Annotated in this window: 93 protein-coding genes, 1 tRNA gene and 1 pseudogene (1 of these 95 running past the window's edge); 24 read left to right on the forward strand and 71 right to left on the reverse strand. The window is 36.6% G+C overall.

The annotated features are described in order from the left end of the window. The 3 genes from pheT to dnaN all read right to left on the reverse strand — a co-directional run. Positions 1–1439, reverse strand: partial view of a phenylalanine--tRNA ligase subunit beta gene (gene pheT / locus LC419_RS00330; RefSeq protein WP_223605467.1) — the 5' portion only. It extends 964 nt beyond the left edge of the window; 1439 of the gene's 2403 nt are visible here — the first part of the coding sequence; the start codon lies at positions 1437–1439; the stop codon falls past the left edge of the window. A 306-nt stretch (positions 1440–1745) separates the two neighbouring features. Beyond that, the gene (locus LC419_RS24185; protein WP_306666565.1) at positions 1746–2579 is read right to left on the reverse strand and encodes a M23 family metallopeptidase; all 834 of its coding nucleotides are present in this window, start codon (positions 2577–2579) and stop codon (positions 1746–1748) included. Positions 2580–2647: 68 nt separating this feature from the next. Beyond that, a complete protein-coding gene (gene dnaN / locus LC419_RS00340) occupies positions 2648–3778 on the reverse strand; it encodes a DNA polymerase III subunit beta (RefSeq protein WP_034725003.1) in 1131 nt (376 codons plus the stop codon). A 257-nt stretch (positions 3779–4035) separates the two neighbouring features. Here dnaN and LC419_RS00345 point away from each other — a divergent pair, with 257 nt between their 5' ends. From LC419_RS00345 to LC419_RS00355, 3 genes are all read left to right on the forward strand, one after another. Continuing rightward, a complete protein-coding gene (locus LC419_RS00345; RefSeq protein ID WP_223605468.1) occupies positions 4036–4386 on the forward strand; it encodes a diacylglycerol kinase family protein in 351 nt (116 codons plus the stop codon). Positions 4387–4814: 428 nt separating this feature from the next. Further along, the gene (locus LC419_RS00350) at positions 4815–5192 is read left to right on the forward strand and encodes a hypothetical protein (RefSeq protein WP_223605469.1); all 378 of its coding nucleotides are present in this window, start codon (positions 4815–4817) and stop codon (positions 5190–5192) included. A 2-nt stretch (positions 5193–5194) separates the two neighbouring features. Further along, on the forward strand, positions 5195–5740 hold the full coding sequence (locus LC419_RS00355) for a hypothetical protein (RefSeq protein ID WP_223605470.1): 546 nt from the start codon (positions 5195–5197) through the stop codon (positions 5738–5740). A gap of 67 nt (positions 5741–5807) precedes the next feature. On the opposite strand, the gene LC419_RS00360 is transcribed toward LC419_RS00355, so the two are convergent. From LC419_RS00360 to purB, 7 genes are all read right to left on the reverse strand, one after another. Beyond that, positions 5808–6140 carry a gamma-glutamylcyclotransferase family protein gene (locus LC419_RS00360; protein WP_223605471.1) on the reverse strand — a complete coding sequence of 111 codons (333 nt, stop codon included), beginning with the start codon at positions 6138–6140 and terminating at the stop codon, positions 5808–5810. Beyond that, positions 6140–6766: a GDSL-type esterase/lipase family protein gene (locus LC419_RS00365; protein ID WP_223605472.1), complete on the reverse strand. Its 627-nt coding sequence runs from the start codon at positions 6764–6766 to the stop codon at positions 6140–6142. The genes LC419_RS00360 and LC419_RS00365 overlap by 1 nt, the downstream gene beginning before the upstream one ends. A gap of 108 nt (positions 6767–6874) precedes the next feature. Further along, entirely contained in the window at positions 6875–7279 is a 405-nt protein-coding gene (locus LC419_RS00370) for a ribonuclease inhibitor (protein WP_223605473.1), read from the reverse strand. A gap of 381 nt (positions 7280–7660) precedes the next feature. Beyond that, positions 7661–11356: a phosphoribosylformylglycinamidine synthase gene (locus LC419_RS00375; RefSeq protein ID WP_223605474.1), complete on the reverse strand. Its 3696-nt coding sequence runs from the start codon at positions 11354–11356 to the stop codon at positions 7661–7663. A gap of 76 nt (positions 11357–11432) precedes the next feature. Further along, entirely contained in the window at positions 11433–12857 is a 1425-nt protein-coding gene (locus LC419_RS00380; RefSeq protein ID WP_223605475.1) for a serine hydrolase, read from the reverse strand. A gap of 9 nt (positions 12858–12866) precedes the next feature. Then, on the reverse strand, positions 12867–13826 hold the full coding sequence (locus tag LC419_RS00385; protein WP_223605476.1) for a WG repeat-containing protein: 960 nt from the start codon (positions 13824–13826) through the stop codon (positions 12867–12869). 45 nt (positions 13827–13871) lie between these two features. After that, entirely contained in the window at positions 13872–15299 is a 1428-nt protein-coding gene (gene purB / locus LC419_RS00390) for an adenylosuccinate lyase (RefSeq protein WP_072922338.1), read from the reverse strand. A gap of 402 nt (positions 15300–15701) precedes the next feature. Here purB and LC419_RS00395 point away from each other — a divergent pair, with 402 nt between their 5' ends. Together LC419_RS00395 and LC419_RS00400 are read left to right on the forward strand one after the other, a co-directional pair. Beyond that, positions 15702–15851 carry a hypothetical protein gene (locus LC419_RS00395; RefSeq protein ID WP_156122729.1) on the forward strand — a complete coding sequence of 50 codons (150 nt, stop codon included), beginning with the start codon at positions 15702–15704 and terminating at the stop codon, positions 15849–15851. Positions 15852–16920: 1069 nt separating this feature from the next. Further along, complete coding sequence (locus LC419_RS00400) at positions 16921–19941, forward strand: reprolysin-like metallopeptidase (protein WP_223605477.1); 3021 nt, start codon at positions 16921–16923, stop codon at positions 19939–19941. 248 nt (positions 19942–20189) lie between these two features. Here LC419_RS00400 and LC419_RS00405 read toward each other — a convergent pair whose 3' ends face one another. The 7 genes from LC419_RS00405 to LC419_RS00435 all read right to left on the reverse strand — a co-directional run bounded on the left by LC419_RS00405 (position 20190) and on the right by LC419_RS00435 (position 30652). Next, the gene (locus LC419_RS00405) at positions 20190–20603 is read right to left on the reverse strand and encodes a hypothetical protein (RefSeq protein ID WP_223605478.1); all 414 of its coding nucleotides are present in this window, start codon (positions 20601–20603) and stop codon (positions 20190–20192) included. Positions 20604–21150: 547 nt separating this feature from the next. Further along, positions 21151–21537, reverse strand: a complete 387-nt coding sequence (locus tag LC419_RS00410) for a hypothetical protein (protein WP_223605479.1) — start codon at positions 21535–21537, stop codon at positions 21151–21153. Between the two features lie 86 nt (positions 21538–21623). Beyond that, the gene (bglX, locus tag LC419_RS00415) at positions 21624–23951 is read right to left on the reverse strand and encodes a beta-glucosidase BglX (RefSeq protein ID WP_223605480.1); all 2328 of its coding nucleotides are present in this window, start codon (positions 23949–23951) and stop codon (positions 21624–21626) included. A 179-nt stretch (positions 23952–24130) separates the two neighbouring features. Further along, positions 24131–24838, reverse strand: a complete 708-nt coding sequence (locus tag LC419_RS00420) for a prolyl oligopeptidase family serine peptidase (RefSeq protein ID WP_223605481.1) — start codon at positions 24836–24838, stop codon at positions 24131–24133. A 101-nt stretch (positions 24839–24939) separates the two neighbouring features. Then, on the reverse strand, positions 24940–26325 hold the full coding sequence (locus LC419_RS00425) for a glucoamylase family protein (RefSeq protein ID WP_223605482.1): 1386 nt from the start codon (positions 26323–26325) through the stop codon (positions 24940–24942). Positions 26326–26397: 72 nt separating this feature from the next. Beyond that, on the reverse strand, positions 26398–27816 hold the full coding sequence (locus LC419_RS00430; RefSeq protein WP_223605483.1) for a RagB/SusD family nutrient uptake outer membrane protein: 1419 nt from the start codon (positions 27814–27816) through the stop codon (positions 26398–26400). Positions 27817–27829: 13 nt separating this feature from the next. Further along, positions 27830–30652 carry a SusC/RagA family TonB-linked outer membrane protein gene (locus LC419_RS00435; RefSeq protein ID WP_223605484.1) on the reverse strand — a complete coding sequence of 941 codons (2823 nt, stop codon included), beginning with the start codon at positions 30650–30652 and terminating at the stop codon, positions 27830–27832. 348 nt (positions 30653–31000) lie between these two features. On the opposite strand from LC419_RS00435, the gene LC419_RS00440 reads away from it, so the two are divergent. Next, positions 31001–31672, forward strand: a complete 672-nt coding sequence (locus LC419_RS00440) for a DUF4197 family protein (RefSeq protein ID WP_223605485.1) — start codon at positions 31001–31003, stop codon at positions 31670–31672. 40 nt (positions 31673–31712) lie between these two features. After that, positions 31713–32018 carry a DUF493 family protein gene (locus LC419_RS00445; RefSeq protein WP_223605486.1) on the forward strand — a complete coding sequence of 102 codons (306 nt, stop codon included), beginning with the start codon at positions 31713–31715 and terminating at the stop codon, positions 32016–32018. 48 nt (positions 32019–32066) lie between these two features. Here the strand turns inward: LC419_RS00445 and LC419_RS00450 are convergent, their stop codons facing one another. The 24 genes from LC419_RS00450 to LC419_RS00565 form a co-directional block, all read right to left on the reverse strand. Then, entirely contained in the window at positions 32067–32417 is a 351-nt protein-coding gene (locus LC419_RS00450; protein WP_034724977.1) for an ArsC/Spx/MgsR family protein, read from the reverse strand. A 134-nt stretch (positions 32418–32551) separates the two neighbouring features. Beyond that, complete coding sequence (locus tag LC419_RS00455) at positions 32552–33169, reverse strand: hypothetical protein (protein ID WP_223605487.1); 618 nt, start codon at positions 33167–33169, stop codon at positions 32552–32554. Between the two features lie 159 nt (positions 33170–33328). Beyond that, the gene (locus LC419_RS00460) at positions 33329–33943 is read right to left on the reverse strand and encodes a deoxynucleoside kinase (RefSeq protein ID WP_034724975.1); all 615 of its coding nucleotides are present in this window, start codon (positions 33941–33943) and stop codon (positions 33329–33331) included. Between the two features lie 30 nt (positions 33944–33973). Next, complete coding sequence (locus LC419_RS00465) at positions 33974–34939, reverse strand: hypothetical protein (RefSeq protein WP_223605488.1); 966 nt, start codon at positions 34937–34939, stop codon at positions 33974–33976. A 79-nt stretch (positions 34940–35018) separates the two neighbouring features. After that, the gene (locus LC419_RS00470; RefSeq protein ID WP_223606727.1) at positions 35019–36044 is read right to left on the reverse strand and encodes a glutaminyl-peptide cyclotransferase; all 1026 of its coding nucleotides are present in this window, start codon (positions 36042–36044) and stop codon (positions 35019–35021) included. A 102-nt stretch (positions 36045–36146) separates the two neighbouring features. Beyond that, positions 36147–37169, reverse strand: coding sequence for a glutaminyl-peptide cyclotransferase (locus LC419_RS00475; protein WP_034724972.1), 1023 nt, complete (start codon positions 37167–37169; stop codon positions 36147–36149). A 35-nt stretch (positions 37170–37204) separates the two neighbouring features. Continuing rightward, entirely contained in the window at positions 37205–37582 is a 378-nt protein-coding gene (locus LC419_RS00480; protein ID WP_223605489.1) for a VOC family protein, read from the reverse strand. Beyond that, positions 37579–38088, reverse strand: a complete 510-nt coding sequence (locus tag LC419_RS00485; RefSeq protein ID WP_223605490.1) for a GNAT family N-acetyltransferase — start codon at positions 38086–38088, stop codon at positions 37579–37581. Before LC419_RS00485 ends, LC419_RS00480 begins: the two co-directional genes overlap by 4 nt. A gap of 5 nt (positions 38089–38093) precedes the next feature. After that, the gene (locus LC419_RS00490; protein WP_223605491.1) at positions 38094–38519 is read right to left on the reverse strand and encodes an SRPBCC domain-containing protein; all 426 of its coding nucleotides are present in this window, start codon (positions 38517–38519) and stop codon (positions 38094–38096) included. Positions 38520–38540: 21 nt separating this feature from the next. After that, positions 38541–40154 carry a Na+/H+ antiporter gene (locus LC419_RS00495; protein ID WP_223605492.1) on the reverse strand — a complete coding sequence of 538 codons (1614 nt, stop codon included), beginning with the start codon at positions 40152–40154 and terminating at the stop codon, positions 38541–38543. Between the two features lie 280 nt (positions 40155–40434). After that, positions 40435–41439, reverse strand: coding sequence for a bestrophin family protein (locus LC419_RS00500; protein WP_223605493.1), 1005 nt, complete (start codon positions 41437–41439; stop codon positions 40435–40437). Between the two features lie 90 nt (positions 41440–41529). Next, on the reverse strand, positions 41530–42207 hold the full coding sequence (locus tag LC419_RS00505) for a DUF2490 domain-containing protein (protein ID WP_223605494.1): 678 nt from the start codon (positions 42205–42207) through the stop codon (positions 41530–41532). Between the two features lie 103 nt (positions 42208–42310). Continuing rightward, the gene (locus tag LC419_RS00510; protein ID WP_223605495.1) at positions 42311–42709 is read right to left on the reverse strand and encodes a DUF1398 domain-containing protein; all 399 of its coding nucleotides are present in this window, start codon (positions 42707–42709) and stop codon (positions 42311–42313) included. Between the two features lie 186 nt (positions 42710–42895). After that, complete coding sequence (locus tag LC419_RS00515; RefSeq protein WP_223605496.1) at positions 42896–43345, reverse strand: VOC family protein; 450 nt, start codon at positions 43343–43345, stop codon at positions 42896–42898. A gap of 38 nt (positions 43346–43383) precedes the next feature. Then, positions 43384–43926 carry an SRPBCC family protein gene (locus LC419_RS00520; protein WP_223605497.1) on the reverse strand — a complete coding sequence of 181 codons (543 nt, stop codon included), beginning with the start codon at positions 43924–43926 and terminating at the stop codon, positions 43384–43386. Between the two features lie 9 nt (positions 43927–43935). After that, positions 43936–44307 (reverse strand): VOC family protein, encoded by a 372-nt coding sequence (locus tag LC419_RS00525; RefSeq protein ID WP_223605498.1) that lies wholly within the window; start codon positions 44305–44307, stop codon positions 43936–43938. Between the two features lie 92 nt (positions 44308–44399). Then, on the reverse strand, positions 44400–44795 hold the full coding sequence (locus LC419_RS00530; RefSeq protein ID WP_223605499.1) for a hypothetical protein: 396 nt from the start codon (positions 44793–44795) through the stop codon (positions 44400–44402). Between the two features lie 2 nt (positions 44796–44797). Next, the gene (locus LC419_RS00535) at positions 44798–45268 is read right to left on the reverse strand and encodes a hypothetical protein (RefSeq protein ID WP_223605500.1); all 471 of its coding nucleotides are present in this window, start codon (positions 45266–45268) and stop codon (positions 44798–44800) included. 9 nt (positions 45269–45277) lie between these two features. Continuing rightward, complete coding sequence (locus LC419_RS00540; RefSeq protein WP_090022522.1) at positions 45278–45733, reverse strand: DUF1569 domain-containing protein; 456 nt, start codon at positions 45731–45733, stop codon at positions 45278–45280. Positions 45734–45993: 260 nt separating this feature from the next. After that, the gene (locus LC419_RS00545; RefSeq protein WP_223605501.1) at positions 45994–47175 is read right to left on the reverse strand and encodes an ABC transporter permease; all 1182 of its coding nucleotides are present in this window, start codon (positions 47173–47175) and stop codon (positions 45994–45996) included. Positions 47176–47177: 2 nt separating this feature from the next. Then, entirely contained in the window at positions 47178–48134 is a 957-nt protein-coding gene (locus LC419_RS00550) for an HlyD family secretion protein (protein ID WP_223605502.1), read from the reverse strand. Positions 48135–48152: 18 nt separating this feature from the next. Next, positions 48153–49562: a TolC family protein gene (locus tag LC419_RS00555; protein ID WP_223605503.1), complete on the reverse strand. Its 1410-nt coding sequence runs from the start codon at positions 49560–49562 to the stop codon at positions 48153–48155. 677 nt (positions 49563–50239) lie between these two features. Next, on the reverse strand, positions 50240–50728 hold the full coding sequence (gene eco, locus LC419_RS00560) for a serine protease inhibitor ecotin (RefSeq protein WP_223605504.1): 489 nt from the start codon (positions 50726–50728) through the stop codon (positions 50240–50242). A 45-nt stretch (positions 50729–50773) separates the two neighbouring features. Continuing rightward, positions 50774–56650 (reverse strand): alpha-2-macroglobulin, encoded by a 5877-nt coding sequence (locus LC419_RS00565; protein WP_223605505.1) that lies wholly within the window; start codon positions 56648–56650, stop codon positions 50774–50776. An 18-nt stretch (positions 56651–56668) separates the two neighbouring features. Between LC419_RS00565 and LC419_RS00570 the strand changes: the two genes are divergently transcribed. From LC419_RS00570 to LC419_RS00585, 4 genes are all read left to right on the forward strand, one after another. Then, positions 56669–57424, forward strand: coding sequence for a hypothetical protein (locus LC419_RS00570; RefSeq protein WP_223605506.1), 756 nt, complete (start codon positions 56669–56671; stop codon positions 57422–57424). A gap of 3 nt (positions 57425–57427) precedes the next feature. Next, positions 57428–58531: a DNA replication/repair protein RecF gene (locus tag LC419_RS00575; protein WP_223605507.1), complete on the forward strand. Its 1104-nt coding sequence runs from the start codon at positions 57428–57430 to the stop codon at positions 58529–58531. A 39-nt stretch (positions 58532–58570) separates the two neighbouring features. Then, positions 58571–58867: a hypothetical protein gene (locus tag LC419_RS00580; RefSeq protein WP_223605508.1), complete on the forward strand. Its 297-nt coding sequence runs from the start codon at positions 58571–58573 to the stop codon at positions 58865–58867. 74 nt (positions 58868–58941) lie between these two features. After that, on the forward strand, positions 58942–59103 hold the full coding sequence (locus LC419_RS00585) for a hypothetical protein (protein ID WP_223605509.1): 162 nt from the start codon (positions 58942–58944) through the stop codon (positions 59101–59103). Positions 59104–59161: 58 nt separating this feature from the next. Here the strand turns inward: LC419_RS00585 and LC419_RS00590 are convergent, their stop codons facing one another. From LC419_RS00590 to LC419_RS00600, 3 genes are read right to left on the reverse strand one after another with little or no spacing between them, the layout of a single operon-like run. Further along, positions 59162–61192, reverse strand: a complete 2031-nt coding sequence (locus LC419_RS00590) for a site-specific recombinase (protein ID WP_223605510.1) — start codon at positions 61190–61192, stop codon at positions 59162–59164. A 13-nt stretch (positions 61193–61205) separates the two neighbouring features. Continuing rightward, positions 61206–61850 (reverse strand): monofunctional biosynthetic peptidoglycan transglycosylase, encoded by a 645-nt coding sequence (gene mtgA, locus LC419_RS00595; protein WP_034724940.1) that lies wholly within the window; start codon positions 61848–61850, stop codon positions 61206–61208. Positions 61851–61894: 44 nt separating this feature from the next. Next, a complete protein-coding gene (locus LC419_RS00600) occupies positions 61895–62941 on the reverse strand; it encodes an ABC transporter substrate-binding protein (RefSeq protein ID WP_223605511.1) in 1047 nt (348 codons plus the stop codon). A gap of 59 nt (positions 62942–63000) precedes the next feature. On the opposite strand from LC419_RS00600, the gene LC419_RS00605 reads away from it, so the two are divergent. Next, positions 63001–63074, forward strand: a tRNA-Arg gene (locus LC419_RS00605). Positions 63075–63264: 190 nt separating this feature from the next. Here the strand turns inward: LC419_RS00605 and LC419_RS00610 are convergent. Both LC419_RS00610 and LC419_RS00615 read right to left on the reverse strand, forming a co-directional pair. Then, positions 63265–63429, reverse strand: coding sequence for a PTS sugar transporter subunit IIBC (locus LC419_RS00610; protein WP_223605512.1), 165 nt, complete (start codon positions 63427–63429; stop codon positions 63265–63267). Beyond that, positions 63416–64906: a recombinase family protein gene (locus LC419_RS00615; RefSeq protein ID WP_223605513.1), complete on the reverse strand. Its 1491-nt coding sequence runs from the start codon at positions 64904–64906 to the stop codon at positions 63416–63418. Before LC419_RS00615 ends, LC419_RS00610 begins: the two co-directional genes overlap by 14 nt. Positions 64907–65432: 526 nt before the next feature. Here LC419_RS00615 and LC419_RS00620 point away from each other — a divergent pair. The 3 genes from LC419_RS00620 (at position 65433) to LC419_RS00630 (ending at position 72900) form a co-directional block, all read left to right on the forward strand. Continuing rightward, positions 65433–68666 (forward strand): hypothetical protein, encoded by a 3234-nt coding sequence (locus LC419_RS00620; RefSeq protein WP_223605514.1) that lies wholly within the window; start codon positions 65433–65435, stop codon positions 68664–68666. A 432-nt stretch (positions 68667–69098) separates the two neighbouring features. Then, on the forward strand, positions 69099–71102 hold the full coding sequence (locus LC419_RS00625) for an ATP-dependent endonuclease (protein WP_223605515.1): 2004 nt from the start codon (positions 69099–69101) through the stop codon (positions 71100–71102). Continuing rightward, positions 71095–72900: an ATP-dependent helicase gene (locus LC419_RS00630; RefSeq protein ID WP_223605516.1), complete on the forward strand. Its 1806-nt coding sequence runs from the start codon at positions 71095–71097 to the stop codon at positions 72898–72900. The genes LC419_RS00625 and LC419_RS00630 overlap by 8 nt, the downstream gene beginning before the upstream one ends. Positions 72901–73436: 536 nt before the next feature. Here the strand turns inward: LC419_RS00630 and LC419_RS00635 are convergent. After that, positions 73437–73802 (reverse strand): helix-turn-helix domain-containing protein, encoded by a 366-nt coding sequence (locus LC419_RS00635; protein ID WP_223605517.1) that lies wholly within the window; start codon positions 73800–73802, stop codon positions 73437–73439. 123 nt (positions 73803–73925) lie between these two features. On the opposite strand from LC419_RS00635, the gene LC419_RS00640 reads away from it, so the two are divergent. The 9 genes and pseudogenes from LC419_RS00640 (at position 73926) to LC419_RS00680 (ending at position 87554) form a co-directional block, all read left to right on the forward strand. Continuing rightward, positions 73926–74720 (forward strand): SDR family oxidoreductase, encoded by a 795-nt coding sequence (locus LC419_RS00640; RefSeq protein WP_223605518.1) that lies wholly within the window; start codon positions 73926–73928, stop codon positions 74718–74720. 20 nt (positions 74721–74740) lie between these two features. Further along, a complete protein-coding gene (locus LC419_RS00645; protein WP_223605519.1) occupies positions 74741–75058 on the forward strand; it encodes a nuclear transport factor 2 family protein in 318 nt (105 codons plus the stop codon). Positions 75059–75717: 659 nt separating this feature from the next. Continuing rightward, on the forward strand, positions 75718–76068 hold the full coding sequence (locus tag LC419_RS00650) for a hypothetical protein (RefSeq protein ID WP_306666566.1): 351 nt from the start codon (positions 75718–75720) through the stop codon (positions 76066–76068). A 51-nt stretch (positions 76069–76119) separates the two neighbouring features. Next, positions 76120–76446, forward strand: a complete 327-nt coding sequence (locus LC419_RS00655) for a helix-turn-helix domain-containing protein (RefSeq protein WP_223605521.1) — start codon at positions 76120–76122, stop codon at positions 76444–76446. A 188-nt stretch (positions 76447–76634) separates the two neighbouring features. After that, a complete protein-coding gene (locus tag LC419_RS00660) occupies positions 76635–77216 on the forward strand; it encodes a hypothetical protein (RefSeq protein ID WP_223605522.1) in 582 nt (193 codons plus the stop codon). A 229-nt stretch (positions 77217–77445) separates the two neighbouring features. Then, positions 77446–84555 (forward strand): hypothetical protein, encoded by a 7110-nt coding sequence (locus LC419_RS00665; RefSeq protein WP_223605523.1) that lies wholly within the window; start codon positions 77446–77448, stop codon positions 84553–84555. A 144-nt stretch (positions 84556–84699) separates the two neighbouring features. Continuing rightward, positions 84700–85254: a hypothetical protein gene (locus LC419_RS00670; RefSeq protein WP_223605524.1), complete on the forward strand. Its 555-nt coding sequence runs from the start codon at positions 84700–84702 to the stop codon at positions 85252–85254. 51 nt (positions 85255–85305) lie between these two features. Beyond that, complete coding sequence (locus LC419_RS00675) at positions 85306–86712, forward strand: T9SS type A sorting domain-containing protein (protein WP_223605525.1); 1407 nt, start codon at positions 85306–85308, stop codon at positions 86710–86712. 87 nt (positions 86713–86799) lie between these two features. Continuing rightward, positions 86800–87554, forward strand: a pseudogene (locus tag LC419_RS00680) (SDR family oxidoreductase). A gap of 601 nt (positions 87555–88155) precedes the next feature. Here LC419_RS00680 and LC419_RS00685 read toward each other — a convergent pair. The 24 genes from LC419_RS00685 to LC419_RS00800 all read right to left on the reverse strand — a co-directional run bounded on the left by LC419_RS00685 (position 88156) and on the right by LC419_RS00800 (position 115270). Then, positions 88156–89949 carry a lytic polysaccharide monooxygenase gene (locus LC419_RS00685; RefSeq protein ID WP_223605526.1) on the reverse strand — a complete coding sequence of 598 codons (1794 nt, stop codon included), beginning with the start codon at positions 89947–89949 and terminating at the stop codon, positions 88156–88158. A 259-nt stretch (positions 89950–90208) separates the two neighbouring features. After that, positions 90209–90508 (reverse strand): putative quinol monooxygenase, encoded by a 300-nt coding sequence (locus LC419_RS00690; RefSeq protein ID WP_223605527.1) that lies wholly within the window; start codon positions 90506–90508, stop codon positions 90209–90211. Positions 90509–90555: 47 nt separating this feature from the next. Beyond that, the gene (locus LC419_RS00695; protein ID WP_223605528.1) at positions 90556–90978 is read right to left on the reverse strand and encodes a hypothetical protein; all 423 of its coding nucleotides are present in this window, start codon (positions 90976–90978) and stop codon (positions 90556–90558) included. Between the two features lie 1576 nt (positions 90979–92554). Beyond that, a complete protein-coding gene (locus LC419_RS00700; RefSeq protein ID WP_223605529.1) occupies positions 92555–93400 on the reverse strand; it encodes an AraC family transcriptional regulator in 846 nt (281 codons plus the stop codon). Between the two features lie 270 nt (positions 93401–93670). Continuing rightward, positions 93671–94498 (reverse strand): hypothetical protein, encoded by an 828-nt coding sequence (locus tag LC419_RS00705; RefSeq protein WP_223605530.1) that lies wholly within the window; start codon positions 94496–94498, stop codon positions 93671–93673. Positions 94499–94650: 152 nt separating this feature from the next. Then, positions 94651–94863: a hypothetical protein gene (locus tag LC419_RS00710; protein ID WP_223605531.1), complete on the reverse strand. Its 213-nt coding sequence runs from the start codon at positions 94861–94863 to the stop codon at positions 94651–94653. A gap of 562 nt (positions 94864–95425) precedes the next feature. Continuing rightward, on the reverse strand, positions 95426–97096 hold the full coding sequence (locus tag LC419_RS00715) for an SGNH/GDSL hydrolase family protein (protein WP_223605532.1): 1671 nt from the start codon (positions 97094–97096) through the stop codon (positions 95426–95428). 230 nt (positions 97097–97326) lie between these two features. Next, a complete protein-coding gene (locus tag LC419_RS00720; protein ID WP_223605533.1) occupies positions 97327–98157 on the reverse strand; it encodes a hypothetical protein in 831 nt (276 codons plus the stop codon). A 57-nt stretch (positions 98158–98214) separates the two neighbouring features. Further along, positions 98215–98793, reverse strand: a complete 579-nt coding sequence (locus LC419_RS00725) for a hypothetical protein (RefSeq protein WP_223605534.1) — start codon at positions 98791–98793, stop codon at positions 98215–98217. After that, positions 98780–99334 carry a hypothetical protein gene (locus LC419_RS00730; protein WP_223605535.1) on the reverse strand — a complete coding sequence of 185 codons (555 nt, stop codon included), beginning with the start codon at positions 99332–99334 and terminating at the stop codon, positions 98780–98782. Before LC419_RS00730 ends, LC419_RS00725 begins: the two co-directional genes overlap by 14 nt. Positions 99335–99354: 20 nt before the next feature. Beyond that, positions 99355–99909 (reverse strand): hypothetical protein, encoded by a 555-nt coding sequence (locus LC419_RS00735; RefSeq protein ID WP_223605536.1) that lies wholly within the window; start codon positions 99907–99909, stop codon positions 99355–99357. A gap of 30 nt (positions 99910–99939) precedes the next feature. Next, positions 99940–100530 (reverse strand): hypothetical protein, encoded by a 591-nt coding sequence (locus LC419_RS00740; protein WP_223605537.1) that lies wholly within the window; start codon positions 100528–100530, stop codon positions 99940–99942. Between the two features lie 44 nt (positions 100531–100574). Beyond that, on the reverse strand, positions 100575–101072 hold the full coding sequence (locus tag LC419_RS00745) for a hypothetical protein (protein WP_223605538.1): 498 nt from the start codon (positions 101070–101072) through the stop codon (positions 100575–100577). Positions 101073–101093: 21 nt separating this feature from the next. Beyond that, positions 101094–101951, reverse strand: a complete 858-nt coding sequence (locus LC419_RS00750) for a DUF4138 domain-containing protein (RefSeq protein WP_223605539.1) — start codon at positions 101949–101951, stop codon at positions 101094–101096. Beyond that, positions 101948–104305 (reverse strand): TraG family conjugative transposon ATPase, encoded by a 2358-nt coding sequence (locus LC419_RS00755; RefSeq protein WP_223605540.1) that lies wholly within the window; start codon positions 104303–104305, stop codon positions 101948–101950. The genes LC419_RS00750 and LC419_RS00755 overlap by 4 nt, the downstream gene beginning before the upstream one ends. A 42-nt stretch (positions 104306–104347) precedes the next feature. After that, positions 104348–105505, reverse strand: coding sequence for a conjugative transposon protein TraM (gene traM, locus LC419_RS00760; protein ID WP_223605541.1), 1158 nt, complete (start codon positions 105503–105505; stop codon positions 104348–104350). Positions 105506–105508: 3 nt separating this feature from the next. Beyond that, complete coding sequence (locus LC419_RS00765) at positions 105509–105916, reverse strand: M23 family metallopeptidase (protein ID WP_223605542.1); 408 nt, start codon at positions 105914–105916, stop codon at positions 105509–105511. A 142-nt stretch (positions 105917–106058) separates the two neighbouring features. Beyond that, positions 106059–108017: a type IV secretory system conjugative DNA transfer family protein gene (locus LC419_RS00770; protein WP_223605543.1), complete on the reverse strand. Its 1959-nt coding sequence runs from the start codon at positions 108015–108017 to the stop codon at positions 106059–106061. Between the two features lie 88 nt (positions 108018–108105). Then, a complete protein-coding gene (locus tag LC419_RS00775; RefSeq protein ID WP_223605544.1) occupies positions 108106–108801 on the reverse strand; it encodes a hypothetical protein in 696 nt (231 codons plus the stop codon). A gap of 497 nt (positions 108802–109298) precedes the next feature. Next, positions 109299–109610, reverse strand: coding sequence for a hypothetical protein (locus LC419_RS00780; RefSeq protein ID WP_223605545.1), 312 nt, complete (start codon positions 109608–109610; stop codon positions 109299–109301). A gap of 147 nt (positions 109611–109757) precedes the next feature. Beyond that, positions 109758–110087 (reverse strand): hypothetical protein, encoded by a 330-nt coding sequence (locus tag LC419_RS00785; protein WP_223605546.1) that lies wholly within the window; start codon positions 110085–110087, stop codon positions 109758–109760. A gap of 338 nt (positions 110088–110425) precedes the next feature. Further along, positions 110426–110944, reverse strand: coding sequence for a DUF2911 domain-containing protein (locus tag LC419_RS00790; protein ID WP_223605547.1), 519 nt, complete (start codon positions 110942–110944; stop codon positions 110426–110428). Positions 110945–110973: 29 nt separating this feature from the next. Next, the gene (locus LC419_RS00795) at positions 110974–112665 is read right to left on the reverse strand and encodes a sodium:solute symporter (RefSeq protein WP_223605548.1); all 1692 of its coding nucleotides are present in this window, start codon (positions 112663–112665) and stop codon (positions 110974–110976) included. A gap of 100 nt (positions 112666–112765) precedes the next feature. Further along, positions 112766–115270, reverse strand: coding sequence for a PIG-L family deacetylase (locus LC419_RS00800; protein ID WP_223605549.1), 2505 nt, complete (start codon positions 115268–115270; stop codon positions 112766–112768). Positions 115271–115343 lie beyond the last annotated feature (73 nt).

The raw sequence follows: 115343 nt of genomic DNA on the forward strand, positions 1-115343 counted from the left end.
ATTTCTTCAATCACATCAATTTCTCTTGTTACGTCTGCTCTGTAAGCCGGAACAGAAATTTCAAGTCCGTTCTGGATCTCGTTTAAAACCTGGATTTCCAAAGCTTTTAAGATTTCCTTTACTTTCTCTCTGTGGATCTTTGTTCCTAAAATCTGCTCAATTTTTGAGAATCTGATGATCACATAATTGTCTTCAATTTTCTTCGGATATTCTTCCAAAAGATCTCCCACTAATTTTCCACCTGCAATTTCCTGGATCATTTTAATCGCATGTGTGATCGCTGTTCTGGTGATATTCGGGTCTACTCCTCTTTCGAATCTGAAAGAAGCGTCTGTATTTAAACCATGAAACTTAGCTCCTTTTCTTACGGCAACCGGGTTAAAGTAAGCACTTTCAAGGAAGATGGTTTTCGTTTCATCAGACACTCCTGAATTGGTACCACCGAAAACTCCGGCAATACACATAGGGTTATCTTTTCCATCTTTGATCATCACCTCAGAGCCATTCAGCGTTCTTTCAACACCATCTAAGGTCGTGAATTTAGTTCCTGCTTTCACAGTTCCCACTTTCACTTTACTATCGGTGATTTTGTCCGCATCAAATGCGTGAAGAGGCTGTCCGTATCCGTGAAGGATATAATTGGTGATATCTACAATATTATTAATCGGGTTTAAACCGATTGCTTTTAATCTGTCTTTTAACCAGGCCGGAGATTCTGCTGCTTTTACGTCTTCAATCACAGCTCCGATGTATCTTGGACACAACTCGGCATCCTCAACCTCTAAAGTGAAATTGTGCGAACCTTCGTTATTCAAAGCTTCAGAAGATACTTTTTCGAACGTTGATTTCTGCTGGTTAGTAGAAAGGAATGCGTGAAGATCTCTTGCAACCCCATAGTGTGACATCGCATCTGTTCTGTTCGGCGTCAAACCGATTTCGATCACTTCATCATTCGCCAGTTCAAAATAATCTGCAAAGTTTTTTCCTACTTCATATTTCGTTTCATCCAGCACCATAATTCCTCCGTGGTCTTCGCTAAGGCCAAGTTCGTCTTCCGCACAGATCATTCCCTGAGAAACCTCGCTTCTGATCTTCGCTTCTTTGATCTCAAAAAAGTTTCCGGTTTTGTCATAGATTTTAGTCCCCACAACAGCTACAGGTACCGTTTGTCCTGCTTCTACGTTCGGAGCACCGCAAACAATATTCAATATTTTTCCGTTTCCTACGTCAACTGTTGTTTTCTTTAACTTGTCTGCATTCGGATGTTTTTCGCAGGTCAATACTTTTCCTACGACAATACCTTCCAGGCTGCCTCTTACACTTTCAAATTTTTCTATCCCCTCTACTTCAAGACCTATATCTGTAAGGAATTCTCCGATTCTTTCAGTTTTCAGTTCCGTTTTGATAAAGTCTTTCAGCCAGTTGTTTGATATTTTCATTTGCTCAATCTATTTTTATTGGTCAGACACCGGTTTTAGCCTTTTATCTGATCATTTTTAATTTTTTCCAAGGTTAAAAACCTTTTCTTATTTTGAAAATTTATTCGAATTTTCCGCGCTACAAATGTCGTGTTTTTTTGAGAAACGGCGAAATTTAGAGCTCACTTTAAGAGAATAACTTTTAATTTTTTTTAAATCTTTGTTTGGTCAATTCGGCTTACTTTTTCAATAAAAATCACAACTATCTGTTAGCATTATGTCACGATTGATCTTCAAAATCATGAACAACATTGTAAAGCAGATCATTTAGTATTCTTTTGAATAGTTTTTTTTCTGAAGCAAATATTCTGCTTTGTCACCTTTACCTGTTCTAAAAAGAGTTTTTACTGTTTCTCTGGGATTATCTTTTTCTGCTTTTGGCAGATAACACATGAAATGCAAATGAGGACCACTGCTCCAACCTGTATTTCCACTTAATCCAATGCTATCGCCCTTCTTCACATGATCTCCGATATTTACTTTCACCCCATTTTCCTGTAAGTGATAGTACTGAGCAAAGGTTCCGTCTGAATGCATAATCGTAATATAATTGCCCTGATCTGCACAGCTTTTTGAGGGACAGCCGGTATTGTTATGTTTAACAAGATCGATTACCAGCCCTTCTCTGGAAGCTATAATTTCCGTTCCTTCATGCATCTTGAAATCTAATGAGTTTTCATTCTGATGAGAAAAAACGCCATTATATCCCTGAAAAATATTAATCGATTTTCCTTTTTTAAATGGCAGGTCATATTGATAGTCCCTGTCGTAATCTTTCAAAGTAACATCTCCCACATACATCAAATAACCAGGGATCTGTTTTACAGCCCACTTCTTTTTTTTATCCGCAATAACAAAATAGGCTATTCTGTTTTTCACTGATTTAGCGGGGATAACCTGAGTTATTTTAAAGGTTTCGGGAGTTTTCATATTTTCTAATTCCGGTTGGCCGGAAAAAACAACAGACATAGGATAGATCTCCTGGTTGTCAGCATAAAATATCACAGCATCTCCTTTTTTCTCATGATAAATTTTAATATTTTTCTGAGAAAATAAATGGATGAATGATAGTAGTAAAGTGAATATAAGTATTCTTTTCATGAGATTCAGGTCCATTAAAAAAGAGACTGGATTGCCCCCAGCCTCTCTTAATTATATATATCATATTATTACAATCCGATCACCGGCATTGATAACATCAGGATATTTTCGCTTTCTTCAAGACCGTCAAGAGGTTCAATGATCCCCGGTCTGTTCGGTTGAGACATTTTCATGGTGATATCGTCAGAACCTAAAATGGTAAGCATCTCCGTTAAGAACTTAGAGCTGAAACCGATATTAATATCTTCTCCGTTATAGTCGCAAGGGATCTGCATATCTGCTTTGTTTGCGTATTCAGTATCTTCTGCGTGAAGGTGAAGAATATTGGCAGACAATTTAAATCTTACCTGGTTGGTAGATTTGTTAGACATGATCGATGCTCTTTTAATAGCTCCTAGAAGAAGGTTTCTGTTGATCGTCAGTACGTTTGGATTTTCTTTTGGGATTACAGCGGTATAGTTAGGATATTTCCCATCAATCAGTCTGCAGATCCAGATATGTTTTCCAAAAGTAAATTTAGCCATATTCTCGTTGAAGTCGATTTTCACATCTTCATTAGAGCTGGCCAGGATATTTTTGAAAATATTCAAAGGTTTTTTAGGCATGATGAATTCCATTGGCTCGGCATTCATCAGGTCTGTTCTTTTATACACAACCAGTCTGTGGGAATCTGTAGAAACAAAATTGGTTTCATTTTCTCCAAACTGGAACAATACGCCTGTCATTACAGGACGAAGAGAGTCATTACTTGTTGCAAAAAGGGTGTTCGTCAACGCTTCAGATAAAACTCCGGCAGGCATTGCTACGCTTTGAGAGGCATCAAATTCCGGAAGTTCAGGATAATCATCTGCATTATCCAGTGCTACGGCGAAATTGTCTTTTTCATCTAAAATCTCAAGCTGGCTACCGGTTCCTTCCGCATTATCTTTCACAACGAACGTCAGAGGCTGTTCACCATACGTCTTGATAAAATCCTGAAAAATTTTAGCAGGAACGGCAAATTTACCCGAATCGTCAGACTTTACCTCCAAAGAAGTAACAAGAGTAGTCTCGCCATCAGAAGCTGTAATGGTAACGTTATTTCCGTCTAATTCAAAAAGATAGTTTTCTAAAATCGGTCTCGATTGAGAGCTTGATATTACGCCACTTACAGTTTGCAATGCTTTCTGCAGTTCACCACTTGAAATAATAAATTTCATAGATTTAAAAATAAGTTTCTACAAATATAATAAATAGAAACTATAATGAAAAAAATAATCATAGGGAGTTTTTCACAAATATCACTAATTGGTTTTCAGACTTGACATTATGCTCAGATTTCTTTCTTCATTAATTTTTAAACAGAAGATTTCAGCACCTGCTTATTGTTTTAGAGCAGAGTCTATTATTTTAAAAACCTACATTTCATCTTCTGCTTTCATTAAAATACAAATACTATATTTGTGAAAAAGAATCCATGAAAAAACCGTCTGTTCACAGAAGTTTCATCAACGCTTTCCGCGGCATTTTTCTAATGATCAAAGCGGAAAGAAATTTCCAGATCGAACTGGCCGCCTTTTTCATTAATCTTTTCCTGATTTTCTATTTTAAACTTTCGGCCATAGATACGGTACTCATTCTCACAGCTTCCTTGGCTGTTTTAAGTGCCGAAATTTTCAATACCGCCATAGAAAGAATATGTGACATCATCCAGCCTGATTTTGACAAAAGAATCGGCTTTATTAAAGATATTGCTGCGGGAGCTGTTGTATTGATGGTTGTTGCATCAGTTATTGTGGGAATTTTTGTGTACTGGAAATATATTTAGGGATTAGGGATTAGGGATTAGGGATTAGGGATTAGGGATTAGGGATTAGGGATTAAAATTAAGCGTTTGAATGTTCTTAAATATTTAAATGTAAAACGGGCTAAAATACCGGCTCTGTCATGTTAGAAATAGGCTTCACTAGAACTATCGTCATCCTACTGTTACTCGTTTCCAAACGATTTTTTACTCATCTCCTATCCTACCGTGAGATCCCTTCTGCATGATTATTTTCTTAATTTTTTTTGAATTACATCAATATTTTATTATTAGTTAAAAGTATTATTTTGCGGTATTAATTAAACCAAAAATAAAATATCGATAAAATAATTACCAAATAAATACATATTTAAAATAAATTTTACTTTTCACCGTTACATGATATATGTAAAATCAATACATTTATAAAAACCTAATAATAACTTATACGTATGAAAAGCAAACTATTCTATGCGATCATGATGGCAGCATTTATCTCTTGCAGTACAGAATCCACCGCGGTTGTTACTCCGGGTGATGCCAAAAAGAGCAGGGAGATTACTAATTTTGAAAAATCAATCAAAAGCCTGAGCCTTCCTCAAAATCTTCCGACTGAGGAGGAAAAAAGAAACCAACAATCACTGGAACTGAGTGACCGTCGTAAAGACATTCTCATTCCATCCGCTTTAGAGTTAATAAAATCTACCGGTACCTCTGACCAGGAGATCAAAAAAATCACCCAGGGAGACCGTGATAAGATCCTTACGTGGGCTGTAAAAATTTACAACGAAAAAAATAACAAAACTCCTCAAAAAACTCTAAACGATTAATTATGAAAAAGATATTCACCATTCTTCTCGGTCTAAGTATCGCATCTTCTGCTTTTGCACAAGACGGTTCTGGAAATTTACATGTATTTAATGATGATTCTTACCACAGCTTAAATTTACACTATACCATATTTACCGTAAACCCTTCCCAATGTGGTGATGGGTATCAGGCTTTAGGCCCCAGTATACCGCTGCCTCCGGGCGTGATTGCCGATTATACTACCTTTTTAAAATCATCTTCTTTTGCATCGTCACCGCATCCTTATCCTATTGACAGTTATTGGTACAACAACACAATAGTTCCAGCTACATCTATCAGTCCTGCAGCAGCTAATGCTCAGCGATGGAGTTATATGAAATTTGAACTTAAAGACCCTAGTAATCCCGGACAAATGAATCCTACTCTGGGAGGATCTGTAGGGTTTTATCAGACTTGTACGGGTATCCCTAATTATATAACCGGAACCAGTACACTGAATGGGATCAACTATGCATTTAAAGCAGAAGCTGTGACCTTCGGAGGAGATTTATGGATCAATGTCTGGTAATCAGGTATTGACAATCAACAAAAAAACGGGTCAAAGCCCGTTTTTTCTTTATTAGTTAGGTTTAAAATCATTTTCCTACATACATAAATCCTTTCTTTCCCGATTTAAAAGCCGTTTCAATCCTTTTATAATCATCCACTTCATATTCATCAGCCTGAAGGATTTCCTCTTCCGTCACTTCGAAAAGCATTCCTTCCACTTCATCACCACTGTTTCCGGAAAGTTCCAGGATCGGATGGTATTTCTGATTGCTTTTGCGCAACACTTCGGGATCGGTAATTTCTACCATTTTCATTGTATAGCCTATCAGGGTATCTTTTTCACCTTCAAGAATTCTTCCGAATGTTTCAATTTGCACCTGCTCTTTCTGCAGGGTTCCGTAAGAAAATAAATGCACCATTATAAATATTTTTCAATGATTGGTATTGCGGTTTCAGCCATTATGCCGTAGCCTTTTTCATTGGGATGAACTCCGTCTGCAGAAAGCAGAATTTCTTTATCTTCTGCCCATGCAGCATAAAAATCAATATAATATAAAGCGCTTTCAGTGGCTATATCTTTAAGGATTTGATTATAAACTAATACATCTCCGTTGATCCGTAATTTTCCCGTTGCAGATTCTACTCCATCTATCTTTTCAGAAAATGGAAGAATACTCACCAGATAAATGTCCCCGGAATAGTGTTTTGCATGCTGAATTGCTGTTTTGATATTATCCCTGAACTGATCAGGACTCACCATCTGACTTCCATCCTTTAGAGCAAGGTCATTGGCACCGTACCCGATAAAAACAATATTTCCTTCTGCAGAATTTCTGGCAGCCAGTTCATGAGGCATTCTTTTCAGTAAGCCTTCTGTGGTTTCACCGCCTATTCCAAGATTGAAAAGAATCAGTTCATTTTTTCCTTCATGAAACTGCTGCAAGGCATATCTTTTCAGAATATCTACCCATCCGCCGAATACTCCGTCGTATTCTCCATAAGTAATGCTGTCGCCAAAGAACAGCCCGTAAATCATTTTTTTCATTTTTAAAATTAGATGTTAGATATTAGAAATTAGATGTTAGTACTGTTGACCATAACTCATAACTCATAACTCATAACTCATCACTCATCACTCATCATTCGTCCAATATCAATCCAAAATTAGTCTAATATTCTTGTGTGATTCTATAATTTCAATTAAAATTTCAAAGAGTGTCTGACCTTTCCCTGAAAGCAGTTCATCCAGTTTTTGTTGAATTAATTCTACGTTAAAAGGTTTTCCCTGTCTGATTTTATTTTCGTAAAAAATACGGGTCGTTTCAAGTCCGAGATTTTCTCTTGATTTCTGGGATGCTTTCCATATGACCTCAACTTTATCTTTGTTTTCAAATACTCCGAAACCATCGTACAGGATATCATCGAAGCCATCGAGTGTTCCTACTTTCCAGTCTGTATCTTTCATGAATACCAAAGAAGCTTCATCATAGAATCCGGCCAGATCTGAGAAACGGCTTCCATTGATTGTGATTATTTTATTTTGATCTAAATTCAACATCTTACTTGTAAGATTTATTCCGTAAATATAAAAAAAGGGTTTTCTTGTGACTAAGTTATCTAATAAAAATTCACATTTTTATCAATCATGCATTAAGGATTTAACGCAAAGTTTTCATTCCAATACTGCATATTTTGAGGAGGCAAAGAAGGAATCAATTAACATTGATTCGATTAAGCCGCGTATTATCCACTCGCTTCATTGGCGACGTAGTCGAGCTCTTTGCATTCCTTTAAATTCAACATCGTCTAAAGTAAAAACTTTGCGTCAAAAAAATATAAGATTCAACACAAAACTTCCATGATTACATACTTGGTTTAAGAAAAGCAAAGAATTCTGATATAAAAAAACGACCGCCATTCAGTGGCGGTCATTTCTATTTTATTTGAAGTATTCTACTCCGTTTTTGAATATGTTGTGGTAATTCGCGGTCGGTATGTTCTTCATGAGGCCTTCTGCAAAACGCTCCGGGTGTCCCATTCTTCCGTAAATCTTTCCGCACGGGCTGGTAACCCCTTCAATTCCGAATAATGAATTATTAGGATTGAATGGCATTCCGTGGGCAATGTTTCCGTCAAGATCGATATACTGAGTCGCAATCTGACCGTTTTCGTACAGTTTCTTGATTTCTTCTTCCGAAGCCATGAAACGTCCTTCACCGTGAGAAATTGGAATGGTAAATACCTGATCTTTCATTCCTTTTAACCAAGGGCTTTCGTCATTGATCACTTTTACATTCACCATTTGTGAAATATGTCTTCTGATGGCATTGTGAGCCAATGTCGGAGAATTTTCATCCAAATCCTTAATTCTTCCGTAAGGTAACAGACCGGACTTAACCAAAGCCTGGAAGCCATTGCAAATTCCGATGATCATTCCATCTCTGTCCAATAGTTCGTGAACAGCATTTCTCATCTTTTCGTTTTTAAGAACATTAACGATGAATTTCGCTGAACCGTCCGGCTCATCACCTGCTGAGAAACCACCAGAGAAGGCAAGAATCTGAGACGTTCTGATCTCTTCCACCCAAGCATCAATGCTTTCATCCAATAACTGGTGACTGATGTTTTTCAACGGAAGACTGCTGATGACCGCTCCTTCTTTCTGGAATGCATTCAGGGTTTCGTACTCGCAGTTTGTTCCCGGGAATACAGGAGCAAATACTTTCGGCTGAGCAATTCCGTGTTTTTTAATGATGATATTTCTTGGATTGATTGAGTTTGATTTCTTATCGATTTCAACCGTTAATTTTTCTTTTTCCTGTGTTGGGAAAAGGTTTTCAAACGTTCCCGTGTACGCAGATTCAAGCTCTGAGATTTGAGATTCAAGATTGTTGATTTTTAAAATACCTGAATCTTTTACTTCACCGATCTGCTGAAGAGAAGTATTGCTCAGCTCTTCTTTTGATTCGATGATTAAGCTACCGATATTTTTAGCCAATAAAGCATTCTCATCAATCGTGATGTCTGCTCCCAATCTGTTTCCAAAGCTCATTTTTGCTAAAGCTACTGCGGCACCGCCTTCTTTAACGGTTTTCACAGAAACAATTTTACCAGCCTTGATATTGTCAAAAATAAATCCAAAGATTTCTTTTAAGCTTTCATAATTAGGAAGTCCGTTTTCCTGAGGAATATGCTTAAAGAAATACAATTTATTTCCGGCGTTCTTGAATTCCGGCGAAATAACGTTTTTCTTCTCACCATTAGCGCAGGCAAATGAAATCAATGTCGGCGGAACATTCAGATCCTGATACGTACCACTCATCGAGTCTTTTCCTCCGATCGCAGCAAGACCAAGGTTGATCTGAGCGTCGTAAGCGCCTAAAAGAGATGCTAAAGGTTTCCCCCATTTCTCTGGATTCTGGCCCAGTTTTTCGAAATATTCCTGGAACGTTAATCTGATATTTTTATAATCCCCTCCCATAGCAGCAATCTTAGCTACACTTTCTACGACCGCATAAGAAGCTCCTAAGAGTGAATTCTGTTTTGAAATTGCGGTATCAAATCCCCAGCTTGCAAAAGAAACGGTTTCAATATCTTTTGCTCCTAAAATAGGCAGTGTTTGAGCACTTCCCTCCATCAATGTCTGCTGGTATTTTCCTCCAAGCGGCATCGCAACGGTAGTTCCGCCTACAGAAGAGTCGAACATTTCCAACAGTCCTTTTTGGGAAGCTACATTTTTGTCGCTTAATATGGTCATGAAGTTCTCTTTTGTAAAAGCTGGTGTTTCTTCTTTTACTTCCTCAAGATGGGTAATTTTCACCTCCTGAGTTTTGGAACATCCGTTGGTATCTAAGAATTCTCTTGAAAGGTCGACGATTTTATCGCCTTTCCAGAACATCTGCATTCTTCCTGAATCGGTCACTTTTGCCACTTCTACAGCAACAATGTTTTCGTCTTCACAGAATTTGATGAACTTTTCTTTGTCCTGCGGATCAACCACAACAGCCATTCTTTCCTGAGACTCAGAAATAGCAAGCTCGGTTCCGTTCAATCCTTCATATTTTAAAGGTAAAACATCCAGATTTACTTCTAATGAATCAGCAATTTCACCGATGGCCACAGAAACACCTCCTGCTCCGAAGTCGTTTGATTTCTTGATCAGCTTCGTTACTTCAGGATTTCTGAACAGTCTCTGGATTTTACGTTCTTCAACGGCATTTCCTTTCTGAACTTCAGTAGACATGGTGTGGATACTGTTTTCATCCTGCACTTTTGAACTTCCGCTCGCTCCACCTACTCCGTCACGTCCTGTTGCCCCTCCTAAAATAATGATGGAATCACCATTTTCCGGCTTATCACGTCTTACCCAATCTACAGGAACGGCTCCGGTAACGAATCCTACTTCCATTCTTTTGGCCTTATAGCCTTCGTCATAGATTTCAGAAACCATGGTAGTGGCTAAACCGATCTGGTTTCCGTAAGATGAATATCCGTTGGCAGCCTGTTTGGTGATGGTTTTCTGAGGTAATTTCCCTGGTAAAGTTTGATCAACCGGCTCTAAAACATCGGCGGCTCCCGTTAATCTCATCGCCTGGAATACAAATGATCTTCCGGACAAAGGATCTCTGATGGCTCCTCCCAAACAGGTTGAAGCTCCTCCGAAAGGTTCAATTTCAGTCGGGTGATTGTGGGTTTCATTTTTGAATAATAAATACCAAGGCTCTTTTTTACCGTCGTATTCAGCTTCGATCTGGATGGTGCATGCATTGATCTCATCTGAGATAACAAGGTTCTCCAGATTCCCTGTTTTATGGAAATATTTACCACAAACTGTCGCAAGATCCATTAAAGAGATTGGCTTCAGCTCACGGCCTAAGAATTTTCTCTTTTCGATATAGTCACTGAAAATAGTATCCAATGTCTGTTTGAATGCTCCTTCAAACTGGATGTCTGACAATTCCGTTTCAAAAGTGGTATGACGGCAGTGGTCACTCCAATACGTGTCTAAAACTTTCAGTTCCGTTTCGGTAGGATTTCTTTTTTCTGTTTTAAAGTATTCCTGAATAAATTTCAGGTCATCCAATTCTAATGCAAAACCATGATTGTTGTAAAAGTTTTCAAGTTCAGCATCGTCGAAACTGATGAAATTTTCGTGGATCAAAACTTTTGACGGCACTTCATCTGCAGGAATGTTAAGAATAGAAAGATCTTTTTCCTGAGATTCCACTTTATTGATCAGAAGGTCTTTGATTTTGACAAGATCTGCTTCAGAAACGCCTTCAAACTGGATCAGTTTTCCGCTTCTTACTTTAGATTTTTCATTCTCCGTGAGTAGAGCGATACACTGCTGCGCAGAATCTGCACGCTGATCGTACTGACCGGGAAGAAATTCCATGGCAAAACCAATCTCTGCGGCAGGGTTTTCTGTATGTAAAATATCGGTCACCGGATCTACGAAAGTGCTGTTGACCACCTTTTCGAATTCTCCGTCGTTCAGTCCGAAAATATCATACACATTATACACTTTCACATTTTTGACCGCCGGAACGACTGCTTTTACTTCATCAAAAATTTTTGGACTTTCAACATCGAAAATTCCTCTTTTTTCTACGAAAATTCTTTTGTTATTAGACATTAGATGTCAGATTTTAAATATTAGATTTATTACTTTCTTTTTACTTTTTTCAGAACCCATAACGGTCCTTTATATTTTAAAGCTTCAACGTCAGATTATTATCATCTGTTCCGTCTGTATTGGAAGCATTTTTTGATGCATTGATCCAGTCGTCTCCGTTCAGAACCAGTTTAAAAGTATAGGTCTTTCCTTTTTCAAAACCGGATTTCGGAACTTCCAACTCGAAGCGGTTGTCTTCTTTCTTCGTTAACTGATAGTTCTTATGGTCTGTCTTCCAATCGTTGAAAGATCCAGCGACAGAAGCACTATTGATCAGTTTTGAATTTAAATTCTTTGGATGTGTATACGTAAATACAACGTTATCTCCTTTCAGATAGTATCCTTCTGCTTCCTTTTTGCCTGGTTTTGTTGTCAGATCATTCATTAACTCAGCAGCAGAACTATAAAGCACCGGAAATGTATCCGGACCACTGACGTTTACAATAAAGCAGATTCCCGTATTCATTTCTGGATAGATGGCAAACCACACCTGGTCTCCGAATGCTCCACCATGCTTGTATCCTCTTTTCCCATGCTCACTAAGACCGAAGCCGTCCCAAAAATATCCATACCAGTCCCCTTTGCTGTTGCTGATGTTTCTTTGAGATTCCTGAGCAATTGAGTTTTTCGAATCCAGTTCATACTTTAAAAACTTCACCAGATCTCCCATAGTGGATTTGGTTCTTACTCCACTGGCACCCCATAAATGGCTTATGAATTTTGGCATAAGGCGTCCGCTTGAATGATAACCATTCGCTAAGACCTCCCCTTTACCCAATTCCAGTTTGGTGTGATCCATTCCTGCTTTTGACAGGATGTTTTCTTTAAGCAGCGTTTCATAGCTTTTCCCGTAGATATTTTCCAGCATCAGACCTGTCAGTTCAAGGCTTAAATTGCTGTAATCGTATTTGATTCCGGGTATTGTATCCAGTTTTACTTTTTGAAGATCCTGCTTAAAATGATCCTTTGTATAATTCTCTCCTAATGTATTGTATTGAAAAGGAGTTTCGTCTGACATTGTTTTCCGGATTTCGGTGTCATCAGGCAAACTGCGAGGCAATGCTGTCCTGTAGGAAATCAGATCTTTAATTTTAATGGGAGTTCCATTGTATTCTAAATTGGGATATGATCCTTTCAGATACTTACGGATATCGTCTTCAAGATTAATTTTATTTTCCAAAACAGCCTGAGCCAACAATTGTCCGGTAAAAAGCTTGGTAACAGATGCTATTTCAAAATAGGTATTGTCATCCGCTTTATTTCCCTTTCCTTTATCTATTTCCCCGAAATGTTTTGTGTACACTTTACCGTCTTTCACGATTCCGACCGATACGGAATAAGCCCCTGATTTTTCTTTTAATTTCTGTGCATTGGTCTCCATGATGGAATACACCAGTTTCTGGCTTTGTGAGAAGCTCTTTGAAGACACAAGAATCAATAAAAAAATCGACAGGTTTTTCATAGGCAATTGTTATTTTACAAATTTATTAGGATTATCGAGATGTTCTTTCTGAAACTGTTCTGCTTCTTTTATTTCATTACTCAGCCATTCTTTGTAAGGAACCTTTTCATTATAATCCATGGCATACTTTTCCTGACCATCTTCTGAAACAAGGAATTTAAACCGTTCAGAAACCATACTGTCCATACTCGAAGCATAGGTATTGATCTGGTAATAAGGAAAATTTTCTTTTGGCCTTTCTACAATTTCAAAAAGTAATTTCTTCTCGGCATCAGACATTTCAGGATAAACATTGATGTAATACAATCCTGAAAGTGTTTTATTCTGCTTATAAAAAAACTGAAGAATGTTCTTCTCTTTTTCGTTGTATTGAAACGGATTCGGATAATATTTCCCTTGGATTTCTTTGTTTTTATCAGATGATTTCGCGATGGGCTTAACGGTTTCTCCTTTGGTGTTCAATACGCCCCAGGTTCCACCGACAATTGCTTTATGTTCATCTTCTGTTTTCTCCCAATCACAACCGTCACAAAATACTGCATAACCATAGTCAAAATAGGAAACAAAATCATGTCTGGCTTCTATGACTATTTTTCCGTTGCGATCAGCAAAACCTACTTTCCCATTCTTAGCGAATCTTCTGACTCCTTCTCTGAAATAATCTGCTCCATTGTCATAAAAGAATGGTCTGTACAGGAAGTTTCCTTTTTTATCGTACACATACCCCCAGGCATTTTTTTCTTTGGCTTCTCCTTTTTTGGAACCGTCGAAATAAATGGTTTCCTCTTTTACAAGCTCTCCATCTTCAAGATCCGAATATATTTTAAACTGGGCAGGAATGATGATTTTTCCATCCTGATCTTTTACTCCTGCTAATGTATCTTTTGAGATAAAATACTTTAAAACCTCTTTCTTCTGGGAAAAAGAAAGGATGGGTATCATGGCAATGAGTAAAAGCGTTTTTTTCATGTTGAATCTAAAATAAAAAATGCAGCCCAAAAGACTGCATCTGTTTTATACTTTAAGATCAGCCTCCAATCCTATCAGATCTTTATTCTGATCCAGAATCGGCTGAACTTCATTCGCGATGAATTCTTCCGTTTGGATAGGTGCGAAACCGATAAAGTTTTTAGGATCTAAAACTTCTTTTAATTTTGATTTATCTAATTTTAGAGAATCGTCATTTAAGATTCTTTCAATCAGGTCATTTTCTTTACCTTCTTCTTTCACTTTCTTGGAAGCTTCCATAGAATGCACTCTGATCACTTCGTGAATTTCCTGACGGTCACCACCAGCTTTCACTTCTTCCATGATGATATATTCCGTCGCCATGAAAGGAAGCTCTTCCATGATGTGCTTGTTGATCCTGTTCGGATATACAACGATACCGTTCATGATGTTGTTCCAGATCAATAGAATAGCATCCACAGCAAGGAAAGCCTGAGGAATTGTCAGTCTCTTGTTCGCAGAGTCATCCAGTGTTCTTTCAAACCACTGAGTAGAAGCTACCATAGCAGAACTTGTCGTCAGAGACATTACATATTTCGCCAACGCTCCGATTCTTTCACTTCTCATTGGATTACGTTTGTAAGCCATTGCTGATGAACCGATCTGGTTTTTCTCGAACGGCTCCTCAATTTCCTTCAGGTTTTGAAGAAGACGTAAATCGTTAGTGAATTTATGAGCTGACTGAGCAATATTTCCTAATAAAGCTACTACTTTAGCATCAATTTTTCTGTCATAGGTCTGACCTGAAACTCCGAATACTTTCTCAAAACCGAATCTTTTTGAAAGTTCTTTATCTAAGTGTTTTACTTTTGAATAGTCACCGTTGAAAAGCTCTAAGAAACTTGCAGCAGTACCGGTAGTCCCTTTTACACCTCGGAAACGAAGTGTTTCTAAGAAGAAATCAAGTTCTTCAATATCAAGAACCAAACTCTGTAACCAAAGGGTGGCTCTTTTTCCAACGGTCGTTAGCTGAGCCGGCTGGAAATGCGTGAATCCTAAAGTAGGAAGGTCTTTATACTGAATAGAGAAATCAGCTAAGTTTTTCATTACGTTAACCAGCTTTTTCTTTAAGATTAAAAGCCCGTCACGGATCTGAATAAGGTCTGTATTATCTCCTACAAAAGCTGAAGTAGCTCCCAAATGGATGATTCCTTTTGCTGAAGGCGCCACATCACCATACGTGTGAACGTGAGCCATTACATCATGACGGAATTTTTTTTCATACTCAGCCGCTTTATCGTAATCGATGTTTTCGGCATTCGCTTTAAGCTCAGCAATTTGTCCGTCTGTAATATCAAGACCTAAGTCTTTTTCTATTTCAGCCAAAGCTATCCAAAGCTTTCTCCAGGTACGGAATTTGTTATTATGTGAGAAATTAAACAACATTTCTTCACTGGAATAGCGCTCTTCCAATGGATTTTTGTAGGAATTCATTCTTTCTTTTACTTTTAGATGCACAAAAATAAGGATTTTCGGTGAGAGATGAAAATTGTAAAGGTCCTTTTAAATTTTAACTAAAACTGACTATCTGTTTTATATTTTTTTAAAGACTTAATCAAATACGTAAAGTCTTTTATTCTGTAGCATCTTATGAACCGGATTCATGTTTTTTACAGATTAAGAAAGAAGCCTATTTCCTTTGCTAGCATCCTTGAAACTGCAGCAAATTCGGCAGATTGCACTGATTCTTTTCACCATTTTATTGAATAATTTGTGGAATATTATCATAATTTCTCAACAGATGGTGATTTTATTTCAATTTATTTTTTAAATTCGTTAATAAAGCGGCGCTCGAAAAGCTAACAGAGTAGAGAACAAATCAAAACAAAACGTATTATGAAAAATCTAAAAAAACTATCAAAGAGTACTTTAAAAATGATTTCAGGAGGATGGGTTCCTCAACCGGGACAAAGTTGTCCGTCCGGAACTTGCCAATACAGAGAAAATGGACCTTGCAGAAGATATGATGAAGCATTGTGCATCTAAAAAATAAAGCCTGGTTCATCCGGGCTTCTTCTTACCGATTATTTGCTAAGAAACAAAAAAGCCATTCGTTTGAATGGCTTTTATATTTTTTAATTCTGATTTACTGACAAATCACAACATCATCTTTTTAATCCGGTAACCTGCTTTTTTGTAAAGAACTAAAACATATGTTTCTTTAATACAGCTTCCACTTTTCCACATTTTACTTTTTCCTTCTCTGTCAAGAATAATGCTTTTGCCGCTCCTTCCGGAATGAAAATTTCAGCCTTTTTCATGTCTTTACTAAAAATAACAGCCGTCATTGAAGTAGAACTTTTATCTGAGCCTACTTCCTTTAGCTTAATTTCCTGTGCAAAAACCTTTACAGAATCATTTTAACAGTAGATTTTCAGTTTAATGAAGTGGCCTTAAGAAATCAATAAAACCATACCTTCCTTTTATAATTTCATTCTCTGTGCAAAATTTTACACTCTTGAATTCAGATCAAATATAGTAGTAACGCTATTCGCTATATACGGGATCATCATTTCCTGGTTATCCACAAAAAACATTCGGTTCAAAATAAAAAAATTCACTTTTAAATATCCACTGGAAGATTTCAAAAAACTATCGGAACAAAATAAACCAACTTTACGATATTTATAAAATAATAAATTAAAAAATAAAAAATAATAGTTAAATAAATACAAATTAAAACATAAAACAATTAAAAAAAATCACAAAATTAAATATAATCAAATGTTAATATATGTTAAAACGGACTGATTTTTGCCTTATTTTATTAAATTTGAAGACGTCATATTGATGTATGAAAGTATTGAAATCAATGATATTTTAATCTTGCAGAACATGAGTCCGTTTATTAACCAAACTTAAAAAGTTCCCTATGATTACACTTTGATATTTGAAAAAATAGAAGTTGGTAACATATTTTTAAGTGGAAGTGGAAATAATATGATCAAAATTTGAAATTATTTATAAAAAGTATTAAAAAAAACAAGCGGAATTAATGATTGCTTTCCGGGTTTTATTAGTACACTCTATCAACTTATATCAAAATATTTCAACTATGAATTACACAAATGCTGCAAATTACAGATGGATTATCTTTCTATTATTGGTTTTTAACTACTTTAATAGTCAAGTATATCCGGTAGAAAATTTACCCAGAACCACTTTTCATTTTGATTTTGAAAAATTTGAAACACAATTAAAGCAAAGTCGCTCGAAGAGTGAACAATTTTCCCAGTTATTTATTGAGCTACCTGATGAAGAGGGAGTTAAAAATGTCCGTTTTGAATTGAAGGAGAATAAGCTTACAGAGCAAAGGCTTGATAATATTATTACCTTTGACGGTGTTAGTGCTGACAATACATCTTCTTTAAAATTATCGGTTTTTAAAAATCGTATTAATGCTATCATTAAAACGAATAAAGGCTATTTTTATATAGAACCTGACAAATCTAACTTAAAGGAATATAAAATATATGGAGGGAATTCGGAAGAAACAAATAATTTTATATGCGGAGTAGGCAATGAGCAAGATATGTTAAAAGAATTAAATTCTTATAATCAAAATGTAGTTTCAAAATCTACCACTAATTTTCCTATTGGAAACCAGATTCGTAAATTCAGAATGGCAGTTGCTGCTACCGGAGAGTTTACAAAAGGATTTAATGGAGTTACTGATGATGCGCTCGCCGCAGTAGTAAACGTAATCAATCTTCTTAATAAAATTTATGAGAGCGAAGTTTCTATAACTTTCAGTATTATCCTTGAAACTACCAATAAAACATTAATATTTACAGATCCAGATACAGATCCATTTCCTGCGAGTACTACATTTCCTAGTGCGGGAAATTCTCAATCAGGTTTTAATATATTAAATTCTAATGGACTTCTTCTCTATAATAAATATGATATTGGGCATACTTTTACCATTGGTACGCATGCAGGAGGTAATGCAGGTCCACTACCATGCAATAATACGTCTAAAGCAAGAGCGTGGACAGAATGGTCAACTGCCAACGGGCCTTTAGGCTCTGATGTAGAACTTACAGCTCATGAAATAGGACATCAATTTGGTGCTTTCCACACTTATAATGCAACGGGAGGAGGAAATGGAGGTCCTACTTTTTGTACAAATAACTGGAATTCAACCTCAGCAGTTGAGCCTGGAGCAGGGGTCACCAGACTGTCTTATAGTGGAAATTGCTGGCAACCTGTTGATCAAACCAATAAAATATCCAATAGCTTTCCACAATATTTTCATGCAAAAAGCTTAGATCAAATTCTTGCAAATTTAAATGCCTCTGTAAGCTGTAATACAATCATAGCCAGCTCAAATCAGCCTCCTTTAGCCAATGCAGGTGCTGATATTATTATTCCTAAAAACACTCCGTTTAAATTAAATGGTACTGCCAGCGATCCAAATGATACGAATTTAACATACACATGGGAGCAGATGGATGTAGCTACTGCTAATGATAAGGGAGCCTTTGGTTCTACTATTACCGGAGTTGGTGGCTACACAGCCGTTAACAGTACAACAGCTCCATTATTTCGTTCAGAGCCAAGTAATGTTACCACCGAAAGATATTTTCCAAAAATGAAATTTGTTTTAGGAAATCAGAACATCCCACCTGTTAACGAAGCTGAAGCTCTTTCTATGGTTCCAAGAAACATTAAATTTCGTTTTACAGTTAGAGATAATCACTCTACAAATGGAGGCGTTGATTCTGATGAAATTATTGTAACAGTAGACAATAGTGGACCTTTGTCTGTTACCTATCCTAATGCTACAGGTATATCCATTGCGGTGAATTCCACTGTAAATATCACCTGGGATGTCAATAATACAAACCTAATTAAAGACAATGTTAACATATTATTATCTATAGATGGCGGAAATTCTTTTCCCTATACTTTAGCAACAGGTGTCACAAATAACGGGAATTATACAGTTTCAATTCCCTATATTCCTGCAACGGATAAAGCAAGAATCAAAATTGTAGGAGTTATTAATCCAAATGCAGAATTTTTTGATGTATCTGATAATAATTTTACAATAACATCCAGTTGCCTAGCTCAAAATTCTTACATTTCACCAAGCTCAGCGGTGACTGCTATTGCTGGAAGCTCAGCTGCCAATCTTAATATGTCTGCACCTCAAATGGTAGATGATATATTTCCGGCCAAAACATATGTATATAATTCAGATATTTCTCAGAATAAAATTGTCGTATTTAGCAGTGGAGCAATGACAACTCCAAAATTAATAGGCACTTATAAAAGTCATAAATTCAATTTCAGAGTTTCTCAGAGCGGAAAATACATCTTAAGATACAGTCCGGGGCAGATCGATTTATGGACTGCTATTCATTCGGGAAATCCAGTTTCAGACGGAAATTTTTTAACTTCAAATATTTATTACAGTGGTTCAACTGCTAATATTAAGACCAATACAAAATCTGTATTTTTAAATGAGGGTGTTGATTATTATTCTGTAAGCACAAATTATTCTAATCCTCCAAACAGTACCGTTTTCACGATCACTGCTGCAGGTCCGGGACAAATGTATGTGACTAAACCTAATCCTTCAGGATATAATTATGTATTTGTTGCGATCAACGATTCCACTGGTAAGATTACTGCAGTAAGTAATACTGCGAATTTCACCTCCCTCCCTATAGGAAATTATACTGTGAAGGGCTTATCATATATTGATACAGTAAATTCTACAACTTTTGTTAACAAAAGTATAAGCCAACTGATTTCATCAAATATTTGTTTTAGTGAAAGTATCAATTCAAGACATTTAATCATTACAGGAGCTTTGAATACCATAGATTTTCAAAATATAGAAAATGACATTAAAATTGCTCCTAATCCAGTAAATGATATACTTTACGTAATTACCAAAAATCCAATTACACATTATGAACTTTATGATTTTTCAGGAAGAAGCCTGGTTGGGAAAAAAAGATATTCAGAAGCTATTAGTTTTAGAGAATATTCAGCAGGAAGCTATACTATAGTTTTTTATAATGGGGAAACCAGAATATACAAAACGACTATTATAAAGAAATAGTTGTTATTACAGAAGATGAATTAAGCCTTTTAATCTGGTTTTAGTTCATATTCATAGGATTCGTATTTTTAATTTTCAAAATCCTTACAAATCAAAAGTCTCAATAATAAACCACTGTTTTTACGGTGGTTTATTATTGAAATACACTACTCTCACCAACCCAAATCTTTTCTATGATTATTCACCGTTAAAAAACAAAAGCGCCTGTCTCAAAAGTGAGGCAGACGCTTTATATTTTTAAATCTGATTTACTGATAAATTACAACATCATCTTTTTTAAGTTGGTAACCTGCTTTTTTATAAGGAACTAAAACATACGTTTCTTTGATATAGCTTCCGCTTTTCCATATTTTGCTTTTACCCTCTCTTTCAAGAATAATGCTTTTCGCAGCTCCTTCCGATATGAAAACTTCAGCTCTTTTCATATCCTTACTAAAAATAACAGCGGTCATTGAAGTAGAACTTTTATCTGAACCCACTTCCTTTAATTTGATTTTTTGTGCAAAAACCTTTACGCAATCATTTTTGATCTGTGAATACGTATAACCTGCCGAACCTATACAGCCGTGAACATCTCTATCTCCTCCTAAGACAGGGGATTTTTGTTGAGCAAAGGCTAAAGAACTAAGGAACATAGCACCCAATAAAATAGTTTTTCTCATATTGAAATATTAATAGTTTGAGTTAAAAAAAATAACAACAGTAACAAGGTATTAGTTATTCCAAGATACAAAAAATCTCTCATTCCGGAGACTTATAGTATATTTTTTTAAATTATCGTGATTTTTAAGGATATTTATATCCCACAGTTGGATTCAATTTCAAAACTTGGGGACTAGCTCTCACAGATTTAGCTGATGGAACAGATTCTCATTCACGCTTTTTCAAAACATTAAGATCCATGAAGGAAGTAAGCTTAGTTAAGAAGAAAAATCATTTGATTTTTTTAAGTTGTATGTCTTAAAGCAAAGCTAAAAGTTAATACTCTTAAATGCTTAACAGAATCTTAATGGTTCGAATTTTTCTCGCAGATGTACGGATAATGCAGATGAGCAAGTAAACATCTACATTATCTGATTAAGCTAGGTGAAATTTAATTTACCTGCTCAATTTTTGAGACTGAGCCCTAAACTGACCCTGCTTCATCAATTAAAAACAAAGAAACTGCCTTAACAGACAGTTTATTATTGTATATTATAAAATTTGGATTTACTGATAAATCACAACATTATCTTTTTTAAGCTGGTATCCGTTTTTCTTAAAAGGAACCAATATATATCCATCTTTCTTCCATGCTTTACCTTTACCCAATCTTGTCAGGATAAGGCTTTCCCCATCTGTATCAGGAACGAAAACTTCAGCTTTTTTCATGTCTTTGCTGAAAATCACGGCAGCCATTGAAGTGGAGCTTCCTTTCGGAGCAACTTCTGTTAATTTGATTTTCTGCTCAAAAACCCTTACACAGTCTTTTTTGATCTGAGAATAAGTATATCCTGCAGAACCTATGCATCCGTGAGCATCTCTGTCACCACCCACCGTTTGTGCAAAAGTAAAAGAACCCAGAAACATTGCGCTAAGTACAATCGTTTTTTTCATAATTATTATTTTAGAGTTACAAATGTGCTATTAAAAATCATGCCAAAAAAGGAAAAAGCCACTCTTTTGAGCGGCTTTGGTTATTATTATTTGGTCCAGTTGATTTTTGAATGTTTTACATCATCAGAATTGGTTCCGATCATGATATCAAATTCTCCCGGCTCCCAGTCAAACTTCAATTCTCCGTTGTAGAATTTCAGGCTTTCAGGGGTAATATCGAAGGTTACTTTCTTAGATTCTCCTTTTTTCAGGAATACTTTCTGGAATCCTTTTAATTCTTTTACAGGTCTGGTAATACTTCCTACCATATCTCTGATGTAAAGTTGCACCACCTCAGCACCGTCATAGTTTCCGGAATTCGTTACCGTTACCGTAGCCTGAACCGTCTGATTTCCCTTCGGGTTCGAATTGGAAACCGACAGATCAGAATAACTAAATTTAGAATAGCTCAAGCCATATCCGAATGGGTACAGCGGTGTGTTACACTCATCCATATAGTTGGAACGGAATCTTTCGTAAACACATTTGTCTACTTTATCCTGACTTAGCGGGCGGCCTGTATTTTTTGCATTATAATAGATTGGTACCTGTCCTAAACTTCTCGGGAACGTCATTGGAAGTTTCCCTGAAGGATTCACTTTTCCGAATAAAACGTCTGAAATAGCATTTCCTGCTTCTGAACCCGCAAACCATGCATTAACGATCGCATCAGGAGTATCTTTTACATTGGTCAAAGCTAATGGTCGACCTGTGTAAAGAACCATTGCAATTGGTTTTCCTGTCTTTTTCAATTCATTTAATAAATCAACCTGAGACTGAGGAATGGTAATTTCTGTTCTTGAAGAAGACTCTCCGCTCATTTCTGCAGATTCTCCGATGGCAAGAACGATAACGTCTGCTTTTTTGGCTATGTCAACCGCTTCTTTCAATAATTCATCTTTAGAGCGATTGTCACGGTCTGTTTTTTTACCGTGGGCTGCATAAATGTCTTCTAATTTAGCATCATAATCAATGTTAGCTCCTTTTGCGGAAAGGAATTTTACTTCTTTCCCGTAATTCGCCTGAAGCCCCTGCATCAATGAAACTGAAGCAGCATGCTTTGTAGCCACACTCCATGTTCCGGCCATATTCAGTGAGTTATTTACCAATGGTCCGATTACCGCTACCGTACCGGATTTTTTCAATGGAAGAACCTGGTTTTCGTTTTTCAACAGAACCATAGACTGAGCTGCTGCGCTTCTTGCTATGTTACGGTTTTCTATATTGTAAACCTCTTTAGCGGCCAGTTTTGTATCGCCGTAACGGTAAGGATCGTCGAATAATCCAAGGTCATACTTTGCTTCCAAAATTCTTCTGGCTGCCATATCGATCTCTGTCTGCGTTACCTTTCCTTCATCCAGAGATTTTTTAAGGGTGGTCAGGAATCCTTCTCCAACCATATCCATATCTACTCCGGCTTTCAGGGCTAAAGCAGATACCTGCTGAAGATCTCCCATTCCGTGTTCGATCATTTCATTGATTCCTGTGTAATCGGTTACAACGAAACCTTTGAAGTTCCACATTTTTCTTAGAACATCGGTCTGAAGCCACTTGCTTCCGGTTGCCGGAACTCCGTCCACTTCATTGAAAGAGGCCATTACAGAAGCTACCCCAGCATCTACAGCGGCTTTATATGGTGGAAAATATTCGTTGAACATTCTTACGTGACTCATATCTACTGTATTGTAGTCACGGCCGGCTTCCCCTGCTCCGTATAATGCAAAGTGCTTTACACAGGCCAGAATTGTGTTGCCAACGGAAAGATCTTTCCCTTGATACCCGTACACCATATTTTTAGAAATTTCACTTCCTAAGTAAGGATCTTCTCCGGAACCTTCAGATACTCTACCCCATCTTGGTTCGCGGGATATATCTACCATTGGCGAGAACGTCCAGTTGATTCCGTCTGAAGAAGCTTCTTTTGCCGCTACTCTCGCAGACTGCTGTACCAGATTCATGTCCCATGAAGCCGCTAATCCCAGTGGAATAGGAAAAGTAGTTTCGTAGCCATGGATCACGTCCATCCCAAAGATCAAAGGAATTTTCAGACGGCTTTTTTCCATAGCCACTTTCTGAACGGCTTTGATTTTTTCAGCTCCTTTTATATTGAATAATCCTCCTACTAGTCCCTGCTCTACTTTTTTTCCGATATCTGAACTTTGGGCCTGCCCAGTAGTAAAATCTCCGGAGGTCGGCAGATTAAGCTGGCCAATCTTTTCATCTAAAGTCATTTTAGACAAAAGATTTTCTACGAAAGCTTTTCTTTTCGCCTGATACTGGGCTGTCTGGTAAGACTGCACCGGTTTGGTTACCATTTCCTGTGCGGAAAACACGGGCGAAAGTGCTAAAGCTGCGAGTACAATTAACTTTTTCATAAATCTATCTTCTTAAATTATAGTTCTGTTTTATTGTTTACTTTGGACTGTTTTTTGGTTGGATAGCGCAAAGGCGCAAGTTTTTTCCCCAACATTATGTTTTAAGGCGCGAGGATTTTATCTGCGATAAAATTAATTGAGGTTGTAGCTCGCATCTTTATTCTTTATTCTAATTAAACTTATTCGCCTTTTTTCTTAGAAAACATCCATTCGTACAGTTTAGGGTCTGAATAGGTCGAGTCCCATGAATTGTGGTTGTCATTAGGGAAGATCACCAATTCTGCGGAAGGATTGACCGGATGTAATCTCTGGTAAAAATTTAAAGCATTCTCCGGCAAGACAATATCATCCATCCCTCCATGAAAAATTTTCACATTCAGATCTTTATACTGATTGATATTCGCGTACATGATCAAATCTGTAGGGGCACAAACCGGTACTACTGCTGCAAACATTTCAGGATGCTCCATAGCCAGTTTCAATGTTCCCCAGCCTCCCAGCGAAAGTCCCGTAAGATAAATTCTGGAGGCATCGATTTTATATTTTTTCTGAATTTCCTTGATCAGATTATAAACCGTTACTGTATCCCACCATGAATCTGCGGGACATTGCGGTGCTAAAATCGCGACAGGTTCCTTCATCAGGCTTTTATACGTAAAGGGACTGTGCACCTTAACCGCTTCGAGGTTATTTCCTCTTTCTCCTGAACCGTGAAGAAACACGATCAACGGAACATTTCCTTTTGTCTTCTGAGGGTAATCCAGAATGTAGGATATTTTCTCTGTTCTTTTAATTTCTTTATTTAATTCTCCTTTTATTTCCTGTGTATTGATCTGTAGTGACAATGGCAGGAGTAAAAGGGAAAGGTATTTTAGTTTTAATTTCATATTGTTATTTAGGTTTTGGCTAAAGCCGTTTGGTATCTCGTTTTTATTTAAACGGACTAAAACCCGTTTCTATTGAATGAAAATAGTCTTTAAAAATCAGATTATTTTATCCCATATTTCTCAGACAGGAAACTTAATTTCTTAAGTCCCTGCTGAATCTCAGGGGCATTCATAAATAGTTTCCACAGAAATCCTGTTCTGTAGTTTTCAATCATCGGAGCGATGGTTCCCTGGTCGATGGCCAGATATCTTGGCGTAAACCAGTTGTTATAATTTACAGAAGTCGCGTCATATGGTCCTGCTGATCCTATGAATTCAGGTTTTTGTGTGTACAGGAATCTCAGGAAATCCATCGATTCTTTTGGGGTGTACGGAAAGCTGCTCAGTGCGGCAGTTGGTGTGATTACGCCATTGTCATTAGTTGGCATGTGAGCTGTATAACCTGTGCTTCCGTCTTCATTTCTTGTGTATCCGGCTGTCAGTCCCCAGTAGTTTGGGCCGTAGCCTTTCCACTGTTTTGGATTTTCAACGCAGTATTTATAATCGATAAGGACTTGATTTTTGTTTAAGTCAAAATAATTTTTCACCAGTTTATCAGAAAGTCCGGTAGGATCCAGACCGATGTAGGAATATTGTGACCAGAAAAGCGGTCCGCCGTATTCTTCGGCGTAATTGTGTTTTACATACAGAGGAAGTCCGTATTTTGTTTTGTCTGAAAGGTAGTTTCCGTTTCTCGCCCAGCCTTTGTAATAAGTTTCCGCATCGATGGGATGGGTTGGCGATGAAGCGGCTAAGATATAAGTGATCAGGCATTCATTGTAGCCTTCCAGCGGAAAATTCATTTCCCATTGGTATTCCGGTGACCAGTGCCAGTAGAGTACTTTTTCGCCTCCTTTTGTGTACCAGTTCCATTGAATTCCTTTCCAAAGCTCGTCACATTTTGAAGCGAGGGCTTTTTCTTCGGCATTCCCGTTTTTAAAGTATTCGCGTACCATCAGAATTCCTGAAGTAAGAAATGCGGTCTCCACAAGGTCTCCGCCATTATCTTTTTTCCCGAAAGGAACTGTTTTTCCTGTTTCGCCATTGATCCAGTGAGACCAGGCGCCTTTATGACGGTCTGCTTTTGAGAGAAAATCCATCATATGCGTCAGTCTTTTCACGGCTTCTTTTCTTGGAATAAATCCTCTTTCCACGCCAACCAAAAGGGTTGCCAATCCGAATCCGGATCCGCCTGTTGTAATTACATGCTTGTCGTTATCAGGATAGATGTTGTCTTCATGGTAGCGCTCTCTTCCCAGCATTGATTTGGGCTCGGCATAGTCCCAGAAATATTTCAGGGCATCTTTCTGAACTCTGTCCATGAGCTGTTCATCGGTCATGTTGCTTTTTACGGCTTTATTCTGAGCAGTTTCATTGTTTTTAATCTGAGAATTTTTGCACGAAAACAGTACAGATACTGTCAGAATAGAAATAAGACCTAACTTCATAAGATATACATTTTCATATGGATAATAAAAAAACAGCCAAAGTAAACTTTGGCTATTTTATAGTATTGTAGATTAATAACCAGGATTTTGCGTGAAAGCTCCGTGGCTTTGATCCATTGCATCTAAAGGAATAGGGAATACTTCATTTTTACCGGCTTTAAACCCGTAAGGAGCAAGTACAGTGGCTGCCTGCCCTGTTCTTACCAAATCAACAAATCGGTCTCCTTCCAAAGCTAATTCTACTCTTCTTTCGTGCCATATTGCTGTACGCAATGCAGTCTGAGTAGTAGCTGTTGTTGGTAGAAGATCAGCTCTGTCTCTCACTTTATCCAGATTTAATTTTGCCGTAGAGGTGTTACCTAATTCATTAGCCGCTTCAGCGTTGATCAAAAGAATTTCCGCAAAACGCAGTATTCTGATGTTCTGAATAGATCCATATCCACAAGCACTGTTATTCAATGCTTTCGGAACATATATTTTCTGATTGTAAGTCGTCACAGAATTGGCATCTCCCATAGCAATTAAATCGCCTTCAGGAGTCGTTTCTCCGTTTCTAAGAATGGTTAGTTCTTTTCTGATATCTCCTGGTTCAAATGCATTTTCAAGTGCACTGGAAGGTGTGAAAAAGCCCCATCCGAATTGGTCTCTTACTCCCTGAACTTCAGCATACTGACTTCCTTTGTACGGAGGTACACAGTCGCAGTTCACTTCAAAAACAGATTCTTTACCAAACTCACCTGCCGGTCTGAATAAGTGGTTGAAATCAGGATCCAAATCATATCCCATTCCAATCAACTGGTTAGAAGTATCATACGCTTTCTGCCAGTCTTTTTTATACAGATACACTTTAGAAAGTAATCCCAATGCCGCTCCTTTTGTTACTCTTCCACGATCTGAAGCAGGATATGTCTGAGGTAAAACTTCCGCCGCAGCCGTAAGGTCTGCAATAATGAAATTATATACTTCCTCAACTGAGTTTCTAGGTTTTTCATAAACAGTCTCTACTTTATCATAAATAGGAACACCTCCATAAATTCTTACTAAATTGAAGTAGAAGTAAGCTCTTAACATTCTGGATTCAGCGATCAGTCTGTTCTTTAAAGTAGTATCCATGTCTATGGCCGGAACATTGGTGATCACCTGATTTGTTCTGTTCACAGCCTGCCATTGCCCGATCCAATATCCTCTTACGCCTTCGTCACTCACTGTATAGGTGAAATTATCATATACATTAATGAAAGAGGAATCTCCCGGGTTAGACCCTTTTACCACATCGTCTGCCGGAACCCCGAAAACAAACTGGTAAGGAAAAGCCGAATTCTCCCAGCTTCTCAGAAAACTATAGATAGCACTGGTAGCCTGTAAAGCATCTTCCTGTGTCTTGAAAAATGATGTAGCCTCTGTCTGACCTTCCTGTTTTATGTCTAAATAATCGTCTTTACAGCTTACTGCAAGCGAAAACAAAGTGATTGTTAAAAATATCTTTTTCATAACTCTTTCTTAATTAAAATGTTAAGTTCATACCTATGGTGTAGATTGCTGAAATCGGATAAATGTTATTATCAACACCCATCTGCACTCTGTCTGTATTCAAAATTTCAGGTGAGAATCCGTTGTATTTGAAACTTGTCCAAGGATTCTGAGCACTTACATACAATCTTAATTTAGTGATAGACATCGCATTGGCAAATGATTTAGGTAAATTATAACCTACCTGAATATTTCTGATTCTGATGTAGCTTCCATCTTCCACGTAGAAACTGTTAGGTAAAATAATTGACTGGTCATTGGTAGCCATTGGATAGTCATTTGAAGTACCTGCACCATGCCATCTGTTATTATAGAAATCTAAATCCCAGCTTTCATTTCCGTAACGCTGCTCTCTGTTGAAATTGTAGATTTTATTACCAAATACGCCCTGGAAATCAATCGCAAAATCAAAATCATACACATTCAGATTAATACCAAATCCGTAAGTTCCTTTTGGAATAGGACTTCCAAGGAAAGTTTTGTCTCTTGCATCGATCACTCCATTCCCGTCGATATCTGCAAATCTAAATCCTCCTGGTGTAGCTCCATTCTGTGTTGGTGCCCCTGCCACTTCCGAAGCATTCTGGAAAACACCTTCTACCTGATACCCGTAGTAAGAACCTACTGCCTGCCCTTCCTGTAATCTTATGATTGAGTTACCATATAAACTGGCTCCAGTCTGTAAATACGATCCGTTAAATACAGAAGTAATTTTATTTTTCAGCGTGGTCATGTTTCCATAAACACCAAGCTTTACATTCTCACTAAGATTGGCATCATAGTTAACCGCAAATTCCAATCCTCTGTTGTTGAAAGAATAAGCATTAGTAATATAGTTATTCCAGTTTCCGGCACCAGAAACAGTTCCCTGCACTATACCATAAACCACGTCCTTGGTATCTTTATCAAAATACGTAGCGTCGATTTTCAGTTTATTATTGAACAAAGCCATTTCCAATCCGAAATCTCTACCAGTTGTAGTTTCCCAACCAATATTCGGATCTATAATTTTATCAATAGTTTGTGCCGGTGCGCCATTTTCTCCATAGTAGGCCCCTTCAATGATTTTTGTTGTATTAAGCGTATACGCTCTCTGTACATCCGGGTTTCCTAATTTACCCCAGCTTGCTCTCAGCTTTAAAAGACTGAAAACATTCTGCTCGCTCATGAAGTTTTCTTTTGAAACCACCCATCCTGCACTCACAGCTGGAAATACACGGTATCTGTCATTCGAGGAATACTTAGAAGTTCCATCTCTACGAATGGAAGCATTGACAAGATATTTTCCTCCATAATCATAATTCAACCTTCCGAAAAATGATTCAATTCTATCCTGATATGGAATAACATTTCTTTCTCCTTCTTCAAAACTGGTTATATAAATATCTGTTCCGTTAGATATCACCAATGAAGCATTACTTCCATCATACTTCACATTTAATGCTTCTGCATAAGTCTGAGCATAAGAACTTCTTGTTCTGGAGAAACCAGCTAACAATTCTATATTATGTTTTCCTAAACTTTTCTTCCAGCTCAAAGTATTATCCCAGATATAATTTCTGGTTCTGGAGTCTCTTGTGATTAATTTAGTCGGTTTTTGGTCTGCTGAAGGAAAATAACCAAACGTCGGCGTAAATTCATACTTGCTCGAATTGATATTATCAGAGCTATAGCTTACTCTTAACGTAAAGTCTTTCAAGAATTTATATTCTCCCCAGATGTTATTCAACAGCCTTTCTTCTCTTGTCTGAGATCTGAACAGATCCATTTTAGCTCTTGAATTGGGTATTTTAGCCAATGTAAAATACTGATAATCTCCTGTAGCCGGATTTATTACGTCATAAAGCGGTGGTGAAGAATAAGCATCAAGTAATGTATTCAGCACATGATCCGTACGCATTTTTGAAAACGTAAAATTGTTTCCGATTGTAATATTATCCGTTACTTTATAACTAAGATTCACCTTAGTTGTAAATCTATTGAAACCACTTCCTGAATTGATTCCTCGTCCTGCAGCTAAGTTTCCTTCGTCCTGAAGATTCCCTGCACTTAAGTAATAGTTCAGTTTTCCAAGATTTCCGGATGCAGAAATATCATTAGAATTAATGATACTTGTCCTGAAAATTTCTTTGAACCAGTCTTTATCTGCCGGATAAGCAGATCTGTTTAAGAAGGTAGGATCTTTTACTTTATCATTGATTAATTTCTCATTATACAGTTCTACATATTGATCTGCATTAACCATTTTAGGAATATTAGTCACCGTTTTTATCCCTAAGTACGAGTTAAAGTTAAAAACTGGTTTCTTTCCTTTTCCGGTTTTGGTTTTAATAATCACGGCTCCGTTGGATGCTCTGGCTCCGTAAATAGCTAAACTCGACGGATCCTTCAGAACACTCATAGATTCTATATCCTGAGGGCTTAAGAAAGAGATATCATCAGTGATCATTCCGTCCACGATAAAAACTGTTTTACCGGTAAGAGAGCTTACCCCTCTGATGTCCACTCTTGGCGAACCTCCCGGCGCACCTGAGTTTAAAACCTGCACCCCGGATAACCTTCCCTGTATAGAACTGATGGGGTTAGCATTCGGTCTGTTGGCCAGGTCTTTGGCAGAAACGATCCCGATACTTCCGGTAACATTTTCTTTTTTCTGAGATCCATATCCTATCAGAACCACCTCCTCGATCTTCTGCTCTTTGGCAGTAGTATCTTTAGGAGTAGTCTGCGCATTGACGTTCATACCGAAGTATAAAACAGCAATGAGACATGAATACTTTAAATCACGTTGTTTCATATAGTTCAATTTTATTCGTACAATCAAATTTTAATAATGTCCTTCCCGGTGGAGTTATTTAAATTCTCAAAAAAAGACATTAGTCAAAAATAGAAAAAAAAACGAACATTGTTAACATATCTTAAAAATTTAAAAAAACAAAACAAATATTAAACAGAAGTTCGCATAATACCTATTTAACCAGATTAAATTACATTATAAGTTTGAATTTATGATAAAATACCCAATTAAAATTATTGCATTTTTAGCAGAAAATTCACCAAATTGGCAACAGGAATTTAATATTTTGTTAATACAGGAATAGTATTTACCTTTGGCGCAATATTTGAAAAAATAAGAAAAAGATCAATGAAAAAATACATCATAACGGCAGCTTTGTTAATAGGAACCGGAACATTAGTTCTGACCGCTGTACAATCCTGTCAAACAATGGCCACTACTGACCTGGGGCTATCGATCATTAAAAAGGTTTTACTGAACGGTATCGATAAAGGAATGGGGATCTACAGTAATAAAGAAGCCTTCCTTCAGAATAATATGGTGGACAAGGCACTTCCAAAAGAGCTTAGAGATATCAACTCAACGCTTGAAAAAATTGCTCCGTCCTTAGTGGCTAAAGAGAGAGATTTTATCGCGCAGGCAGCTGCTTATACGGTTAACCTTTCAAAACCTATTCTACAGGACGCAGTCAACAGCCTGAATGCACAGGATGTCACAAGAATTATTCAGGGTACAACGGCGACGCAGATCCTAAAGGAAAAAACATCCCAACAGCTCGTAGCCGCCATCGCTCCCAAAGTGGATGAGAAACTGAACGAATACGGCATTGCAAAAACCATCAACACAGCACTTTCAGGAAACAATCTTCTGGGAAGCCTTCTTGGAGGAAGCAACAGCAATGTGAATACCGGAGGACTGAGCAAACTGGCCTCAGAACAATTGGTCAACGGACTGTTTAATATCATTGAAGATTACGAACATCAGAACTCTAAAGCCCTGCTTGGGCCTCTTGGAAAATAGAAAAATTTTCGCTATATTTATATATAATTTAACAAGGCAGATGGACATATTACAAGGAAACCAACACGCAAACCAGGAGGATTTTTATAGTTCTCTGAAGGAAAAACTGGAAGGTCACCATGACTTTCCGGAAGATTATTTATTTAAATTTATTATTCCTACAGACGAGGCTAAACTTACAGAAATTTATAAAGTTTTCGATGGTATTAAATTTACATTAGGAAACCGCGAAAGCAAAAATGGAAAATACACAGCCTGCAATATCAACGCGTTCGTACTGGATGCAGATCAGGTAGTGAATATTTATAAAGAAGTAGCTAAAATAGAAGGCGTTATTCTATTGTAGAAAATAAAAAGTCAGCTTCCGCTGACTTTTTTTATGTTTATACGCTTATTATTTTTCAATAAAAAATTTCACATTTTCAATAGGTCTTCCCAGCATAGCCACAGATCCTTTGATTAAGATCGGTCTTTGGATCAGGGAAGGATTTTCAGACAGAATTTTGATCCATTCTTCTTCAGAATAATTTTTATCGGCATATTGTTCCGTATACAGTTTATCTGTTTTGCGGATCATATGAAATACGCTCTGATTCAGCTTTTTCAGCACTGTTTTGATTTCCAGGACGCTTAATGGATCCTCTACGATATTGATGATCTCAAAAGGCACCCCGTTTTCATCCAGATACTCAAGAACAGCATTGGATTTTGAGCAACTTCCGTTATGTAAAACCTTAACCATCATACTATAATCATTTAAAAAATTAAACTTTCTTCTCAAATTTAAGAAGAAATGATTGGAAAGCTGTCTTAAATTCTGATAAAAATTTGTTAAAAACTCCTGAGAGGACAGCTTAATTTCCTGGCAACAGATTCTCTTTAAAAATTGTACACCTTATCACTATCTCCCAGCACCGTCTGGAAAGAAGAAGGCAGTGTATCTTTAAACTCCGGTTCCACAGATGGATTTCCCGGGTAAGATTTACCGTTATATTTTACAAGATAATGATGTCCTTTACTCGGAATGATAAGATCAGACCATCCGTTGGTCTTATTCGTGGAGATAGCAACAGGTCCTCCAACAACAGTAAATCCTTTGAGTTTTTCACCTTTACTGTTAAATAGATAAACTGTACACCCTCCGGTACCGCAAAAGTAGTTTCCTTTCATGGCAACAAAGATCTCGGGATCATTATCGCCGTTCAGGTCGGCTTCACTGTAGCTGAATTTACGGTCATTTTCAGTAAGTATATTCAGATCTTTTTTATCCAGATGATTTTTTATCATTTCACCAATCTGCAGAGCCTTCTGGTCTGTACTTTTATCTTTATCAGCGTTTCCTTGTACGGAAATACTGTCTTTTATTTTTGCCACAGGTTCAGCTGTTGCGCTGTCCATTGTTGATGGAAGTTTTTTATCCGCCTGCTTACTACATGAAAGACAGAATACTGCTGCAACAGAAAGAGCAATCACACGGCTGTTAATGAATGAATACATAATAATTGTTTTAGATTTGGAGGATTAGATTCCGCTAATAATTTTCAACCCATCATTAGCATTATAATTGATATTGGTTTAAATAAACGGCTTATCAATACGATGTATTGATAGCCCTTTATTCAACAGTGTTTTGTTTAAAATATCTTATATCGGTTTCTAGAAAAGACCGTTCAGCTCTGCTTCGATTTTTTCAAGGATAAATCCGAAATCTTCAGGTTTTTCCACGAAATCAAGGTCATCTACTTCGATCACAAGAAGCTTCCCTTCTGTATAATCAGAGATCCATTTTTCATATTTCTGGTTCAGTTTTGAAAGGTATTCGATACTGATGGATGCTTCATATTCTCTTCCTCTCTTGTAGATCTTTTTCACAAGGTTCGGAACATCAGATTTTAAATAAATTAAAAGATCCGGTGCAGAGACAAATGATTTCATCAGGCCGAAAACAGAGATATAGTTCTTGAAATCCCTGTCGGAAAGAAGTTTCATATCATTCAGGTTTTCTGCAAAAATATGGGCATCTTCATAGATCGTACGGTCCTGGATAATATTTTTTCCACTTTCTCTGATCTCCTTCACCTGGCGGAATCTGCTTCCTAAAAAGTAGATCTGCAGGGCAAAGCTCCACTTGCTCATGTCCGCATAAAAATCTTCCAGATAAGGGTTATGGTCTACATCTTCAAACTGTGCATCCCATCCGTAATGCTTGGCAAGCATCGTGGTCAAAGTGGTTTTTCCTGCTCCAATATTTCCTGTAACTGCAATATGCATTCTCCTAAGTATTTTTTTTATTTAATTTGACTAAACTCCAGCCGCCTGAACTTCGGAAGTATCTTCTATCAGCTTCTGCAAAGTATGGTCCGTAGCTTTCTCTTCAGATTCCTTCTTTTCATCGTCAGCTTTCTTTCCTTCTTCCCCAGCGGGTTTTTCAGATGATGATTCTGTGGCTGGCACCGTAGTCGGCTTGGTGTCGGGCTCTGTCTGCAGTTTAGTTTCCTTTATTTTTTCTAAGTTGTAAAGATAGAGCTTGTTCGCTTTGATTTCAAAATAAGAAAGGATGTTTTTATCCACAATTTGCGCGTCCTTATCTTCAAAAATCTTCACCATTCCTTTTTCGGGATCGTATTTCAGAATCGAGTTGTCCGCAACGACCAAAACAACATCATTTTCCCTTCTGAAACGTTTTCCGTTTTCCAGCGGTGCTTCGAAGAGTTTTTCAAACTTTAGCGAGAAGACCCTGATATGTTTCCGGGTTAAAATATAGACTTTCGTTTCAAAGACCAGCAGATCCATCAGGTCATCAAAACTGACATCAAAAGGATAGGAATTGATGGTCGTATCATTCCTGAAATTATATTGAATAAGACGTTTTGTGCTGTCATCCAAAAGCCAGAGCTGCTGAAGATCTTCTGCATATGCCATTTTGATAAATCCAAATTTCTGCTTGAAATCAACCTTTTGAATCTCGTTCATATTCTGATCTACAAATTTCATTTCCTGAGCATTTTCCGAAAATAAGGCCAGGCTCAGAGGATTCTGTACCGACTGTACCTTGTAAGGAACGGTCAGCATCATTTTTCCGAGCTGTTTCCCGAGAGAATCGTATTTGGTAAAGCTGAAGTCTTTGTTTTTGTAGATGTACAGGTTTCCGTAATCGTCTGCCAGCATATCTTTGGCTTCCTTCAGTTTCAGAGTGTCAAAAGGAAGGGCTTTCTGTGCATTTACTGTACAGAAAAGGAACATGAATATGATATAAAGTAGTCTCAAAATCTATTTTGGTAAAGATAACTTTCCTATGCGGAACGTCAGCAATTTACATCCTTTTATTTGAATTTTAAACAATGAATTATTTAACTGAAATTTCAAAAATTTTTGACCAGTTTTTCCCTGTCACCAGCATATTATCTCCTTTAAAAGCAATTCCGTTTAAAACATGTTCACTGTTCCCCTGATCATTTTCCCCGGTCAGTTTTGTGAAATCAAATTTACCCACCGCTTCTCCTGTCGCAGGATTAATTTTTAAAATAATGGGGTTATGCCACACATTGGAATATATAAACCCGTTGTGGTATTCCAGCTCATTCAGTTTGTCGTAGGTTTGAGTATGTCCGGCAACAGAAACTGTGCGGACTACTTTTGACGGATCATTGACATCCAGAAAATAAAGATTTTTCGAGCCATCTGTAGCCACAAGATTTTTACCGTCATAAGTCAGTCCCCATCCTTCTCCGATAACATTCGGTAAAGGGAACTGTGAGATTTTTTTCAATGAATTTTTATCGTAAATAAACCCAATTTTATTTTTATAGGTCAGCTGATAAATTTTATCCCCAACAACCGCACAGCCTTCGGAAAAAACATCTGCCGGCTGTTTTTCAGTAATCATGGGAGTCGCTGAACCTAAAGTATATTTTATAAGCTGGGAAGAACCATCCAGTCCGTCGCTTTCGTAGACGGTGTTGCCTTCCATAAGAAATCCTTCGACAAAGTTATCCGGATCGTGAGGGTAATCTGCGATGATGCTATATGAAATATTCTGTTCCTGATTTTTCGCGAAAACGTTGATGGTTGCATCCTGGTTTAAGGTTTCTCCACCTTTGGTTTTAATGATCAAGGTCACTTCATTATCTCCTAATGTAAAAAATTTGGGATCTACCGTCAGACTGGAAGTCTCGTTGTCGCCAAAACTGATGGTAATCGTTTCCGCATTGTCCATTATTTCCTTCGGAAAATTAAGCTGATCTCCGAAATGATAACCTTTCGCTTCTTTTGAATTGTTGTAATCAGCCAGGGCATCCAGCATTTTTTCATTGTTATTGCACGAAGACAGCAGGAAAATGACACCTAAACCGGCTATGATATTTCTTTTCAGTGAATTCTTAATCATCCGTCAAAAATAGTAAATTTTTAATCCAAACATAAAAATAGCGCTCCTTAGGAACGCTATATTTTTTATAAAAAATCTTCAGTCAGATTATTTGATCTGAACTTCATAGATCTTCGGCCAGTTTTTACCGGTTACGAGCATATTGTCGCCTTTGAAAGTAATTCCGTTCAAGACGTCGTCACTTCCTTTGGTATTCTGTTTTGCAATATCTGTAAAGTCAAACGTTCCCACTACTTCTCCCGTTGCAGGATTGATCTTTAACACCACAGGTTTCTGCCATACGTTGGCATAGATAAATCCGTTGTGGTATTCCAGTTCGTTCAGCTGGTCGTAAATCTGAGAACTTCCCGCTACAGCTACATATTTGATCAGTTTTGAAGGATTGTTGGCATCCAGAAAATATAATAGCTTGCTTCCGTCTGATGCGATCAGGTTTTTGCCGTCATAAGTCAGTCCCCAGCCTTCACCCAAAACATTCGGGTAAGCAAATTCTGAAAGCAGTTTCAAAGAGCTTTTGTCATAGATATACCCTTTTTTGCTCTGCCAAGTCAACTGATATACTTTATCACCAACGATGGTGCTTCCTTCAGAGAAATCTTCCTGAGCCTGCTTGGTAGAAGCCAGAGGAGTAGTAGTTCCCAATGTATATTTCAGGATCTGGGAAGAACCGTTCTGCCCGTCACTTTCATAGATGGTGTTGCCTTCGATCTGGAAACCCTGTACAAAATTCTTTGGGTCGTGAGGATATTCTGCAATAATCTGATATGCGATATTTTTTTCAGGATTTTTTGCAAATACATTGATGGTTGCATCCTGATTAAGGACTTTCCCGCCTTTTGTTTTGATGTTAAAAGTAACCGCATTATCACCCAGTGTAAAAAATTTAGGATCAACGGTTAAGCTTGAAGTTTCTTTGTCTCCAAAGCTGATGCTGATGCTTTCTGCGTTCTCCGTTACCTCTTTCGGAAGTTCAAGTTTATCACCGAAGTGATACCCTTTTTCCACCATTGTATTATTATATTCATTCAGCGTGTTCAGGATCTTTTCATCTTTGTTACAAGACGCCAACATCAAAACCACCGCTAAACCTACTATTATATTCTTTTTCATTGAATTTCTAAATATTTCCCCAAAAATAGCAAAATTTATTCCGTATTGCCAATATTATCCACGGGCTGGCCAAATTGTAACAGATAGCCGTTGTTATCATAGACTGCAAACTCCCTCATTTCCCATTCAAAAGTCTCGATTTCATAGCATACTTTTGCCTTTGTTTTAAGATCTTCCCAAAGATCATCCACATCATCTACGTTAAAATAAAATGAGCCTGTAAAGCCTATTCCATTGGGTTTTTCATAATCATTCTGAGAAAGCATGATCTGTACATCGTCTTTTTTAAGTGAAGCCCACTGCCATTCATCATTTCTTCCCATCAAAGTAAAACCAAGGATCTGGGTATAAAATCCTATTGTTTCATCTATATTATCGGTCCAGAGTATAGGGCGAAGTGCTGAGTAGGTCATATGTTCCCGGATTCAAAAGTGTTCTTACTGATTTTCATATTAATGGAAAGCCAAAGTTCGTTATCAATACTGACTTCGCTCATCACGTCCGGATCAATTTCAAAACCTACTTTTTTATAGCATTCAATGGCTCCGGTGTTCCAGTCGTATACATTAAGTTCGGCAGTTTCCCTATCAAATTGACGGAAACCATATTGCAGGAGTTCCCGCACAATTTTCTTTCCGTAGCCCTTTCCTCTGTTGTTCTCGTCCCATAACAGGATTCTACCCAGAAGAAAAGTTTCATCCTTTAAAAAGATCTGGGCATGGCCAATTGCTTTCTGCTCCGTGGTATCAAAAACCCTGAACATCAAACGGTTTTCATTCTCCAGGTCACTTTCCAGCTGTTCTTTCGTCAATGGAAAATGATAGGCAGGACCGGCAAACTGTAGAAGTTCCCTGTTGTTTTTTATTTTAGATATCAGTTCAGAAGCATTTTCTTCTTTAAAAACATGCAGCTCGATCATATCTTTTATTTTTCTAAATAATCTTTCAAACTCTGTCCGATAATAGAATTCCAGCCTTCTGTAAAACTTGTTCTGGAAAAATTTTCTCCCAGACCTTCAAATCCTTCAATATTCTCATGAGTCAGTGTTACCAGCGTTCCGTCATCTTCCGGCTGAAGCTCCCAGGTCACTGTGGTCACAGCATCTGAGAGCTCAGGATAGGCCCAGCTGTGTTTCAGCTTTTTGTTGAGAATAGTTTCTAAAATACGGCCGCGGTGAAGATATTCCCCTCCATCACAAGATTCATAGAAGTCAAACTCTTTTCCCGGTTCCAATCCAAAATCACGGATCGTAAAGTACCAGGATTTCATTTCATTTTTATCGGTCAATGCCTTCCATATTTTCTCTGCCGGTGCATTGAATTTGTACTGAACAGTGATGGGTGTATTCATAGTTTCAGATTTAATTAAGATTTAACTGTGAGAAAATCCTGTGATCTTTGCTTCATCGAAATCCAGCTGCATTTCTATAGATCTCATCACATGATCATCAAATATTTTCTCCCTTTTCATCCGGTGCAGTTCATTTCTCTGAGCCTGGATGATCTGGCGAAGCACATCTTTATTTTCATTGATTGCGTTCACATAATCACCTGTGGAAGCCATACACTGGGCCTTATCTGCCATAAGCATCATTTCGGTTTCCAGTTTATGTTTCTGATGACGTACCAATGTATTCGTAACGGCAAGCTCGGAAAAATCGTTTTCCATTTTGTGCAGTGCTGTTTCTTTAAGTTTACGCATCAGGATTACTTCCTGTTTTTCTTCAGGTAATTCGCTTCCGGCATCATCTATTTTTAACCATTTTAAGATTGGAGTCAGAAGAAGCCCCTGCCCTACCAGCGTGATCAAAATGATAACGAAAGTTACGAATAAAATGATATTACGGTGTGGAAAAGCTTCTCCATTTGGTAAAAACGCAGGAATGGAAAGTGCAGCAGCCAGTGAAACCACTCCTCTCATCGCGGCAAAGCTGATGATGAAAGGTTCCCGCCAGTCCGGTTTCGGAATTTTCAGTCTTAATTCTTTAGAGCAAAGTCGTGGGAAATACATTACGGCATAACTGTACAGCAATCTGGTGAGAATAATGGCACCTCCGATCACCACACTGTAAAAGATCCCTTCTGAAATGGTATAATCTTTCATGGCAGCAACCACTACCGGAAGCTCAAGACCAATAAGAATGAAGATGATTGTATTCATCAGGAATATGAGCACGCTCCAGACATTTCCGGACTGTATTCTCGAAGTATGACTCAAATAGCAATGCGAATTATAGGACATCAAAAGTCCTCCCGCAACTACCGCCAGTACGCCTGAAAAATGGAAATGTTCCGCGCCCACATACATGATGTAAGGAACGATCAGTGTAATTACGGTATCAATATTCGAGTTGGAAGGAATGATTCTTAGCAAAGCTCCAAATAAAAGTCCTGTAGCAACACCGATCACTACTCCACCCACAGCCATCATAAAGAAATCCTGAATAGCATCTCTCCAGATAAACTGTCCTGAAATAACAGCCGCCAAAGCAAATTTAAATACAATTAAACTGGAAGCATCATTAATCAAACTTTCGCCTTCAAGGATACTGGTAATCTTTTTAGGAATCTTCATGTGTTTTAACACTGAAGTAGCAGCTACTGCATCCGGTGGTGAATTGACGCCTCCCAATAGGAATCCCATGGCAACGGTAAGTCCCGGAATAATGGATGATGAAAGGTAAGCTACGACAATTGAAGTCAGAAATACAAGCCCGAAAGCCATAGAAAAGATCTGCTTTCTCCATTTGTGGAAATCCTGCCACGACGTGAACCATGCAGCTTCGAACAAAATCGGAGGAAGGAAGATAAGAAATACGAGGTCAGGCTCTATTTCAATATGCGGCATTCCCGGAATAAGGCTGATCGCTAGACCGGCAATCACCAGGAAGATGGGATAAGCTACCTTCAGCTTTTGCCCTATCATCACCAATATCATCACAGACAGCAGGACTGCAATGGAAATTATAACATAACTGTGAATCATTTTGAGTTGTTTTTTTAAGTTTGTTTTTTGAGTTTGAAATTGGCTAAATGCAGAGTACAAAAGTTCTACTACGTTCTAGCTGTTTTCTTATGTTGGTTTATCGCAAAGGCGCAAGGTTGTTTAAGGTGGATGTTTTTAAGGCGCAAGAAAATCAGAGATTTTCAGCTATACTTTTTACTTTTCTTAACCTTGTAGGTTTAGATTTTTATCTAAAGAACACAGCCTTTACCTTTACCTTTACCTTTACCTTTACCTTTACCTTTACCTTTACCTTTACCTTTTAAAGCACAATATTATTCTTTGGAGCAATAGCCGGCGGAAGATCGGATTCATCCAGCATGTCTCTCATATCAATCTCAATGGTACGGCTGATCTGGGTGATGGGAACGTCATTCGGGCTTCCTTCAAACGGGTTTACGGATGCTTCTCCTACACTGTCGAGGGTATGAAAACACCAGGTTACCATCAGTGAAAACGGAATGTTAAACCATATTGTCCAGCCTTCCAGTACGGTACCTTCCCCTAGTTTATCCAGTTCTTTCAATAACCCAAAAGGTACAAAAAGAATGAATAGCAATAATAAATACGTGGTGATGGATGAGAAGTTTCTAGGATATGGAAAGTTCTTAATTCTTTCCGCCTTCCCCTGATCATCTGTAAATTTTACCAGCTGCTGATTGATCTGTGTCCATTGAAAATCATTGATATCTCCCCTGGCATAAGCTTCGGACAATTCTTTGCTCTGGCTTGCCATCAGCTGAGTCGCCCTGTTTTTTTTGCTTAAAATATATTGAAGTTCTGTTTCAGAAAGATAATTTTTCAGTTCATCATCCAGCTTAGTAAGTCGTTCCGGAATATCGTATTTCTTAGAATATTCGTCATATTGCGCCGTCCCCATATTCTCCCAGGTTCTCGGCTCACGAAGCTGAAAACGAAGGGCGGTTAGCCATGCATAATGACGGTGAAACATTTCTTTTACCTTTTTCGGATCCTTGTTGGAAAGGGCATCTCTTAAAACGTATCCAAAGCTACGGCTGTCATTGATAATGGCTCCGTAAATCTGTCTGGCTTCCCAAAGTCTGCTGTAACTCGCATTGTTTTTAAAACCTACGATAAAAGCAACAGCTGTTCCTAAAATAGCGATCGGCTGCCATGGAACGGAAACAAATTTCCATCCTAAAAAATATAAAATTGTAGGTATGGCCGATAATACCGTGAGTACATAAATACTGCGTCTCGTCCAAACGGCGAACTCTACCGCTCCAAATCTCTTCCCTGAATGCATATGTGTTTATTTATTTGTGATCTGTTGAATTTGTTCTCTAAACTAACAGTTTTTCATCATCATCATGGCATCCGGCACAGGCTGTCAGTATTAATTTTTATTAAAAGGAATATTATTATAAAACCCTATCTGGATCTGCCCACGATTCCTGTTTTCCTGAATCTGGTTCATATAACCTGCTTCTATCCTCATGTTTTTATTGATAACGTATCCCAAAGCTCCATAGACTCTGTTCCTGTCAAAAACGGGACTGTCAAAACTTAAGAAAATCTCGTTATACACCGAAGCATAGAGCGATTTCGGAAGCATTTCCTTTTGGGTAATTGGAATATTCAGCCCGATCATATAACGGAACCTCATCCTGAAATCATCCTGCAGAAAACGTTCTTCCAAACGGTATCTGTGCTGCAGATTAAAGCGTCCGAATTTCTGTTTGGTGATAAACTGCTGGAAGATCCTGTGTTCTATATTCTCTTTTTTTTCACCGTTTACGTAAGGCTGGCTTAAAATAAAACCATAGCCCAACAAAACATTATTATTATTTTCAGTAAGGTCATACCCGATTCCCGTACGGATCAATAATTGTTCAAGGTCTCCTACTGCATCAAAATTACGGTACTGGATTTCGTTGTGGAGATTCAGCTTCTTGCTGATCTTATTGTTTCCGAAATACATATACCAAGCTCCCAAATCATTTTTCTGCGCATAGGCTGCTACTGACCCCAGACTCAATACTGTAAACACCAGCTTCGTAAAGACCTTTCTCATAATTACCAATTACTATTATCTATCGTGCAGAACAAAATTAATAATTTAAATCAATAATTGCAAGCAATAAGTGAGCTGCTGGGTAATAGCTATTGGCTGACGGTTATAAACTTGCGGGAATTTGTTCTACCAGGATTTCGTTGCCTTCTGTATCAAAATAGGTACAGGTCATTTCATTGAGATCCATTTTCCAGCCTTCCACACCGTTGTCTGCGCAGTCGTTGCAGAATGTGAGATAATCTGTTCCGCCCTGCTGGTGAAGCTTTAATCTTGTTTTAAACTGGTCCAGATTTACATTTTTTGAAACAGTAAGGTGATCGTATTTCTTTCCGGTCTGTGCTGTCTCGTTTTCCGTATCAAAATACTGAGTATTCCCGTCTGCAACTGAAACTGTATAATCTGAAACGCCCAGCTTCTTTATGGCCTGGATATATTCAGGAAAATCTGCCCCGCTTTTTACTTTCTGATGTTCCGCTTTGATTTGTTCAATGGTAAATTTCATATCTTTTTTTCTTTAAGCTGTAGGCAGTAAGTTCTATGCCCACATCCTAATTCATAATCTCTCTCACCTGCTGCCACTTCTCCCCAAATTTAAAAATTTTTGGAATGCAAATGTATCATAAAATAAAAACCGACAGATATTTCCGTCGGTTAGTTTTAACTATATTTCGTATACAAAATATACATCTTAAGGATGCTGCTGCATTTTGGCAGGATCATCGTAATTAACCATCCAGTTGATTTCGAATTTATCCGTAAACATTCCGAAATAAGCGCCCCAAAACGTGTCAGCCATTGGCATGGTTACCTGTCCGCCGGCAGAAAGACCCTGGAATAATTTATCTGCTTCTTCTTTGGATTCTGCGTTTACAGAAATAGAGAAATTATTTCCCGCTTTGAAGCTGGAAGCCCATTCCCCACCGGTATCGCTTCCCATTAAGATCGTCTCTTTTGAGATAGGAAGAGAAACGTGCATGATTTTGTCTTTGTCTCCTTCAGGAGTTTCTTTGCCTTCCATTGGAGGCATTTCCCCGAAAGTTCCGATGTAAGGATATTCTCCTCCGAAAACTGATTTGTAGAAATCGAATGCTTCTCTGCAGTTTCCATTAAATGTTAAATAAACGTTTACTGATGCCATGATTGTTTTTTTATGAGTTAAGTTTTAATGAGTTTCTTTTAAGGCTTCTCAGATAATTCTTTTAATCTGGACAGTCCTTTCTGGTAATCTTTTCCGATAGCATCTTCCATATTCATCAACAATTTCATTACTGTAAACGGATAAGGTATTTTTGACGTAAATCCCCATATCGCCTTGCTTCCGGTACCTTCCGGAACAATTTTCACATAGGCATTGGCTTCACTTTTATAAGGCGTTAAGAACAGCAGTTCCGTATCAATTCTTTTACCTGCTGCATCTATTTTTTTCACTTCCTGACAGCCTTTTCCGGCCGCATCTTTCTGACTGTCCCAGCATACTTTTTCACCAGGCTGTCCGGTGGTTCCGGTCCAGTCTTTTTTCATGGCAGGATCCAGATCATTCCATGGGCTCCACTTATCCATTGCTTTTAATGTATTGGTCTGCTGCCATACTTTTTCAACCGGAGCATTGATGGTGATTGATTTCTCATACACACAGTCTCCTGAGATAAAAGCGGCCACCACCATCCATAAAATCAGGATAGAAGCCAGAACGAGAATAATTTTCTTTAATATTTTCATGAATCGGGATTATCTGTGTTGGTCTATTAAAATCATGTTTCCGTCCGGATCTTTCAGAAAAATATGTTCAGGTCCTGAAGTGGTTTCATCTGCTGCTTTTTCAAGCTCCACGCCGTTTTCTTTCAGATGTTTCTGAATGTCACGTACATCATCAAAAGATTCCAGATTCTGGGCATTTTCGTCCCATCCCGGATTGAATGTCAGCATATTTCCGTCGAACATAGCCTGAAATAAGCCTACCAGTGTACTTCCGTTTTTCATGATCAGATAATTCTGCTCCATTTTACCGGCCATCACAGAGAACCCCAGTTTTTCGTAAAAATCTTTAGACTTCTGAAGATCCTTGACACTTAGACTGATTGAAAATGCTCCTAATTTCATATGTATTTTTGATTTTTTTTAATGGTCATATGGAATCGCGTATAATCATGACTATTTAATTTACCCAGTGATAACGATTTCATATGTAGTTTTTATTTTTTTAAAGCTAATTGACTGCCCACAAACACCAATCCCCATACAACGATTCCCAATACCCAAAACCAGACCGGCGTAGGCAGGGAAAACATCATATAAATCGTTATGAACAGAAAGATAACTCCACAGACTGCTGCAGAGGTATGTTTTCCATTTTTGGCGACTTTTGAAGCTGTAAATCCTGAAACGAAAGCAGCCAGTGCATAACCAATGATTACGAAAAACAACGCCATAAAAGGAGCCGTTGCTACGTATTCTTTCATCGCTGTCATATCACCACTTCCCGCTGCTGCCGGAGGCGGATACACCTGATGACCTATTTTCTCAACGATGGTAATGCTGATAATTCCTGCAATGAGTCCGGCCGGGACAGCCAATATTCTTCTTAACATGGTTATTGATTTTTTAAACGGGTTTTAAAGTCCAGTGTTCCGTCATAACTTTTCCAATCTCCAATAAATTCTATGTACTGTCCTTCTATTTTTTCGGTTTTTTTATTCCAGTTGAAAGTATAAATAAATTTACCTTTAAAAATACCTGAATGTTTTCCTTTCGCTTCTTCCGCCAGTTCATAATCCCCGAAAACAACTCCTTTTCTTTTCGCATCTCGGTACTTCGTGATGGTTATTTTCCCTTCATATTTCGCGTAGTTGTCATCCACAAGAGAATACCCGGAAATAAAATATTCCTGGTCATTTTTCTTATTCTGTTCGGAAATATTGACCTTCAGTTTCAGTAGTTGGCCGCTGTTGCCAATGGTTCCGATATAAGGTTTACTGTTGTTCAGCCAGACATTTGAAATATCAGGCATTTGCCCCCATGCAAAACTGCAGGCAAGAATGAGGATCCATAAAAGTTTTTTCATACACTGGTTTTATACTCCAAACTGAGACAGGTGGTGGTTCAGATGTTTTGCAAACATATTATTCCACTCTGTAGAATTTAATTTTCCAAAAGAGAATGACTCTTTACCATCAAAAGCTTCAGGTCCAAGCTGCTGTGTTTTCTGAATAAAACCGATCAGTCTTTTCTTCTCTTCATCAAAGTTTTTTCTTCCTGTAATCAAAAACTGGGGAGCCGTAGGGGAATCTCTGGAATACGCCTTTTCTCCCACCACTTTTGGTTTTACAAAGGTTTTCAGAATAAACTTGGCAATAGATCCCGGTTTTTTATGTTTTTCCGGCTCATACACCATTTCATAAGATACACTGCAGTGAGCAAGCATCTGGTCAACTGTCATTTTTCCCCATAAACCGTGGGTATCCTCTACCAGATTATTTATCCTATCAATATAGTTTTGAGCATCTTTTGCGTCAAATACATTTTCCATATACTTTCTAATTATCTGAAAGCAAATATATCAGTTTTTTCTTTTGATTTTTATAGGGGAATGAAAAAAACGGTGACGTGTTTGGGTTTGCAGGGTACGGGTTTCGGGATAAGGGATGCGAGTTGTCAGTTGCGAGTTGCAGGTTTTGTGGACATAGTGTTAGTTATTGGGGTTTGTCATGTTTTCACACTCAAAACCTTAAACTCGAATCCCCGCACCCCGAAACTCATAACTCATAACTCATAACTCATAACTCATAACTATTCCACAACCTCTTCAGAACCAGTATTTCTAAAAATAAACCACAGTTTGATCTTTAAAGCAATCCAGCCCAGGATGGCGTAGATGACCAATAGGATGCTTAAATGTTTTAAGAAGGGAAATGTAAGTTCGACGGATCCTTTCTGGATCAGTAAAATTTTAAAAGCCTGAAGGAAAGGAGTCAGGGGAATAATATTGGCGATAAACTGTACGAATGAAGGCATTGCGCTCAACGGCCATGTAAATCCACTGATAATAAACGCCGGAGATGCAATGACCATCAGAATCTGAGTGGCTTTTAAAGCATCCGGAATCAATATGCTGATGAATACTCCTAAAAACGAAGCGGAGCCCACAAATACTGCTGTCAGAAGAATAAAATTGAGTATTCCTTCCGGCATCGGAACCCGAAAAATCATATGCATAAAGTAATAGACCCCAACAATAAGAATGGAGAATATCCAGATCGGAATCACCTTAATCAGCATGGTCGGGAACGCCCATCTTTTCATCTTCAGATATTCTTTTACAAAAGATCCTCTTTCAAATTCGGCAGCAAAACTTACCGCCATGGCCAGAAGAATCACCTGCTGAAGAACGACAGCCAGCATCGCCGGCCACATAAAAATCAGATAGTTTCCTGTGGTGTTGAAAAGCGTGATATAATTGGCTTTGAAAGGTTCATACTGGGTAGCCGCTTTTGTAGCAGGCATTCCTGCTTTTTGTAAAGCTTTGATGGAAGCTCCGGCAGAAAAAGTTCCTATCGTCAACTGAAGTGCTTTGGAAGCAAAATTCGCAGTAAGGACGTTTCCGGTATTGACATAAACATTCAGTTCGGGATATTTTTTCTGGAGCATATCAGCCTCAAACCTTGACGGAATAATCACGACAGCCGCTGCTTCATGTCTGATCACTTCATCTTTTATACTAAAAGGTTCCTGAGCATATTTAATGATGCTGATGCTTTTATTATCATCCAGCATATCTGTCAGCTGACTTGACAACGGTGTATTATCGCGGTCGATAACAAGTACCGGCGTATGTTCCACTTTTCCACTTTTGTACACGAAACCTAAGAGCGTGGCATAGAATACCGGGGCCAGAAAAAACACGGTCCTAAGGGTAGAATTGCCTATAAAAAGCCTGAACTCTCGTTTTAAAAGACGGAAAAATTCTTTCATAATTATTTCAGGATAACGTTAGCATTCACCAATATACCTTTAGCCTTACTCATGTCTGCAGGTTTCACTTTGATCTCATAGACCGCGTCCTGCAGCTGATAGTCGGGATAAGCAGTGGTAATGTCCGCATATCTTGTCAGCTGTTTGATGTAGACAATTGTCCCTTTCAAAGTTTCTTTATTATAGACCACCTGCATATTTACCTCCTGTCCTTTTTTATATTTTGAAATGGAACTTTCAGGAACTGTGAATCTGAAATAGGTACTTTCCGGAATGTATCCATTGAATAAAGCAAAACCAGCCGTAGCCAATTCTCCTGCATTCAAGCTGATGGTTTCTATTTCCATATCATTAGTCGCGATAATATATCTCTCAGAATAGGCAACATTGGCCTCCTGAAGAGCACCTTTAGCCTGGGAAGCCTGTCCTGCTGCCATTTCCACTTTTTCCACGCGGGTTCCTCTCTGAACATCATCCAGTTCGGCTACCACAGCATCATACTGGGCTTTTGCGCCCTGAAGTTTGGCATACACCTCATCGTGAGCCTGTGGAGACATTAAGCTGTCGCGGAACATATTATTGGCTCTTTTATATGATTTCTGGGCAAATTCATACTGTTCTTTCAAGCCTTTGTATTTAGCCTGAAGCTGTCTCAGCTGATCTGCCGTTGCTCCGTTTTTTGCCATCTGCTCCTGAGCTGTTGCCGCACTGACCGCACCTTGTGCCTGAGCAATTTTTGCAGAGACTTCCGGAACATCCAGTAATGCTAGGGTATCTCCTTTTTTCACGGTCTGACCTTCCGTTACGTATATTTTCAGAATTCTTCCGGTGACTTTAGGCGCAAAAGAGACAACATCTTTTTTGGTCTTTCCCGCGGAATCGTTCAGGTTTTCTTTTTTTTCACTGCAGCTCCCCAATAGAAAAAGAGCAGCAAAGAGGGTGAGTATATTTTTATGCATCATTTTAATAGTAAGGGATTAATAAAGTTTGGTGATATCAAGCTCCTGAGTCGATCTCATCAGCTCTATTCCGGCTCTTCTCTGGTTGAAAAGGGCATTCTGATATTCAAGCTCCACGACTTCAAGATCATTTTCCGCATCGATGAGCTGTGAAGATTTGCTCATCCCGTATCTGAATTCTTTCTCAGCCTGAACCAAAGCGTTTTTAGCGAGTTCTTTTTCTTTGGCTTTTAAAGTGATCTGAGCGGTTGCTATATCGTAATTGGTTTGATTATTCGCCTGATTCAGCGTTAATTTCTTTAAAGCATCTTCTTTTTTATTCTGAAGAACCTCTTTTCCAACTTTTGCCGTTTCTTCTGCATGTTTTCCTTCTTTGCCGTCAAAGATTTCCCATTTAAAGCCGACACCAACCGTTAATAAGGGAAGGATATTAACATTCGTAGGTCTCCAGTCCAGTTTTGCGCCTTCATATCCAAGGGCAGGAACTGCAGGAATTACATTTTCCGAGGTTTTGATACGGCTTCCGTAAAGCCCGATATAATAGGCAGATGCCATCAGCTGTACTTTAGGAATCATCCAGGTTCTTTCTGCTTTTATTTTATAGTCTGCCGCTGTTATGCCATGCTCCAGAGCACGGACTTCCGCTCTTTCTTCAATTCTTTTCTGTGCGGAAAGCAATTCCAGGGGAGCAAGTACGGGATCGATCATTCTGAGGCGTTCTTTACTGATTCCGCTCAGGATATAAAGCTGGGTAAGAAGAAGTTCTTTTTTTCCTTCATACTCTACCATTTTGGCGTCCAGGGTTGCCTGTGCCAGTTCTATTTTTTTATGATCATATGGAGTGATCAGGCCATAACCTAAAGCTTTATCCGCCGTTTTTCTATTGATTTCGAGTCTTTTTTTACTTTCATCCAGCACTTTTTTAGACTGATGAATAAGAGCAAGCTGATCATACGCTTTCGAAATAGCGGCGACTACATCATCTTTTGTTTTTTCAAGGAGAATATCTTCGGAGATTTTCTTTTCTTCAATGGCTTTTTTCAGGTATTTCACCTTTCCGCCTGAATAGAGAAGCATTTTCGCGTCTGCTTTTGCAATCCCTGAGAATCCGGAAACATTGAGGTTATTATTAAAACTTCCTTCGGGAATATTGATAAAGGGCGCCAGGTTAATTTCCGGCGATGTAAGTCTTGCGGTTGCATTTAGATATCCGACCTGTCCGCTCACTTCCAATGTGGGAAGAAAGATGTCTTTCAGTTTGTGTCCGTCAAGGTCTGTGAGTTTGTTCTGGGTAATCTGCATTTTGAGATCAGAATCACGGACCATAGCACTGTCTAAAAGTTCTTTAAAATCCGGCGCAGACTGTGCCCGGCAGAAAGCAGGGAAAGCCAAAAAACTAAACGTAAAAATCAATAAATTGTTTTTCATGGCTTATGTTTATAACAAATATAATGCAAAAATTTGTTAAATCCCCGAAGATAATTCGTCAATACGGTGAATTTAAAATAAGTTTAAAAAGTGTTTAGTTTTAATCTTCTATTTGTGATGATTATAGAGCATCCGTTTAACTTTAATTTGAACGATGTTTTAATTGGAAAAAATTAGTTGTTTCTTTTTTCCGTCGTAGTTTCTTATTTAGTATATTTTATCGCAAGGGTAAACAAAGCGATTTTGAGGTACTTCTTCTTTAAGATAAACAAAGGCGTTTCACTTATCAGAGTAATACAAGGTAAAGATGTTTGTTCCTGATTGATGTTATTTAGTTCCCACTGATGACCCGGATCACACAGATCAAAAAGTGTATGGAATTTATCGTTCAAAATATTGAAATTTTATAATTGTGCTATCTGCAGTACTTCAAGATTTATCTGAGAAATCCGTGTAATCTGCAGGAAAAACATTAACCACGGATTTCACAGATAAACTAAAGTGTTAGAAAACTTTTGTGGCTTTTGTGTTTAATAATTCAAGGCATGATAAAGATTAAATCAGCCTCATCAAAACCATATGCGAGAGAAAATATAACGTTTACTCAAAAAGTCCGATTTAGGGCCAACAAAAAACTCCCCACAAAATGTGAGGAGTTTATATGTAAAGATATGGGTTTATCTCTGTACTGCGGATTTCATTTTCGCATCAGGACGTAAAACTCTGTAACGAACTTCAAGGTCTTTCGGTACATAGAATACCAAAGGAAGCTTGCTGTTGTACCTTACGATCTCCGGCTTAATGGTCACAAACTTCTTGGTTTTCTTCTGATCGCGGCAACCCATTAACGTTCCTGCTGCTTCACCGTTTGATTCTACTTCATAATAGTTGTAGCCCCATCCCTGAAGATCCTGAGTCTTTACATTCCCCATTAAAAAGTAATTGTTGCAGTCCAGCATTTTCTCAGCTCCTACAAAAAACTCTACTTTCAGATCGTTTTCATTTTTTGCAACAGGCAACTGAATATACACCTGCTTAAATCCTTCTTTCGCTTTCGGGAACATTTCAATTTCCAGCTTCTCAAACTTTTCTGCTTTCTTTTGTGCGAAAGCATTTACACCTGCAAACATAATCAGTCCCGTCATTAAAGTTTTTGAAAATCTCATCTTATTTTTGTTTTAAAATTTTTACTTCTTCCCTATAGCCAAAAATCATTCCAAAATCTGAACGTTAGTTCCTTTTGTATGGGCATTCATCTGCGGTGCATAGTAATTCTGCATCGTGGTGATCCCGTTGGAAAACTTACCGGCTGCATTGGAAACAAGATCATATTCGAAGACATATTTCCCTTTCGGCATGTACTGGATGTAGAAATTCGTGGAAGCATCTTTTGTAGACTGGTAATAGCCTAAACTGTTTTTCCACTGATAACCGGACAGTACATCTGTAGGTTCAAATCCTGCCGCACGCATATCTTTAATGTGAATGAATTCCATCGCTCTGTCTGTATTCAGGATCATTCTTACGGTTACTTTATCCCCTACTTTTAAAGGCGTATCCGCTGAAATTTTCTGAAGTTCTTCGCCGTTTACCGTTTTTACTTTTTTATAAAGTTCTTTGGTGATCGATATATAGTTTTCAGAAGATTTTATTTTATCCAAATCTTCATAATACTGCCAGAACAAGCCTCCCTGTACAATTCCAGGACCTGGTTTGGTAACGGTGACGGTTCCTAAGTTTTTGTCTACCACATCCGTTTTCACGGTTGATTTCACATAACCAGTCGCCTTTGTTTGCGGAGCCAATTCTTTTCCGCCCCAAACGATGGTTGCTTTATCACTTTCAGCACCGGTCCATGATTTCCCTGAGTTTAAGATCGTAAAGATCACTTCTGAGGTTCCTCTTGAACTTCCCCATGAATTCACCTCTTTCTGTGTGATCAGCCAGATCTTCATGTCTTCAATAAATTTCTGATCGTTAGATTTCAACTTATTGAATGCTTCCAAAGCACCTGCCTGATTCACTACTTTAGATCCGAACCAGCCCCAGTCGTTAAGGTTCTGTTTCCAGTAAACGCCCTGAGTTTTTGTATCGGTAGAAGTTTCTTTCAGGTAGTTCATTAATTTATCTGAAACGTCTTTTAATCCATAATCATTCATCAGTAAAGCAGCACGATGAAGTCCGAAGAACGTGAAATCTGTGATCTTCGCTGTTTTTGCTTTCTGTTTTACCAGTGATTTCAATGATGCTCCTTTTCCTTTTAACGGATACTGTTTTTCCCAATAGTTTCGGGTATCAAGATAATCCATGGTCCAGTTGTTCCAGACATTATCTTTTTTCGCATCCCAGTATTTATCAATCTCGTTGTCTACGTACTGAACTAATTGTGCTACCAATTCCTTCTGATCTGTAGTCTGATAATCTTTTGCACTTTCTTTTAACCAGGTATTGATCTTACCTAAGTTTTTAAGAATGTACAACGATGTTCCGTAAGAACTCGGATATCCGGGATACCAAGAGAAGCCTCCATCCGGATTCTGCAGTTTTTTAAGATCACTCCAATCCTGATTGATGGAATTTCTCATCGTGTTGGCATCAAACAACAGCGCCAGTTTCTGCATCTGCTCGCCTTCATTTTTACTTTCCAGCACCCATGGAGTTTCTTCCAGTAGAAGCTGCTTCAGCTCCTGATTTTTTTCAAGATTTGAATTCAGCAATCCTTTACTCTGGTATTCTTCAAAAACGGTCTTCATTTTCGGATTGGCCTTGAATACTTCAGAAGCCAATACGTCGGCGAACCATTTGTTGAAGATCACATCTGCAGAATTATTCTGATCATTTTTCAGACTTGGTAAGGCAAACATAATTTCCCAGATCGGATTGGTGGTCAGTTCCAATGTATTTGAAACATTAGTGATCGTCGCAGAACTTGAATTTTTAAGGTTGTCCAAAACAAATGTTTTGGTTTCGCCTTCTTTCACAAATACCGGTACGGCATCTGTTACGAGCATTCTGTTCGGAAGTACAGCGATCGCCTGCTGTTCCCCGTCTGAGTAAGCCCCTGCTTTGGCTACAACTTTCAATACAATGGAAGACACATTATTCGGAACTTTCAGTTTCCAGGTCAATGCGCTGTTTCCGTTTTCGTTTAAGCTAAAATTCTGCGTCCCAGCGTTGATCCCGAACTGAGAAGAAATATTTTCATTCGTAAAGGCATCCAGAATCTGAAGTTCTGCTGAACCGCTTAATTTTTTATCGGTAAGATTGGACAGTTTCGACTGAAGATTCAGTTCGTCTCCTTCTCTTAAGAATCTCGGATAATTTGGAGTCACTGAGAATTCTTTCTGAGTCACCACCTGTTTTTCCAGTACTGCTGCTCTCGCATCTTTTGTGTGAGCGAGGAACATCAGTTTCCATTTTGTCAATGCTTCCGGAGAAGTGAATTCAAAACTTACATTTCCTTCCGCATCTGTTTTCAGATCGGGATAGAAGAATGCGGTTTCGTTCAGGTTTTGACGTACTGGAACTTTTTCGAGGTCTTCTTTCTCAACTGCCATTTCATTTAAAGATACTGCTGCATCAGCCTGAGCTTCCGCGCCTCCTAAAGCCACTTCCCTCGTTCTTGCCATCTTAGCCTGTGCTACAATAGGTGCATTAGGAGGAGCTGGAGCATAAGCCGGACTCTTCACACCCTCTACTATTGCATCGGTGGTGTAAATTGCATTACTCATCTCATATATTCCCCCATCAAACCAGTTGAAATTAGGAATATCTACATATCTTCCATTGTAATATTTCAATCTTTTCTGATAGTATTGCTGAAGCAGATACTGTCTGATATCATAAGAAGTTACGATAGAATATGGCGTATATAAATTCTGCCAGCTGAATGTATTTGCAGCAAACTGATCCAATGACATATCATACATATTGGCCAGTACTTCGGCATTTACTTTTTCTTTATCGCTTCCTGAAACTTTTACCGTCCATTTTTCTTTTGAATTCGGTTCCAGTTTATCTCTGAAAGTAACGGTTTCAATTTTTACAGGCTGTTCTGTGTTTTTTATTTTTAAAGTCACAGACTGGGTCTGCACATCGTTGAATGCTGCAATCTGGAACTGGACATTCAATGTTGCTACACTTTTATCTTTAGGAATATCTGTGGTGTATTCCAGAACGCCTTTCTTCATCTGATGGACTTCCGAAACTGTTTTTCCTGAACCGTCCTGAATAAATACATTCACAAGCGCATCCGGCACTGCTGAATAGACATAGACCTTAGCCTTCTCACCTCTTGAAAACTCATTCTTAGGTTCAATAACGGTCAGGAATGTTTTCTGTGAAGGTTGTAAAGATCCTTTATCCCAGATACTGAAATTCTGTGAAGATTTTATGGTGTCTTTTCCTTCCATATTATAAAGCTCAAGCTGATAATCACCGGCTGCCAGCTTTCCTAAATCCATTTCTGCAGACGGTTGCTGAAGTTTTTCAGAAATTAATTTTTCTGTTTTCCAGTTTTTAGCTTCATCGTCTTTATCAAAAAGATCGTGCGGGAATTTGCTGATGAATTCTTCTCTGGAATATTTAGGCTGATTCTGAACTTCCTGTGCGAAATTATCTCTGAAAATCCTTTTCGGAGTATTCAGTTTTGATAATTTTACGTTGTATGATTTTTTAAGATCCTGCTCGTTGTAATTCAGGGTTTCTACTTTCAGTTTTACATTTTCGTCACTGAATGTGTTTTTGATTCCATCCGCTTTAATATAATGAGAAACCGAAGCTACTTTCAGCTGTGTATTGGCAGATTGTGTTTCTCCGTTGATATCCGTTACCGAAGCATTGATCTCATAGTTATCGATCTGAATTCCCTCCAGCTTTTCATCTTTTTTAAGATCAAGACGGATGACAAACTCTCCTTTCTCATTGGTTTTAGCCTCGCCAAGGATTGAATTTTCATTGTCATTACCACGAGGATACCACCAGAAATATCTCCATCTGATGTTATGCTTTTTGATTTCGTAATTTACTGTTGTATTGCTCAAGGCCACTCCGGAGAACATGATTGCTTTTCCTTTCAGTTCAATCGTCTGTCCGTATTTGTACTCGTCTTTTACAGGATCAAAAGTCACTTCAAATTTCGGTCTCTTGTACTCCTCAACTCTGATGTCTTTATACCCCTGACTCCCTATATCTGTTCTTAGGTAGAAAATACCGTTCAGCTGGCCTTTTGGAAGGATAAAACTTCCGTGGTAAGATCCGAACTCATTCGTTGTAAAATTCTGTGAAGACACTTCCTGGCTGTTGGCATCGAGAAGGGCGATTTTCTGTTTTAACCCTGAAGTTACAGCTTCTACTTCCTTATCGATCTTTGTATTGATCACTTTGAAATAAACGGTTTGTCCCGGTCTGTAGATTGCTCTGTCCGTAAAGATCTGAGCTAAGCTGCGCGTTTGTTTATTGGGATTGTAGTTTTCTGCATTTCCACTGTTTCCATACACCTGCATGATCTGGAAATCATTGGTTTTCGGCTGGCGGATCAGGAAAGTCCTGTAATATTCATTGCTGGCCTTGGAAGGGAATTTAAAAACACCGTTCGCATCCGTTTTTCCATCAATTTTATTTAAAGTTTTATTGGCCACAAATTCATAGAAAGCAAGACCTTCATTCGCTGCCGGTTTTCCGTTTTCACTGTTGACCAGTTTCAGCGTATTGGAAAGCTGGTTTGTGTCTGTTTTGGTCTGGTAAATTATTCTGTTTCCTGAAACCAGGAAGTAAAAATTCTGTCTGGAATTGCTGTCTTTTGCATCAGATCCGGCCACAGCATATTCCACAACGTAAACCCCTGAAGGAAGAGGCTTGATCTCCAGTGAAGTTTTGTGGATCTGAAAATCTTTGGAATCGCCAAGCTGGAACGTTTCTTTTCTTACCAGATTTTTTTTAACCTTACTAAAGGTATTGTTGTAAGAATTCTGTACATACTGCATCAATGTCGTAAAATCTTCTTTTACTTCATAAATGTTCAGTGAAAAATCCGTCACGTTCTTATGTTCCGCTACGAAATGGATCGGCAGATTATTCTGGGTCTGCTGTTCATATTTAATGGTAAGAAACGGATTGGTGATCTGATTTTCCTTGTTTTTTATATTTTCAATGAATGGAGATTTCGGATATTGTTTCTTCGCCTGATCAGCAATAGCCAAAGCTTCTTTCTCCTTTTTTTTAGCGATCAACTCATTCATGATATCTTCCATGATGATCACTTTGTAATCTCCTTCCGTATCGGATTTCAAAAGAGTTTGGAGTTGTTCCAGTTTATCTTTACACTGATTGTAATTGCAATTTTCCGTCAGCTTTTCCTTTGTGAAATACAGCTTAGGATTTCCGCTGTTCTGTGCAATCAATTCATCAAATGTTGCATTGATATGTGTTCTGTTCTCCGATAATTCATTTTTTGTGAAAAGACTGTTTTCAGAAAGAAAACTGATCTTCCTCATAGAATACCATTCAAACAAGGTTGGGAAAAAAGCCACATCCTTGATTTCTGTAAAAATTTCCTTGTATTTCGCCAGAGGTATTTTTTTCATCTCCGCCTTCTGCTGATCGAGTTCCTGATAGCTTTTTTTCAGATAGTTTTTAAAATCAAGCTTACTCCAGGTTTCAATCTGAGCCAGGTCCTGTGAATTGATATTGGTTCTGCTCTCTATTTCCCATGAATTCTGATTGTAATAATCCATAAAAAATCCGTTCAGAAGAACCGTATACACCAGTTTCTCTTCGCCTTTCAATTTGCTGTCGGCCTCTTTAAGTTTGACAAAGAACTTTGAGGCTGCATCATTCTTATCGTCGTCTACGGTAAGATTTACAACACTGAATTCCGCTTTCAGGGAACGGATGAGCTGGATGGCATTATTTTCTTTCATTGCGTGGTTTTGTATGTCTAAAATGATGGGAAGATTAGATTTATAGGCACCTTTCGCACTGTTTTCAGTCACTTTCTTCCACTGGTCGTCGTAGTATTTTTGCGCCGAAACGGTGGAAAAGCTCAGCATTAAAAGCAAAAGAATAAAAATCTTGGAAAATCTTTTCATATATGTTATTTTTGATAAATGAATTTCTTAAAAATACTGAAAAAAACTGTCATTGACAGCCAGATTTATGTCTCCATTATGGGAACTCTTTTCGCAGTATTTTTCATGAAAGAGCAAAACACATTCCGTTTCCCTACGATTCTCTTAATTTTCATTACTTATTTCAGCGGTTATCTTTACACTAAATATCAGTATACCAGACACTTTTTAAAAATACTGGCTCTGAATGCCGCAGCCGGCGTTATCTGTGCTTTTCTGATCATTCATAACCATAATGAAGTACGACTTTTGAAATGGTTTGTCATTGTAGTTCTGGGTCTTCTTTACAACAGTTTTTTCCTTGATGTATACATCCGGAAGATTCCGTTGCTTAAAGTTTTTTATGTGGGACTGGTATGGGCGCTGGTCAACTGCTGGCTTACCCTTCCTGAATTCAGTCTGTCTATTTTTCTGATCAGTTTCTTTTTTATAACCGCTTTGGTCCTTCCTTTTGATATCCGGGACATGAAAAGTGATACGGTAGAGACTTTTCCTAAACTGATAGGGGTTCAGAATACCAAATACATTGCTTACGGACTGGTCTTTGTCAGTATGCTTCTTGCTATTTTTAATCTTAAGCTGATTTACGGTATCGCTTTTTTTCTTACAGGAATGATTACCTTTATCCTCATCTATTTCTCTGAAAACAAAAGAGATGACACTTATTTCTCCTTCTGGATCGAAACCTGTTCTGCACTTCCTTTTTTATTTTTACTAATAATGGAGTATTTTTGACGAATGATTATCAAAAAGCTTTCCCTTTACAACTTCAAAAACCATTCGGAGAAGAAATTCGAATTCTCTCCGCAAATCAACTGTTTTGTGGGAAACAACGGTGCCGGAAAGACGAATATTCTGGATGCCCTGCATTATTTATCCGTAGGGAAAAGTTTTTTAGGAAACACGGATTCTAACAATATCAAAAGGGAGGAAGATTTTTTCACCATAGACGCTGAAATTCAGAATGAAGACAGTGAAGATATCATCAAAATATCCCAGCCCAAAGAAGCCAAAAAGATCATTAAAAAGAACGATAAGAGCTATGACCGCCTTGCAGATCACATCGGATATCTGCCAAGCGTGATGATTTCTCCTTATGATTCGAATTTAATTTCAGATTCCGGGGAAAGCCGCAGAAGATTTCTTGATTCTATGATTTCCCAGACGGATTCTGAATATCTTTTTGATCTGATTCAATATCAAAAAACGGTACAGCAAAGAAATGCGCTGTTAAAATATTTCGCTAAAAACAGGACGTGGGATAAAGATTCACTGGAGATCTATGATGATCCGATCAGTAAATTCGGCACCAGTATTTTCGTCAAAAGAAGAAATTTTGTGGAGAGACTTGATCCTATCGTGCAGAATTTCTACAAGATTATTTCTGGAGGTAAAGAAACGGTTTTAGTTCAGTATCAATCTGATTTGAGTGAAGGTTTCGACTCCGCTCAGCCTCACAAAGCCTTTAGAACACTTTTAACGGAAAGCCTTGAAAGAGACCGGATGCTGACATACACTTCAAAAGGAATCCATAAAGATGATCTCCTTTTTGAAATGGATCATGTGCTGATCAAAAAAATAGGCTCACAGGGACAGCAGAAATCTTTCCTGATTTCGTTAAAGTTGGCTCAGATGAGTCTTGTAAAAGAACTGACCAAAAAAACACCTATTCTTCTTCTGGATGATATTTTCGATAAGCTAGATGACACAAGGGTTTCGCAACTTATTGAGCTAGTGAATCAGGAAAGTTTTGGGCAGATATTCATTACAGATACCCATAGGGAGCGTACTGAAAGCGTGGTGAAAAAGATTAATGAAGAGAGTATCATTTTTGAGATATGATGAGCAACCACCGTAACACGAAAACCCGAAACCCGCTCTATGAAAAGAAATAAAAAACGTGAATTTCAATCCTCAGAACTTGTAAAATCTTTTGCAAGGATTTATGGTTTTGAACATAAGCTGATTGCTTTTGAAATTAAAGATTTTCTTGAGGATTATCTGGATGAAAGTCTTTTCAAAGAGATCAAAAGCGTGAATATTGAAGACAAATGCATTATGATCAAGATTGATTCTCCTTTGCTTAAACACGATTTTCAGATGCGTAAAAGTTTTTATCTTAAAAAGTTTCAGGACAAGTTTGGAGAGGATAAATTCAATGACGTCCGAATTTTATAGGTTTATTTTCATTAAATTAATCCATGATATTGAATTTAATATTATATTTGAGAACAATATTAAATCACCTAAACATGAGAAATCTGTCATCAAAAAAACTAACAAGAGAAAGACTAAAAACAATCCAGGGAGCTGCGGGCCAACTTTGTTGTGCTGTAAGCTGTGCCAACGAAAATGAATGTGCATGGTGGACACAACTTCCTACAAAATGTCCATTGTTTCCAGTTTGTCTGTAAGAAATTAAAGATGCTCCTTTTCAGGAGCATTTTCAGTATATAAATAATATGAATTAAATCAATGTTCTTCCTGTTTATTGGTAAGGGTGCTGCTCATCAGATCATCTGCTTTTTTATCCAGTCCTGAACTTAATGGGAAGAAAAACTTGAACGGATTTTTTACAAAATATTTGAAAATCTCCCTGTAAATTTCGCTCACCTGTCCGAAGTTCATTTTCCTTGATCTGAAGGCCAGAAACATGGACAAACTAAAACTTACCAGGAAGTTGAAGAATCCAATAAGGAAAACTGTAACGAAAGATATCCAGAACGTGTAGGAATCTACAGAAAAATCCTTTCCATAAAGTCCTAATGCAAAGTTTCCGGCGGCAAAAGTGATGTGTCTGATATCAAGGTCAAGTCCGAAGAACAGACCAATCGGAGCGGTTGCACCCAGAAATACCCCAAACCAGAAATTGGATACAATACCCGGCCAGTTTTTAGCATAATATTTAGATAATCTTTTTGCGGTTTTTTTGCCCAAAAAGCTTCTGATAGAAAGATTTTTCGCGATCCTCTCAGGAATCTGATAGAATACTGAGTTGTTTCCGATATTTCCAGAAATAATCCCGGAAATAAAAAGATAGAACCCTGCAATACTGGCGTGCAATATCGCTTTTGACTTAAACGGATCGAGGTCTTTTAATAGCTTATCTGATCTTTCTACCGCTAAATTCTGAGAGAAAAAGATATCCAGACCATAGATGATCGCTAAAGCTATCGGGAAGGAAAGAAGTACGTTTCCTACAAATGCAATGAACTGACTCCTGAAAAGTTTGGAGACAAGATGGGCAAATTCGGTATTATTCCGTTTGCTGTTTCCTTCTTCTGAAAGGACTTTGGTCATCGTAGCGGCGGTCATTGCCGGCTGTTTTGTGGCCAGTGTAAAGCCCATCAGATAAATCATGATGAAGCCCATGGCATAGTTCATCGAGTATAAAAATGCATGTGAAAAATCACTTCCGGGAATATATCCGTAGAGCATTTTCAGAACGCAGAGTGCGCCTACAATAATTCCGCCGCCGCTGGCTTTGTAGAACATCGTCATATACTCTTTTCGGGTAGATGTGATATAATGCGTACCGGTTTCTGCTGTGTGGTTGGTAATAAGGTGCGAGATCAGACGGGTACTGTCGTTGATCAGGTCTGCAATATTATTTTTATGGGATTTATAGTTTAAGATATTAAAAATCAGCTGTTTTGACTTTATGGTAACATCCTCTTCATTATCAATCACCAGAAGCTGTACAATTTCATAGATCCTTTCGGTCTGCTGACGGATCTTAAGCAGTGACTGGTTGATTTTTCCGGAAATTCCGTATTTCGCAGAATTTTTAAAAGCAATATTCACGAATTCATGGCAGTGTTCCGTATAGATCTTGATCTGTTTGTAGCGACTGTCTTTGGAATGCAGCTGAAGTTCGGGATCATTTTTAAGGTCTTCGGTAAGTGCTTCAAGTTCGTTCTGAAGGGCCAGGAACGGGTTGTCCAGGTTTCTGTACTGAGGAGCCATTCTTACGACTTCTACTTCCATCGCCATCCCCGTCACACGCCAGGAAAGAATGCTCATTGAGAAGATCAGTTCTTTTTTGACATTGGGTTGGGTAATAAAATTGGAAGCGTCGAGAAGGTCTAAAAACTCGTCAATTTCATTTTCAGGAAGATTATGCAGATATTGCAGATCTTTTTTGGGTCTGAGACTGACGTTATCAATCATGTACCACACCGTTTTTTCATTTTCTACGGGTGGCAGTATTTTATTCAGGATCCTCTTTTTAAGCTCCGGAAAGAAGGCATTTTCTGAAAGAATGTTGGCTTCGGTCAGGGAAAGGTTGAATGGTCTTCCTTTAAAAACATTATGGAGGTAATGTTTAAAATTTCCAGCAAAATCCGGATTATTTTTAAGGAAATTGAGAACATCCGTGAAATCTGCCCTTTTAATGCTGTCTAAAAACTCGGCAAAAGGCTCTAAAGAAAGGGTTTCATTCTTAAAAGAGAAATATTTTTTAAGAACTGATTCAAAACTTGTGCTGGAATTAAAAAATTTCATTAGGACAAAGATACTATTTCAAACTCACATTCCTCATCTGTCTCATGATCCAATTATGTTTCTTTCTTAAATACGGTGATGGATTTTTAGGGTCATATTTCTTAGGATTAGGCAATACAGCCGCAATCCAGGCAGCATCTGAAGCGCTCAGATCTTTGGATGATTTACCGAAATAATACTGAGCCGCAGCCTCCACACCGAATACACCCTGCCCCATTTCTATGGAATTCAGGTATCTTTCCAGAATAATATCCTTGCTCCAGACTTTCTCAATAATGAAGGTATACATGGCTTCCAGTCCTTTTCTGAACCAGCTTCTGCCCTGCCATAGAAAGACATTTTTAGCCGTCTGTTGCGAAATGGTACTTCCACCACGGATCTTTTTTCCTTTCTCGTTATTCTTCATCGCCTTCTCAATCGCCGTATAATCAAAACCGTTATGGACAAAGAATTTCTGGTCCTCAGAAGCTATCACTGCTTTTTTAACGTTGTTTCCCATTTCGTCATAGGAAATATAATCCCTGTGCAGCTTTCCGAATTCGAAAATACCTCCGATCTGTGTGATGGTAATAGGCGGATTGAAAAACCTGCCCCAGATAATGAACACCACATTCAGAACAAGAACGATGAAAATAAGCTGTTTAATTTTTTTCCACATAATTTTTTGTAAAAAGGAACTGCAAAAATAAACAATTCTTTGAGTTATTGAAGCTCTTTCATGTAGGTAAGCTGATATTCCGGAAGAAGTTCAGGATGGAAAATCTTGATGTAATCTTTCAGGATCAGGTCTGCTCTCACTGCTCCGCTTTCGAAGAAGTCGTTGGCTTTATTTTTTTCTTTCCCGGCAATGGTGTAGATCTTTCCTTTATTGAATACTTCCAGTTTTCCGTAGAAAGGATTGGTACCCAGCATTTCTTTTTTAGAGGTATGACTTCCTGCATTCACCCAATACTGTACGCCGGGTGACTTGGCATAGACTTCTTCAAAGCTCATCGTCAGAGACTTTTCTTCTTTGTTATCTTTCATTATGTAAGAAGCATTGGCGTCACTGATATAATTTGCTACCGATGTTTTTCCACCCGGCAGATACCAAACGTCGCCGTACATTTCATTGACAAGCACTACAGGTTTGTCTTTTGCTTTTAAGGCCAGCTGCTTCAGGTCGCTGTAATTCTTTTCAATTTCTTTATATTTTGCTTCAGCTTCTTTCTCTTTTCCGAAAAATTCTCCGAAAAGTTTAATGTAAGCCGTTTTCTGCAACGGAAGCTGCTCCATGTACTCATCCAGAAAAACAACCTGAATTCCATTATTTTTCAGCAATTGATACGCGTTATCAAAGCTTGCAATATAGTTGGTGAAAATAGCATCCGGCTTCATGGAAATGATCTTTTCTACATCATACTTCTGCTCGCTTCCTACATTCTGGATTTTCCCCTGCTTCAAAAGATTCTGAATTTTCTCCGAATAAATGTATTCCGGACTTGAAACACCTATGATCAGATCTTCGGCTCCCAATTCGGAAATATACCCGGCCATGCTGGCATTTAAAAGGATGATTTTCTTAAATGGAGTCTGATTTTGCTTAAAATTATAGGTAAAATTCCCCGACTTCAACTCCAAAAGACCGTCATGCTCATTAAATTGGGTGCGGTTTGAGATTTGGGTCCAGTCTGAGGACGAAATTTTTTGTTCTCTTTTACAGGAGATTAGCGCTATAACTGTAAATAAAAGTAAAATTCTCTGTTTCATCTTTCAAAGAAAAGAAAAAAGTGCTATATTTGCAAACCCTTAAACAACAAGGTAACGACGGCCTCGTGGCGCAACTGAATAGCGCATCTGATTACGGCTCAGAAGGTTACAGGTTTGAATCCTGTCGAGGTCACTTAATGAGACAACTATTTGATAGTTGTCTCTCTTTTTTTATGCATAAAAATCTCTATATCAAACTTTTACAGCCTGATATTTTATGGTTTGAATTTTTTGATGTGAAATCCCTAGCCCATCTGAAACAGACAGTCTAAAAGTGCTCTATCAGAGATTTCATCGGTATTGAGGCGTAGTTTGAAATCCCATTAAGGTTCTAGTATTTTTTTCTCTTTTGGCTTATCATAATTTTTTGATACTGAATATAGTAATTCCAATATAATTTTAGCTTCCTTCTCATTTACCTGAATTCCATTCTTAGTAAGAAGAATAATTGCTTGCTCAACTGAAACATTTTTATCAATGAAATTCATTTTTCTTATTAGTTTTTCGGTTACTTTTCTTTAATAATATTTTTGAGAATGCTTGATTCAAGCCCAAAGAGAGATCTCCTGTTTTATAATCAATATCAACTGGTGGAATAAGACTTACAAGACATCTTTTGTCTGAGGTATCAAACTCGGAAAATTTTTGGAAAATTTCAACTAGTGCTTTATTTTCTATTTGATTCTTTCTATCAATAGCTTTTAATTTAAGAGCAATATCACGTCTTTCTTTGCCAAAATTTTTAGTATTAACCAGGCATTCTTTTTTTAACTCATTATAATCATCAATCTTCAATATTCCTGCTATAAATAATTTTCTACCTCTAGAAAGAGTTAGTTCTTCCTCCTTTATTCTTCTTTCTAATAGTTTTTGACCGTATAAATAACTTGCTTTCTGTGTCTTTATATTCTGACCTTCCAAAATATCCTTAAATAGTTCAATTGTGTTATTTGATAGTATCAATTGCTGAAGCTTATTTTGATAGCAATCATTCAGCAAAACTGCATTTATCCTTGTTCTACAGCGATCATGACAATGATAATATGGGTATTTTTTTGAGCTTCCTTGCGCAATACTCCCACTGAGTTTTCGATCACAAACAGGACAAGTCAAAAAACCTCTAAGAAAAAACAGTTCTTTTAAATCATCTTTTTTAGAAGTAGTTTTTCTTTTTGTATTAATAACAGACTGAACTTGATAAAATAACGATTCAGATATTAAAGGTTCGTGCAAACCTTTTATCATTTGTTCTTCATTAGATTTAAGTTTGATTGATATAAGCCCACAGTAAATTGGATTCCGTAAAATTCTAAAGAAGTGTGACCGTGAACATATCAATCCTTTTTCATTAGCCATTTTCATTATTTCGGAAATCTTATGATCGTTCTGGGCAGCTTGATGAAAAGACCACTTTATAATATCAGCTTCAGGCTCTTTAGGAGCAATAGTTTTTTTACCATCTATTAATGTCAAATTAATAAATCCAATAGGTGCTTTATTAGGATACCTACCCATCAACTTCGCTCGACGAATACCATTTGCTGTATTTTGAGCCCTCCGAGTATTTTCCGCTTCTGGAACCGCTAAATATACAGCCAGCATAACGGTACTTTCCGGCACAGAAAAATCTATTGGTTGATCAATAGCCATTGCTGTTGTTTTATATTTCCGAAGCTTTCCAATCATTTCGTAAGCATATTCAACATTACGACTGAATCTGTCCCATTTTATAAATAGTATGTTTTTATCTTCTCCTGATGATTTCTTTTTAATTTCTGAAAACAATTCTTTCCACTCAGGTCGGTTGAAATTTTTGGCAGAATAGTCTTCACGATAAATTCCTTTGACTTCGATATTGTTATACTTACAATATTTCAATAATCTATCTTCTTGCTCAGGCTGGGAGTAACCTTTTCTTTTTTGTTCATCTGTACTTACGCGGACGTATAAATAGGCTGACTTCATATAATTAGTGTATTTATTTGATTTACAAATTAATAATAAAAAAACATTAAATAAAAAGCTCTATACCCTATTATAATATTGAATTTATATTGTAACCGCAGACTCCAATAAATTGCTAAATATATTTTAGGAGTCAACTCAATTTGATTTCAATTACGGATTCCCATAAAAAGTTTATATAAAATAGATTTATTTTTGTGAGATCAGCAGGGTGATCGGAATGATGATAAGGGAAGAAATCAAACCGGTGGTTATAATACCTGCGCTCCAGGTGAAGGAATTTTTTGTCTCATTTTCTTACGATTAATTAAACATTATAGTAATGCCCGTATAAGATTTATACCATAATGAGACTTAAAATTGCAACGAGTCCACTTTTTGAACGGATATTGATTTCTTCATAAAAGTGATTGGTAAATTTTTATAAATCATAATTGATGCTGCAAAAATTAAGCTACGAAATTGCTAAATTTATTTTTTACAGTAAAATGTATAATCAAATTATACATCTAATAAAATAGTTTAAATGAGAAATGCATATAGCGGTTATACTTATCAAAAACATATAACTCAGCTTTTATTATCCATAATGGATGTAGAAAGGATTATTTCAAAAATTGAAATCGAAGCAAAAGTTAATGATAACTTCGATGATCTATTACTTTCTATTAATAATGAAAAATATAGTTTTCAGATTAAGGATTTTGACAATGTAAAATTAGATCAACTTATTATTGAAGATAAAAATTTAATAATCAAAGGAAAAGCTCATAAACTTTCTAACAATAAAAACATTCTTTTTTTTAAGGAAATTGATATTGTTCCGAATGCCAAAATTTTAAATTTTGATTGCTTTAAAAATGACAATTTGTATATCATCTCAATGAGCCGGACTGATGTAGATCTCTTTATTGATGATTTATATAGTGGAAACTTAAATAGGAAATATGAGATTGAAAATTATTTAAGTAAAACACTCGATAGCAGAGTATGGCTGATTGACAGGTCTGACTTGCCTAGCTTAAAAACTTATACTACGGATCTCCAACAAGAATCTGTAAAAATTAATCATACACTTGTTGAATTTGAGAAATTATTATTAATTGAAGGTAAACCTGGAGTTGGGAAAAGTCATTTTGTAAATTCACTTGTTGAAGTATACCCTCTAAATATATTATACCGATTTTGGATAGGAAACCAGGAGTCCAATTATTTAGAGAGATTAAAATTTCAAAACTTTTTACAAGATTTAAATGTAAAGCTGTTTCATGATCTAAAAAAGAAAGAGATTTCTATTTTGTTAAAAGAGATTGAAAAGAGAAAATTAACTTTTATCATCGATGGTTTAGATCATATCGAAAATTATAATAGCAGTGAGCTTCCTAGATTTATACAATTTATAGAAGAATTAAAAGAGTATTGCAAAGTTATCATATTGTCAAGACCACTGGTTGCAAAGTTAGATTGGAAAAAACATATTCTAGAAAACTGGAATAAAAAGCAAACTGAGTTTGTTTTAGAGGAATTGTTTCATATTACTGATTACAATATTCAGAAACAAATTTTCTATGTGACCCAGGGCTATCCTATTCTCGTAAAATACGTTACAGAATTTTATAAACTAAATAAAAAGCTTCCAGAAACTGAGCAACTTCAAGATATTGACAGTTTTTATGAGGGCATAATCAAAAATGAAAAAGGAAAATATTCTCTTTCTATTTTCTTATGTACGAATTCTTATCTAATGTATTCAGAATTAGAACTCTTTTTAGGAGAATCTAAATATTATGTTGAGGAGTTCATAGATGAACATCCTTACCTATTTGACACCAAGATGAATAGAATTGCTTTATTTCACGATAGTTTCAATACTTATCTTCGTAACACGTCTAACAATTACAAAATACTGAATGACAAAGCGACCGACTTGGTATATGATTCAATAATGAACTTAGATAAAAGATTTCTCTCAAGATTTTCTTTATTTAAACTTACTAGTCAACAGAGAAAAGAAATTGCCAGAAAATTTAGTAATATAGCCATTTTTGAAGAAATAATAAAAGGCAGTATCGATATTGAAGCAATAAGGACTTTTTATTTTGATTTAAGAGATTGCATGTCTGACTATAAGTCTGATGATTTTGAAATTTCACATTATTATGATCTCTCACTTATTATAAACCTAATTTACAGAGATCATATTTCAACACCGGATGGCTTTCTTTATACCTATACCCAATCACTATTATTTAACGGATATTCGGAGGAGGACATCACCAGTTCAGGATATTTATTTGGAATGTTGTTTTATGTAAGAACCAGTAATCCAATTTTGCTTTACAATAAGGTGTCGAATGATAATTATTCAACCGACCATTTTCATATAAGACTGGAGGGAGATGTTGATAAAGAAGAATGTTTTTTTATCAGAAATGAGAAAGCTTTCACAAAAACAAAAATCATTAAAGCTCTTAAAGATAGACGCTATTTTAGTGATTATCTGAAATGGATCATGGAAAATCTTTTTATTCATCAAAAGAGATTTCAAGGGCTTGAAGAATTAAGTGATTCAGTAGATCTCTTTTTAGAAGGTTTTGAGTCACGAGGTGCCATAAAGTTGGCTAAATTTTTAGATAGATATCCTGATACCTTTTACTATGCTGACTGGTATTTGAATGATGTAAAAAAGAATTTAATCGCTGCAGGTTATGAGGTTAGTAATATAGAAGAGAATGAATACAATCATTTAACTTTAGCAGAATTCATCTTAAAAAATAAAGAAATAGGAAGTTTTAATTTAAGTACTAAAATTCATGAATACATTAGATTGGCTTTGCATCGAAAGAAAAAAATCGATATATCAAGTATCTCATTGTTATGGACTAAATATTACAACAGGAAAGATTATACATTTTATGGTTTGCCAAAAGCATTTAAAGCACTTAATAAGAATAATTATTTGACATTGGATGAATGCATTAATATCATTACAAAAATCCAAGATATTTCAGAGAAAGGTTATAGACATTTGCTAGGGGAGTTTATTGAATTGTATGAGCCATCTGAAATAATGATGTGTCTAGAAAAGTTCAACCTGAATCAACTTTCATTACAATGGTTCATGCTTCCGACAAATTACATTAATATTTTTTCCGACAAAATGTATAATTTCGCTATAAGAGGTTTACTACAAGAGAATAGAAGCGGATCAGTTGATATTGATGATATAAGAAACGGATTATTATCTAACAAATTTAAAAATATTGAATTACAATTTAGTATTTCAAAAACTAAAGTAAGGGTTGAAAAATCGGATGACATTATTACAAAGCTTCAAGGTTCTAAAATTTTACTTGATGTATATGTTGAAAGGGGAAAAGATAGGTATGACAAAACAAGTGAGCAACGATTTAACGAAGGATATATATATGAGGGTGATTTTGATTTGATTAAAGAAAAAAAAGTAACGCCTTCGGAAGCGGCTATGCTAGCTGATAGTAATTCATCATCTTTAGTTTTTACTGACCTATTCGAGATATTTGATAAAGATGAAGTAGCTAGTAATTTTACTGAAATATTATATAATGCAATAATTGGAAAAACTTGGAGGGGAGAATATAGCTATCTACTCTATTATACCTCTGGACATGTTTTGTATATGATTGATAAGTATCGTAACAATGAGGAATTTGATGATGCTGTAAAAAGTTTTAAAAAATTCACTCAATTATCTTTAATCGAAATCAATTGGTCTCAGTAAGCCTCAGTTTGGCCAAAAAAACACATTTTAGAAATTACTGTTATAATTATATTAAAAGTAAAATTTTTATTCATAAGAATAATTCTATTTCAAAAAATAATTATAATTTTAGATAATAACCATTGAAGAGTCATCATGTTAATTATTAGGAATTTAGAATGCGAAAGCTTTTTGGATGCAGAAACAAATTGCGTTAATATTAGATCTACAATAAATCAGGGAATACCAAACGATTTGGTAATTGAGTGTTTCATGGAATATAGGTATATAACAAAATTTCCCTTAGGAACAAAATTTATTACTAATGTCCCTTTTTCAACATTTTATCAATAAAATACAATAGTTAAATGTATTATCAAACTACAAACTATTGAAATCAGATTATTTACTAAGAAAGAGAAATATCCATTTCATTAAACACTACCCTATTAAATGTATATCAAGCACCTATCAATCAAAAGATTTCGTTCTATCAAGGAACTAAATATATCTTTCAACAAAGAAGTAAATGTCATTATTGGTCCTAACAACGCTGGAAAAACCGCAATTATTGATGCTTTGAGAATTTGTTTAGGATTAGGAAGTCAAATCAGAGAAATTGGGATAAAAAATGATGAGGATTTCTATTTAGATACATCTAACCCAGATTACATATTGGAGCCAATTGAATTTCAGTTAATCTTTGAAATTGAATGTGCAGAAGACCGTCAGTACTTTACTAGTTTGTTATGGCAAAATCCTGATATTCCAGAAGAAGTCGACTTAAGATTAAATTTAACCTATTGGCTAGAGCCTAACGCAAATGGAAAACGTTTAAAATGGTCACATTGGGGAGGTGAATCAAGTACTCTAGATTCAAATGAGCTACAGTTGTTGTATTATACTTATTTGGCCCCATTGAGAAATGCTGAATATGAGCTTCGTCCTTATTCAAAAGACAATAAAGTATCTTCTTTATTCAGAGAAATGTCGAAATATTCAAAGACCCAAATCGTAGAAGGTAATCCATCAACAATTGACCAAATCCTAGACGATGACCATAAAGTTGCTTTAGCTACAAAACTTGAAAATGTAGTGAATGATGATGAGTGGTCTGGTTTAATTAAATCAGGAGAAAATTTAGTAAACAAGCATTTGGAGAAATCTGATATAGCAAACAAGAATCCAAAAGTTAAAATTGGACTGACTAACTTCAAGTATAATAATATCGTCAAAGGAGTTGTAACTAGTAAACAGATTTACTCAGATTCCATTGTTGCTGCGGACTTGACTAAACAAAGATATTTTGATATATCTCAAAATGGATTGGGAGAAAACAACATAATTTTTTCTGCAACAGTTTTTGGCGATATTGAAAATAGAAGGATAGAAAAGAAAGAGCATTATTATGCAATGCTTATTGAGGAACCTGAAGCACATCTTCATCCTCAAAGACAAAATACATTCTTTACTTATCTCAATGAATTAAAGGATTTTGGAGTCCAAATCTTTATGACATGTCATTCACCTACAATAACTGCCAAAACATCTATCCAAAATCTTCATGTTCTTCAAAATCTAAATCATGAAGTAAAAGTGGTTAGTGTAAAAAATATAAATTTAGAACCTAAGAACACTAGTTATCTGGGAAAGTTTCTCGATGTCACTAAATCACAATTATTCTTTTCAAATGGAACCATATTAGTCGAAGGAATTTCTGAAGCACTCTTACTTCCTATTCTTTCAAAGAGAATGACACCGCCTGGAAAATATAGTATCGAAAAAAATGGCATTGAATTAGTCAATATTGACGGGGTTGCGTTCGAACCTTTTGCCAAACTATATAATCCAGATGATGAGGATAAGCGGCTTGCTACAAGATGTCTTATTATTACAGACGATGACAGAGGAATTATATCAGCAATTGATTTCCAATCTGTCGAAGAGGGAATAGATAAAATTACTTCTAAAGCAATTATTAAGCATCTTCAAACTCTCGATTTATTAGATTCAACTAATAGAATTATACTTGGTACTAACCTTTCTGAAATGGAGGTGCCAGGGCTGGAGACAAAAATGACTTTTATTAGAGCTCAAATAGAAGCTAAAATAAACAATCCATCAGCAAGAGCAATCAAAGCCACCGGGTTTGAAAAAAACAATCTCAAAACAGTAACTGCTGAGATTACTTTTGAATACGAATTAATGATTTCTGGAAACAATATTAATCTCATATCGAGCCTCTATGCCTCTATGCATACTGGTACGACATTCTTGAATTCAACTCATTCGAAAGAAGAACGTGCAAGAGAGATTCTTATTCTCTTAAATAATTTTAAGGATAAATCTGAATTGGCTCAGCAAATTGCATACAATATTGAGTTTGAACCCGATTGGAATGGGTTTGTAGCTCCTCAATATATTATTGATGGAATAACTTGGTTGATAGATGGATAAGGTAGCTGAGATTTTATCTAACTTATCTGAGGAGCAAAAGCAAATTGCTCAATTTGATAAAGGACTTTGTGTTGTTCGAGCATGCCCGGGTAGTGGTAAAACATATTCTGTAGCGTCGAGAATTGCATTATTATTTGCTAAAAATCACTTTAGCAAAAAAGGAATCGCTGCATTATCATTTACGAACGTTGCTGTTGACGAAATCAGAGAAAAACTATCCGATAATTTCTCACTTAATGGAATTAGCCACCCTCATTTTATAGGAACCTTAGATAGCTTCATCAATCAATTCATATTCCTGCCTTTTGGACATTTAATTATGGAATGTCCCAATCGGCCGGAACTGGTTGGTGAGCCACATTCTACATGGAGTATCAAAAAATATCCTCAAGATTATGCTCAATATTTTGATAAAACAACTTTCGATATAAATGATAAATTAATTCAACGTGCACCTGCCCAGTCCTTTCATTTTCTGTGGAAATATTATAACATCTCAGGTGCTATCAATGGTAATATTCAAAACATTATTAACTCAAAATTGGAGTTTTTCAAAAAGGGCTATGCAACTCAAGCGGATGCTAATTACCTTTCCTTAAAAATATTAATGAAGTATCCGAAAATAGCAGAGTCAATAGCAAAGAAATTTGAATATTTTATAATTGACGAGGCTCAGGATACTGATGAAATTTTAATGGCAATAATCGATATTTTTAATTCAAAAGGAGCTGAAAACATTATGTTGATTGGTGACAGAGATCAAGCTATTTTTGAATGGAACAATGCTAAACCCCACCTTTTTGATGAAAAGTATGTTGCATGGAACAAAATTGAATTGATCGAGAACAGAAGAAGTTCTCAATTAATATGTGACTTTACTAAATATCTATCTTCGTTCAATTCTACAGTCGCAATTACACCCGGAATTCTTGATTTTAGATTTAAGCCTTTAGTTAATGGTTACTTAAAAGAGAAGAAAGCATCCCAAAAAGATCCTTCTGTAGTTACCATTGAAGAAAGCATAGCTTCTTTTAACAGTGTTTTAGAAACTTTCTTAAAACAATGCACGGAGAACGGCATTGAAATTTCGCAAAAAAATGTTGCAGTGCTATATCGTGGCAAAGCCAAAGTAAATTTTCTCGGATTGACTCCTGTTCATTACGAAAATAGTATGGATTGCTGGGAACCAAGAAATCTCTTTGTAAAAACAATTATTAGAGGTAAGCTCTTATACGATTCAGGGCTTTTTGTAAAAGGCTACAAACTCATGGAGAGAGGTTTGATAGAATACAAAAGGCAAAATGACACAAATAGTCTTATTGTTAATAATGAATACGTGCAAACAATTATTAGTGAAAAAGGGTTTATGACATATCGGAAAGGAATTCATCATGTGATGGATAAGCTACCAACAACAAAAGACAAAACTATTTCAGCATGGATAAAGGAAGCAAATCGTAATTTGAGAAAACCATTCGTCATCAAGACTGGAACTGGACAAGATTTAATTTCAGAATATTTCGGTGAAACAGATACGAATGTTCAACCATTTGAATTTTATCATGGTACAATTCACTCGGTTAAAGGAAGGTCATTTGATGCAGTTCTTATTCTACTATCTAAAAAATCAGGTTTTAATTACGCTACCATGCTAAAAAAAGATAAAAGTGCCCTGAGCGAAAAAGAACAGGAAGAATTGAGAATTATCTATGTTGGAATGACAAGACCAAGGAAGATACTCCAATTAGCTGTCCCCACAGATGATGTTGACCACTGGACCTCCAAATTCAATGTTTAAAATCTATGATTGAAGTAACTATGACGAGTACAAAAAATATGTAAAATTCTTATTATGAAATTTTTAGCATCAAAAAACACACCCTTACATTTTATTACCATAAACAAACAATATTTTATCAATCGTTAAGATGTAAAACAATTATTCCAGCAAATCAAACTGACTTATAAGACAAAATCTTCCGGAAATGTGTTTGAAGAGCATCTTTTTAAGTTTATACGTAAAGACAATATTTATATACTACTTATTTTCAACCACATAACTCTAAAACATTTTCTATATCAGCAAAAAAAGAGTTTGGATAGCGTCCTGTCAAGTTCACAAACAGCCAAATAGCGCCAACTGAAGAAAGTTAGTGCTATTTTTTTCCTGAATATCAGACTTATCAATTCGTTAGATGATATACTGTAAATCAGTGATATTTCTAAAATTAATTTGTCCCTTTAACATTACATACAAAACAAGAAAAGCGAATCACAATTTGATTCACTTTATCACCAATTTATAGAATCGGATACAATCCCGGAATACCCATCTCAATCATTCTCCCCCATTCTGTTTAAAATTACTCTTCTCAGCCTATCTTCATTCTCATCACCCCAGTACCCTAATGCGGAAATTACCGGAATTAAGGTCTTGCCAAAATCTGTGAGAGAATATTCAACTTTTGGCGGAACAACCGGATAAATTTTCTTTGTCACAAGCTCGTGCTCTTCAAGTTCTTTCAATTGGATATTTAAAACCCGTCTTGAAGCATCCGGAATTTTACGCTGCAATTCGCTTGGACGCAGATGTCCTTCATTGATAAACCATAGTAGACGGATTTTCCATTTTCCATAAAGGACTTCACCAATAAGGTCGAGACCGCAGTTTAAATTTAAAGGTATTTTTCTCTCGTGCATAGACAAATTTAGTCCAATGTACCAAATTATACAATAGGGGAAAAAATTATCCCTATGCAATTCGGTTTTCCGTTATTGCCTGAAAGAGTGATACTTCAGAAATTTGCATCAAAGAATTAAACAATGGAAAATCAATTTAATTACAACAATGAACTTCAAGGTAAAATTGCCCTGGTAACCGGAGGTACGAAAGGAACTGGGAAAGCAATTTCAGAGAGGCTGTTACAAGCTGGCGCAACGGTTATTATCACCGCAAGAAACTCACCTGAAAAAGAAAACAGCAATCTTCATTTTATTTCAGCTGATTTAAGTGAGACAGAAGGAGCTCAAAAAGTAATCAGCGAAGTGCTGTCTAATTACGGCAGGCTGGACATTCTTATAAACAATCTTGGCTCTTCATCAACGCCCGCAGGTGGCTTTACCGTATTATCTGATGAAGATTGGGAATCAACCCTACGGGCTAATCTGCTTGCTCCTGTTCGACTGGACAGGGGATTTTTACCCCAAATGATAGACCGAAAAACAGGTGTTATTATTCACATCGCTTCAATTCAGGGCAAATTGCCTTTGTACGATTCTACTTTGCCGTATGCAGCTGCAAAAGCAGGATTAATTAATTACAGCAAAAGTTTATCTAATGAAGTTACGCCAAAAGGGGTTCGTGTGCTTACTGTTTCGCCGGGATGGATAAAAACAACGGCAACAGGTGCTTTTCTGGAAAGGATCGCCAAAGGTTCAAATACTTCTGTGGAAGAGGCTCAAAAAAGTGTTATGGATGCACTTGGCGGAATACCTTATGGCAGACCTGCCGAACCACAAGAAGTCGCTGAATTAGTAGGGTTTCTTGTTTCACCAAGAGCTAATTATTTAACCGGAACTGAATTTGTAATCGATGGGGGCACTGTGCCAACCATTTAATAATCTTAAAATACAATACAATGAATTTACCTAACATTATCTCAGAATTAGTAAAAGCGCAAAATGAATTTAACAGTTCATCGTATGCAAATTGTTTTACCGAAAATGCAGAGGTATCTGATGAAGGCAAAACCCATAATGGAAAAGCTGAAATTGAAAACTGGATTGACAAAGCCAATAAAGAATACAAAGCCACTATGAAACCATTAAACTATAATGAAAATGAAAACATCTTATCTGCGGAAGCTTCAGGAAATTTTCCGGGCAGTCCTATTGTTTTGAAATATCATTTTCAATTTTCTGACGGATATATTCAATCATTGACAATAACAGTGTAATATTCTAATTGACAAAATTAATCAGAGTTGAGGTTTCCGTAGCCGCAGTTTAATCTGGCTCAATCGAACCCAATCATCTATAAAAGTGTTTGAAAATAATCTCTTCTTGGCTTAATGAGACAACTATTTGATAGTTGTCTCTTTTTTTTAATCCATAAAATTCTCTATATCAAAATTTTACAGTCTGCTATTGTAGGATTTCAATGTTTTCATATAAAATCACAGTCTCGCATAGATAATGTGATTTTTGAAATTATAAATTCTGCAAATTTAATCATATATAGTTCTCAAAAACACAAATATCTATTTGGTCTTATTTTATATCTGCACAAACACCAAATACACATAACACACTGATTTACAATATACCAAATTTGTAAAACCAATAAAAATGCACATGAAACTTTCTGAATTCTTCCTGCATGAGGTTTGTATGGGCTCTGACATAATTATAATATTGTATCAAATGCTAAACAAACCTGAAAACTACACAATTAACCAACCAATCATACATCAAAACATGGGTGAGTCCCATTCCGCTTACTTTTTAAAAACAGATAAAGCCTATGAATTCAAATTTTAGAAATATTCATATTGGAAAATTTATACAATTACGCGTTAAAGAAAATAACATTGATTTAACACGGATATGCAACTTCATGAAATGTTCAGAAAATGAAATTACCGAAATGTATTTGCAGGAAAACCTACCAACTGATACCTTACTGAGGTGGAGCAAACTTCTGGAATATGATTTCTTCAGGCTATATTCCCAACACCTGATATTATATGCTCCACCTTCGGCTTCTTTCAAAGAACAAACCTCATCAAAGCTCCCCCATTTCAGAAAGAACATTTATACGCGGGAAATGATAGACTTTATCCTGGAACAGATAGAAACAGGAGAGAAAACCAAACGTCAGATTACCAGTGAATATGGAATTCCCTATTCAACTTTATGCAAATGGATTGCAAAACATAATCACGAGGTGCTAGCAATTGAAAATTAAAAACAAATATTCGCAGCCGGGAAACTTTATATAGAATTTTTAAATAATATCATGAGAAATCAAAGTCAACCTAATTACAAACGGATCTATTCGGACATCATTGATCAGAAATTTCCCCATAAAAAATTGGAATGCGAAAAGCTATTGAAAAAGAAAATGCTTTGTGCCGTGGATATTATTGAGCTCAATACAAGAATCTTTGGAGCTACTGATCAGGATATCAAAAAAGTCAATAAAAAACTGCGTTCCTACAACAGAACAGATATTCTACATGTCCTTGATTATCAAAAAAATCATAAAATGAATAATATGCAAGTGGCCGAACATTTCGGATTGAGTAGAAATACCATGACCAAATGGCGAAGAATGTTCAAATAGAACAAAAAAAACACCCTGAAAAACAACACATTAAACACAAAAAACATATGCACAATTCGGAATTTTACCTATCTCTGTCTTTTTCAATTCCCTTAATAGTGATAAAATTGCGCATCATTAATTAAAGCAATTTAGGCTCTATTTAACTTAGAAAAGAGTATATCATGCAGATTCTAAAAACTATAACGATGAAGTCAATCTTCCCTGCTAAGGTAAAATGGGGAAGATTTTTCTTTTGGTTTTTGCTATTTACTCATTTTCATATGATACGAGCAATTGCTAAACCCACAGAGACTTATGTAGTACCACATACCAGCGATCATTCAACAATACTGTTTATTTCAAATGGGACAGCTGTTTCAGGTATGAATTACTTACATGTTTCTCATACGGATGTAAAAAAGAATAAAAACCGGATCATCACTACTAAAAGACCTGCCATAGTAAAAAAGAGGGTATTGAAAAAAACAAAACCCAGACTTTCTGACCTAAGCCAAAAGTCAAAAACCACATATGGATTTAGCAGTTCAACTAAGTCGAACCCCTCTTTATACAGTTCTGGCAGCAAGATAGTTTATGCTTTTGGAGCTGGGTCATTTAGCTTTAAATGTATGGTTAATGAAGATCTGAAAACTATCCTTATTATAATCATTTTACTGGATATATTTCTTATCAATTTTTATAAAAGTCATATATCCTTACGTCACTATTTTTCCAAAAAATTCCAAAGACCTCCACCGGAGAAATACCGTCCATACAATTACATTTAATTGAGATCATCTCAGGCTCTGTTTACTAATTTTTTTTAATAGAAAAGTGAAGTCTCAGTACATTTTGCCGGATCATTCCGACGCAAACAGGATATGCTATTTCCTTTTGGGAAAATTAATCAGGTAACATGCATATTCCCAATACAATATTAAATGTTATTGGAATTTTTATAATGACTCCATCATGGGATGGTATCATTTCCATATGAATTAAAAGCAAATTCAAATAATGAAAAACCAAAAATTACTTTTTATCCTATTGCTCTTTTGGGGCAATATGATACTTTACGCACAGTGCAGCGTAAATGCGGGAGGAAATGCTACGATATGTGGCACATCCTACACCCTACAGGGCAACTCCGCCAGTACGAGCGGAAATCCCGTCTGGACAATCGTATCCAAACCCTCAGGCGCACCTGATCCGGTGATCAGTAATATTAATTCTTTAACACCCGTTGTTACAGGAATGACCTATCCCGGAAATTATGTATTTCAAGTTTCACAGAACTGCAGTCCATCCGGGACAGTAACTTCACAGGTAACCCTTACGGCACCGGGAGCAACTACAGGCTTTACAGCAGGGCCTGATATTACTGGTATACCTGCAACCACAGGAGTAGCTGCACTTAATGCTACTATACCTGCAGGATATACCGCTTCATGGACGTATTATAACATTCTCGATAAAGAACGTTATAATGATACTACGACGACTAATGCTACCATGTCTAATACCAATACGGCAAATCCAACACTCACTCTTATAAAAAAAGCAAATCATGATACAGATCCTGCTTATCGTGCAGTGTTAAGAATTACTTCTATTAATAATCCTAGTTGTTGGTATGAAGATGATGCTATAGTTAGATTTGTTCCCAACCAGAATCTCATATTTAATGCAACATACAGCCATTGTTACTCTTCAACAAATAATGATCGTTATATCGGTTTAGCTTCCAACTCTCCTGTATTTGCAACTAGCTATCCTAATGTTTCTGGTAATCCATCTTTTGGTACAACAGTATCTATTAATCCGATAAGCCAGCCTATTGGCGGAAATATTTCCTTTAAAGAAATAACAGGAACTAATCTATACTTCAATGGAGTAAATGCAATAGGAACCTATGTATTCACTATCACTATTACCAATTCTAACGGCACCTATACCACCCCTCAAATTACCTACACCTATAATGGTACATCACCTAATCAGGTAAGCTTTTTAGACTCTGCATACCCTAATCAGATGCAAGCATATTCCTCCGGGAGTAGTGGAGGTGCAGTCTATTGTAATATGGTTGGTTCTAATACCCCTATCTCTTTTTATTTTAAGATCGATCCTACCAACTTACCAACTATTATCACAAAAGTAACGATAAGTGGTACAATTCCATCTGGTGGCGCTCCAGGAATAGTGGAAAACGGAGCAGGAACACTGAACAGAAGTGCTACATTAACGCCTCCCGCAGGCGGATGGAGAGCAGGCACTTATCGATTTTCCATAAGCACTACTTCAGGAGCCTGCAATATATCTCAAAGTTATTATCTTCATATATCTGATGGATCTCGTCCTAATGTTGACGTAAATGACATGACAATATGTTATTCCGGTTCTGGTACCACATCTGCTACCGTAGCACTCCCTTCTGTTTATCAGGAAATTGCTGCAAATCCTAGTTACTTCCAGAATTTTAGTGGGAGATATGATTTTACACTGATCTCTAAGCCTTCAGGTGCAGCCGATCCTGTTTACGAATCAACAAACCTTAGGAAATTTACCAATACTTCTACAACTATTAGTAACTTAAATAAAGAAGGAGAATATGTTTTCAAAATAAAAGCAGTTCCAGATGCGGGGGGTGTAGATCCAAGATTTATTAGCTTAGAATATGCCTGTTCGGGAACATCTTTGGAAGATACATTTTCGATATTTGTATCCCAGCAAGTAGGTGCTAATGCAGGATCTGCCCAAATATTAGTAGGATCCGCCCAAACGACTCTTAATGGAAATAATCCAGGGATAACCTCTACAGGAGTCTGGACTTTGGTATCAAAGCCAGCCGGAGCAGCCAATCCTGTCATTGTAACACCAACAGCCTACAATACGAATGTTACAGGACTAAATCATGCAGGAACTTATAATTTTCGCTGGACAGTTACTACCGGTACTTGTGTGAGCACCAGTGACGCTTCTGTTAATGTTACTGCACTATCACCCGGAGGAGTAAATGCCGCTGTATGGTATAAAGCAGATGCCGCTGTGTATTCTGATCCTGGTACAACTGTAGCAGCAGACAATTCTGCCATTCAGCAGTGGAATGATCAGATGGGTACAGGATATCATCTTGTTCAGGCTACAGCTGCACAGAAACCTATCTTCTCCAACCAGAGCACATTGGCTAACTTCAACCCAACTGTGACTTTTATCTCAGTAGGGCATACAACAGGACAGGGAGGCTTTATGGCCGCAGACCCTGGTGCAGGAAACGCTATTATCAACCGTGCACAGGGAAGCATCTATATTGCCGGTAAAATGAATACCCTTGGTGCTGCAGGATTAGCAGGTTTTGATCAGTCAATGGATTATCCGGGTCTGCATATTTCTAATAATGCAACTACAGACAAACTGTTATTTTACACAGCAGGAAGTGGCTACACTACATTATCCACCAATTTGTTTGCAGCGAAAAAGCCCTTCGTAGCAGGTTCTTCATGGCTGAATGCAGCAGGAGCTACAGCAGCATACTCACTTGCTAAAGCATGGTTAGACGGCAACGAATATGTTTATAATAATACGGATATTAACGTCAATGCAACTGATAATGCAACAACCCGTGTTTTCAGAATAGGACGTGATACCAATTGGGGAAGTCATGACGGGCAGATCAATGAGATTATTGTATTTGCAACACCTCTTACGGCATCAGAAAAAGCACGTGTAGACTCTTATCTTTCTGTTAAATGGGGAACAACTCTTACAGGAGATTATGTAAATTCTACAAATAATATTATCTGGAATAATACCGTAGCTTATCAGAATAATATGATAGGGATCGGAAGAGATAATCTTTCTACTTTATATCAAAAACAATCACGAAGCGAAAACCCTAATCAAAAATTGATCATAGGTGCAGGAAGCTCACTCGCTAATACTAATGCTGCCAATGCAAACATCCTTACAGAAGGACAATTTCTTTTAACGGGTGACAATGGTTTGAAACAAACGCTAACTACTCCCCTTTCTTATACAGCAGGTTCTAACGGCGTAACCAACTACCGTTTTGAATCTATCTGGAAAGTACAAAATACAAATACTGTAGGAACGGTTACGGTAGCATGGCCTAAAAGCGTAAGCAATCTATACTTAGTACAATCATCTGATGCTGTCTTTGATGGTACAGATACCTTTACTCCTATGGTAACAGAAGTTACTATCAATGGTGTAGTATATAACACAACGAATGTAACCTTAACCAATGGACAATTCTTCACCTTTGCAGGTTTTGCACAAGCACCAGGAGGAGTTATGGGTGCTGATTTCTGGGTAAAATCAGACGATGCGGGAGTAATTGCCACGGCATGGAAGGATAATTCTATAAATGAAGACAATATCCCGAACGTGGGAGGGGTAACTTTATCGGCAGCGGACAGAAGTCATAATTTCTATCCATATACCACAGGATATACTTCCGCCAAGTATTTCCATAATAACAATTCAGCAATGAATCCGTTGGGCAATGTAGAATTGGCTAATACCAATACTTCTATTTTCTCGGCACTGAGACCAGCTGACTCCTCAGCCGGACGTATCATAGGTATAGATAATGATGCTGCCTACGCTGCAGAACCGGGAGTTTCCATTACAGCAGCCGGAAATCCTAGGCAATATGAGTTTTTTAATACAACCACATCATCCGATTTCTCTACACCGTTCAATATTGGACAGTCTAATGTATTTTCAGCATTGGCCAATAATACCATTGCAAACGGAGGGACTTCCAGTATCGCCGGAGGAGAAAAAAGATTGGGACTCAATGGTTCTTATCAGGTCTTTTCAGGTTTTGCTGCATCTAATAAATTCCAGATCTATGGGACAAACCTAAGATTAGGTTATGCTATATGGGATGTTAACGGTGCTTTCCCGGGTGATCTTATGGAAATTGTATGGTATAATCGTGTCCTTACGGCCGATGAGCAATCCAGGGTGAATTCCTATCTTGCTATTAAGAACGGGGTGACTGCTACGGAAGATTATCTTACTGCAAGCAGTAGCATTGTATGGAGCATAAACAACAACACAGGCTACAACAATAATATATTTGGTCTGGCAAGAGATAATTCCTCAGCATTGCACCAAAAACAGGCAACCAGTACAGCAACAGGCCAGAAGCTTGTTATTGGTAATGGAACCTCTTTATTGGATTCCAATGCCACCAATCCCAACAACCTTACAGAGGGTCAATTCCTTTTAACAGGTGATAACGGTCTGAAACAGAGCCTAGCTACTCCACTTACTTATACAGCTGGTTCTAACGGAACAACCAACTACCGCTTTGAATCCATTTGGAAAGTACAGAATACAAATAGTGTAGGAACTGTAACACTAGCATGGCCTAAGGGGGTAAAAAATCTGTATTTGGTACAGTCTCCGGATGCCGTTTTTGATGGAACGGATACTTTTACACCCATGATAACGGAAGTTACCATCAATGGCGTAGTATATAACACAACCACTGCAACATTAGCGAACGGGCAATTCTTCACATTTGCCGGTTTCGGAAATGCTCCCGGAGGAGTTGCTACCAATCTTTCTTACTGGTACAGAGCCGATAAAAACGCAGTGAATACCGGAGCAACAACAGATGTAACAGGGTGGACGGATATGTGGAACGGAACAACAGTTTCACAAAGAGTGACCAATGCACTTCCTAAATATGCTGCAGGTACATCAAGTTACTTCAACTTCAATCCGGGAATTAACTTTACAGCTATTAATCAGACATTAGGTAATATAGATACACAAACATTTACGAACACGAGTAATGATGTATTTACGGTTACCAAAGAAGGCATGACCGCACCAGGTAGCCCGAACCCTCACTTCCTGAGTGTAGGAATGGATAATATCAATACCACTATTAGCAATTGGGACTACATGGGAATATACCCTACTACCAATGTCATAGAAAGAAGAGTTGTAGGCGGTGGAACACAAATGGTTAACTCTGGCTTACTTTATTCTGCTACCATTCCGAGTATTATGTATAATACCTTTACCAATACTGCATTGGCAAGAGGGCTTAACGGTGCAGCTAATGCAACTACAGCAAATTATACAGCAGTAGGCTTAGGTTTAGGAGGTCATGTATTTGGAGATACCCGTTGGACAGGCAGCGGAAGTGACAACGGAGGTTTTATTGGTAGTCTCGGTGAAACTATTATTTATGGAGCAGGTAACTTAACAGCTCTAGAACGAAGAAGAGTGGATTCATACTTAGCGATAAAGTATGGGATAACTTTAGGTCGTGTCAATACAGACCATTACCTGGATACTGACGGAAATATAGTATGGAACGGAGCAGCCAACACCATTTATAACAATAATATTTTTGGTGTATCAAGAGATGATATTGAAGTCTTTGAACAGAAAGTATCAAAAAGTATAAATCCAGGAACAATACTTACCCTTGCTACTACCAACGATTTTGTAAATCCAAATCAGGATGCAACACGTACCGGGTTTGTAAACGACAAAACATATTTCCTTTTGGGTGATAACGCGAATACAATTGCTACTCCAGTAGATCTTACAATAGGAACACATACTTATAAGAGAATTCAAAGAATATGGATGGCACAGGAGAAAAAAGCAGATGCAGGTGCATTATTCTTCGAAGCAGATCTTACATCGTATAACAGTGGTACATTTAATACGACTTCGGGTATGATGGTAATGCTGATAGCAGATGATGCGGCTTTTACTACTAACGTTACCGTAGTTAATCCTACATCTAACGCTGCTTCAAAATGGGTATACAACCAAAATGTAGCAGAAGGTAAATTCGTCACATTTGCGATGGATCCTTGCTATGGACCAGATTCCGATGGTGATGGTATTGCTGACATGTGTGATCTGGATAGTGATAATGATGGTATTTTGAATACCAATGAAGGGTATATATGTGACAAAGCCTCCATCCCGGCATCTGTATTAACCACGGATCATGTCATGAACTACAACTTTACCGATTTTAACGGTATTAAAGGTTTTGATTTTAAATTATCATCAACAGCTGTTGCTCAACGTTGGGCTTCTCCTGTCGCTCAGTTTAACATGAGTGGTGTAGACCCGAGAGTCAATAACAATAAGGTAACCTATGAATTCGATCTGCCGGTAGATAATTTTAAATTTTGGGTAGCAGATTTAGATGGTCTTGAGAAGGTAAATATTAATTTATACGATCAGGCTGGTAACAGAATTTCCAATCTTTTACCATATGCTACTGTAAAAACAGAAGTTGTAGCTGGCAGCACAACCTTTACAACAGATGCAACGTATGGTGTTAAAATAGCTACGACCCGTAATAGTGATGCGGTTTCCAATCTCAATTATGTAGAAATCTCCGTTCCGGGAATACAAATAAGCAAAGTGGAAGCTACTTTTACGGGTTCCAACGGTACTACGCCGGAATATCATATCGCTAATATCTGTGCCAAAAGAGATACAGATGGTGATAAAATACCAGACTATCTAGATCTTGATAGTGATGGTGACGGCTGTCCTGATGCAAGAGAAGGAACAGGAGGTTTTAATACAATTAACCTTGTCAACTCCTCTTTACCAGGTGGAAATACCGGACCTACTTATACAGGAACAGCAGGACCTGTCAACCAAAACCTCGGTAACACAGTGGGTAGTACCGCTACAACACTAGGAATACCTACCATTGCAGGAACCGGACAGGCTATAGGAAGCTCTCAAGACGCTACCATCAATGCTTGCATCGCACCATTCTGCTATAAACCAGGAATTACAACCGGTACCCCTTTAGACACCAAAGTTGGTATCACTGCCCTTAGCAGAGCCGGAGCGCAACAAGATAACTGGCCGATGATCAGAAAAGGAGGCTGGATAGCATTGGAAGCAAAAACTAAAGGTTTCGTTCCTAATAGAGTTGCTTTCAACGCTGGTAATCCTGTAGGCATCAATCCTTCCAACTTTGTAGAGGGCATGATGCTGTATGATTCAACCAACAAATGTATGAAGATGTATACCTTAAAAGAAGGTGATACTTCTATGGCATGGCACTGTATCACTACACAAACCTGCCCGGATTAATAAAGCTTAATTAAAGTTAGTAGCCGGCAGTAGATAATCAGAGCTATTGTCGGTTTACTAACTATTAAGAAATATTTGAAAATAAAATCAGAGATGATTTCACTGAATCAACAAATCTATTTCATGAACACAAAATGTAATAAAATGATTAAAAACAATATAAAAACAGCATTATCATCTTTATTGATGCTGGCTGCCGGCACAACAAAAGCTCAAGTTGCAGTCGGGAAACAGAATATTACCAATGCATCTGTTTCTTTGGAATTTGCGAATACTGAAAACAGAGGATTGATCCTTCCCTACATAACAGATAAAAGCAATATTACTGTAGAAGGAAGTACGATCTACGACACAACAGATCATAAAGTAAAATACCTGAAAGCTTCAGGCGTATGGGCTAACCTTAGTGAGGATGATGGTACAGCGGCCACAACAGGAACTGCAGATCTTTCTATACAGGGATTAGATAAAACAGAGCAATCCAAAGCAAAAACAACAATCGGAGCTAATGGAGCAACTGATGATACCACAGCCGGAATACTGGTTTTAACAGATTCTAATAAAGCAATGATTCTTCCCAAGGTAAGCAGCCCACACCTCAATATCATCAATCCGGCACCGGGAATGATGGTATACGATACCACAAAAAAACAGCTTGCGGTATACAATGGTAAAGTATGGTCTTTCTGGAAACCTTAAAACTATTCTCATATTATAACTTTTCAAATTCACAAATAAAAAATTAAAACTATGGTACACATTACATCATTTAAAAACAGACAAAACCACAATAATGCGATGAATGCTCAATGCTCTTTAACCGGGTGGAAAAAGTTTTCACAGGGAGAAACTTTCAGTGTAGCCTTAAAAGAGGATGGAACACTTTGGATGTGGGGACAGAATATCAATAGTATTCTGGGAAATGGCTCCGGAACAGTGACCATTGTACAGCATCCTACCCAGATAGGAACAGATAATGACTGGACTGACATATCCGTGGGCCGCTGGTTTGTTTTGGCAAAAAAATCCAACAACAACCTTTACGGATGGGGAGACAATCAATTCGGTAATTTAGGAAATGGAAACAATACAGCTCAATATTCTCCCATAATGATTGCCCAAAATGTAAAGTCATTTTCAGCAGGTTATCATCACTCAATGATTGTAAAAACAGATGGTACAATGTGGGGAACAGGGTATAATGAGTGGGGAAACCTGGGTAATGGAACACTTGTTGGCTATTATAATATATGGCAGCAAGAAGCATCTCTTTCTACAGATTGGGACAAAGCATCTGCGGGATATTATAACTCATTCGGGATCAAAACCAACGGAACTCTTTGGTCTTGCGGAGCCAATGTACAAGGACAAACAGGTACCGGCGTTACAGCTGGAGCAGCATCTAATTTTGCTCAAATAGGAACTGATACAAACTGGAAAGATGTTTCTTGTGGAGTTTATCACGTTTTAGGACTTAAAACTACAGGAAAACTTTGGGGATGGGGATCCAGCGCTAATGGAAGATTAGGAATAGCAGGGGCCGGAGCTCAGTTTTTCTATACACCACAGGCAGTTGAACCTACTTTTAATTATAAACAAATTGCTACTTCCTGGGATGCTTCAGCTATTATTAAAAATGATAATAGTATGTATGCATTTGGAGTCAATCATAACGGAATCACCGGAGGGACTACTGCAGACACTTATAATTTAGCACCACAACAAATCGGAACCGATAAAAACTGGAAAACATTGGCACTCCGTGTTGGAGCTTTTCATTTTGGAGCCGTTAAGAAGGATACTTCATTAAGGTCTTGGGGAGCAGATAACCTTTATCAGTTAGGTAATGGCGATGGTGTATCAGCAGATAGCAAAGTTCCTACCCAGGTTGTTTGCTCTGCGGTTCTGAATACCAATGAAACAGATACTAAAGAAAGTAAAATCAGCCTCTACCCTAACCCCGCTAAAGATATTGTGCATGTAAAATATCCGGGAAACCTACAGCAAGTCAAAATCTACAATTCAAATGGCTTACTAGTAAAATTGATCTCCAATGTTGATCATCAATCCACTATCAATATTTCCGATCTGCCAGCAGGTATTTATTTTATACATGCCAATAACGAAGCTCAAAGCTTCAAACTCATAAAAAAATAAACCATTCATTATCAGACAACATGACAGCTTCTGGAATCAGAAGCTGTTTATGATTCATAAACACAATATCAATAAAAAAAATTCATTATGCAAAAAAATGATTTACAAAACAAGGTTGTATTAATTGCCGGAGGTGCAAAAATTTAGGAGGACTTCTAAGCAGAAACTTTGCTGCAAAAGGCGCAAAATTGTCTATCCATTACAATAGCGATGCTACAAAACCTGATGCAGAAAAAACATTGGAAGAAGTAAAAGCATTGGGAGCTGAAGCATTCATCTTTCAGGAGGATTTAACCAAAATAGAAAATATTACCCGCTTTTTTGATGAAACGATTTCAAAATTCGGAGGAATAGATATTGCCATCAATACAGTAGGAATGGTACTAAAGAAGCCTTTTGTAGATACCACAGAAGCAGAATATGACAGCATGAGCAATATCAATTCAAAAGTGGCCTATTTCTTTATTCAGGAAGCAGGTAAAAAACTGAATGATAATGGAAAAATCTGTACTATTGTAACGTCTTTACTTGCAGCGTATACCGGATTTTATTCCACTTATGAGGGGATGAAAGCGCCTATTGAGCATTTTACAAGAGCAGCTTCTAAAGAGTTTGGAGAGCGTGGTATATCTGTAACAGCTGTTGCGCCGGGCCCAATGGATACACCATTTTTCTATGGGCAGGAAAGTGATGATGCAGTAGCCTATCATAAATCTGCATCAGCATTAGGCGGGCTTACCGATATTAAAGATATCGCTCCTCTTGTTGAGTTTCTGGTTTCTGATGGTTGGTGGATTACCGGACAGACTATTTTCGCCAATGGCCGTTATACCACAAGATAAGTACTAATTGATTACCCAGTTTCTTACACAAAATAAAAATAGCTGCAATTGAAATATTGTAACTTATCCACTATACAAATAAATTATATCAAAAAGGGAGGAGACTACAAGTAGTCTCCTCCTTATCCGGTAAATTTTATAATCCCTCAGTTTACCGGATGTAAATATGGAATGTATGTTCATTATCAACAATAATCGTTAATCTAATTTTAGTTGATTGGAAGGGATATCCGAATCGATATTGTATATTAATTTATTTTTACATTTTTGCCGGAGAAATCATACATTCTCCCACTGTTAAGTTTCACATGAGTTTCACATTGAAGCCTCCGTCACTGTTATAGGTATGCGTTACAGATTTAACAGTTGCGGTACTTTGGTTTTCACCTTCAAATTCCTAATTTATAGAACTTACTGTTTTACCGCTGCTGTAATTATGGAAAAACTACTTTTTTATTATTATCTGGATCTGGATCTGATTTAAGAGATACTGAAATAGACTCTCCCAAGCAATCCGCATCATTTTCATTTTCATCTTCATCTTCAAATAACAATTCCCAATACCGAAACAAGATTTAGTACGCGCTTCATAATCCAAATTTTATTTTTTAAATGTTTTGGTCATGTAAGTCTTATCAGAATAAACGATTCCGGTAAAATATATTCCGGATGGAAGACTACTGATGTTCATGCTGTTCTTAACTGGCTTTGAAAAAGATAAGATCAATGTCCCACGGATATCAAAAATTTTCACTTCCTCAATTTTTTCGTAGGAGCTTACAGGTTCCAGATTCAATACGTTGTCTGATACTATGAATGACAATTTGTCCTGAACAGCGGATTTTGCCTCCGTACAATTTACGCCTTCATTGCAGCTGCTTACAAGCTTCCATACCATATTTTGGCCAGGTATTTCTCCCGTGTTGGCATACCACTGATTCTCCCATATTTTACAGGCATAGAAAACTTTTGTTCCGGAAGTAGCATAGGCCTTTGCAGGGTTGTATTCCTGGGATCCGCAGTACGTTACAGGCTGGGTGTTTTGACAGTCCGGACCTTCAGTACATACACTAACTTCTTCCCAAACGAGATTGACACCCGGAACTTCATTGGGATTGGCATACCATTTATTTTTCCAGATTCTGCACTGGTAAAAAACATGGGTATTGGCTGTAGGATAGGCATTGGAGGCATTATAAACCTCAGAACCGCAATATATATGTCCTGTTTCTGTATTTTGATTGGTTTTTACCGATAGTTCATTACTCGGGTCAGAACTTATGTTGTTCTGGGAAATAGCTTTCACGGTAAACTTATACTGGGTGTCGGCAGACAATCCTGTCACATCATACTGTGTCGTCGTGGTTTGAGCTACCTTTACGCCATGCTGGAAGATCTCATAATGCTGGATACCTTGCGAATGGGTGGAAGGCCCCCACATCAGTGAAGCTGAATGGGTCGTTGTTCCCATAGAATGGAGATGTGCGGGAGCAGTTGGTTTTTCTATTGTGTTGGCGGCAGATGTCTGTATGTTTAATGCTGCACTTTGTGCGGAAGTAAGCCCTGAAGCTGATTTTGCCTGTACTTTATAAGAATATGCAGTATTGGGAGTAAGTCCCTGATCCTGGAAAACTGCACCACTCACCTCCTGAACCTGCTGGCTGTTTTTGAAAACAATATACGATGCCGCATCCGGCTGGGCTGTCCATGTAATCTGAGCGGTAGTACCTGTTATATTATGGGCAGCTAAACCTGTAGGAGTAGCGGGAGCTGTGGGATTTACTACTGACGTGCCTACATTGACATCAATAACGTTATAGAAGGCATTCACTGTATCTTCAATATCCCAAACAGCTAAGATAATGTGATACCCCTGCCGGTTTTGAGGCACTGTGATTTGGTGTGGTGTATTATCAGTAGGAGGTAAAGCGTTACCATTAACGGTCCCGATAAGCTCAAGATCTGCACGTTTAAGTGGCTGATTGGGGTTCCATCCCGTCTTGGTCATGTAATAATGCCATTTTGTTGTGGAGTGATAGGCTGTATATTTCCACATAAATGAATTTACCCCTGTTGAGATGTTGGTTTTTTTCCAGCGGTCAGCAGTTTGTAAATCCAATACGGTATCACCCATAATACCGTTTGCGGATGCTATTTTTCCGTCAGCCGGTCCTCCAAGCGGAAACCCTTTCAGGTATTCCAGGGATTGAGGCTCATTAATAACCGTGCCATACTTTGCATAAGCGGCGGAATATCCCAGGATCCCTTTGTCCAGACTTCCCTGGTAATTTCTCGATGCCGGGCTCATCACGTATCCATGAGCCAGAATGTAGGAAGTGGAAATCATCAGAATTCCAATTACCTTAACCAAAAATAAAAATTTGTTTTTAATCATATAATAATATTTTAATATGTGTCTATTTAAAAGAATGGCTTCCCCAACTGGTGTATATATGTTTTTCCAAACCGAGACCGTTTGGATGAAGTCTGATATCTTGCCCATTATCTCACAGAAACCGCAATAAAGCAATATATATTTGTTATTTCGCACATCCGGATCCTAAACCAATAGATGAAAGTTTTGGAGAAATGGCCGAACAATATATACAGTAAATGCGATAAAAAGCCATTTGTTGTATAGAGGTAATTTGGGCTTAATGTGATATCTGTACAAGCTTAATTGGCTTTACACCACCATCTGCCAAACTATCTAATTGTGATGAAAAATTTAAAAAATGTGCGGTTTGAACATGCACTTCAAAAGCATGCTGATTGACAAATGTTTCCCTCATGTAAAAAGTTCCAGGCACGTCTTCATCCTCAAAAAGAATGTATTCCAAACAGCCCTCTTCTATACGGGTCGGGTTTATCAATTTTAAAAGTTCCTGTTTTAGTGCCTCAGCTTTGCCTGTTTTTGCCTTGATAATGGCGATAGATATAAAAAGTTTTTCCATTATATTTTAATATTAGAATACATGTCTAGTATTTTAGTAATTGTTGCTTAAAAATTATACTGTACTCCCGCACTTGCAATCCCTTTATAACCTATACCCAGTTCGAGTATTCCCTTAAAATCTGTTCCGTATTCCAAACCCAGAGGACTGAACTGAAAGTTGAAATGGTTGTAATTGGCATTGTCCTCAATAGTAGGGTTGGTATCATAGCTCGCATTGCCAAACGTGTAACCCACACCTACTAGGCCATAAATATTAAATTGGGGATTGTTGGTGTATTTATACTTTCCTTCCCCCGCCACAGTAATGGCTGTAATAGATTTTTTGCTCTCTTTCTTATTGGTGGATCTGTTTACGATATCCGCATCAAGCCTGTCGAAGACTGCGCTTGCACCTAACATCAGTCTACCGTTGTTAACAGGCATATAGTACGAAAGTGCCAAGGCACCTAACGAACGAATATTTTTCACATCGTGGCTTTGTAATGGAGAGGAAAGAGCTTCGGTAATTCCCGATACAATTTGATCGTTGCTTAATATACCATAACTAACACTAAAAGCATGTTTTTTTTGACCAAAAGCCTTTTGTGAGGCAAATATGGTAATAATAGCAAATAAAAAATTTATGTTTTTCATTATATTTGTTTAATGTTTCTGTTTTGATTATAAATTGTTTAAAATTGATCCTATTGTCCTTTTAAAAAAAAACACCTCCATTATCCATGTAGAACAGCCGTCTTTTTTCTTTTCTTATTTAATTTCCTATCTTTCTTTACTCTGTAAAATATACCCTCAAAAACGATCATTTCTCCATCCGACTAATTATACAAAATCACCTTTTTTACTCAGTTTTTTTACAATGCTTTGTCCCTGAGAAATACCATAGTGCATTCCCTCCATAACCGAATAATGGTAGATAGAGTCCATGTTTTGTTCCGATCCATATATGCTGAAGAAACAGAGTGTCAGGTCTATTTTATCATATTTCTTATAACTATGATTTAAAAAGATTTAGTAGAGCAAAATTGCACTATTATAATATATTCCTATGGTATTATTACAGCATTAAATTGTACAAATAGGCCATTCAATAGAATGTTTATTCATTATTGTGTACCTTAATTTAAACTTTTGTAGATAGAAATTAAAGGGGAAAATTTTATCAACATTTTGAAATGGTATATAAACGCCCGGATGAATATCCTAAGGAAGAACTTAGGCATCTGTTTTTTGAATTGGCTTTGATCATTTCTGGAAGGACTTGTCATATATTAATAATAACAAGATGGAGTATCGTGCAGGACATATGTTTCTGATTACTCCTGATAACTGCCATTCCCGGGAAATAACAATTGAATTATTCTTCTTACTTTTTACAGATATCTATATCACGAGTGCAGGTTTTCGTTTGAATGATATCAGAAGGCTGGAATTTATTTTGGAAAACGCTAGCCATCATCCGGACTGCATACTTAAAAATTTTTGTAACGGGCCCATGTGCGTTATCTGATGGAAGCGCTGATTGCAGGGCCAGTCAACCGTGACCTCTATAATCACGAACTGATTTTCAGCATGGTCGATGCCTTTATTGTAATTGTGGCAAGTAAGATAGCCAAATGTATACCTTGATCGGTTAAAAAGTTTACCGATAGCCGCGCTACGGATATGCTCAATTATATTCAAGCCAATATCTATGGTACTGCAAAACTAAGAATGGTAGAATTTGGACGGAACTATAATATGTCCGAACATTATATCAGCAAATATTTAAAAATGCACAACGGGAGAGCATTAAAAAGTACATAACTAACATTCGGCTATAACTTATCGAAGCCACGCTGCGTTTCATTAACCGGCACCTGGGCGAAATTCATGACGAGCTTGGTTTTGCAGATGGGAGCCGTTTTTATAAGTTTTTAAGAAAGCTTCGGGAGAAGTCTACATTATGTAGCTATTCCTATTTTGTTTCTCAGAAAATAAAAATTCAAACAGTTCGCTATCTGATTTCAATTTATAAATTTACTCAACAAATTACTTATATTTTATATTACCCCTGTAAATATTCTATTTTGAAAGTTCTGGGGCTTTTACCTTTTTGCACTTTAAAAAACTTGTTAAGATGACTATCATCTGTGAAACCAAATTCATCTGCTATTTCGCTAATACGCATATCACTGTGCTTTAACCTGTGCTCAATTAAAGTTGCTTTATAATTATTGATATAGGACTGTAATGTCTCTCCACAATGTTTTTTAAAGTATTTTCCAAGATAATTCTCTGATAATCCAAACATATTACTGATCTTTTCAACTCTAATCATCTCAGGATCATAGATATTGGCTTGAATATAATTTAGAATATTGATAATCCGTGATTCAGAAGTTTCCCCAATTTTCTGTGGGAGATATTTAATAATATTTCGAGCTACAAGAGCTATAAGACTATTTACCAATAAAGCAGTAATATCATTATGATAAAAGTCTCTATTAACCCCTTCACGTATAAGTGCTTCAACAATTGGACGAATTAACATTTTGTCTGTTTGATTTTTGATAATACAGCCCGGTTTATGATTGGCATTTTCAAGGATAAATTCCAGACGTTTTATATTCTCTCTCGAAATAATACTATCTTTTAAATAAATATCACTAAACTGTAGAAAAAAAAACTCAGTTGTGCTATCAATCCAAAACTGACTACAATCCTTAGGAGTGAGCAGAAACATATGATTATTATGATATGAAAAACTATGCTTGTTTATGCAATGTGTTCCTGTTCCTGATAAAATAAAAACCAGCTCGAAGAAATTTTTTCGACTTTCTTTATCTGGAAAAACATCCATCGTCTCAAAATGAATACTATAAGGCTTGTATAGAACATCTCTATTCATCATATGATAATTTGTTTTATAAGCAAAAAACACAAAATTCAAACGGCTATGTACTATATATATTAACAAAATATCAGTATAATTTTGCTTAAACATGAGGTTTAACAATGACAAAAAATATCTCATATTAGTTCTGACTTTAGGTGATCGTGTCATAATTTCTTAAGCTTCCGTTTTTCTGATATTTGGAGCAGGAACCTCTACTTAAAAATATATCGTACTGTCGTATCAATTTATGGCTCAGTGCACTACATATATAATTTATTGTAAAAATTAGAATTTATTACGTGTTATTCCCATATTTCTGTTGACACTCTGCATTTCCTTTTGTGCCTTGGATTGTGGAGCTTTAGCATCTCGTTTTATATTAGGATCAGGGCTATTTAATGGCTTCGTAAAAACTGTTAATCCAGATTCATTAGTATTTTTTATCACAGATTTTCTAAGTTCAAGACTGTGATCAGTCCCAACATTCCTTACTATGGAATCAAAAGATAATTTTTGGCCTTTCTCCATTCCAATCTTTATCATATTTTCGGTAATATCTTCTCTCACTTTTTTTCTTGTACTCCCTGTTAATATTTCAATATTCTGTTCCAAATCATCTTCAATACCATTATTTTTTTCTTGTTGTTTCATCTGCTCCTTTTTTGAGAATTTTTCTTCCTTTAACTCTCGGATAATCTCAGTAAATATTTCAGCCTTTGTTTCAGTATTCTCTTTATTATAATTGTTTTCAGCCTTTGTTTTATTATAATTGTGCGCTACTTTAGCACCTATCGCAGCAATGCCGGCTATTGCAGAAATTGCCATAATAGCTATTCCCAATGGTGGGAAAAGTAATGCAAGTGCGAATCCTGCAACTAGCCCAATCGCAGTAGATTTTAAAGCTTTTTTAATAAAAGAACCGTTTTCCATGATAGCATCGAGGAAACGTAAACCTTTTCCTTTCTGGGGATTTTCTCTTTGAGAGCTGCTTGTCTTTCCGTTTTTATTTATAAAATCGGTATTCTCTTGCCAATCTGTCTGTTTTGCATTAGAATTAGTTTTTTTCATTTTCTCCAAACGTTCGTGTAATTCTTCGGTTTCTTTTTGAGGCATGTTATATATATTAAAGTTTTAAAGAACTGTTATATGATATTAGTTTCAGGATTTTTCTAAGTTATATATCCTCTCAACTATGGCTTGTCCCTTGCTGAAAAGAGTAGCCAGATAATGGGTAAACTCTAAAGTTTATATGATTGTTTTTTCAGTTAATAATTATAAAAGTTTACAACGTTATTACTGTATACCGCAAATTTCTCAATCTTACCTTCTGCTGTAGGCAAAAATAGAATCACAGGTTTTGCGTTCTTTCCTGTTTCTACAGCATCCTTCAAAAGATTTCTGAGCCATGCAAGAGAAGGTATTTGTTGTGAATAAACCATCTCAAACAATAAAACTTCCTTAAAAAATAAATCTATCATTATTGCATTGAAACTATTATACATCACCTACTACTCAGATACGCCCAACTCATAAATAACTCATTAACAATTGATTAAAAATCAATCACATCTGAGGTGATTTAACATAATTTTCTCTATGGAATCGAAAATGTGCCAGATAACTGTAGAAAAGGAAGAAGGAAATTATCAATATCCTAAGCTGAACTTTTTCAACCTATCAATGATATGGCCATTAAAAGATTCAACTCACTGATGCCATCAAATAAAAAAGCCACCTGACAAAGTCGGGCAGCTATTCCAAATTTTTATGATTACGAATAATCCCCCAAATTATCCTGTCCAAAATTCCTGTATATAAAAAAGAAATCCAAAAATGAACACTCTACTTGTATACTACAGCAAAAATTAAAGACGATAACTGATCAATAATAAAAAATGCCAGTCAATTAAAATTTAACTCCCTTAAAAAGAATTACCATGTAACGCTTAAATTCCAAGTATACTTAATGTTTAACATAATAGCTTTGTAAACTATAATTAACCTATTTAAATGAATCTACCAGACCGATTCCGTTTACCTTTAAAGGCTGGTATGAAACGTCTTAGTGTTAGGCTTTTCTTGTTGTATGCCTTTTTGTTGCTCCTGTTTTAGGGCTTTAGAAGCAAGAATCGCCTTTTCGTTTGCCTCCACAGTAGGTGTCGTAAATTTACTAAGAGCTGATTGATCATTTGAACGAGTAAGTGGAATCTTTACTTCTTTTTCAAAAACTTCAGCCTCAACGAGTGCATCTTGTGCTTTCTGTATAAAATCAGGACTGGGGGAAACAGAAAAGCCTTGAATGAGATGAGAAGCTATAGTTAAAGCAATACTTCTATGAGCTGCCTGAGTTGGGTGTGCTCCATCTGATGTAGCTACAAACCCCAAGTTACTGGCTGTTATATTATCCAATAATTTTCTAAATGTACTATTGTCGTTCCTAAATACACCGTCTTTATTTTCTCTCAACAAAGAAGCAACCGTATCGTATAACGCTGTATTTGCAACATTTAAATTATCCTCCAACTGTTTAGGAAGATTGTTTGCAAATACTTTATCAAGCTCTACCCGAAGTTTCGCAATATCTTCTTGATGTTTTTCGGGTTTTATTTGTTGATAGTACTTGGCTACAAAATCGATCTGGCTAGGATAGGTTCCGCTAACCATCAATGCATTTTTGATCGCCTTTATGCTTGGAAGTTTTTCAGCTGATGTCTTAGGATCCGCCATTTTCTTTATGATTAAATCTCCAACTTCCTTATGAAGTATAATCTCATTATCACTTTTAAGTGCTTTATCTAAAAGCGGTTGAATTTCAGCGAATACTTCTTTACCTCCTTTAGTATCTTTATATATGCCTTCAAATTCTTTTAGTGTATTGGCCAGCGAAGTATCCGTACTGTTTTCTGATTTTTCAAATTCTACTTTTCTTCCGTGGCGCTGTGCAGCTTTTATAAGACGTAAATGATATAAATTGGTTTTAAGCGCCTTATACATATCCACAACCATCGTATCATCATATTTATCTGGAAATGCTTCTTTGAGGTGTTTGTTAAACTCCAAAGTAGCTTCCTGGGCTTTAAGTACTGTTGGATCGTTCTGGGATTTAGCATAACGTACAGCTTCTACCGGAGAAGGATTATTGATCACCATAAAATATGCTTTCCCCCCATCCTGAGCAACACGATCACGAATCTGATCAGTTAAATCTTTGACCTGAGCAACGATTGATTTCATTAATTCGGGGTCTTTACCGTCAGTAACAGTATCATTTAAACCAATCCAAACAATATGTAACGTATTTTTAGACTTAGATGTATCATGATCTAATTCTTTGAAATATTTTTCTTTCTGTTCTATCATGGTGGTCAGGCCTATTTTGTTGGCTAACTTTTCCCTTTCGTTAACTACTGCCCCACCTACCGCATAGTTTACGAAAGACAACCTGTTACCAGGGCTTCCATGAGTTGACTCTTTTAGAGACATATGCTTCTCCGTTAAAGCATTAGCCTGTTTCTTATCTTTACCATCTATTAAACTCTCACCACCAGACCATTCCCACATAAAATCAGCCCAATTTTTTGTGTCGCTAAAACGCCCCACAGAATTAACACGCATCGCACCAGTAGCCCTTGCTAACAGACCTGTTATGGTATTTTTTTTAATACCAAAATCCGACATACTATCTCCTAAAATGACTATTCTATCTATCATAATTAAAAAATTTAAAATATTTTATTGTTTTATCTTGTTATTTATACTCGAGTTAATACATTAATACCACATAAAAGCTGATTCAAAACTCATCCTTTATGAAAAACTTAAGGTAAAAGATTATACCTTTCAGTTAAGTTTCATTAGTTTTTTGCAATTTATTTTAACGCTAAAAAGAGCCCCTCAATTAAAACTAAATACATATCATTCAGACATGTTTTATTTAGACCTTAACTTTTAAAAATTTTTCCAGGTATACTTCTCAGAACAGATCCAGCCTTATTACTAAATTTATTCCCTGATTCGGGATCTACTAAAAGATTAGCGAATTGCGGAACTTTCAATACCATAAGGATCATTATAACCTGAAAAGCAATAGAAAGCAGGACATTAGTAAATTCTGTATTTCCAACAGGCAAAAGAACTATAATCACTTTTAAAATTGTTAATATGGGTTCCCATAGCAGTATAGACAGGAAGCCAAAGAACCATGACTTCAGAATTCTTTCATTAGAAACAATAAGTGAAAATGGTAAAACAAATATTCCCAAAACGTAATAAACAAATATCATCAATAATTGTCTTAATAATATATATCCTCCAACAACAGAAGCAATAAAATAAATAATGATATGAAAAAGTTCTAAAAAAGGATTGATCTGCAGAACATCATAAACTCCATTTCCATCTGCCCCTGTTCCCTGTACATGTGTCACTGCAGTTTGAAAGGCTTGCTCAAAATCACCTGGGCTTCTTCCTGTCACTTTATAGGCACCATGTTTTATTATATCTGATAAAATATTTACAGTATCAAATAATAATAATTTTACCAAAGGAATGTATAATGTGATAGCCATAAGAGTGAGAATGGGTCTTAAAAGAGTATCTCGTCCAATCTTTTCATCTGGATCAGACATTGCTTTCATTACTTTATACCCAACAAAAATAAAAGTAAATGTAACCGCTATGAGAAGAACGTACGGTCTCGACTCATTAATAAAGAGATCAAATCTGGTCTGAAGAATTGATCTATATTGATTTAATATTTCATCTATTGTCATTTAGCTTGTTTTTTTTAACCACCTATAACTTTTTCATTTTACAGATGCTATTATTTATTATTTAATTAAGACCTTATTAATGACCGATAAGGATTGTAGGTCTTTCTTTATAGAGAAAACAGTGGCTCGGATTTTCATAATCCTTATTAAAAGCTTTCCAAAAACAGTATACACCTGCCCCACACCTCCGGAAAGAATTCCTGATGCTAAATATCTGTAATAGTCAGATTGGGCTTCATCTAAATATCTGTTTTCTGTCTCAAGATCACCAGCTTTCTTGATCAAAGAATGTTTAAGAAATAATGGATTGAATTTTATAATGTCAATAACCTTTTTTATATCTTTTATATCTTTTTTGGTAGTTTCAATCGTAGCAATAGAAGCAGCAGCAAGTGCAAGGCTATTTATGTTTGCTACACTCTTTTTATCATCAATCTTTTTTTCCAGCTTTATAAGTTTTTCAATTAACTTATTTTGTTCGTCCTTTAGAGCAATTTCCCCTCCTAATCCTGCAATAGTTAAGGTTTTGGTTCCTGCAGCTACATAATCATTAATATCAAAAGCCCATGTCTGTGTATAAAAAACACTAAAGCTAAAAAGAAGCAGGAATGTGAATATCAGTTTAATATGTTTCATCTTCCAGCGTTACTCTTATTATTTTATCTAATGCCTGCTGAATGAAGCGCAGCCGTTCACCTTCAGGAATATAGTTGGTAGTATTCAGATAATTCGTAATGTTTTCTTTCTCTGAATCAAATTTCTTTGAGAATCTTCTTCTTACTAAAATATTTGAGACTTTACCACTTGAAAGAGGGGAAGTAGCCACTATCGGATATTTATCCTTTATATAATCATAACTTGTTTTGGACACGAATTTCAATACATCATCTTTTTTTGAAGTTAAATCAGATGATATACGGGTAAGTTCCTTATTAGGTTCAATGTAAATCTCTTTTGTTCTTGCAACAACAGCTGTTTTTGTTATAGCGTACCCTTGTAATTTTCGATGTGCTGAAACAATATCCTTATACAGCTCCTTTGATAGAAGGTCATTGGCTTGCCAGCTTAAATTGACATTAATGACGATCTGAGATTTGAGAAATACAGATAATAATAATGATACTGAAAAAAAAACCTTTGCACCGAATGCTTTGAAATCAATAAATATCATATTCATGACTTTAAAGTTTATATTAATTATTTAACAAATTGCTGAACTAATTTCCTCCTTAGATTACTCTCTTTTATATTCTCCTCTACTCTATCAAGTTCCCGATTAATAGCAGATAGTGATGTTCTCAAGTTTTCATACAGATTGAATTTTTCTCCCAAAATGGTATTAATTTCACCACTTAAGAAATTGGAAGACATATGCTCAATCTGGCTTTTTGCTGAAAGTAAATACACCCTGTTCTCTTTCTTTTTTGAATAAAACAGGAAAGAAAGGTTTTCATTATCTTGCGTAAGCCTGCGGGATCTGTCTTTGACATTATTGATAATATTATTTACCGTAGAAAGCCAAGCAAAACCACCATAATATTGAAGCCTTTTTCTATACTCTTTTAAAAAATCTTTGGTCCTTTTCTCAGTTGTTTTTTCTCTTCCTTCTAACGCCATATTAAGTCCAAGAGTTACACCTGAAAGTGTTCCTGAAGGAACGTCAGATATAGGGCCAATAGGGTTATTGGCAAACGGTTGAGAATAAGCTCTTATAAAAGCAAATAATAACAGTACTATTAGAAACCTATACATATCGGAGTAAGTTTATCGTTGCGTAGAAAACTAAAATATAATTTCAAGATTTTTTATCAATTGGATGAGATCCGGATTAGATTGTATGAGAAGTGCCAAAGCAGGTAAAGTCATGATACCAAAAACTTCCTTATCATTTTTAGAATATACTCTTACCAGCAGGTCACGAATTCTATAAATCTCCTGTCTTTCAGACGCTTTTATTTTTGAGGCATCAACATTTTGGAGGGAGAGAAGTACTAATTTATCTAATGCTAAAGATTGTAAATAATCATTCTTAACATTGGTGATATAAGGAAGTTTTTTAAACTTATTCAATATCACAGGTCCTACACCTAAAGCCCCGGTAGTTAAAGATTTAACAATAAAACTATTTTGCTTATCAAATTTATCTGACTTTTTATAATTCCTTTCTAAAAATTCTTCATCATTCTTAATCATTTCTTCCAGGTAATCGTTTTGGAGCTTTAGTTGCACAGCTCTTGAAGTGGTATGCACAAGAATTTCGGCAAGCTTTTTCCTTGTATCTGAATCTGTATTATTCAAATGTATGGCAACATGTACAAACTGCGCTGAAAATAGCTGAAATGTTAAAAAAAACAAGATGGGTAATGCTTTCATAATACTATTTGTTAAAACTTATTATAGATGAATACATGGTGAAGTTACTTAGGCACAAGACCTAATTTGTAGAAAAGATTACTTTGCTCCGCCTCATATTTCATTTCATCCAATTCCTTGGTCAGAAAATTTAAAGTACTTATAAATCCTTCATCCAGTTTTTCTCTGTTTCCGCGGTTAATCTTTATCCCTACCCCTACTATAAATACATCTTCTAATATGTTATTCGCCGCTTTAATATATGCCAGTTTCTTTCTGCACTTGCTTTTTTTAACAGGATTAAGGTAAGGATTGCAAACGGTGGAATAGCTGGCAAAGTTGATCAGGTTCTTTTTAGAAATCGTAGTCCTGGCTGAATTTTCAAATTCATTGATAGCATCAATTTGAACCAGCTCATCTAAGCTTTTCTTTGTCGCTTTTTCATAATCATTAGTAGCATTCTTCTCAAAAATTCTTGCCACTAAACCCGGGGGATCAAAGTAGGGTAATTGTCCCTTATACGGCAGTGAAAAAAACGGCAACAGCAGAATCAGATATTTCATATTTGGATACATTAAATATATTTATATATACTCCGGAAATAAAAGCTTCTTTCTGGGAATGCGAATATTTACACTTCTGCCTCCGGCATATTCCCCTACTTCAAGACTCAATATCTCATCTTCATTTAATGTGAATTTGTCAAAAATGAAGGTGAGGACTCTTGTTTCACCCAATTTTATATTTCGCTGCTCGCCACAGGATTTTACGGGTGTCAGTATTCTCTCCTGATAAACATAATCTTTTTTTGCCGCATTATTATTTTTAAGTTTTGATCTGAAAAGGATCTGGTCTATATCTAAAGTGATTTTAGAGGTATTATAAATCTCTACGCGCAAGACAATTTTATTCTGAATTCTGTAATAGATTCCATTTAAAGTCAGGTTCAATCCATCATTATTATCTTTAATCTTTACGGTAGAAGGAGCATTTTCAGATAACATACACAATTCCTGAAGATCCTGTGCTGTCTTTTCTTCCTTTTCAATTTTGTTTATATTTTCCTTTGCAAAGTAATCTATCTTTGTAATGGTTTCCACCGCCTTATATGTTGTGATATCCGGATTTCTGTTGTATCCCATATCTATAGAATAATAGCTTCCTTTACCGTTAATAACAGTAAGATTCGCCTGTTTGCTCTTTGGATCCTCCACCTCTTCTCCCGTATGTTTTAATTTTAGCATATTACCAATGGTATCTGCAACGAAATAAGTAGATCCCACATCCACATACTTTATTTTTTCATCAAAAATAATGTGTGTTGTCTTCACATCTGAAACTTCAATTGCCTGACGCTGAGGTAAAGGCTCCAATATTTCCTGGGCAAAAGACATCTGAGAACATATAAAAAATAGAATAAATAATACAATGTGTTTTTTCATTTCTTTTGAGAATTTAAATCAATAAAATCATTAATGGCCACAGACATGTTTCCTTTTGCTTCATATATATCCCGGATTACTTTGTTTTCATCAGCATTGGAAGAATAACATGCGTATCTTTCAGGGGATACTTTGACTTTATATACGTTAGACATACTTCCTACTTTCACATACACCTCTCCTTTGTCTGTAGAGTAAAGTTTTTGAAGATCAGATTCACTAAGTGATAAATATTTAGAAAACTTATCTTTAGATGCCATTTTCTTTTTATGTGAAAGCATTATCAAAGTATCTGTATTATTCACCATCGCAGGCCCGGCAGCAGTGTCTAAAATATCTTCCAAATCCTGGGTTGCAATGGCAACCTCTCCATAAAACTTACGAACAGTTTTATACAAATACTTAATAAACTCCGCCATCTCTCCCTTAGAGATAGGTTTCCAACACTCATCTATAAATATTGATTTTTTCTCTCCAGGAATCTTTTGAATCTTAGTCATCACCAGATTAATACACAACATGGTAACTAATGGGAACAGTATGGGATGGTCTTTGATATTGTCCATTTCAAATACAATAAAACGCTCATGAATAAGATCAGCAGGTTCTGCTGCATTGAGTATATCTTTATAATGTCCGTCGTAAAAATCTTTAAGTGAGAGTTTAAAACTGACCTTGTCAAAATAATTGGATTCTTCTTCAACAGCCGTATTTTCTGATATAAACTCATAGAAAGTAGACATACATGGAAAAATATCATTTTTGACGACATGTTCGTAATAAATATTCAGATAGCTGGACAGTATTTGTTTTTCTTCTCTTGAAGCCCCCTCTTCTCCTTTCCACAAGAAAAAGATCAATGAAAGTAGAAAGGTTTTCTTATCTATGTTGATTTCATCTTCATCATAGTAATAGAAAGGATTAAACTGTAAAGGCGAGTTTAAATCATAAGTAAAGTAAACACCATTCACCAATTCACATAACTTCTTATAAGAGTTTCCTATATCTATCATTACAATATGATGACCCTGCTCATAATACTGACTAGCAATGTGATTGATCAAAAATGACTTCCCGGTTCCTGAAGGTCCGAAAATTAATCTATTTCTGTTCACGATGATCCCCTTTTTAATAGGCTCATCCCATAAGTCAAGACGTAAGGGAGATTCATTCTTACGGTCACAGAAAAGAATTCCATCTTTATTGCTCTCGTAATAGGACTCAAAATTCAGTAATGATGAGGTTTGCTCGGATATACCAATAAATTTATGATTCTCTGAAATATAAGCAGGGGCTCCAGGGCAATTATTCATATATAATTCCTTTAAAGCATATTTAACTTGATAAGGAGTAATTCCCAAATCTCTGAAAGCATTTTCTAATAAGTTTACGTCATTCTCCAATTTTTTCTGCGAAACATTCCAGACTATCACACTAAAGTGCTGATAAATAAATGTTAATTCCCTTTCCAAAACATCTTCTACCAGATCTTCTACCTGTTGATAAGTAACCTGATTTTCTCTCGAAAGTATTGCCATACTTTTAAACTGATTCATCTTGGTCTTGAGGGAAGAAAAGACTTTTTCTGAATCCTCAATAAAAATCACCTGATTGTAAATATGGTTTACATCCAGGCCTGTAGATACCGGCTGTATAAAAGGAATTCTAAAATCAGTTTTAGGTGTAGAATATTCAATGCTTTTGATGGTACTATTAATAGTAATAGGAAGTTGATTATTGGAAGATATGGTATATAATTCCGCAAATTTATTCCCTATTTGCAAGTTCCTGTCAAAAAACATATCTCTCAGATTAGTCTCCCCTTCTTTCGAAAGAGATAAATATTTTCCTAAAAGAGCAATAATCTGATCATTATTCAATCTTTCTACAGAGAAAAAACTTTCCTTTGTTAAAAATGAAAGACTCGATTCTACTGCCTTGATAAAATCATCTATTCCGTCTAAATATTTATGATACTGGCTGGAATTATTAAGTATACTTACTTTACTTTTAGAATCCTTTATGATAGTGAGATAACACTCATGACTCATGGTCGGCTTTTCATGGAAAAACCTGTTATCACTTGTTGATAAAAAATTAGGGCTGTCAGATACATGCTCTGTGACAGCGTCTACAAAAAAGAAATCCTGTTTTTGTAAAATTGTTCCGGCTGGTAAAGATCTGATTACCTTATCAAAAATAACACTAATCTGCTCAATCTGATCGCTATCAAGCGAATAGATCTGAGGAAGCATAACTTTGTAGACCAGACTAACATCTCCTTTTTTACTAATTAACAAATCATCATCTACAGCTAATATGTTAAATATTTTTTTGATATCTATATCTTTCATACTCTTAGGAAATAATTTTTAATACCATTTTATAAGACCATTCTAATTAGAAACAGAGGTATCATTTGAGGATCTTATATTGATCCATAATTGGTATTTTTTAGGTAAAAACACTCTCTTTTTCTCAAATACTTCTTTACTTATTTCTTTTCCTGCTGATAAAATTGCCAGGTTTCTAGCCTCCTTTAAATCTATCCCGGTATTGGTACCGCCTAAAATAGATCCGCTTGCATTGGTTCCTCTTTCAATGGAATAATCAAAAACATCTTTCGAAACTGTTGATGGAATTTTAAGCCAGGAATGATTATTCATATGAATACCTTCTCTTCCATCATAATCGTAAACTCTAAAGTTTAGCAGATAAAGAACATTATCTTTTTTATAACTTTCAATATCAATGTTGATCCGGTCTTCCCCTAAAGATATTCTTCCATATACAATCGTATTCTTAGGAATGACCAGTCCTCCTGAAACATCTGAAAGCCTCATATCTTCTTTTATTCTGATAGGAATAATATTCTTGTCTAATATTCTCTTCTGCTCTATGGTTTCTGAAGGAATCAGCTGCAAAATCTTTTTATTACTTCCAGTTGTTGTTCCCCGGAAAAAATTCTTTTGATCGCGAATATCACTTTTAGCTACATTCTTTTTGCTTTCTTTGGTTTGTGAAGTATTACCTGAATCCGGGAAATTATGAGAGGCAGCATTTTCAGCTAATCCTGAACGGATCTTATCTTGAATCTCAAATATTTTACTCAAACTACTTTCAGAGCTGGAACCATAATCGGAATCATAGCCAGAATTAGAAGGGTAACTTCTTTCTTGTGAAGAAATATTAGATAAAGCCTTCATATACCGCTCCTGCCTTTTGGCATAGTCATTTTCTTCAGTTTGGCCATCAAAGTTCTGAAACTGTCCCTGCATTAATTTTTCATCTTCCGGAAGTTCGGTATCTATACCATACTTTCCATCTTTTGAAAAATACTTCTTCAAGTCCCTCTCATCCTGATTATAAATTTCTAATTTTGACTTTTCTTCAAGCTGTTTCTCATCTACATTAGGAGTTAAAATCAATTTATCATTGGACTCCTTCATTTTTGGGAACAGTATCAGGCTCATAATCAAAATAAGAATCCCTAAAGCAGCCACAAAAACAACCCCAATAATGATTTTCTTTTTCTTGTCTAGATTTGCAAACATATTTTATAAACTGTTATTACACATAATATTCAGAAACAGTAAAGGGTCTATTCTTTTACCTTCAACTATTATTTCATAATGTAGATGAGGACCTGTAGAATGTCCTGTATTTCCACTTAATCCTATCAGCTGTCCAGGCTTTACGTATTCACCTTTTCCAACAAACAAAGACATTAAGTGTCCATATCTGGTTTTAAAACCTCCTTGGTTATCAATTAAGATGGTATTCCCGTATCCTCTCTCGTACTTTGAACTTACGACCATACCGTAATAGGTAGAAAATACAGCAGTTCCTCTAGGTACAGAAAAATCAACACCTTGATACTTTTTAATCACTCCATTAATAGGATGCTTTCGATATCCGTAATTTGATGAAACAATTTTATTATAGGATTCAACCGGTGGCATCATCTTTTGTGATTTTAATTTTTGGAAGGTAAATGCCATAAGAAAAATAAAGTACACAGGAGGCAACCTATTTTTATTGCTAAATACTATATACATAAGGAAGTTACCATCATTATACATTTATTTCAATTACAAAAAAACAATTCTATAAAGTGCCACCATGCGACGACGGCTCACTGGCCCTATCAGCTTCTTCCTCCTGGGAAATTCTATATAATTCGTTTTCAATAAGAATATCTACCTCTTTTACAATTCTTTCAAAATTTCCATTCAGAACCTCATCGATCATTTCTCCTTCTATGATTGTTGGTATCTCCTTCTTTATCTGATCAGTACGTTTCTCTACTTCTATTTTTCCTCTAAAAATCTTCCTGCTAATTTCTTCTCCGAAATTATCAGCAACAACCCCTACAAATTCTCCCTGGGAAAGCTGAGATATAGTCGATACCGGAATTGCATATTCTAAATTCTCATTGATAGAATATGAATTATTAGTATCAATTGTTACATTTTTTAATTTTTGCTTTTTCTTTCCAAATATTTCCTGAAGCTTATTAGCCGTCTCGCTTCTTACTGAACCGCTAAAAATATTACCAACGATATTAAATATTGTTTCCGCTACTTTATCACCGTAATCACGCTTCAGCTGTTCAAGGTCCTGCATTCCGATGGTGGTAGAAACTTTGTTGGATCTGGCCGTTGCAATCAGGTTATCTAAGCCCATAAAATACATTGTTGGCAACTCATCCAATATTACTGAACAAGGCTGCCTTCCCTGCTGATTGATTTCTTTTAAAAGCTGTGTAACCACAAGCCCTAAAGCAGGAGAATTAGTTGTTTGGGTACTTGGTGAGTTGGCAATAATTAGTATGCATGGACTTTCGGGATTATTGATACTTAATGAAATATTCTCTTCAGGAAAAACATTATTACCCATTATCCAAAACAATTCCTTTGTTGCCAACTGAGACAGGGGTATTCTCGCAGAAGCTGTCTGACCTGAAAGCTGCTCGTAAGCCTGCTTTGCTAATGCATCTGCAAAGGGAGTCATAAAGAACCTCAGTTCTGAGTATTTACCAAAAACCTTAAATACTTTTTCATCCGGCAAAGAAGCTAAAGATATTGCATGAGGCAACGTACAAAACTTCCCGTCTTCATAAATTCTCAAGAAATAAATACAGGCAGCAAAATAAGAAATAGCGGATTGAGCAAAAAAGTCTTTTTCAGTAATCCATTCTTTACTCAAATTAAATAAAATGGTTTGTGATGCTTCAATTGCGTCTGCAGCTTTCCTTATCAATTGAGGATCCAGAGGATTCACAAAATTAGATTTCTCCAAATCATCTAAAGAAACCACACAAAAACGAGGTTCTATTTTATATTTCTCTTTATAATACTCATAAAAAGCAAATGTTTCTTTTGCCAGTGCAGGAAATTTGAAATCATAGACCATCATCGAAAATTGCTTTTGAATATGCTGCCGTATATACTCTTCAATCACAGAGTAAGACTTTCCTGATCCTGGAGTTCCCAAAACCATAGTTGCTCTAAAAGGATTCACCACATTAATTACCCCATTTTCTGTTTTAAAATTCACTGAATAAGGATTCTTCTTAACGACTTTCTCCTGTTCAAAGATTAGATTCTTATCATTAAATTCATCCTTCTTGTCATAAAAATTGAAAAATTTTCTCAATTTTAAAAAACCAACTATATAAATAATATAAGAAGCAAAAGATATAATAGTATAAGATATAATTTCAATCTTCAAAACCGATATGCTTAAGAAGATTACAAGAGAAGATCCTGCTACTATTATATTCTTCATAAAAGAAGAATTTTCTCCTACTTCTCTCTTAACTTCAAAACCAAAACAACAAAAGGTAACAATAGTAAGGCTTAAAGCCCTTAATAATAAAGGATTTTTAATGAGGGGGAAAGTAGAAAATAACTTTATGATGAATATATTAATATACTCGTTACTCAAGTTTCTCTCAGCTACATAACTATACTTTGAATAATAAATATCTACTAAAACAAATAGTATACTTACTAAAAAAGAAAATATAATTAAAATATCTAAGGAATATTTATCATTTTTCATTATATAAAAATTACTATAGAATCCAATTGTTGGAATTCTAAATTATCTACCAATACTTAACAATCAAAAAGGATCTCAAAATACGATACTAATTATCCTCCGCCTTCTGAGAGTCTTCTGTATTAAGCTCTTGCTCACCATTGCCTCCATCCTCAACAGAAGCATTTTCAAACCCCTTACTTTTGAACAGATAGTTTTCAATAAGTAAACCATGAGGATTATTTTCAGTTCTTGCCACATTATATAAATCGAATGAAGCATAAAACAGATTTTTTGTACTCACATTCTGATCAACTCTGGAGACACTGAGCTTCCCATAAACAGATGCCTGATAAGGATATTCTTTGTCATTAACTTTAATTGAGTCTATATCCAGTTTCTGAACCAGGTTTTGAGATTGTATTCTCGCAAAATGCCCGTTTGCTTTAAGAGATAGATACAATTGCTTTCCAGAGTTCCCAATTAGGTATAATGCATCATTTATATTCTTATCATAACTAAATTGATCATATCCAAAAAATAATCTGTGAAATACTTTTATATGATTCTTAATCTCAGGCAACCTGTAATTTTCATAGTCCTGATCATTATTCATAGAATTTGCAATGGCAGCCTGTCCCTTTTCCGTGATAACATATATTTTTTTAGTAAAAACTTTACTTACATAAACGGCCCATATTGAACTAGAAACTATAGCTACTATTGTGATAAAAAAGCTGAGAAATAATGCTTTTTTAACTAAAGAATAAGTAGAAGGAATTTCACGTAGTTTTTTTAAATCCATTGTTATTTGAATATTGATAATTATGATACAGATAAAAGCACTCTATCTGAATATTTTAACTTTAAAAGAGGCTTTCTACAATTTTTACATAGAAATATTGATTTCCATCCCTTTTTTTCTGATATTGGAGCAATATTAACTAGCTCACCTTTTTAATTACTTTTACACACCTGCTATCATTTGTTACCTCATCCTTTATTTTCAGCTTCCATTCAAGCTAACGCCCTTCCTTCTTCTTCAATATTTGAAGAGGTAAGAAAAAATTTAAATTTCACAGTTAAATTAAAGGTGCACTTAATGGACGTACTATTAGGATACACGCCACAAGCAAAATTTTAAGAAACAGTAATTGAAAAAATGATGCTGAATAATTTTATATTTTAGAAGTATTCAATAATTCCTGCAGAGATAGGTCGTGTTAATTTAAGAAAAAGCTATATATACTACTTAGCACATACGTCTTAAATCTAACAATACTATATAAAGAAATTTATATTCTAAATGAATACATGAGTAATGACATCAACCAAACCAAAAATAGCTAAACCTATTACAAAACGGACAAAATTCTTTTGAGCCTGCTCGTTACCTTGCATATACTGAACAAATATCAGGAAAGCACCAACGATTGCAAAAGCAGCAACTCCTGCATTCAATGATGTCTTAAGAGTGCTTGTCCATCCAGTAATTTTTGCATCAATCGTTCCTGCACCTCCTCCTGTTTGAGAATATAATAAACTACTCATTGGCAATAATAATGCAAACAAATTTCTTCTATTAAATTTCAAATGTTTCATTTTTTCTATCATTTTATAATTTTTTTATTCATTTATGTTTATCTGTTGAAAATCTAATATCCTAATTTTATCACTAGCATCTTACAGAATTATAATATTCTATAATAGCCCACAAAACATTTTGGTAAATAAGACATTTAACTAATCCTAATAGATCAATTAAGAATTTGATAATGCCTCTGTTGATTCTTTTTTTAAATCTTTTGAATTTACACTAATCACATTTTCTAGTTTCTCATCAAATCTGATACATTGTACTCCCATCTTAAAATCAAAAAAAAACTCTTTAAATTCACCTTGTCTAGGGTACTTTTTTATTATATATAAATACAGGATAGGAATTACTAAAAACACTAATGATAATAGTACCTTTTTAAATACAATAAAAAGGAACAACATCAAGCATATCACAACTATCATAGCGGTAATTACAGGATAGCCAAAGATTAAAGGGGTCCTTTCCAACGTTTTTGGGGTTTTATATTCCATAAAGTTCTTTATCATTACAAAAAAAATTCGCTTGAGACCTTACTACATCTGCGAGGAGGAAATTAATTCTTAGCAAAATTACATTGATTGACAGCGAATAATTAGTATATCTTTTCTTTATTATTGTATAATTTTGCTTAGTAAAAAATATTAATGAATCGTGATATACTGTCCCATCTCCAGATTTTGGGATCTGTTTTTCAATCTATTGGCCATTATTGTTACTGGCAACCATTTTTTTGTTGCTAAGAAACCATAGCAATGGGTGGTTGTCTGTACTACTATTTTAAACAAAAAAAATCCCGCATTAACGGGATTTTAATTTCTTCTATTTAATTTTATTTTATCTCTACAGGAACTGAGATTTTATCCCAATCCATTGTGAATCCATTGCTGTTTATTTTATACACTAAAGTTTCCTGTGTTGCCGGTAAAGCTTTTGTTTTTACATCTACACGTAAAGCATCTTTAGATTCTTCGTATTTATAAGCGCCCCACTGCTTTGGCTCTTTATTAAAAATTGCAGTCCAGGTTCCGCTTTCTTTAGGAATCAGGAAAAAGCTATATTTACCTGCAGGCAGCGGTTTACCCTGAACGGTAATGTTTTTATCGGTTTCGAAAGTAGTGGCTTCATTGGCACCCGCGCGCCAAACTTTATTATACGCTTCTAATCCACCCCAGATTGCACGACCTTTAACAGAAGGACTGCTATAGGATATGGTAATGGTTGCATCTTTAATTTTTCCTGTAGCTGTAGCCGGAGGACTGGCTGGTTTTTTAGTATCCTGTGCAAATGCATTGACTGACATCGTCATTGCAGCAAAAAGGACGGTAACAGATTTGATCATTGTTTTCATAATATTTTTGTTTGTTGTTTGTTGTTCTTTTACGAATTTACTGCTTTTGGCTTATAAAACAGTAAACCGCTTGCCGAAAATATAATGACTGCCGCTGCCCCTATGACATTAAGCCAAAGGAAAGAAACGATATCAAAGTTATAAACGGCGATAACCGCAATTTCTGATAAAATAGCAGACATAAATACATTGGGACCGGTGATTTTTTTATAGTAAAAGGCGACCAGAAAAATCCCCAAGATTGGACCGTAGAAAAGAGAACCTAATACATTAACCGCTTCAATAAGCGAACCCATCTGAGTGGCAAACATGGCAACACCAATTGAGAAAATCCCCCAGGCTAAGGTATGCAGTCGGCTGTACTTTAATTCTGTGGCATCATCAGGAATTTCTTTTTTAAATATCAAATGAACATCTTTTAATGAGCAGGCAGCAAGAGAATTCAGTGCTGCAGAAATTGAACCCCAGCTGGCCAGAAATATGACGGCAAACAGTAAACCGATCATTCCTACAGGCAAGGTGTTTTTTACGAAATACAGGAAAATATAATTCGTATCCGTTTTCTCGGCATTATAGTTTGAATTGTTGATCGCTTCTTCTACCCTGTCGTGAAGAGCTTTTACCTGGGTTTGTGTATTTTTAAAATCCTGAATTGTTTTTTTTAGTTGGGGAGAATGAGTTTCTTTCAACTTTAGAATTTCTTTCGATTCTTCGTTAAATTTTAATTGCAGATTCTGATGCTCTTTTTCAAAAACCGAAGCCTGTTCAGGTTGTGTTTCCTTCAAATGTTGATAAGAGCGTTCGTTAAAATAAATCGGAGCCGGTTTTAGAGAAAAGAAGGCGAAAAGCAAGGCACCGATCAGAAGAATGGCAAACTGCATCGGAATTTTAACCAATCCGTTCAACAGCAAGCCCATTTTTGCATTGGTATTGTCTTTTGCAGTAATATACCTCCCGACCTGACTCTGGTCCGTACCGAAGTAAGAAAGTGCCAGAAAAAAACCGCCAATGAGCCCGCTCCAAATATTGTATTTATCTTTCCAATCGAATTCTGTGGTGATGACATTGAGCTTTCCGGATTTCCCCGCCAGATAAAGCGCATCCTTAAAACCAATTCCATTCGGCATATTCTGAATAAGCAGATACCCTGCAAAAGCCATGGTTCCCAGAATAATGAGAAACTGTAATTTTTGGGTGTGAGCAATTGCTTTTGCACCGCCAACATAGGTATAGATCAACAGAATGCCACCCGTTAAAACATTGGTTAAATAAATATTCCAGTTTAAAACGCTTGATAAGATGATACTCGGTGCATAAATGCTGATTCCTGTTGATAACCCTCTCGAAAAAAGAAAAAGCAGTGAAGTGAGTACCCTTGTTTTTTTATCAAAACGGTTTTCCAGATATTCATAAGCCGTGTAAACATTTAAGCGTTGAAAAATAGGAATGAAAGTGATACAGATCACAATCATCGCCAAAGGCAAACCAAAGTAATACTGAACGAAACGCATCCCGTCTGTATATGCCTGACCCGGTGCCGAAAGAAAAGTAATAGCACTTGCCTGTGTGGCCATAATCCCTATCAGCACAATGTACCAGGGCATTTTATTATCTGCTTTCAGGTAGGATTCGTTGCTTTTTTGGCCACGACCGATGAATACGCCGTAAACCACCACTGCAACAAGTGTAAAAATGAGAACGGTCCAATCTATATTACTCATGCCCAGGATTTAGTAAACCAATAATAAAATACGATCTGCAATACTAATGCAGCTGCTAATAATACGTACCAGGTATTCCAATTTTTAAGTTGATTGTTCATTAGTTTTTCTGTGCAGATAAAAAGTTAAAAAATAAACGTGCCGCCCCAATATTTCCCGCAGGCAGCTGTCTGAAAAATGCCAATGGTGTATAGATAAAATTACCCTTCCCGTATTTTGCATATAAAGTTGATCCCTGCAGTGGCTCTTCACCTGTATCGTGCATTTCAAAAAGTGGTTCATACGCTGCATCCCATTGAGCAGGGAAATAGGCTCCACGCTCCTGTACCCAGCCTTTAAAATCATCCTCCGTAATTTTGTTCGGAAAGTTCAGTAATTTGTGATTTGGATTTAAAAACGTAACCGCAGCATTTTCTTCGGTAACCCGCTTATTGGCAATACTGAAATTGTACATCCCCAATTGGTCTACGGTTGTATCCTGGTTGGTGTTATACTGCATCACCAGATTACCTCCGGCTTTTACATAAGACCATAAAAAAGGCATCCAGCGACCCAGCTTTTTCTCCGTGTTATTGGCACGAACACCCAATACGATGGCATCATATTGTGATAGCTTGTTTTGACTACTGTTTCCGCCTGATTCACCTAAGTTGCCATAAAAATCTTCCTCTTTCAAAACATCTACCTGCGTACCTGCCATGCGCAGGAACTCAGGAATGAAATCGCCCGCTCCTTCTATATAACCCACTTTTTTAACCTTCGCCTGAATATCGCCTTTCATTACGGTTACCGTTGCAGGCGCAAAATATTGTAAGGAAGGTAAATGCGGATACTGAATTAATACTTGTTTTTTATTATACGTTACTCCACCTGCAACAAAATTGGCATCCAGTTGCAAGCGGGATGAATGTATTGCGGCAAGCTTAGTTTTTGGAATAACGTAATCGATGGTCGTATCTTTTCCATTGAGCGAATTTAAATCAGCGCCACCTAAACGTTCTCCGTTATACATCAGATTTACTTTTCCATTACTGAACTTATTGCTGGAATTCGCCTTAACATTTAAACTCAAATGTAAATCTTCATTTTCTTTGACCACATAAAGCGGTTGTGTAAATTTCAGTTCCAATGCAGGAACAATACGCAAAGCTTCGACTACATCACCACGCACCGGATCTAATTTCTTGAAAGATAAAGGAAGTTTAACCTGAAAATTTTCCGAACCGATTTTTAAACCAACCCAAACATTCAGTGGTGATTCTGTCTCAGGCAAACCGATTAAAGTATCACTTGGAACAGAGAAAGTTGCTGCGTTCGTGGGAGATTTTGCCAACCAGTAAGGTTCTGTGAGTGCTGCATCTGCAGGAATCTGAATGTCGTGCTGAATGGTAATTAAAGAATCTTTTGACAGTTTTCTGTTGAAGCTTTCTGATTGAGTTAACCATTTTACATTGTCTAAAACAACATGATTTGCAGCTCTTGAAATCAGATTTAACCTGAAATTATAATGATCCCCGGCAACAGCTTCAGCCTGATTGGTCACTACCTCGCCCATAAACCCGGCACAGCTTAAAATGATTTTATCGAGTGCCGTAATTTTATCCTTTTTCAGGTCTAGATCTTTTAGCGCCATTACCCTTTTTCGCAAAGCAAGCAAAGCAGGCAAGCTACTGTTTGGCTCGTTGAAATTAAAAGCGGAAATAATTTGATCTAATGATTGGTCAATATCAGCATTTCCTTTTGCAGTCCAGGTTTTAACGACTCCGTCAAAAAGTGTTGTTTTTGCAGGTTCGCCGGTAACGTGGGCAAAATATTCAGTTCTGATGCCGGCTACAGACTGTGTTCCCGCACCCTGGCTTTTATGTAAACTTCTGCTTAATCCTGCCAATTCGCCATAGCCCATTCCCAATTGTGCATCATATTGTCCAACGGTAACTTTCAGTTGATTTTCAGCGGTCGTATTGACCCCACCAAAACGGAAAGTATTCCACAATACGCGTTTTGGTTGCCATACATTAACATATTTTAGTTGATCTGGGAAAGCCGTCTTATCGCCTGCCAGCTTAAAAGCTTTTTCCGCAACCACAGCCGAAGCCGCATGTTGTCCGTGGCCTGCCGCAGCAGTGGGAGGAAAACGGCAAATGATCACATCAGGACGGAATTTACGGATGACCCAAACTACATCTGCTATAATGCTGTCTTCATCCCATTGTTTAAAGGTATCGGTTGTATTTTTAGAGAATCCGAAATCAATCGCCCGGGTAAAAAACTGCTGGGCGCCGTCTAACTTTCTTGCCTCTAAAAGCTCATGCGTTCTGATTAAACCCAATGAAGCCCCTTGCTCTGTGCCTAATAAATTCTGACCACCATCACCTCTGGTTAAGGACAAATAGCCCGTTTCTACATTTTGATCGTTGATTAGCCAGGAGAGCAATCCTGTATTTTCATCATCGGGATGAGCCGCAAGGTATAAAACTTTAGGCAGCTGTTTAAGCGTTTTGAGTTCGCGGTAAATTTCAGATGATTTTGATGGCCGGACCTGCTGGGCCGAACAAAAAACCGTATAAAATCCAAGGATACATACAGTGCTTACTTTTTTGAACATTTAATTTTACTTTGCAGGGCAAATATAAGTAAATCATCTTTCTTTCAAACTTAAAAGATTTAAACTGTGAATT

It is taken from the genome of Chryseobacterium sp. OSA05B (genome assembly GCF_019970065.1).
Classification (GTDB): Bacteria; Bacteroidota; Bacteroidia; order Flavobacteriales; family Weeksellaceae; genus Chryseobacterium.

Coding starts and splice junctions, on each gene's coding strand:
- LC419_RS00405 (WP_223605478.1), bottom strand. CDS start 20,603: ATGAGAAAAACTATTTTATTGGGTGCTATGTTCCTTAGTTCTTTAGCC.
- LC419_RS00675 (WP_223605525.1), top strand. CDS start 85,306: ATGGTACACATTACATCATTTAAAAACAGACAAAACCACAATAATGCG.
- LC419_RS00565 (WP_223605505.1), bottom strand. CDS start 56,650: ATGAAAAGATTTTCCAAGATTTTTATTCTTTTGCTTTTAATGCTGAGC.
- LC419_RS00640 (WP_223605518.1), top strand. CDS start 73,926: ATGGAAAATCAATTTAATTACAACAATGAACTTCAAGGTAAAATTGCC.
- LC419_RS00590 (WP_223605510.1), bottom strand. CDS start 61,192: ATGAAATTTTTTAATTCCAGCACAAGTTTTGAATCAGTTCTTAAAAAA.
- LC419_RS00615 (WP_223605513.1), bottom strand. CDS start 64,906: ATGAAGTCAGCCTATTTATACGTCCGCGTAAGTACAGATGAACAAAAA.
- LC419_RS00650 (WP_306666566.1), top strand. CDS start 75,718: ATGAAATGTTCAGAAAATGAAATTACCGAAATGTATTTGCAGGAAAAC.
- LC419_RS00535 (WP_223605500.1), bottom strand. CDS start 45,268: ATGAAAAAACTTTTATGGATCCTCATTCTTGCCTGCAGTTTTGCATGG.
- LC419_RS00495 (WP_223605492.1), bottom strand. CDS start 40,154: ATGATTCACAGTTATGTTATAATTTCCATTGCAGTCCTGCTGTCTGTG.
- LC419_RS00480 (WP_223605489.1), bottom strand. CDS start 37,582: ATGACCTACTCAGCACTTCGCCCTATACTCTGGACCGATAATATAGAT.
- dnaN (WP_034725003.1), bottom strand. CDS start 3,778: ATGAAATTTATTATTTCAAGTGGTGAACTGCAGAAAGCATTGCAAACT.
- LC419_RS00485 (WP_223605490.1), bottom strand. CDS start 38,088: ATGATCGAGCTGCATGTTTTTAAAGAAGAAAATGCTTCTGAACTGATA.
- traM (WP_223605541.1), bottom strand. CDS start 105,505: ATGTTTGCAAATCTAGACAAGAAAAAGAAAATCATTATTGGGGTTGTT.
- LC419_RS00460 (WP_034724975.1), bottom strand. CDS start 33,943: ATGCATATTGCAGTTACAGGAAATATTGGAGCAGGAAAAACCACTTTG.
- LC419_RS00725 (WP_223605534.1), bottom strand. CDS start 98,793: ATGAAACATATTAAACTGATATTCACATTCCTGCTTCTTTTTAGCTTT.
- LC419_RS00385 (WP_223605476.1), bottom strand. CDS start 13,826: ATGAAAAAAACGCTTTTACTCATTGCCATGATACCCATCCTTTCTTTT.
- LC419_RS00715 (WP_223605532.1), bottom strand. CDS start 97,096: ATGATAGATAGAATAGTCATTTTAGGAGATAGTATGTCGGATTTTGGT.
- LC419_RS00585 (WP_223605509.1), top strand. CDS start 58,942: ATGAGAAATCTGTCATCAAAAAAACTAACAAGAGAAAGACTAAAAACA.
- LC419_RS00610 (WP_223605512.1), bottom strand. CDS start 63,429: ATGAATTTCATTGATAAAAATGTTTCAGTTGAGCAAGCAATTATTCTT.
- bglX (WP_223605480.1), bottom strand. CDS start 23,951: ATGAAAAAGTTAATTGTACTCGCAGCTTTAGCACTTTCGCCCGTGTTT.
- LC419_RS00655 (WP_223605521.1), top strand. CDS start 76,120: ATGAGAAATCAAAGTCAACCTAATTACAAACGGATCTATTCGGACATC.
- LC419_RS00795 (WP_223605548.1), bottom strand. CDS start 112,665: ATGAGTAATATAGATTGGACCGTTCTCATTTTTACACTTGTTGCAGTG.
- LC419_RS00360 (WP_223605471.1), bottom strand. CDS start 6,140: ATGGTGCATTTATTTTCTTACGGAACCCTGCAGAAAGAGCAGGTGCAA.
- LC419_RS00570 (WP_223605506.1), top strand. CDS start 56,669: ATGAATTTCTTAAAAATACTGAAAAAAACTGTCATTGACAGCCAGATT.
- LC419_RS00425 (WP_223605482.1), bottom strand. CDS start 26,325: ATGAAGTTAGGTCTTATTTCTATTCTGACAGTATCTGTACTGTTTTCG.
- LC419_RS00545 (WP_223605501.1), bottom strand. CDS start 47,175: ATGAAAGAATTTTTCCGTCTTTTAAAACGAGAGTTCAGGCTTTTTATA.
- LC419_RS00745 (WP_223605538.1), bottom strand. CDS start 101,072: ATGAAATATCTGATTCTGCTGTTGCCGTTTTTTTCACTGCCGTATAAG.
- eco (WP_223605504.1), bottom strand. CDS start 50,728: ATGAGATTTTCAAAAACTTTAATGACGGGACTGATTATGTTTGCAGGT.
- LC419_RS00770 (WP_223605543.1), bottom strand. CDS start 108,017: ATGAAAAATGATAAATATTCCTTAGATATTTTAATTATATTTTCTTTT.
- LC419_RS00445 (WP_223605486.1), top strand. CDS start 31,713: ATGGACATATTACAAGGAAACCAACACGCAAACCAGGAGGATTTTTAT.
- LC419_RS00345 (WP_223605468.1), top strand. CDS start 4,036: ATGAAAAAACCGTCTGTTCACAGAAGTTTCATCAACGCTTTCCGCGGC.
- LC419_RS00625 (WP_223605515.1), top strand. CDS start 69,099: ATGTATATCAAGCACCTATCAATCAAAAGATTTCGTTCTATCAAGGAA.
- LC419_RS24185 (WP_306666565.1), bottom strand. CDS start 2,579: ATGAAAAGAATACTTATATTCACTTTACTACTATCATTCATCCATTTA.
- LC419_RS00785 (WP_223605546.1), bottom strand. CDS start 110,087: ATGGAATATAAAACCCCAAAAACGTTGGAAAGGACCCCTTTAATCTTT.
- LC419_RS00365 (WP_223605472.1), bottom strand. CDS start 6,766: ATGAAAAAAATGATTTACGGGCTGTTCTTTGGCGACAGCATTACTTAT.
- LC419_RS00765 (WP_223605542.1), bottom strand. CDS start 105,916: ATGATGCCACCGGTTGAATCCTATAATAAAATTGTTTCATCAAATTAC.
- LC419_RS00790 (WP_223605547.1), bottom strand. CDS start 110,944: ATGAAAACAATGATCAAATCTGTTACCGTCCTTTTTGCTGCAATGACG.
- LC419_RS00530 (WP_223605499.1), bottom strand. CDS start 44,795: ATGTTAAGAAGAATATTGGCTGTCCCGGCCGGACTCATTGCAGGAATT.
- LC419_RS00550 (WP_223605502.1), bottom strand. CDS start 48,134: ATGCATAAAAATATACTCACCCTCTTTGCTGCTCTTTTTCTATTGGGG.
- LC419_RS00350 (WP_223605469.1), top strand. CDS start 4,815: ATGAAAAGCAAACTATTCTATGCGATCATGATGGCAGCATTTATCTCT.
- LC419_RS00740 (WP_223605537.1), bottom strand. CDS start 100,530: ATGAAAGCATTACCCATCTTGTTTTTTTTAACATTTCAGCTATTTTCA.
- LC419_RS00665 (WP_223605523.1), top strand. CDS start 77,446: ATGAAAAACCAAAAATTACTTTTTATCCTATTGCTCTTTTGGGGCAAT.
- LC419_RS00540 (WP_090022522.1), bottom strand. CDS start 45,733: ATGGAAAATGTATTTGACGCAAAAGATGCTCAAAACTATATTGATAGG.
- LC419_RS00475 (WP_034724972.1), bottom strand. CDS start 37,169: ATGAAAAAGAATATAATAGTAGGTTTAGCGGTGGTTTTGATGTTGGCG.
- LC419_RS00420 (WP_223605481.1), bottom strand. CDS start 24,838: ATGAAATTAAAACTAAAATACCTTTCCCTTTTACTCCTGCCATTGTCA.
- LC419_RS00730 (WP_223605535.1), bottom strand. CDS start 99,334: ATGAATATGATATTTATTGATTTCAAAGCATTCGGTGCAAAGGTTTTT.
- LC419_RS00500 (WP_223605493.1), bottom strand. CDS start 41,439: ATGCATTCAGGGAAGAGATTTGGAGCGGTAGAGTTCGCCGTTTGGACG.
- LC419_RS00455 (WP_223605487.1), bottom strand. CDS start 33,169: ATGTATTCATTCATTAACAGCCGTGTGATTGCTCTTTCTGTTGCAGCA.
- LC419_RS00510 (WP_223605495.1), bottom strand. CDS start 42,709: ATGAAATTTACCATTGAACAAATCAAAGCGGAACATCAGAAAGTAAAA.
- LC419_RS00635 (WP_223605517.1), bottom strand. CDS start 73,802: ATGCACGAGAGAAAAATACCTTTAAATTTAAACTGCGGTCTCGACCTT.
- LC419_RS00690 (WP_223605527.1), bottom strand. CDS start 90,508: ATGGAAAAACTTTTTATATCTATCGCCATTATCAAGGCAAAAACAGGC.
- LC419_RS00505 (WP_223605494.1), bottom strand. CDS start 42,207: ATGAGAAAGGTCTTTACGAAGCTGGTGTTTACAGTATTGAGTCTGGGG.
- LC419_RS00355 (WP_223605470.1), top strand. CDS start 5,195: ATGAAAAAGATATTCACCATTCTTCTCGGTCTAAGTATCGCATCTTCT.
- LC419_RS00645 (WP_223605519.1), top strand. CDS start 74,741: ATGAATTTACCTAACATTATCTCAGAATTAGTAAAAGCGCAAAATGAA.
- LC419_RS00600 (WP_223605511.1), bottom strand. CDS start 62,941: ATGAAACAGAGAATTTTACTTTTATTTACAGTTATAGCGCTAATCTCC.
- LC419_RS00515 (WP_223605496.1), bottom strand. CDS start 43,345: ATGGCATCAGTAAACGTTTATTTAACATTTAATGGAAACTGCAGAGAA.
- LC419_RS00630 (WP_223605516.1), top strand. CDS start 71,095: ATGGATAAGGTAGCTGAGATTTTATCTAACTTATCTGAGGAGCAAAAG.
- LC419_RS00520 (WP_223605497.1), bottom strand. CDS start 43,926: ATGAAAATATTAAAGAAAATTATTCTCGTTCTGGCTTCTATCCTGATT.
- LC419_RS00775 (WP_223605544.1), bottom strand. CDS start 108,801: ATGGATTTAAAAAAACTACGTGAAATTCCTTCTACTTATTCTTTAGTT.
- LC419_RS00435 (WP_223605484.1), bottom strand. CDS start 30,652: ATGAAACAACGTGATTTAAAGTATTCATGTCTCATTGCTGTTTTATAC.
- LC419_RS00395 (WP_156122729.1), top strand. CDS start 15,702: ATGAAAAATCTAAAAAAACTATCAAAGAGTACTTTAAAAATGATTTCA.
- LC419_RS00735 (WP_223605536.1), bottom strand. CDS start 99,909: ATGTATAGGTTTCTAATAGTACTGTTATTATTTGCTTTTATAAGAGCT.
- LC419_RS00720 (WP_223605533.1), bottom strand. CDS start 98,157: ATGACAATAGATGAAATATTAAATCAATATAGATCAATTCTTCAGACC.
- LC419_RS00490 (WP_223605491.1), bottom strand. CDS start 38,519: ATGAATACACCCATCACTGTTCAGTACAAATTCAATGCACCGGCAGAG.
- LC419_RS00670 (WP_223605524.1), top strand. CDS start 84,700: ATGATTAAAAACAATATAAAAACAGCATTATCATCTTTATTGATGCTG.
- LC419_RS00580 (WP_223605508.1), top strand. CDS start 58,571: ATGAAAAGAAATAAAAAACGTGAATTTCAATCCTCAGAACTTGTAAAA.
- mtgA (WP_034724940.1), bottom strand. CDS start 61,850: ATGTGGAAAAAAATTAAACAGCTTATTTTCATCGTTCTTGTTCTGAAT.
- LC419_RS00400 (WP_223605477.1), top strand. CDS start 16,921: ATGAATTACACAAATGCTGCAAATTACAGATGGATTATCTTTCTATTA.
- LC419_RS00410 (WP_223605479.1), bottom strand. CDS start 21,537: ATGAAAAAAACGATTGTACTTAGCGCAATGTTTCTGGGTTCTTTTACT.
- LC419_RS00700 (WP_223605529.1), bottom strand. CDS start 93,400: ATGATGAATAGAGATGTTCTATACAAGCCTTATAGTATTCATTTTGAG.
- LC419_RS00710 (WP_223605531.1), bottom strand. CDS start 94,863: ATGATAGATTTATTTTTTAAGGAAGTTTTATTGTTTGAGATGGTTTAT.
- LC419_RS00780 (WP_223605545.1), bottom strand. CDS start 109,610: ATGATAGAAAAAATGAAACATTTGAAATTTAATAGAAGAAATTTGTTT.
- LC419_RS00525 (WP_223605498.1), bottom strand. CDS start 44,307: ATGAAATTAGGAGCATTTTCAATCAGTCTAAGTGTCAAGGATCTTCAG.
- LC419_RS00705 (WP_223605530.1), bottom strand. CDS start 94,498: ATGCCTCAAAAAGAAACCGAAGAATTACACGAACGTTTGGAGAAAATG.
- LC419_RS00370 (WP_223605473.1), bottom strand. CDS start 7,279: ATGTTGAATTTAGATCAAAATAAAATAATCACAATCAATGGAAGCCGT.
- LC419_RS00685 (WP_223605526.1), bottom strand. CDS start 89,949: ATGATTAAAAACAAATTTTTATTTTTGGTTAAGGTAATTGGAATTCTG.
- LC419_RS00620 (WP_223605514.1), top strand. CDS start 65,433: ATGAGAAATGCATATAGCGGTTATACTTATCAAAAACATATAACTCAG.
- LC419_RS00430 (WP_223605483.1), bottom strand. CDS start 27,816: ATGAAAAAGATATTTTTAACAATCACTTTGTTTTCGCTTGCAGTAAGC.
- LC419_RS00380 (WP_223605475.1), bottom strand. CDS start 12,857: ATGAAAAACCTGTCGATTTTTTTATTGATTCTTGTGTCTTCAAAGAGC.
- LC419_RS00375 (WP_223605474.1), bottom strand. CDS start 11,356: ATGTCTAATAACAAAAGAATTTTCGTAGAAAAAAGAGGAATTTTCGAT.
- LC419_RS00800 (WP_223605549.1), bottom strand. CDS start 115,270: ATGTTCAAAAAAGTAAGCACTGTATGTATCCTTGGATTTTATACGGTT.
- LC419_RS00660 (WP_223605522.1), top strand. CDS start 76,635: ATGAAGTCAATCTTCCCTGCTAAGGTAAAATGGGGAAGATTTTTCTTT.
- LC419_RS00755 (WP_223605540.1), bottom strand. CDS start 104,305: ATGAAAGATATAGATATCAAAAAAATATTTAACATATTAGCTGTAGAT.
- LC419_RS00450 (WP_034724977.1), bottom strand. CDS start 32,417: ATGATGGTTAAGGTTTTACATAACGGAAGTTGCTCAAAATCCAATGCT.
- LC419_RS00440 (WP_223605485.1), top strand. CDS start 31,001: ATGAAAAAATACATCATAACGGCAGCTTTGTTAATAGGAACCGGAACA.
- LC419_RS00575 (WP_223605507.1), top strand. CDS start 57,428: ATGATTATCAAAAAGCTTTCCCTTTACAACTTCAAAAACCATTCGGAG.
- LC419_RS00555 (WP_223605503.1), bottom strand. CDS start 49,562: ATGAAAAACAATTTATTGATTTTTACGTTTAGTTTTTTGGCTTTCCCT.
- purB (WP_072922338.1), bottom strand. CDS start 15,299: ATGAATTCCTACAAAAATCCATTGGAAGAGCGCTATTCCAGTGAAGAA.
- LC419_RS00750 (WP_223605539.1), bottom strand. CDS start 101,951: ATGAAAAAACACATTGTATTATTTATTCTATTTTTTATATGTTCTCAG.